85 protein-coding genes and 6 tRNA genes are annotated in these 96,005 nt (G+C 37.6%); 35 read left to right on the forward strand and 56 right to left on the reverse strand.

The genetic code is table 11. The features are described 5' to 3' along the window. Nucleotides 1-147: 147 nt before the first annotated feature. The 4 genes from LB465_RS14100 to LB465_RS14115 form a co-directional block, all read right to left on the reverse strand. Nucleotides 148-984: an alpha/beta fold hydrolase gene (locus tag LB465_RS14100; RefSeq protein WP_224470522.1), complete on the reverse strand. Its 837-nt coding sequence runs from the start codon at nucleotides 982-984 to the stop codon at nucleotides 148-150. A 99-nt stretch (nucleotides 985-1,083) separates the two neighbouring features. Further along, nucleotides 1,084-1,704, reverse strand: coding sequence for an L-threonylcarbamoyladenylate synthase (locus LB465_RS14105; protein WP_224470523.1), 621 nt, complete (start codon nucleotides 1,702-1,704; stop codon nucleotides 1,084-1,086). A 64-nt stretch (nucleotides 1,705-1,768) separates the two neighbouring features. Continuing rightward, the gene (locus LB465_RS14110) at nucleotides 1,769-1,981 is read right to left on the reverse strand and encodes a hypervirulence associated TUDOR domain-containing protein (RefSeq protein ID WP_224470525.1); all 213 of its coding nucleotides are present in this window, start codon (nucleotides 1,979-1,981) and stop codon (nucleotides 1,769-1,771) included. 69 nt (nucleotides 1,982-2,050) lie between these two features. Then, nucleotides 2,051-4,372 carry an ATP-dependent helicase gene (locus tag LB465_RS14115; RefSeq protein WP_224470527.1) on the reverse strand — a complete coding sequence of 774 codons (2,322 nt, stop codon included), beginning with the start codon at nucleotides 4,370-4,372 and terminating at the stop codon, nucleotides 2,051-2,053. 165 nt (nucleotides 4,373-4,537) lie between these two features. Here LB465_RS14115 and LB465_RS14120 point away from each other — a divergent pair, with 165 nt between their 5' ends. Genes LB465_RS14120 through LB465_RS14130 form a run of 3 tightly spaced genes read left to right on the forward strand, consistent with a single transcriptional unit; the run spans nucleotide 4,538 to nucleotide 7,962 of the window. Next, nucleotides 4,538-5,818: an amidohydrolase gene (locus LB465_RS14120; protein WP_224470529.1), complete on the forward strand. Its 1,281-nt coding sequence runs from the start codon at nucleotides 4,538-4,540 to the stop codon at nucleotides 5,816-5,818. A 3-nt stretch (nucleotides 5,819-5,821) separates the two neighbouring features. After that, nucleotides 5,822-7,444, forward strand: coding sequence for an FMN-binding glutamate synthase family protein (locus tag LB465_RS14125; RefSeq protein WP_224470531.1), 1,623 nt, complete (start codon nucleotides 5,822-5,824; stop codon nucleotides 7,442-7,444). Continuing rightward, entirely contained in the window at nucleotides 7,441-7,962 is a 522-nt protein-coding gene (locus tag LB465_RS14130; RefSeq protein ID WP_224470534.1) for a DUF7935 family protein, read from the forward strand. The genes LB465_RS14125 and LB465_RS14130 overlap by 4 nt, the downstream gene beginning before the upstream one ends. Here the strand turns inward: LB465_RS14130 and LB465_RS14135 are convergent. The 3 genes from LB465_RS14135 to LB465_RS14145 are packed head-to-tail and all read right to left on the reverse strand — an operon-like array spanning nucleotide 7,959 to nucleotide 11,901. Further along, nucleotides 7,959-8,882, reverse strand: a complete 924-nt coding sequence (locus tag LB465_RS14135; protein WP_224470536.1) for a patatin-like phospholipase family protein — start codon at nucleotides 8,880-8,882, stop codon at nucleotides 7,959-7,961. The genes LB465_RS14130 and LB465_RS14135 overlap by 4 nt on opposite strands. Beyond that, complete coding sequence (locus tag LB465_RS14140; protein ID WP_224470537.1) at nucleotides 8,882-9,784, reverse strand: patatin-like phospholipase family protein; 903 nt, start codon at nucleotides 9,782-9,784, stop codon at nucleotides 8,882-8,884. Before LB465_RS14140 ends, LB465_RS14135 begins: the two co-directional genes overlap by 1 nt. Continuing rightward, nucleotides 9,784-11,901, reverse strand: coding sequence for a M1 family metallopeptidase (locus LB465_RS14145; RefSeq protein WP_224470539.1), 2,118 nt, complete (start codon nucleotides 11,899-11,901; stop codon nucleotides 9,784-9,786). The genes LB465_RS14140 and LB465_RS14145 overlap by 1 nt, the downstream gene beginning before the upstream one ends. A gap of 119 nt (nucleotides 11,902-12,020) precedes the next feature. Here LB465_RS14145 and recG point away from each other — a divergent pair, with 119 nt between their 5' ends. The 3 genes from recG to pheT all read left to right on the forward strand — a co-directional run bounded on the left by recG (nucleotide 12,021) and on the right by pheT (nucleotide 17,841). Further along, the gene (gene recG, locus LB465_RS14150; RefSeq protein ID WP_224470541.1) at nucleotides 12,021-14,120 is read left to right on the forward strand and encodes an ATP-dependent DNA helicase RecG; all 2,100 of its coding nucleotides are present in this window, start codon (nucleotides 12,021-12,023) and stop codon (nucleotides 14,118-14,120) included. A 225-nt stretch (nucleotides 14,121-14,345) separates the two neighbouring features. Next, a complete protein-coding gene (locus LB465_RS14155; protein ID WP_224470543.1) occupies nucleotides 14,346-15,260 on the forward strand; it encodes a hypothetical protein in 915 nt (304 codons plus the stop codon). Nucleotides 15,261-15,414: 154 nt separating this feature from the next. Further along, nucleotides 15,415-17,841 (forward strand): phenylalanine--tRNA ligase subunit beta, encoded by a 2,427-nt coding sequence (gene pheT, locus LB465_RS14160; protein ID WP_224470545.1) that lies wholly within the window; start codon nucleotides 15,415-15,417, stop codon nucleotides 17,839-17,841. 165 nt (nucleotides 17,842-18,006) lie between these two features. Here the strand turns inward: pheT and LB465_RS14165 are convergent, their stop codons facing one another. Together LB465_RS14165 and LB465_RS14170 are read right to left on the reverse strand one after the other, a co-directional pair. Next, complete coding sequence (locus tag LB465_RS14165; protein ID WP_224470546.1) at nucleotides 18,007-18,591, reverse strand: DUF4136 domain-containing protein; 585 nt, start codon at nucleotides 18,589-18,591, stop codon at nucleotides 18,007-18,009. A 130-nt stretch (nucleotides 18,592-18,721) separates the two neighbouring features. Beyond that, nucleotides 18,722-19,276 carry a fasciclin domain-containing protein gene (locus LB465_RS14170; RefSeq protein WP_224470547.1) on the reverse strand — a complete coding sequence of 185 codons (555 nt, stop codon included), beginning with the start codon at nucleotides 19,274-19,276 and terminating at the stop codon, nucleotides 18,722-18,724. 222 nt (nucleotides 19,277-19,498) lie between these two features. On the opposite strand from LB465_RS14170, the gene LB465_RS14175 reads away from it, so the two are divergent. The 3 genes from LB465_RS14175 to LB465_RS14185 all read left to right on the forward strand — a co-directional run bounded on the left by LB465_RS14175 (nucleotide 19,499) and on the right by LB465_RS14185 (nucleotide 20,758). Continuing rightward, nucleotides 19,499-20,251 carry a hypothetical protein gene (locus LB465_RS14175; protein ID WP_224470548.1) on the forward strand — a complete coding sequence of 251 codons (753 nt, stop codon included), beginning with the start codon at nucleotides 19,499-19,501 and terminating at the stop codon, nucleotides 20,249-20,251. Nucleotides 20,252-20,328: 77 nt separating this feature from the next. Further along, entirely contained in the window at nucleotides 20,329-20,574 is a 246-nt protein-coding gene (locus tag LB465_RS14180) for a putative signal transducing protein (protein ID WP_224470549.1), read from the forward strand. Next, nucleotides 20,567-20,758 carry a hypothetical protein gene (locus tag LB465_RS14185; protein WP_224470550.1) on the forward strand — a complete coding sequence of 64 codons (192 nt, stop codon included), beginning with the start codon at nucleotides 20,567-20,569 and terminating at the stop codon, nucleotides 20,756-20,758. The genes LB465_RS14180 and LB465_RS14185 overlap by 8 nt, the downstream gene beginning before the upstream one ends. Nucleotides 20,759-20,831: 73 nt before the next feature. Here LB465_RS14185 and LB465_RS14190 read toward each other — a convergent pair whose 3' ends face one another. Next, nucleotides 20,832-21,842 (reverse strand): 3-oxoacyl-ACP synthase III family protein, encoded by a 1,011-nt coding sequence (locus LB465_RS14190; RefSeq protein ID WP_224470551.1) that lies wholly within the window; start codon nucleotides 21,840-21,842, stop codon nucleotides 20,832-20,834. Between the two features lie 137 nt (nucleotides 21,843-21,979). On the opposite strand from LB465_RS14190, the gene LB465_RS14195 reads away from it, so the two are divergent. After that, a complete protein-coding gene (locus LB465_RS14195; protein WP_224470552.1) occupies nucleotides 21,980-24,439 on the forward strand; it encodes a S9 family peptidase in 2,460 nt (819 codons plus the stop codon). A 304-nt stretch (nucleotides 24,440-24,743) separates the two neighbouring features. On the opposite strand, the gene LB465_RS14200 is transcribed toward LB465_RS14195, so the two are convergent. After that, the gene (locus LB465_RS14200) at nucleotides 24,744-26,054 is read right to left on the reverse strand and encodes an ABC1 kinase family protein (RefSeq protein WP_224470553.1); all 1,311 of its coding nucleotides are present in this window, start codon (nucleotides 26,052-26,054) and stop codon (nucleotides 24,744-24,746) included. 20 nt (nucleotides 26,055-26,074) lie between these two features. Then, entirely contained in the window at nucleotides 26,075-26,749 is a 675-nt protein-coding gene (locus tag LB465_RS14205) for a TetR family transcriptional regulator C-terminal domain-containing protein (protein WP_224470555.1), read from the reverse strand. Between the two features lie 226 nt (nucleotides 26,750-26,975). Here LB465_RS14205 and htpG point away from each other — a divergent pair, with 226 nt between their 5' ends. Beyond that, the gene (htpG, locus tag LB465_RS14210; RefSeq protein WP_224470556.1) at nucleotides 26,976-28,862 is read left to right on the forward strand and encodes a molecular chaperone HtpG; all 1,887 of its coding nucleotides are present in this window, start codon (nucleotides 26,976-26,978) and stop codon (nucleotides 28,860-28,862) included. A 197-nt stretch (nucleotides 28,863-29,059) separates the two neighbouring features. On the opposite strand, the gene LB465_RS14215 is transcribed toward htpG, so the two are convergent. Continuing rightward, entirely contained in the window at nucleotides 29,060-31,225 is a 2,166-nt protein-coding gene (locus LB465_RS14215) for a tetratricopeptide repeat-containing hybrid sensor histidine kinase/response regulator (RefSeq protein ID WP_224470558.1), read from the reverse strand. Between the two features lie 184 nt (nucleotides 31,226-31,409). On the opposite strand from LB465_RS14215, the gene LB465_RS14220 reads away from it, so the two are divergent. Both LB465_RS14220 and LB465_RS14225 read left to right on the forward strand, forming a co-directional pair. Continuing rightward, complete coding sequence (locus tag LB465_RS14220; protein WP_224470559.1) at nucleotides 31,410-31,769, forward strand: DoxX family protein; 360 nt, start codon at nucleotides 31,410-31,412, stop codon at nucleotides 31,767-31,769. A 3-nt stretch (nucleotides 31,770-31,772) separates the two neighbouring features. Further along, nucleotides 31,773-32,357, forward strand: coding sequence for an alpha-ketoglutarate-dependent dioxygenase AlkB family protein (locus LB465_RS14225; RefSeq protein ID WP_224470560.1), 585 nt, complete (start codon nucleotides 31,773-31,775; stop codon nucleotides 32,355-32,357). 57 nt (nucleotides 32,358-32,414) lie between these two features. Here LB465_RS14225 and LB465_RS14230 read toward each other — a convergent pair whose 3' ends face one another. Beyond that, nucleotides 32,415-33,197: a S1/P1 nuclease gene (locus LB465_RS14230; RefSeq protein WP_224470562.1), complete on the reverse strand. Its 783-nt coding sequence runs from the start codon at nucleotides 33,195-33,197 to the stop codon at nucleotides 32,415-32,417. Nucleotides 33,198-33,358: 161 nt separating this feature from the next. On the opposite strand from LB465_RS14230, the gene LB465_RS14235 reads away from it, so the two are divergent. The 8 genes from LB465_RS14235 (at nucleotide 33,359) to LB465_RS14270 (ending at nucleotide 40,293) form a co-directional block, all read left to right on the forward strand. Further along, nucleotides 33,359-34,219 carry an SPFH domain-containing protein gene (locus LB465_RS14235; RefSeq protein ID WP_224470563.1) on the forward strand — a complete coding sequence of 287 codons (861 nt, stop codon included), beginning with the start codon at nucleotides 33,359-33,361 and terminating at the stop codon, nucleotides 34,217-34,219. 3 nt (nucleotides 34,220-34,222) lie between these two features. Next, the gene (locus LB465_RS14240; protein WP_224470564.1) at nucleotides 34,223-34,693 is read left to right on the forward strand and encodes a hypothetical protein; all 471 of its coding nucleotides are present in this window, start codon (nucleotides 34,223-34,225) and stop codon (nucleotides 34,691-34,693) included. Further along, entirely contained in the window at nucleotides 34,690-35,628 is a 939-nt protein-coding gene (locus tag LB465_RS14245; protein ID WP_224470565.1) for an alpha/beta hydrolase family protein, read from the forward strand. Before LB465_RS14240 ends, LB465_RS14245 begins: the two co-directional genes overlap by 4 nt. A gap of 1 nt (nucleotide 35,629) precedes the next feature. Further along, nucleotides 35,630-35,797, forward strand: a complete 168-nt coding sequence (locus LB465_RS14250) for an Arc family DNA binding domain-containing protein (RefSeq protein WP_070053311.1) — start codon at nucleotides 35,630-35,632, stop codon at nucleotides 35,795-35,797. Then, complete coding sequence (locus tag LB465_RS14255; RefSeq protein ID WP_224470566.1) at nucleotides 35,797-36,603, forward strand: HAD family hydrolase; 807 nt, start codon at nucleotides 35,797-35,799, stop codon at nucleotides 36,601-36,603. Before LB465_RS14250 ends, LB465_RS14255 begins: the two co-directional genes overlap by 1 nt. 74 nt (nucleotides 36,604-36,677) lie before the next feature. Further along, on the forward strand, nucleotides 36,678-37,943 hold the full coding sequence (locus tag LB465_RS14260; RefSeq protein ID WP_224470567.1) for a DUF819 family protein: 1,266 nt from the start codon (nucleotides 36,678-36,680) through the stop codon (nucleotides 37,941-37,943). A 141-nt stretch (nucleotides 37,944-38,084) separates the two neighbouring features. Next, nucleotides 38,085-38,846 (forward strand): DUF4369 domain-containing protein, encoded by a 762-nt coding sequence (locus LB465_RS14265; protein WP_224470568.1) that lies wholly within the window; start codon nucleotides 38,085-38,087, stop codon nucleotides 38,844-38,846. A 169-nt stretch (nucleotides 38,847-39,015) separates the two neighbouring features. Continuing rightward, complete coding sequence (locus LB465_RS14270) at nucleotides 39,016-40,293, forward strand: L-lactate MFS transporter (RefSeq protein ID WP_224470569.1); 1,278 nt, start codon at nucleotides 39,016-39,018, stop codon at nucleotides 40,291-40,293. A 155-nt stretch (nucleotides 40,294-40,448) separates the two neighbouring features. Here LB465_RS14270 and LB465_RS14275 read toward each other — a convergent pair. The 6 genes from LB465_RS14275 to LB465_RS18425 form a co-directional block, all read right to left on the reverse strand. Continuing rightward, a tRNA-Thr gene (locus tag LB465_RS14275) sits at nucleotides 40,449-40,522 on the reverse strand. 9 nt (nucleotides 40,523-40,531) lie between these two features. Beyond that, nucleotides 40,532-40,795 (reverse strand): hypothetical protein, encoded by a 264-nt coding sequence (locus LB465_RS14280; protein WP_224470570.1) that lies wholly within the window; start codon nucleotides 40,793-40,795, stop codon nucleotides 40,532-40,534. 63 nt (nucleotides 40,796-40,858) lie between these two features. Then, nucleotides 40,859-41,317, reverse strand: a complete 459-nt coding sequence (locus tag LB465_RS14285; RefSeq protein ID WP_224470571.1) for a peroxiredoxin — start codon at nucleotides 41,315-41,317, stop codon at nucleotides 40,859-40,861. After that, on the reverse strand, nucleotides 41,318-41,728 hold the full coding sequence (locus LB465_RS14290; RefSeq protein WP_224470572.1) for a 6-pyruvoyl trahydropterin synthase family protein: 411 nt from the start codon (nucleotides 41,726-41,728) through the stop codon (nucleotides 41,318-41,320). Next, on the reverse strand, nucleotides 41,725-42,243 hold the full coding sequence (idi, locus tag LB465_RS14295; RefSeq protein WP_224470575.1) for an isopentenyl-diphosphate Delta-isomerase: 519 nt from the start codon (nucleotides 42,241-42,243) through the stop codon (nucleotides 41,725-41,727). The genes LB465_RS14290 and idi overlap by 4 nt, the downstream gene beginning before the upstream one ends. A gap of 95 nt (nucleotides 42,244-42,338) precedes the next feature. Next, entirely contained in the window at nucleotides 42,339-43,967 is a 1,629-nt protein-coding gene (locus LB465_RS18425; RefSeq protein WP_224470576.1) for an OmpA family protein, read from the reverse strand. A gap of 204 nt (nucleotides 43,968-44,171) precedes the next feature. On the opposite strand from LB465_RS18425, the gene LB465_RS14305 reads away from it, so the two are divergent. Beyond that, a complete protein-coding gene (locus LB465_RS14305) occupies nucleotides 44,172-45,761 on the forward strand; it encodes a peptide chain release factor 3 (protein ID WP_224470577.1) in 1,590 nt (529 codons plus the stop codon). Nucleotides 45,762-45,864: 103 nt separating this feature from the next. Then, nucleotides 45,865-47,235 carry an alanine/glycine:cation symporter family protein gene (locus LB465_RS14310; protein ID WP_224470578.1) on the forward strand — a complete coding sequence of 457 codons (1,371 nt, stop codon included), beginning with the start codon at nucleotides 45,865-45,867 and terminating at the stop codon, nucleotides 47,233-47,235. 16 nt (nucleotides 47,236-47,251) lie between these two features. On the opposite strand, the gene LB465_RS14315 is transcribed toward LB465_RS14310, so the two are convergent. From LB465_RS14315 to LB465_RS14435, 25 genes are all read right to left on the reverse strand, one after another. Next, nucleotides 47,252-48,838 carry a Ppx/GppA phosphatase family protein gene (locus tag LB465_RS14315; RefSeq protein WP_224470580.1) on the reverse strand — a complete coding sequence of 529 codons (1,587 nt, stop codon included), beginning with the start codon at nucleotides 48,836-48,838 and terminating at the stop codon, nucleotides 47,252-47,254. Between the two features lie 150 nt (nucleotides 48,839-48,988). After that, nucleotides 48,989-49,306, reverse strand: coding sequence for a DUF3467 domain-containing protein (locus LB465_RS14320; protein ID WP_057482047.1), 318 nt, complete (start codon nucleotides 49,304-49,306; stop codon nucleotides 48,989-48,991). Nucleotides 49,307-49,460: 154 nt separating this feature from the next. Next, nucleotides 49,461-53,762: a DNA-directed RNA polymerase subunit beta' gene (gene rpoC / locus LB465_RS14325; RefSeq protein WP_224470581.1), complete on the reverse strand. Its 4,302-nt coding sequence runs from the start codon at nucleotides 53,760-53,762 to the stop codon at nucleotides 49,461-49,463. A 74-nt stretch (nucleotides 53,763-53,836) separates the two neighbouring features. After that, nucleotides 53,837-57,649: a DNA-directed RNA polymerase subunit beta gene (rpoB, locus tag LB465_RS14330; RefSeq protein ID WP_224470582.1), complete on the reverse strand. Its 3,813-nt coding sequence runs from the start codon at nucleotides 57,647-57,649 to the stop codon at nucleotides 53,837-53,839. Nucleotides 57,650-57,777: 128 nt separating this feature from the next. Further along, nucleotides 57,778-58,152 carry a 50S ribosomal protein L7/L12 gene (gene rplL, locus LB465_RS14335; RefSeq protein ID WP_224470583.1) on the reverse strand — a complete coding sequence of 125 codons (375 nt, stop codon included), beginning with the start codon at nucleotides 58,150-58,152 and terminating at the stop codon, nucleotides 57,778-57,780. A 52-nt stretch (nucleotides 58,153-58,204) separates the two neighbouring features. After that, nucleotides 58,205-58,729 carry a 50S ribosomal protein L10 gene (rplJ, locus tag LB465_RS14340; protein WP_224470584.1) on the reverse strand — a complete coding sequence of 175 codons (525 nt, stop codon included), beginning with the start codon at nucleotides 58,727-58,729 and terminating at the stop codon, nucleotides 58,205-58,207. A gap of 11 nt (nucleotides 58,730-58,740) precedes the next feature. Continuing rightward, on the reverse strand, nucleotides 58,741-59,439 hold the full coding sequence (gene rplA, locus LB465_RS14345; protein ID WP_224470585.1) for a 50S ribosomal protein L1: 699 nt from the start codon (nucleotides 59,437-59,439) through the stop codon (nucleotides 58,741-58,743). An 18-nt stretch (nucleotides 59,440-59,457) separates the two neighbouring features. Beyond that, nucleotides 59,458-59,895, reverse strand: a complete 438-nt coding sequence (rplK, locus tag LB465_RS14350) for a 50S ribosomal protein L11 (protein WP_224470586.1) — start codon at nucleotides 59,893-59,895, stop codon at nucleotides 59,458-59,460. A 75-nt stretch (nucleotides 59,896-59,970) separates the two neighbouring features. Next, nucleotides 59,971-60,522, reverse strand: a complete 552-nt coding sequence (gene nusG, locus LB465_RS14355) for a transcription termination/antitermination protein NusG (RefSeq protein WP_224470587.1) — start codon at nucleotides 60,520-60,522, stop codon at nucleotides 59,971-59,973. A gap of 10 nt (nucleotides 60,523-60,532) precedes the next feature. Beyond that, nucleotides 60,533-60,730 carry a preprotein translocase subunit SecE gene (secE, locus tag LB465_RS14360; protein ID WP_224470588.1) on the reverse strand — a complete coding sequence of 66 codons (198 nt, stop codon included), beginning with the start codon at nucleotides 60,728-60,730 and terminating at the stop codon, nucleotides 60,533-60,535. Nucleotides 60,731-60,749: 19 nt separating this feature from the next. Further along, nucleotides 60,750-60,822: transfer RNA gene (locus tag LB465_RS14365), tRNA-Trp, on the reverse strand. A 62-nt stretch (nucleotides 60,823-60,884) separates the two neighbouring features. Next, nucleotides 60,885-62,072 (reverse strand): elongation factor Tu, encoded by a 1,188-nt coding sequence (tuf, locus tag LB465_RS14370; protein WP_224470590.1) that lies wholly within the window; start codon nucleotides 62,070-62,072, stop codon nucleotides 60,885-60,887. Nucleotides 62,073-62,128: 56 nt separating this feature from the next. Then, nucleotides 62,129-62,200 (reverse strand) — tRNA-Thr (locus LB465_RS14375). 147 nt (nucleotides 62,201-62,347) lie between these two features. Then, a tRNA-Gly gene (locus LB465_RS14380) sits at nucleotides 62,348-62,420 on the reverse strand. A gap of 71 nt (nucleotides 62,421-62,491) precedes the next feature. Beyond that, nucleotides 62,492-62,573: transfer RNA gene (locus LB465_RS14385), tRNA-Tyr, on the reverse strand. Nucleotides 62,574-62,882: 309 nt separating this feature from the next. Then, nucleotides 62,883-62,956, reverse strand: a tRNA-Thr gene (locus tag LB465_RS14390). A 101-nt stretch (nucleotides 62,957-63,057) separates the two neighbouring features. Further along, nucleotides 63,058-63,360 (reverse strand): ribosome hibernation-promoting factor, HPF/YfiA family, encoded by a 303-nt coding sequence (gene hpf, locus LB465_RS14395; RefSeq protein ID WP_224470591.1) that lies wholly within the window; start codon nucleotides 63,358-63,360, stop codon nucleotides 63,058-63,060. A gap of 28 nt (nucleotides 63,361-63,388) precedes the next feature. Continuing rightward, a complete protein-coding gene (locus LB465_RS14400; RefSeq protein ID WP_224470593.1) occupies nucleotides 63,389-64,282 on the reverse strand; it encodes a tyrosine-type recombinase/integrase in 894 nt (297 codons plus the stop codon). A gap of 99 nt (nucleotides 64,283-64,381) precedes the next feature. Continuing rightward, nucleotides 64,382-64,576 carry a 30S ribosomal protein S21 gene (rpsU, locus tag LB465_RS14405; RefSeq protein WP_070055026.1) on the reverse strand — a complete coding sequence of 65 codons (195 nt, stop codon included), beginning with the start codon at nucleotides 64,574-64,576 and terminating at the stop codon, nucleotides 64,382-64,384. 169 nt (nucleotides 64,577-64,745) lie between these two features. Then, nucleotides 64,746-65,915 carry an acyl-CoA dehydrogenase family protein gene (locus LB465_RS14410; protein ID WP_224470594.1) on the reverse strand — a complete coding sequence of 390 codons (1,170 nt, stop codon included), beginning with the start codon at nucleotides 65,913-65,915 and terminating at the stop codon, nucleotides 64,746-64,748. A gap of 123 nt (nucleotides 65,916-66,038) precedes the next feature. Beyond that, on the reverse strand, nucleotides 66,039-66,905 hold the full coding sequence (locus LB465_RS14415; protein WP_224470595.1) for a ComEA family DNA-binding protein: 867 nt from the start codon (nucleotides 66,903-66,905) through the stop codon (nucleotides 66,039-66,041). A 13-nt stretch (nucleotides 66,906-66,918) separates the two neighbouring features. Beyond that, complete coding sequence (locus tag LB465_RS14420) at nucleotides 66,919-68,997, reverse strand: amino acid carrier protein (RefSeq protein ID WP_224470596.1); 2,079 nt, start codon at nucleotides 68,995-68,997, stop codon at nucleotides 66,919-66,921. 170 nt (nucleotides 68,998-69,167) lie between these two features. After that, entirely contained in the window at nucleotides 69,168-69,398 is a 231-nt protein-coding gene (locus LB465_RS14425) for a PspC family transcriptional regulator (protein ID WP_075325989.1), read from the reverse strand. An 18-nt stretch (nucleotides 69,399-69,416) separates the two neighbouring features. Then, nucleotides 69,417-70,697: a DUF2851 family protein gene (locus LB465_RS14430; protein WP_224470597.1), complete on the reverse strand. Its 1,281-nt coding sequence runs from the start codon at nucleotides 70,695-70,697 to the stop codon at nucleotides 69,417-69,419. Between the two features lie 43 nt (nucleotides 70,698-70,740). Then, nucleotides 70,741-71,445 (reverse strand): SGNH/GDSL hydrolase family protein, encoded by a 705-nt coding sequence (locus tag LB465_RS14435; RefSeq protein WP_224470598.1) that lies wholly within the window; start codon nucleotides 71,443-71,445, stop codon nucleotides 70,741-70,743. Between the two features lie 68 nt (nucleotides 71,446-71,513). Here LB465_RS14435 and LB465_RS14440 point away from each other — a divergent pair, with 68 nt between their 5' ends. From LB465_RS14440 to LB465_RS14450, 3 genes are all read left to right on the forward strand, one after another. After that, nucleotides 71,514-72,068, forward strand: coding sequence for a hypothetical protein (locus LB465_RS14440; RefSeq protein WP_224470599.1), 555 nt, complete (start codon nucleotides 71,514-71,516; stop codon nucleotides 72,066-72,068). Nucleotides 72,069-72,180: 112 nt separating this feature from the next. Continuing rightward, nucleotides 72,181-72,366, forward strand: a complete 186-nt coding sequence (locus tag LB465_RS14445; protein WP_224470600.1) for a hypothetical protein — start codon at nucleotides 72,181-72,183, stop codon at nucleotides 72,364-72,366. After that, on the forward strand, nucleotides 72,363-72,710 hold the full coding sequence (locus LB465_RS14450) for a hypothetical protein (RefSeq protein ID WP_224470601.1): 348 nt from the start codon (nucleotides 72,363-72,365) through the stop codon (nucleotides 72,708-72,710). Before LB465_RS14445 ends, LB465_RS14450 begins: the two co-directional genes overlap by 4 nt. A gap of 97 nt (nucleotides 72,711-72,807) precedes the next feature. Here the strand turns inward: LB465_RS14450 and LB465_RS14455 are convergent, their stop codons facing one another. From LB465_RS14455 to LB465_RS14465, 3 genes are all read right to left on the reverse strand, one after another. Beyond that, entirely contained in the window at nucleotides 72,808-74,868 is a 2,061-nt protein-coding gene (locus LB465_RS14455) for an amino acid carrier protein (protein WP_224470602.1), read from the reverse strand. A gap of 156 nt (nucleotides 74,869-75,024) precedes the next feature. Next, complete coding sequence (locus LB465_RS14460; protein ID WP_224470604.1) at nucleotides 75,025-76,005, reverse strand: PLP-dependent cysteine synthase family protein; 981 nt, start codon at nucleotides 76,003-76,005, stop codon at nucleotides 75,025-75,027. A gap of 80 nt (nucleotides 76,006-76,085) precedes the next feature. After that, entirely contained in the window at nucleotides 76,086-77,318 is a 1,233-nt protein-coding gene (locus tag LB465_RS14465; protein ID WP_224470605.1) for an ABC transporter permease, read from the reverse strand. A 9-nt stretch (nucleotides 77,319-77,327) separates the two neighbouring features. Between LB465_RS14465 and LB465_RS14470 the strand changes: the two genes are divergently transcribed. After that, a complete protein-coding gene (locus tag LB465_RS14470; protein WP_224470606.1) occupies nucleotides 77,328-78,560 on the forward strand; it encodes an exo-beta-N-acetylmuramidase NamZ family protein in 1,233 nt (410 codons plus the stop codon). A 58-nt stretch (nucleotides 78,561-78,618) separates the two neighbouring features. Then, nucleotides 78,619-78,822, forward strand: coding sequence for a PLD nuclease N-terminal domain-containing protein (locus LB465_RS18525; RefSeq protein WP_224470623.1), 204 nt, complete (start codon nucleotides 78,619-78,621; stop codon nucleotides 78,820-78,822). Here LB465_RS18525 and LB465_RS14480 read toward each other — a convergent pair. Further along, a complete protein-coding gene (locus tag LB465_RS14480) occupies nucleotides 78,819-79,313 on the reverse strand; it encodes a YkgJ family cysteine cluster protein (RefSeq protein WP_224470607.1) in 495 nt (164 codons plus the stop codon). The genes LB465_RS18525 and LB465_RS14480 overlap by 4 nt on opposite strands. A 35-nt stretch (nucleotides 79,314-79,348) precedes the next feature. On the opposite strand from LB465_RS14480, the gene LB465_RS14485 reads away from it, so the two are divergent. Both LB465_RS14485 and LB465_RS14490 read left to right on the forward strand, forming a co-directional pair. Further along, nucleotides 79,349-80,083, forward strand: coding sequence for a class I SAM-dependent methyltransferase (locus tag LB465_RS14485; RefSeq protein WP_224470624.1), 735 nt, complete (start codon nucleotides 79,349-79,351; stop codon nucleotides 80,081-80,083). Between the two features lie 29 nt (nucleotides 80,084-80,112). After that, entirely contained in the window at nucleotides 80,113-80,895 is a 783-nt protein-coding gene (locus LB465_RS14490) for a hypothetical protein (protein WP_224470608.1), read from the forward strand. Between the two features lie 151 nt (nucleotides 80,896-81,046). On the opposite strand, the gene recQ is transcribed toward LB465_RS14490, so the two are convergent. Further along, complete coding sequence (gene recQ / locus LB465_RS14495) at nucleotides 81,047-83,245, reverse strand: DNA helicase RecQ (protein WP_224470609.1); 2,199 nt, start codon at nucleotides 83,243-83,245, stop codon at nucleotides 81,047-81,049. A gap of 84 nt (nucleotides 83,246-83,329) precedes the next feature. On the opposite strand from recQ, the gene LB465_RS14500 reads away from it, so the two are divergent. From LB465_RS14500 to lptB, 4 genes are read left to right on the forward strand one after another with little or no spacing between them, the layout of a single operon-like run. After that, a complete protein-coding gene (locus tag LB465_RS14500; protein WP_224470610.1) occupies nucleotides 83,330-84,295 on the forward strand; it encodes a KpsF/GutQ family sugar-phosphate isomerase in 966 nt (321 codons plus the stop codon). Next, nucleotides 84,295-85,122 carry a twin-arginine translocase subunit TatC gene (tatC, locus tag LB465_RS14505; protein ID WP_224470612.1) on the forward strand — a complete coding sequence of 276 codons (828 nt, stop codon included), beginning with the start codon at nucleotides 84,295-84,297 and terminating at the stop codon, nucleotides 85,120-85,122. The genes LB465_RS14500 and tatC overlap by 1 nt, the downstream gene beginning before the upstream one ends. Nucleotides 85,123-85,124: 2 nt before the next feature. Continuing rightward, on the forward strand, nucleotides 85,125-85,475 hold the full coding sequence (locus LB465_RS14510; RefSeq protein ID WP_224470613.1) for a carboxymuconolactone decarboxylase family protein: 351 nt from the start codon (nucleotides 85,125-85,127) through the stop codon (nucleotides 85,473-85,475). Nucleotides 85,476-85,520: 45 nt separating this feature from the next. Next, entirely contained in the window at nucleotides 85,521-86,261 is a 741-nt protein-coding gene (gene lptB / locus LB465_RS14515) for an LPS export ABC transporter ATP-binding protein (protein ID WP_224470614.1), read from the forward strand. A 540-nt stretch (nucleotides 86,262-86,801) separates the two neighbouring features. Here lptB and LB465_RS14520 read toward each other — a convergent pair. Then, nucleotides 86,802-87,560, reverse strand: a complete 759-nt coding sequence (locus LB465_RS14520; RefSeq protein ID WP_224470616.1) for a CDP-alcohol phosphatidyltransferase family protein — start codon at nucleotides 87,558-87,560, stop codon at nucleotides 86,802-86,804. A 160-nt stretch (nucleotides 87,561-87,720) separates the two neighbouring features. Here LB465_RS14520 and lnt point away from each other — a divergent pair, with 160 nt between their 5' ends. Then, nucleotides 87,721-89,313 carry an apolipoprotein N-acyltransferase gene (gene lnt, locus LB465_RS14525; protein ID WP_224470617.1) on the forward strand — a complete coding sequence of 531 codons (1,593 nt, stop codon included), beginning with the start codon at nucleotides 87,721-87,723 and terminating at the stop codon, nucleotides 89,311-89,313. A gap of 330 nt (nucleotides 89,314-89,643) precedes the next feature. Here the strand turns inward: lnt and LB465_RS14530 are convergent, their stop codons facing one another. The 5 genes from LB465_RS14530 to LB465_RS14550 all read right to left on the reverse strand — a co-directional run bounded on the left by LB465_RS14530 (nucleotide 89,644) and on the right by LB465_RS14550 (nucleotide 95,849). Then, on the reverse strand, nucleotides 89,644-91,038 hold the full coding sequence (locus LB465_RS14530; protein ID WP_224470618.1) for a sugar transferase: 1,395 nt from the start codon (nucleotides 91,036-91,038) through the stop codon (nucleotides 89,644-89,646). A gap of 308 nt (nucleotides 91,039-91,346) precedes the next feature. Further along, nucleotides 91,347-92,363 (reverse strand): glycosyltransferase family 4 protein, encoded by a 1,017-nt coding sequence (locus tag LB465_RS14535; RefSeq protein ID WP_224470619.1) that lies wholly within the window; start codon nucleotides 92,361-92,363, stop codon nucleotides 91,347-91,349. Between the two features lie 86 nt (nucleotides 92,364-92,449). Further along, complete coding sequence (locus tag LB465_RS14540; protein WP_224470620.1) at nucleotides 92,450-93,466, reverse strand: glycosyltransferase family 4 protein; 1,017 nt, start codon at nucleotides 93,464-93,466, stop codon at nucleotides 92,450-92,452. After that, nucleotides 93,423-94,784, reverse strand: a complete 1,362-nt coding sequence (locus LB465_RS14545; protein ID WP_224470621.1) for an O-antigen ligase family protein — start codon at nucleotides 94,782-94,784, stop codon at nucleotides 93,423-93,425. The genes LB465_RS14540 and LB465_RS14545 overlap by 44 nt, the downstream gene beginning before the upstream one ends. Before the next feature lie 6 nt (nucleotides 94,785-94,790). Beyond that, nucleotides 94,791-95,849 carry a glycosyltransferase gene (locus LB465_RS14550; protein WP_224470622.1) on the reverse strand — a complete coding sequence of 353 codons (1,059 nt, stop codon included), beginning with the start codon at nucleotides 95,847-95,849 and terminating at the stop codon, nucleotides 94,791-94,793. Nucleotides 95,850-96,005 lie beyond the last annotated feature (156 nt).

The following is a 96,005-nucleotide window of genomic DNA, read 5'->3' on the forward strand; positions in this document are numbered from 1 at the left end:
GAGGTAAAAGACTTAACTGCGACTGGTCATAGGTCTTAAATACTGCTTTGGCTTTCATTACATGAAAATACTAAAAACCAGAAAATAATACAACAAAAAAGGCTGCCTTTTCAGACAGCCTCTTTTTCATTCTTAATATTTCTGGAGTTAGGATTTTAGAAAACGTAATAAAATCTCATTAAACTCTTTTTTATGTGTCATCACCAATCCGTGTGGCGCACCTTCAATTATTTCAAAAGTATTATTCTTAACCAGATCTTTGCTCTTCTTTCCGGCAAGCTCTAAAGGAACGATCTCATCAGCATCTCCGTGAACAATTAGCGTAGGCACATCAAACTCTTTTAGATCTTCCCTAAAATCGGTTAAGCCGAAAGAGTCTACACAATCTAATGTCGCTTTGGCTGAAGCCTTACAGGCAATACTCCAATCGAAGTGTTTCTGCTCATCACTTATACGATCTTTGTTCTTTTCATAATTGTAAAATTTATCGCCAAAACCAGCTAAAAATCCCGCGCGGTCTTTTCTAATTTCTTTTTTAAATCCTTCAAAAACCTCTTTATCGAGTCCGTCGGAATTATCATCGGCTTTTAGCATGAAAGGGGGCACAGCTGAAATAAGTGCTGCCTTCTGAATATTCGCAGTTCCGTATTTACCGATAAATCGGGCTACTTCGCCTCCACCCATAGAAAATCCTACAATTATTGTATTAGAAAGTCCCAATTCGGTTATAACATCGTTTAGATCGGAAGCTAAAGTATCATAGTCATAACCTCCCCAGGGTTTATCGCTATCACCAAATCCGCGGCGGTCGTAGCTAATACATCTAAATCCTGCATCTACAATTTTCTCTACCTGGTATTCCCACATTTTATGACTTAAAGGCCAGCCGTGAATAAGAATTACCGGTTGCCCTTCGCCATAATCTTGGTAGGCTAATTTTATTTTATTTCCGTTCTCTTCGTTTTTAGTTTCTATATAATTCATTGCTTATTTTTTTATAAGATAACAACTACAGTTCTCTATAAAAAAGTAAAGCCTGCATTTAGCAGGCTTTTAACTTGTTATCAAAAATTTTATTTAAAACTACATTATCTCTATACTTCCTTTTCCTTCCCTTATTACTTCAGGCTCAGAAGTGGTTAGATCTATAACGGTAGATGGAATATTGTCTCCATATCCACCATCAATTACCAGGTCTACAAGATGATCCCATTTTTCTTTAATTAATTCAGGATCTGTGGTGTACTCTATAACTTCATCTTCATCGTAAATAGAAGTTGAAACAATTGGGTTTCCTAAGGTGGCTACAATACTTTTACATATAGCATTATCGGGGACCCTAATTCCAACGGTTTTTTTCTTCTTAAATACATTTGGAAGGTTATTATTTCCGGGTAAAATAAAAGTATACGGCCCCGGAAGATTTCTTTTAAGGATTTTGAAAGTTGCGGAATCTATTTGTTTTACGTAGTCTGAAAGATTGCTTAAATCTTCGCAAATAAAGGAAAAATTAGCTTTTTCAAGCTTTACGCCCTTAATTTGAGCAATTTTCTCTAATGCCGAAGTATTGGTGATATCGCAGCCTAAACCATAAACGGTATCGGTAGGATAAATAATTAGCCCACCGTTTCTCAGGACTTCTACTACTTTATTAATATGTTTCTGACTTGGGTTTTCGTCGTAAATTTTAAGTAATTCAGCCATAGTTATAAATTTTAGTAATTGAGAATTTACAAATTTTCGAGCAGATATTTTTTAAATGATCTATTTAATCTGATTTAGAAACTTCACTTTCCAGCTTCAGCACTTTACTACCATCTTCCTGTTCTATAAAAAGTGCTTTATTACCTGCCTCGCCTTTTCGGGTAATCTCACTTCCATCTATAGTTTTGGCGACTTCTTCGGCATAGGTTTTTACCACTTTACCTTCAGCTTTTCCATTCCCCCATTTCCAACTGACGTTACTTCCCTCTTTAATCATAATTTTTTATTTTGAAGATAAAAAGAAAGCCGCTCGAAGCGGCTTTAAATAACAGAAGTTTAACGAGTTTTAAGAGATCAATTTCAGCTTTGCGAACCTTAGCAAAAGCTTTTTAATTCCTCCGTTTTCAAAATCTATTTCAGCTTTTTTATCCTGCCCAACACCATCTATGGCAAGAACTTTCCCTTTACCGAAACGCATATGCTCTACCACGTTTCCTGCTTCGAGTTTTATGGCATTTGTAGCTTTTTCAGGCTCAGGACTGGCGGGTTTTAATTTCCGAAGTTTTCTTAACTGAGACTCACTCGGCTTATGCGCCGGTGGTGGCGTGCCTTTTTTAGGTTTGCTTTGGCGTAATTTACTTTTATCAACATCATCGCCAAAAATATCGGTATCTATCAGCGGTTTATATTTATAATCATCCTGCGGAATCATATAGTCCATATACTGCTCGTCTACCTCTTCAATAAATCTACTCGGTTCGGCATCAACAAGTTTTCCCCAACGATAACGCGATTGTGTATAAGTTAGATAAGCCTGTTTTTCTGCCCGGGTTAGTGCCACATAGAATAAACGTCGTTCTTCTTCCAGCTCGCTTCGGGTATTCATACTCATTCCTGAAGGGAAAAGATCTTCTTCCAACCCTACAATATATACATATGGGAACTCCAAACCTTTTGCCAGGTGAATGGTCATTAAGGCTACACGGTCGTCGTCGCCAGTGTCTTTGTCCATATCTGTAGCAAGTGCGACGTCTTCCAGGAATTCAGCTAAAGAACCTTCAGCATCAGCCAGCTCTTTTTGGCCTTCCACAAAATCTTTGATTCCGTTAAGTAATTCCTCAATATTTTCAATTCGGGCAATTCCTTCTGGGGTACCGTCTTTCTTTAATTCCTGAACCAAACCTGTTTTCTTGGTTACGGTATCGGCAACGGTAAAAGCATCGGCATTTTCAGCAAGAATCGTAAAACTCTTAATCATGTTCACGAAATTATCCAGCTTGGTACGCGTGCTTTTATTAATCTTTAAATCAAGATGATCTATATTTTCAATAATTTCAAATATGGTTTTTCCATATTGATTCCCGGCAATACTCAGTTTATCCATGGTAGTTTGCCCAATTCCACGGGCAGGATAATTGATTACTCGCTTAAGCGCTTCTTCGTCTTTCGGGTTTATTAGCAGACGCAAATAAGACAACACATCTTTAATCTCCTTACGCTGATAGAATGAAAGTCCGCCATAAATTCTATATGGAATTTCCTTTTTTCTAAGCGCATCTTCCATCGCCCTGCTTTGAGCATTGGTTCTGTAAAGAATAGCAAAATCGCCATTACTCATCTGATTTTGCATTCGGTTCTCAAAGATAGAACCGGCAACAAACCTTCCTTCTTCCCCATCGGTTAGCAAGCGGTTCACCACGATTTTCGGCCCTTCATCATTAGCTGTCCAAACTATTTTTTCCAGTTTGGTTTTATTCTTTTCAATTATGGAGTTCGCTGCATTTACAATATTTTTGGTAGACCGGTAATTTTGCTCGAGGCGGTACATTTGTACATTATCGTAATCTTTCTGGAAATTCAGGATATTATTGATATTCGCTCCGCGGAAGGCATAAATACTCTGCGCATCGTCACCTACCACACATATATTCTGAAATTTATCTGAAAGTGCTTTTACAATTAAATATTGTGAATGATTGGTATCCTGGTACTCATCTACCAAAATGTATCTGAAACGATTCTGGTATTTATGAAGCACTTCAGGAAAACGATTTAAAAGCTCGTTAGTTTTTAGCAGAAGATCATCAAAATCCATCGCGCCAGCTTTAAAACAGCGTTCCACATATTCCTGGTAGATTTCCCCCAAACGTGGTTTTTTAGACATTGCATCGGCTTCCTTCAACTCCGGGTTTTGGAAATAAGCTTTTACCGTAATCAAACTGTTTTTATAAGAAGAAATACGGCTGTAAACCTGTTTGTATTTATAAACGTCCTTATCGAGACGCATATCTTTAATAATCGCCCTGATCACGCTTTGGGAATCTTGTGTATCGTAAATGGTAAAATTTGAAGGATAGCCCAATTTATCGGCTTCAAACCGCAAAATTTTAGCAAAAATAGAGTGAAAAGTTCCCATCCAAAGATTCTTCGCCTCACTGCTACCAACAATCTTAGAGATACGGGTTTTCATTTCCCGGGCCGCTTTATTGGTAAAAGTGAGCGATAAAATATTAAAGGGATCTACTCCCTGACTCATAAGGTAAGCGATACGGTAGGTAAGCACCCTGGTTTTCCCAGATCCTGCTCCTGCAATTACAATCATTGCGCCATCCTTTTGCAGTACAGGCGCACGCTGTGCGTCATTTAATTCGGCTAAATAAGCTTCCAATCTCTTCAGTTTTTTAAATGCGTGAAATTAACCAAAATGAGACAAATTATAAACCTGAAACCCACTTTGTTTTAAACAAACTCAGATTGGCCTTAAGCAATTGCTTAAGTTTTTAATATCTTTAAAATTCTGCAATCTTAAATTGAAAACGAAACAAAACTTACTATGAAAAAAATAATATTCAGTTTGCTTGGGCTTTTCAGCTTTACTTTAGCTGCCCAGGAAATTGATCCAGAAATCAATTCGGCTGCCGAAGAAATAGAGGAACAGGTGATTTCCTGGCGCAGGGATTTTCATCAGCATCCTGAACTTTCCAACCGGGAAACGGAAACCGCCAGAAAGATCGCCGCTCATTTAGAAAGTCTCGGTATAGAAACTACCACCGGCGTGGCTAAAACCGGGGTAGTAGGGATTTTAAAAGGTGAAAATGAAGGCAAAACTGTAGCCTTAAGGGCAGATATTGACGCGCTGCCGGTAACCGAAAGAAATGACCTTCCCTTTAAATCTGAAGTAAGGACAGAGTTTCTGGGCTCAGAAACCGGGGTGATGCACGCTTGTGGCCACGACACCCACATTGCAATAATGATGGGTGTTGCTGAAATCCTTTCAAAAAACAAAGATAAGATAAACGGGACGGTGAAATTTATATTTCAACCCGCAGAAGAAGGTCCGCCACCGGGTGAAGAAGGCGGTGCTTCCTTAATGATCAAAGAAGGTGTTCTTAAAAACCCAGATGTGGACGCAATTTTCGGGCTTCATATAAATTCGGAAACTCCTGTAGGAACTATTCGTTACAAACCGGAAGGCACTATGGCCGCGGTAGAGCGTTTTGTAATAAATGTAAAAGGAAAACAAACCCACGGTTCGGCGCCCTGGAGTGGTACAGATCCTATCTTAATTTCAGCAAAAATTATAGATGGTTTGCAAACCATAATTAGCAGGGAATCTAAACTGGTAGATGCTGCGGCGGTAATTACGGTAGGAAAAATCACCAGCGGGGTTCGTTTTAATATTATTCCTGAAACTGCAGAAATGATTGGAACCATAAGAACCCTGGATCCAGATATGAAAACATTAATCCTGAAAAGAATGAACGAGATGGTTCCTGCAATTGCCAAAGCTTACGGTGGAGAAGCTACGGTTGAAATTCAGAATAATACCGCGATTACTTACAACGATCCAGAACTTACCAGCCAAATGTTACCGACTTTACAAAAAGTTGCAGGTAAAGAAAATGTGGTTTTAGCCAAAGCCACCACAGGTGGGGAAGATTTTTCTTTCTTTCAGGAGGAAATACCCGGTTTTTATTATTTCCTTGGTGGAAAACCTATAGATTCTACCGAACCGGCACCACATCATACTCCCGACTTTTTTATAGATGAAAGCGGAATGTTACTGGGCGTAAAAACGATGTCTCAGTTAGCTATAGATTACCTAAACCAATAATTTATGAATAGCTTTTTCGATTTTTTAGGTTCAATTGAATGGTGGGGATGGATTCTTATAGTTATTGTTTTAATTGCTATAAAAGATATTTTCTTTAATCGCGAACACACTATAAAACATAACTTTCCAGTGGTGGGACATTTACGCTATTTTTTAGAAGGAATTGGTCCGGAATTGCGACAGTATATCGTGGCTAGCAACAGGGAGGAATTACCTTTTAACAGGGTTGAACGCGGCTGGATTTATGCTTCGGCCAAAAATGAAAATAATTACGAGGGTTTTGGAACCGACCAGGATATTTTTTCAACGCATTATATCTTCATCAATAATGCGATGATTCCTTATAAATTAGATGAAAAGCATCCTAATGCAATAGACCCAAATTTTATTGCCTGCGGGAAAGTGATGGGAGAATATAACAAAAGAGAACGCCCTTTTAGACCGGCCTCGATAATCAATGTTTCTGCTATGAGTTTTGGTTCTCTTTCAGCCAGGGCTATTGAATCTTTAAATGAGGGTTGCAAAGAAGCCGGTGCTTATCACAATACTGGAGAAGGCGGACTTTCACAATACCATCAAAAAGGAGCCGATGTGGTTTTTCATTTTGGAACTGGATATTTTGGAGTTCGGGACGAAAATGGAAACTTTTCTATGGATAGAATGGTGGCACTCGTAAAAGATAATCCTCAGATTCGAGCTATCGAAGTCAAGCTTTCACAGGGTGCCAAACCAGGAAAAGGCGGAGTATTGCCAGCTTCAAAAATCACCAAAGAAATTTCTGAAATTCGGCACGTCCCTATGGGTCAGGACGTACTTTCTCCACCAAATCATTCAGCTTTTAGCAATATTCCCGAATTGTTAGATTTTATTGAAGAAATCGCTGAAGCGACCGGACTTCCGGTCGGCATAAAATCGGCCGTGGGAAGATTAAATCAATGGGAAGAACTCGCTGCGCTTATGTCAAAAACCAAACGAGGCCCGGATTTTATAACAATTGACGGTGGTGAAGGTGGTACCGGCGCCGCGCCGCCAAGTTTTGCAGATCACGTTTCATTACCCTGGATTTACGCATTTACCGATGTTTACAAAATATTCCTGAATGAAGGAATTACCGATAGAATTGTATTTATTGGCAGTGGGAAACTCGGTTTTCCCGCAAAAGCAGCTATGGCTTTTGCGCTGGGAGCAGATTGTATAAATGTTGCCCGGGAAGCAATGATGAGTATTGGCTGTATACAGGCGCAAGCCTGCCATAACAACACCTGCCCTACCGGAGTTGCTACACAAAACAAATGGTTGCAGGCAGGAATAAATGTGAAAGATAAAGCTCGCCGAGTGAACTATTACTTCACTAAGTTCAGAAAAGAATTGTTAGAGATTACCCACGCCTGCGGTTACGAGCATCCGTCACAATTTACTATGGATGATGTAGAGATAAATTTAAGCGACAAGAATCTGGCAAAAACCCTGGCGACCACTTTTGCATATCATAAAGAAAAAGTACCTTTCGGCGATATTCAATCGCATATGGATTGCCCACATCTGGGCGGAATTCATAAGCAAAAAGAAGTGACGACCAAAGAAGCTGAAACCGAGGAAACCTCTCCACATAATAAGAACGAATGAATCAGATAGAACTTTCCCAAATACTTTTAGCTATTCTGCCGGCTTTAATTGTTGGTGTAGTAGCCTTTTATTTTTTTAGTTCGTATAACAAAAATGAAGAAAATAGAAGACGCTTTCTATTACATAGAGAAAATCAAAAAACAGCGCTTCCTTTAAAATTACAGGCTTACGAACGGATGACGTTGTTTTTGGAACGCATTTCTCCCGGGAAAATCTTATTTAGAGTAAAGCCTAACTCCAATGATAAAGAAGCCTACGAGCGAGCATTGATTAATACCATTGAACAGGAATTTGAACATAACCTCGCACAGCAAATCTATCTGTCTGTGGAATGCTGGGATTATATTAAGACAGCTAAAAATGCTACCATCGGAATCATTAGAAAAGCTAACCAACAGGAAAGTGTTACTGATGCCGATAAATTAAGAGAGATAATTCTGAAAAATTTAATAGAAAAACAATCTCCTACTGAAGCTGCAATCGCTTACTTAAAAAATGAGGTAAAACGCTTTATTTAAAACAATCCGAAAAAGCTTTTACGTTTTGTAGCCAGGAATTGCAAATGCTTTTCTTTTGCATGGTCGTAACCTTGCTGCCACCATTCCCCCATTAATTTTTTGTTGAAAACCAGGGAGTTTTCAGTCAGTTTTGTAGGCGTGTAGTAGGTATTGAGTTTTACTTTTTTATTTAAAGCGGCCAGTTTTCCTTCTACGATGTCGTGATATTCTACCTGGTCCAGTAAAAACCCAAAAAGGTTAATCATTAACGAAAATGGATTTTTCCCCAGTACTTTGTTATATTCCATATTTTCGGCTTCGAGGATAATCGCATCTACTTCAGTAGCTCCGCGTTTTATCGCTTCTCGAATTGGCACCACACAACCCAGGCCGCCATCGGCATATTCAAATCCGTCCTTTTTGGCGAGACTCATAAAAGGAATATAATTACAGCTTATCCAGATCCAGTCGCAGAAATCTTCATAAGAAAAATCGTTAATCGACTTATATTCTACGCGATTTCTAGACAAATTAGAAACGGTAACCACTACATCTTCCACCTGGTTTTTAAGCTGATCGAAATTTTCTTCAGAAAAATTACGCTTTATATGTTTTCGCAGATTTTGGCTTTCTCCAAATGTTCTTTTCTTCCGAACAAATTGCCAGAACATGTTAAAATAATTAATCGTCACATACTCCCTACCTTCCTTTCGCTTTACTACAAAAGGATTAACATTAAAAATCTTACGCTGGTTTACATTGGTATAAATGTCATAGACCTTGTCTATATTTCCCATAGCAAGATGCGGAATTAATAGGCTTCCGGTAGAAGTGCCCAAAAATAAATCATATTTCTTGCCTTCTTCCTGAATTAAATATTGAGCAACGCCGCCGGCAAAAGCGCCTTTACTGCCCCCACCCGATATTACCAGTGCCCGCATTAAGGTTCAATTTGGTTAATTTCCTCGCTTTTCTCTTTGGCATACATATAGCCAGTTTTCCACCAGGATTTCATTTGCTTTTCATCAAAAATAAGGGAATTGGTAGTCAATACTGTAGGCGTGTAGTAAAAATTTATTGTTACGTTTTTATTGGCAGCTGCAAATTTCCCTATTCTGATATTTTGTGATTCAATCCTGTCCAGCATAAACCGAAACAAATTAGTGATGAGTCCAAAAACGTTTTTGGATGGCATCCTATTATAAAAAGTAGCTTCGGTTTGTAAAATTACCGCATCAATATGGGTGGCGCCTCGTTTTATTGCTTCTTCAATAGGCACCATCGTCCCCAGTCCACCATCGGCATATTCACACCCATTTTTTTGCACTAAACTCATAAAAGGCGCGTAATTGCACGAAATCCAAATCCACTCACAAAATTCGTCGTATTCAAAATCTTTAATCGATTTGTATTCTACTGTATTCAAAGAAATATTAGAAACCGTAACTACAACATCTTTATTTGCCGCTTGTAAGCTTAAAAATTCCTCTTTAGTTAGGGTCGCTTCTATAAGCTTTTTAAGATTTTTACTTTCACCAAAAGTCTTTTTTCCTTTCAAAAAATTAAGAATTACATTAAAGTGATTTATGCTTATTTGATCGTAGCCGTGGCGTCTCTTTATGAGAAAAGGGCGGTTATTAAAAATACTCGATTGATTAACCGAGGTGTAGGTATCCTTTATCTTTTCACACTTATTAAGCGCAAGATGGGAAATAAGCAAACTCCCGGTAGAAGTTCCCAAATAAAGGTCGTAATCGCGTTTTAATTCTTCAATCAAGTATTGGGCTACCCCACCGGCAAAAGCGCCTTTGCTGCCTCCTCCCGATATTACCAATGCCCTCATTAATTTAGTTTTGTTTGTAAATAATCCTGCTCTTTTTGAGGAAGACTATTCTTTAAAGCTATGAATTTTTGCCGATATTCTTCATTTTTTAGGAGCTCGTTTAGTAGTTGCCTGGAATAATTTCTAAATCGATAAGTTGGGTGTTGTGTTCCCTGCATAAGATCAAGCAGGTTTTGAGTAGTAAAACTATTAATTTGAAATAAATAACTAAAAGCATTTTCCCTAACTTCAATTGGAAAATGCACAGCCGTATAGCCTGAAAGTTCATTATATATTTCTTGCTGTTTCTCAGGTTCATAACTTGGCGTCACCAGGTTTAAGGTAAGCCAAAGCATTCGCACATTTTTATTGGTAAAACCTTCAATTCCTTTAGTTTTATCCAGATAAATGGAAACCTCCTGGGGAAAATTCATCCATAATTTAAGGAGCGCGACTTCCTTTGTAATATAGGATTCATCGCTAAGCAGGGATTCAAAATCTGATTTTAGTTCCTGCGGAATTCTTTCCATACTGGTTGCAATAGCCTGGCGCACGTAAATATTGTTTGTCTCAAATGCTTTTCTATAAAGCTCTAGAGCTGTGGCTGAAGTTTCGCCTTCTAATTGATAAACCACTTCCTGCCCGGTATAATCGCTAACCGGGAAATCAAGTTCTGCACTTAAGATTTCTTTCTTTTTCTCCAAAGGCGTCTCCCGAAGCGCCAGGATATTTAAATGATTTTGAATAAACTCTGAATTCTTTAAAGAATTTAAAGCTGCAAAACCTTGAAAAGCGGTTTGATTCAACCATTTCGCCATAAAATCGGAAAGGCTAACATTCGCGGCTGCTTCAACCTCAGCAATAAAATTCTCGGTTGTAGCAGTTTTGAATTTGTAGCGTTCCAAATAATTTTTCACAGCTTTTTTAAAAGCCTCATCTCCCACTCGCTCCCGCAAAATATGCAAAACCCAGGCTCCTTTTTGATAATAGGTTAACGAAGTTGCCCCGGCTTTGGTTACCGGTTCACCTTTTCCGCCATCGCTTAATTCCTTCAGTTTTTCTGCAGATTCATAAAGTTGCCAGTAATAGTAATCATCACCAAAAACCTCACGCTCGGCAAGCAATGCGTAATAAGTAGCAAAACCTTCGTGCAGCCAGTGATCGTTATTAGTTTCTGCGGTTACTGAATTTCCAAACCATTGGTGCGCTAATTCGTGTGCATTTACACTCACATAATTCCGGTCTTTAAAAGCAATCGAATCGGTAATAAAAGCGTGGTCAAAAATAGTGGCTGTGGCATTTTCCATTCCAGAATATAGAAAATCTCGCACCGGTGCCTGCTTGTAATTTTGCCACGGATATGCTACTCCTATTTCATTTTCCAGAAAATCAAAAATGGTTTTGGTATGCCGGTAAGTGGGTTCCAAATTTGCTTTTTCTGAAAGCGGCATAAAATATTGCAAAGAAACTCCTGAAGCTGATTTACTTTCTTCTACCGCATAATTTGCTGCTGCAAAGGCCAGTAAATAACTACTCATAGGCCGCTTCATATCAAAATCCCAGCTTTTTAAAGAATCGTTTACTGAACTCCCGGTAAGTTTTCCGTTCGCCATCACTTCCAGATCTTTGGGAAAATGATAAGTGATATCAAATTCTACTTTTTCGCGTTGATCGTCAAACGAAGGCAACCAGTTAGAAGTATATTTTCCCTGCCCTTGTGTCCAGATTTGTTTCGGCGCATTTATAGAATCAGCGATATCCCAATTTATAAAGTATACCGCTTGTTTTGGTTTTACTAAATATTTCAGTTGTAACGAATTATTTTCTGATGGGCTTAATTCATTTTTTATCCAAATTCGTGCGCCGGTATTTCTGAAGTTGTTTGGTTTCCCATTCAGTAAAACTTCATCAAAATTTATATTTCGAGAATCCACATAAAACGAATCTATACTTTTTAGAATGTTAAAATTATAGTTAATCTCTCCTGAAATCTCTTCACTTACCGGATTTACAAAAATTTCAGCATCAGCTTTTACAAAATCTATACTTTCAATTTGATTAAGGGAATCTGCGATGGGAGTCTGGCTATAAAAGGTCCAGCTCCAGCAACAAAGGAGGGCGATAAAGGAATATCTCATAATAAAAAACTACAGCAGCCAAATTACAAAAACTGAATAAATTTAAACCCCGAAAATTTCAGGTTTAATTTTTAGTTGAAATTCAGCCTAAAAAACCTGATTTTAATATCTTCGTTTTCATGAACGCCAATATTTTGCAAACACCCATAGATTATCTAAAAGGGGTCGGCCCGAACCGCGCCGATTTACTGCGGAAGGAACTTGGCATTCACACTTACCAGGATCTTATAAATTTTTTCCCAAATCGCTACCTCGATAAAACCCGCTTTTATAAAATAAACGAATTGCAGCGCAATTCAGCAGAAGTACAGGTGGTGGGCAAAATCACGAATATAAGATCGGTAGAGCAAAAACGCGGAAAGCGTTTGGTAGCCGATTTTATTGATGATACCGGAAAAATGGAATTGGTTTGGTTTCGAGGCCAAAAGTGGATTCGGGAGAATTTAAAAATCAATATGCCTTATGTTATTTTCGGAAAAACCAATTGGTTTAACGGACTCTTTAGTATGCCACATCCCGAAATGGAACCGGTTGAAGAATATAAAAAGCAACTGCGTACCGCGATGCAGCCGGTATATCCTTCTACCGAAAAACTGGCAAAATCGGGGATAACCAACCGGGTGATCAATAAATTGATGCAACAGCTTTTTATTGAAACCAAAGGGAACTTTTATGAAACGCTTTCAGAAGAAATCACTACTGAATTAAAATTAATTCCAAAGCCGGAAGCTGTATTCAATATTCATTTTCCGCAGAGCCAGGATTTACTAACCAAAGCGCAATTTCGGTTAAAATTTGAAGAGCTATTTTATATCCAGCTGCAATTGCTCATCAAAAATATGCTTCAGAAGCAAAAAATAAAAGGTTTTGTTTTTGAAGAAATCGGACAGAATTTTAGCGAATTCTATAGTAATCACCTTCCTTTTGAACTTACCGGTGCACAAAAAAGGGTCATTAAAGAAATTAGAGCCGATTTGGGAAGCGGCGCCCAAATGAACCGTTTGCTGCAGGGCGATGTAGGCTCAGGAAAAACCATTGTAGCGCTAATGTCTATGTTTATTGCGCTTGATAATGGTTTCCAGGCCTGTCTTATGGCGCCAACTGAAATCCTGGCAATTCAGCATTATAACGGACTGGTAGAACTTTGTAAAGACCTGGATACTAATATTTTTTTACTAACCGGTTCATCAAAAACCAAAGCACGACGTGAAATTCACGAAAAACTCGAAAATGGCGAAATAAACATTCTCATTGGCACGCACGCTTTGCTTGAAGACAAAGTGAAATTTAAAAATTTAGGCCTTGCAGTTATAGACGAGCAACACCGTTTTGGCGTGGCGCAACGAGCAAAATTATGGCGTAAAAACAATGTGCCTCCGCATATTTTGGTGATGACCGCAACACCAATTCCAAGAACTTTGGCGATGAGTCTTTACGGAGATTTGGATATTTCGGTAATAGATGAATTACCGCCGGGAAGAAAACCTATAAAAACCGTTCATCGTTATGACAGCAACCGACTTAAAGTTTTCGCTTTTATAAAAGATGAAATTAAAAAAGGGCGCCAGGTTTATGTTGTATATCCATTAATTCAGGAGTCGGAAAAAATGGATTACAAAGATTTAATGGATGGTTATGAAAGCATTGCCCGGGAATTTCCAGAGATGCAAATTTCTATTGTTCACGGGCAAATGAAATCTGATGCCAAAGATTATGAAATGGACCGCTTTGTACGCGGTGAAACCCAAATTATGGTGGCAACTACCGTTATTGAAGTAGGTGTAAATGTACCCAATGCCAGTGTGATGATCATTGAAAGTGCCGAACGTTTTGGTCTTTCTCAACTCCACCAGCTTCGAGGCCGTGTTGGCCGTGGCGCCGAACAAAGCTTTTGTATTTTAATGACCAGTCATAAATTATCTAACGACAGTAAAACCAGGCTGGAAACCATGACCGCCACCAACGACGGTTTTGAAATCGCTGAAGTTGATTTAAAATTACGAGGTCCCGGCGATATTATGGGCACACAACAAAGTGGTGTGTTAAACCTCAAAATCGCAGATATTGTAAAGGACAACCAAATATTAAAATCGGCTCGTTACCACGCAATGAAGATTTTAAAAGAGGATCCCAGTCTCGCTATGGAAAAGAATAAAGTGCTCCGGTTTACCTATGCTCAAGTGGCCAAGCATAAAAATATCTGGAATTACATTAGCTAGTCTCCTATCTTGAGCAAAAAAAAGCTACTGATTTTCCCTTATTTTTTATTAAGCTAAAAAAGCGATTTCCCCAGCTACTTTCATTCCTTTTCATAGTAAAATTAAGGCTTTCCAAATGCTATTCTCATTTCTTAATACACTGATTTACAATTAACTTACTTCTTATAAATTTAAACCTTAAAGTTTATTCCGTAAATTTAATAGATAACCAAAACATTGAGAATCATGGAGGCAAAAGTTGTTTTAAAAAGAGCAGTAAGCATAATGTTTATTTTATGCAGTGGATTCCTGTTTGCTCAGGAAGATACCCAAACGGCTTTAGAAGAGAAATTATATGAAGAATATAAAAGTAACGGATTAGATAAAGCCATGGAGATGTATAAGAAGCATAAATCTTCAGAATATAAAAGTTTAGAGGAACCTTTAAATTTACTGGGTTACAAATTGATGATGGAAGATAAAAATCTGGATGCTGCAGAAAAGGTTTTCCAGGCCCAAATTGAAGAATATCCGCAGGAAGCCAATCCTTATGATTCTTATGGAGATCTACTTCTGGAAAAAGGAGAAAAAGAAAAAGCTAAGGAACAATTTAAAAAAGCAGCAAAATTGGCGGAAAATATAGAAGATGAAGCCGAGAAAAACCAAATGAAAGAGGCTTCGCTTTCTAAATTAGCCAAATTAGAAAACAAACATCGTCAATTAGATTTTCTAGCCGGATATTGGGAAGTAACACAAACCGGTTATAGAGACGGACAGCCAGTAGATTTACCAACAAGCACACAAAACATTAGTTATTTACCGGGAGAATCGGTTCTAAGAATTAACCATACCAGAGAAGGCGATGCTGCCTGTTGTGAAAGAATTGTGGCTTATAATGCAATGGAAGACAATTATGAAATGGCTTACATTAATGCGGTAAATCCTAATGGTATTGAAGTATCTGACTTAAAAATCAAAGATAAAGGGAACGGAAAATTTGAATTCGTAGAAGACTACATTGAAAACAATGAGCAAAAACAAGTAAAGCACGAGATTTCCCAGGCCGATGATGAAAATATTGATTGGAATATTTATGTCCCAAAAGAAGACAGTCAGGAATGGGAACTTGTAAATAATATGAAGTTTAAAAAGAAAAATTGATTTTCAATTTAAAATTAATTGGCGTTTGAAAGGAGCAACTTAGGTAGCTCCTTTCTTTTTTATCAAATTAGCCAAAATAAGCCTTAAAATTAAAATTTGAAATTATGCCAAAACTATTCGTAATACTATCTTTGCCAACTGAAAATATTGAGACATGAAAATTTCATATAACTGGCTTAAACAATTTATTAAACTTCCGGAAGCTCCAGAAGAAACAGGAGAATTACTCACCGATCTTGGGCTCGAAGTAGAAGGTTTACAAAGTTTCCAAAGCATTAAAGGTGGTCTGGAAGGGATAGTTGTTGGCCACGTGCTGGAATGTAAAAGTCATCCAAACGCCGATAAATTACAGCTTACCAACGTAGATCTTGGTAATGGCGAACAAGTACAAATTGTTTGCGGTGCGCCAAATATTGCTGCGGGACAAAAGGTTCCTGTAGCGACAATTGGCACGACACTTTATGATGAAAAAGGCGAAGCCTGGCCAATTAAGAAGGGAAAGATTAGAGGAGAAGCCAGTTACGGAATGATTTGTTCTGAAAAAGAACTTGGCCTTGGGCAAAGCCACGAAGGAATTATGGTGATGCAAGACGATCTGGTTCCCGGAACTCCTGTTGCCAAAATTTTTGATGTTGAAAACGATCAGGTTTTTGAAATTGGTCTAACTCCAAATCGCGCCGATGCTATGAGCCACTGGGGGGTTGCCAGAGATCTAAAAGCCGGTTATACTCAGAAGGGTAAGAATTTAGAACTAATTACTCCTTCTGTTAGTAGTTTTCATGTAGATAACAGAAGTTTAAAAATCCAGATCCAGGTCGAGGATTCGGCGCTTGCTCCAAGATATTGCGGCGTTACCATTTCGGGACTTAAAGTTGAAGAATCACCAAAATGGCTTCAGAATAGATTAAAAGCAATAGGTCTTGGACCAAAAAATAATGTTGTAGATGCTACCAATTACGTGATGCACGAGCTTGGCCAGCCTTTACACGCATTTGATGCCGGTAAAATTGCCGGCAACGAGATCAATGTAAAAACACTTGAAAGAGGAACAAAATTCACCACTTTAGATGAAGTGGAACGTGAACTTCACGAAGAAGATTTAATGATTTGTGATGCTAAAAAACCACTTTGTATAGCCGGAGTTTTTGGTGGAGCAACTAGCGGAGTGAGCGAAGGCACCACACAAATCTTCCTGGAAAGTGCTTATTTTAATCCCGTAAGCGTTAGAAAAACCGCAAAGAGACACGGGTTAAATACCGATGCTTCTTTTAGATTTGAGCGTGGAATTGATCCTAACATCACCGAATATGCTTTAAAACGCGCCGCACTTTTAATTACCGAAATTGCCGGTGGTGAAGTAACCAGTGATATTGATGATCTTTACCCTAAGAAAATTGAAGATTTCCAGGTTTTCCTAACCTTTGATAAAGTGAATAAACTCATTGGAGAAAACCTTGAAGAGGAAACTATAAAATCTATTCTTGCTTCGCTTGAAATTAGGGTAAACAATGTTACCGAAACCGGAATGGGGCTTACCATTCCTTCTTACCGCGTAGACGTTCAGCGTGAAGCTGATGTTATCGAAGAGATTTTAAGAGTGTATGGTTATAACAATATTAAATTTGGGGAAAAACTGAACGCATCAGTTGCCAATTCTTCTAAATTTGAAGATTACAAACTTCAGAATTTAATTGCCAACCAGTTAGTAGGACAGGGTTTTTATGAAACCATGGCCAATTCGTTGACCACTCCAGTTTATACCAATTTAAGTGAGCAAATTAAAGAATCTCAAAACGTGAAAATGCTAAATCCGTTAAGCCAGGATTTATCTGTTTTGAGGCAATCTATGTTGTATTCGGGGCTGGAATCTGTGAGTTATAACATTAACAGAAAACGCAACGATCTTAAACTATTTGAATTCGGAAAAACCTACCACGATTTTAATGGTAGCCGCGTGGAAAACAAGCACCTTTCAATTTTTATTAGTGGAAACCGAAATGCTGTACGTTGGAATTCGGCTTCAGATAGAACAGATTTCTTTTTACTAAAAGGAATAATTCAATCCATTTTTAAAAGATTTGGTATTGAAAATTTAAAAACTTCCGCAGTTAAGTCTGATGTATTTTCTGAAGGACTTATCTTTTCTTCAGCAAAAAACAATTTGGTTTCTTTTGGAGTGATTCGCAAAAAGGTTTTAAAGCATTTTGACATTGAACAGGAGGTACTTTACGCCGATATTAACTGGGATGCCTTACTGGAAGTTGTTAAAACCCGAAAAACCAGTTTCAGCGCAATTCCTAAATATCCAGCGGTTAGACGTGATTTTGCCTTATTGCTGAACAATAATATTTCTTATGAAGAAATTGAGGAAATAGCCCTTAAAACAGAGAAAAAGCTCTTAAAAGAAGTGGATCTTTTTGATGTTTACCAGGGAAATAATCTTCCCGAAGGCAAGAAAAGTTATGCTGTGAGTTTTAAATTTCAGGACGAAAACAAAACCCTTACCGATAAGCAGGTAGATAAAATGATGAAAAAACTGCAGCAAAGGTTTGAAGATGAACTTCAGGCTGAGTTGAGGTAATTGTATATAAAATTGGCTGTTTGAATCCATTTATTTTACGTCAACCTGAATTTTTCAGGTTCTATTTTAATATAGGTTAGACTTAATTTTAGACTCTGAAACAAGTTCAGAGTGACGTTTACAGGATGACTCAAACAGCCAATTTCTAGTTTTAGCTAAGAAAAATTATGGGAATTCTTTAAAAATTTCATCTACATAATTTCTTAGATCTTTTTCTAATCTTCTTGAACCAATTTCCTCATCGGCGGTTCCACGCCATAAGATTTGATTAGTTCTTCGGTCTATAAAATCTATAACGATAGATTTTTCTTTATAAGGCATCTGTTTAATAGCAACATCGGCGCCAATACGCTGAATCGTGAAATAATTTTCGTAGGTGTAATCTTCATAATATGGCCCTATATAAAGTCCCGGGCGATAATATGAAAAGTTGGTATAAACAGGATTTGCATTAACATCTACCTTTTCGTCAAACATGGTGTGCACATAGATAAGCACATCGGGCTGGCGGTTATCTATAGCAAAACCTTCGCTGGACATATTATTGTTTATTGTAGAGATAATAACCTCGTTTATACGGTTATTGTCATAATCCCGACTCAAAATAGTGTCTTGATTTGGTAAATAAGAATAGGTATTGTAGCTTTTTAATTTTTTGGCAGAATCTTTAGAAATATCGCTTCCAGAGCCGCAAGACATCAAGAAAGCAGCTGCCATAATTGTGGTAATAAAAAGTTTTAATTTCTTCATAGTTTTCAATTTTGATTCAAAATAGGCCTTCCTTCGTGATTAAAAAAAGGATATCTCCTAATTGATATTTAATTAACAAACAAAAGCGGCCATTTAGACCGCTCTTAAGTTTTTCTTTTTCAATCGCAATCTATTTCCCTGGCAATACTACAGTATCAATTACGTGAATAACTCCATTTGACTGGTTTACATTAGCAATAGTCACGGTGGCTACATTTCCTGCCGCATCTTTTAGCTTCACATTGCCATCTTCCATCATAGCATAAAGTTTTCCGCCATTTACGGTTTCAAAAGTAGCCTTTCCATCACCTTCTTTAATTGCGGCTACCACATCGTTAGCACTAAAGTTACCAGCTATCACGTGATAAGTAAGTACAGCTTGCAATTTTGATTTGTTTTCAGGTTTTAATAGAGATTCTACAGTTCCAGCTGGTAATTTTTCAAAAGCAGCATTAGTTGGTGCAAATACCGTAAAAGGTCCATCACCCTGTAAAGTCTCAACCAAATCTGCAGCTTTTACTGCAGCTACTAACGTGGTATGGTCGTTAGATTGTGAAGCGTTTTCCACAATGTTTTTGCTGGGGTACATTTCTGCTCCACCAACCATAGTTGATCCGTTTTGGGCCAATAAAGTCCCACCGATAAATAGGAAACAAATAATTCCTAATTCTTTCAATTTTTTCATAACAATAATTTTTAAATGGTTTATTAAATAAACGAGATTAAAAGTGCTTTGGTTTTAATATTTAAGCAAGTGATAAAATTCGTTTCTTTTAATTTTTGTCTAATTTAATCTTATTATCATTAAACACTTTTTAAAAACATCCAATTAATATAGTTTTAACATCGCGTAAAACTGGAAAAATAGGATTGCATGAATCATCTTAATTACTTAATTTAGTGACAGATGCTAAAGAAAAAGAAAATGAAGTTGAAGTTGAAGTTAGGTTTGCGCCGTACGAATCTGGAGGAGCAATTATACAAATCCCGAAAACAAAGAATCTCTTCTGAAAATATTCTGCAACAAGTTCAGGAAATCTTTGAACAGGAAAATAAGAAAGAAGAAACTATCCTTAAAAAAATTAACGAGGGCAGTGACGGAATTAATACTTTTAATCTCAATTTATTAGAAAGCAACAAAATTTTTCATCTTTCAGATATTGAAAAACTTTGTATTGAATATCGCCTACGTTTTTTAGACAGTAATTATTTTAAAGGGGAAATTCCGTATGAAGCTCTGCTAAAGATTAAAGCATTAGAAAAGGAACAACAAATCGCGCTGAAAGGCTTTAAAATTGTTGCTCCATCTAAACTTTTTAAACTCGAAAATGCCGATGATCCTTTGCTTTTCGCGCCTATGGGCAACAACTACTTTTACCTCATACACAAATGGGGCAATGACCTGCATCCCTTGAGAAAATTATTAATGTGGCCCTTTAGACATCTTGAAAACTTTGTTGGTTTTTTACTTGTACTAAGTTTTTTAATTGCACTACTAATTCCCGACGGACTTTTCTCGCCGCAGCAAACCACAACCCAGTTTTTTATGATCTTTTTCTTTGTATTTAAATGGGTTGCAGGGCTTTCTATTTTTTACGGATTTAAAAAAGGAAAAAATTTTAGTTCGGCTATTTGGCAAAGTAAATATTATAATGCCTAGAACGTTAAACTCTGTATAAAATAGCCTGTGAGCTATATTGTTCTTTGTATTTTAGATAGTACTAAAAACTATTAATTATGAGTTCAGACGAATCTTACGAAAGAGTATATACGGGTTCGGAGCCCAACGTTCAATACTTACAGGAATTATTTGATAAAGCCAATATCTCCTCCCGGGTTAGAAACGATTTCGATTCAGGTTTACGCGCAGGGTTTGGTGGAGGCTTGCGAGGGCAAGTTCAGCTTTTCGTGGTGAAAAATCATTATGATGAAGCACTGAAAATTGCAAAAACAACCTTCCCTAAAGACTATACAGATGAGTAACCTCAAAGGAGGAAAACGCAATAAATGGTATTTAATACTGGGAATTATTTTCTTAGTTTATGGAGTATACCGGCTCTACACCCACTTAACCGCCGAAATAACCGATAATTTTGGATTGGTCCTCGCAGTAGGTTTTATCATTTTTGGAATCTACGATCTATTCAGGTATTTCAAAAAAGTTTAAATCAGATAAATCATTAAAGAAAAAAGGTCATTTCGCTTTTGCAAAATGACCTTTTTTAGCTTTATCTTTTTACTTACCAGCTTATCACTGCACTTGCCCAGGTAAATCCGCTACCAAAAGCTGCAAGTACTACTATATCTTCATTTTTAATTTTTCCCTGCTCCCAGGCTTCGCATAGAGCAATAGGAATAGATGCCGCAGTAGTGTTCCCATATTTCTGAATATTATTATGAACCTGCTCGTCACTGAGTTTAAATTTTTGCTGAACATATTGTGAAATACGCAAATTCGCCTGGTGTGGAATCAACATATCAATATCTTTAACTTCAAGTCCGTTGGCTTTTAAGCCTTCCATGATCACTTCAGAAAAACGCTGAATCGCATTTTTAAAAACAAATTGCCCATTCATATAAGGATAATAAGGAATATCGTCTCCCTGAGGATTTTCAGCAATAATTTCAGGAACCCAGTGCTCTGTACTTGGGCCTTTTAAAGAAAGTTCTAAAGCGTGTTTTCCTTCAGAATGTAAATGGGTAGAAAGAATTCCTTCACCATTATGGTCGCTTCGGGTTAAAACCACTGCTCCTGCTCCATCGCCAAAAATCACAGAAACGGATCGGCCACGAGTGGTAAAATCGAGTCCACCGCTGTGGTTCTCACTTCCAATAACCAGCACGTTTTTATACATTCCGGTTTTAATAAATTGGTCGGCCGTAGAAAGCGCATAGATAAATCCGCTGCATTGGTTTCTAACATCTAAAGCCGGACAGGTATTTATATCTAACATTTCCTGCACCTGCACGCCACAACCAGGAAAATAATAATCCGGGCTTAGTGTGGCAAAAACAATCAGGTCTATATCATCCTTATCAATTTTAGCACGTTCAATAGCAATTCTAGCCGCTTTTACTCCCATTTTAGCGGTGGAATTACCATCACCTTTCTTAATATGTCGGCGTTCTTTAATACCGGTTCGCTCCTGAATCCATTCATCGTTGGTATCCATTATTTTTGCCAAATCATCATTAGTCACAACATTTTCTGGCACATAACTACCAACTCCGGCTATTTTAGATTGATACATATTCTATTGTTTAGTATATTTAGACCTTATTCGATTTCAATTTACGCATTTAATAAAAAATGGGTCCGCAATATACTAAAGATTAATATTACTGCGATTATGACCCATTTTATTTTCATTTCCTAAAACCACAATTTATGAGAAAAATTATTTTAAGTTTTATCAGTCTATTGATGAGTTTTCCAGCGCTTATTGCCCAGGAAAATTTAACCTACCAAAAACCAGCTCAGGAGATCCTGGACCTGGTAGATGTGCCCCTAGCTCCTTCCACTATTTTAGATAGCGATGGCGAAATGATGATCTTTTTATATCGCGATCAATATAAATCTATAGCCGAATTAAGCGAAGAAGAATTAAGACTTGGGGGATTAAGAATTAATCCTGTCACCAATATTAGTAGCCGTGCCAGGTACTATAACAACCTGGAAGTAAAGCCTATTGAGGCTGACGCGCCAAAACAGGTGCAAGGACTTCCCGAAAATCCACGTTTGGGGAATTTTAGCTGGTCTCCAGACGAATCTAAGATTGCTTTTACACACACCACGAATACAGGTGTGGAACTTTGGGTTCTCGATATTGAAAATGCACAAGCCAGAAAATTAACCGGTGCAAACCTAAATGCGAATATGCGTGATGTGATTAACTGGTTTAAAGATAATTCTTCTTTATTAGTAAAAATGCTCCCGGAAGATCGAAAAGATTTGATCGATCCCGAAACAGCTGTTCCAACCGGGCCTACTATTTCAGTTAGTGACGGGAAAGAAGCACAAAACCGAACCTACCAGGATTTGCTTAAAAATCCTAACGATGAATATAATTTTGAACAATTAGCCCGTTCAGAATTAGTAAAAGTGAATTTAGACGGGACTTCAGAAAAATGGATGAACGCTAAAATGTATAGCAGCATATCTTTCTCTCCTAACGGGGAATATGTAATGATTAATCATATTAAAAAGCCGTTTTCTTATTTGGTTCCTTATTATAGATTTCCATCTGAAACAAATATTTACTCCGCAACAGGAGAATTTGTAAACCAGGTAAATGACGAGCCATTATTAGAAGATCTTCCTCAAGGTTTTATGTCTACCCAAACCGGAAGAAGAAGTGTGCAATGGAGAAATGATAAACCATCAAGCCTGGTTTACGTAAAAGCTTTGGATGAAGGTGATCCTGAAATAGAAGTAGATTACAGAGACGAAGTATTTGTATTAGAAGCGCCTTTTGAAGGTGAAGGAAACTCTATTTTAAAAACAAAAGATCGTTTTTCCGGAATTACCTGGGGAAATGATGAAATTGCTATTGCCGATGATTACTGGTGGAATACTCGAAATACTAGAACTTATGTTTTTAATCCATCTGACGCTTCTGAAGAACCGGAAGTTATTTTCGATAGAAATTATCAAGATCGGTACAGCGATCCGGGCCGATTTGTAACAACTAAAAATGATTTTGGCCAGAGTGTTTTAAAATTAGATGGTGAAGATGCTTTTCTACTTGGAGCCGGCTATAGTGATGAAGGACAGTTTCCATTTGCCGATAAAATTGATTTAGAAGATGGCGAAACTGAACGTTTATACCAATCTAAATACAACGATAAGAAAGAAACCCTTGTTGAAGCTTTGGATATTGAGGACGGAGAAATTTTGGTAAGAATCGAATCGGCAACCGAGTATCCTAATTATTATATTCGCGATATAGATGATAAAGAAGATCTTACACAAATCACTTCTTTTGAAAATCCTTTTAAAAGTCTTGAAAACGTAAGCAAAGAAGTAATTACTTACGAGCGTGAAGATGGATTAGAACTGAATGGTACACTTTACCTTCCTGAAGGTTTTGATAAAGAAAATCCAGAAGAACACCCTATGATCGTTTGGGCTTATCCAAGAGAATACAAGGATAAAAATTCTGCTTCGCAGAATACTTCTAACGCTAACGATTTTACGTATCCTTATTATGGTTCGCCCATTTATTGGGTAAATCGCGGTTACGTGGTTTTAGACGATGCTTCTTTCCCAATTATTGGGGAGGGCGAAGAACAACCAAATGATAGCTTTAGAAAGCAATTAGTTGCTAATGGAAAAGCTGCCATTGATGCTGTTGCTGAAATGGGTTATGTAGACCGTGATCGTGTTGCTGTTGGCGGCCATAGTTACGGTGCCTTTATGACTGCAAACCTGTTATCACATTCTAATCTTTTTGCAGCGGGAATTGCCAGAAGCGGTGCTTATAACAGAACGCTAACTCCGTTTGGTTTCCAAAGTGAGGAAAGAAACTACTGGGAAGCGCCTGAGGTTTACTACAATATGTCACCGTTTATGCACGCCGATAAGATGAAAACCCCGTTGTTGTTAATTCACGGGGAAGCCGATAATAATTCGGGGACCTACCCAATGCAAAGTGAACGTTATTTTAATGCACTTAAAGGACTTGGAGCAACTGCGCGTTTAGTAATGCTGCCAAAGGAAAGCCACGGTTACAGTGCCAAAGAATCTGTTTTACACGTGCTTTGGGAACAGGACCAGTGGTTAGAAAAATATGTGAAAAACAAAGAAGAATCTGGAAATATTGAAACTTCAGAGGAAATGAAAGATTAAATTTTAGGCTTTATACCTTAATTAGGCTGTTTGAGAAGCTCTTCTTCCGTCAAGCTGAACTTGTTTCAGCTTCTAACATCTTAGATCCTGAAACAAATTCAGGATGACGATTTTAAGATTTCTCAAACAGCCTTTTTTATTTTAGAGTTTGCTGAGGAAATTTATTTTGATATCTCTTTTTTAAATTCTTATATAAACCGCAAAAGTTAGAGGTCACTTAGCGAGTAAAAATAGGAAAAGCGCTATTACCATAGGGACGGTAACAACGCTCTTCCACAACCTAACCAATAAATAAAACCAACAATTATGACATATAATCGCGGAACTTGTTAACCTCGATCTTCGCTTCAAGATCGTGCAATAGATTATATAGTCCGAAAAATGTTCGATTAATGTACAGGAAGTGTTTGCTTCCGCGGTTTCCGTTCATTTTTCGCAATTCAGTATCTTTACTGTATTTTTCACTCAATGCTGTTATTGAATTCCAAAATGTCTCATCGGCAAAATCAAAAGTTTTTTCGTGAAACGGACTCGTAAATAAATTCAGCATTTGGTAAAATAATTCTGAAAAATACTTTATCTCCCTTTCAGAATCGTCTTCCCTTAATATTTCTAATTCGAATAATTTCTCGTTGAAAAATTCAGGGTTATTAATATTTTCTTTTTTTGCCAGTTCAAAATAAGGAACATAAAAATCATCTGGAACCTGCTTGATGCAACCAAAATCTATGGCTATAAGATTAGCATCCTTATCAATAAGGAAATTTCCAGGGTGAGGATCGGCGTGTACTTCTTTAAGTCCGTGCATTTGGTACATGTAGAAGTCCCAAAGAGCCTGCCCTACTTTATTAGCTTTTTCCTGATCTTTATTCTCCTTAGCAAATTCGCTTAGGTGTTTCCCATCCATCCAATCCATAGTGATAATTCGCTCACTGGATAAATCTTCGTAATACTTCGGAAACTTCAGGTTGGGAATGTGAGCACAGGCTTCAGAAATTTCTTTACTCTGCTTAACTTCCAAGATATAATCTGTTTCCTCTAAAAGTTTTCCTTCAACCTCTTTAAAATACTTTGCGGAATCTTTACCCTGAAGATTGAACATTCTGGTAGCAATAGGTTTAACCATCGCCAAATCTGAACTTATACTATCTGCAACGCCTGGATATTGGATTTTCACAGCAAGTTTTTTCCCATCTTTTTCGGCTTTGTGAACCTGGCCAATACTGGCCGCATTCACAGAATCAGCAGCAAATTTATCGTATAATTCTTCAGGGTAAGCTCCGTTGTATTTTTTAAACGTTTTTCTCACCAACGGTGCAGAGAGCGGCGGCACACTAAATTGCGCCAGGCTAAACTTCTCTACATAGGCATTTGGCAAAAGGCTTTTCTCCATAGAAAGCATTTGTGCTACTTTAAGCGCGCTTCCTTTCAAGCTTTTAAGGCTATCGTAAATATCATCGGCATTGCTTTGGTCTAATTCGTCGCGGGTAAGCTCAGAATCAAAAGCTCTTTTGCTGTAGTATTTAATATAATTACCTCCTAGCTTCACCCCGGTTTGCACCAGTTTAGAAGTTCTGCCAATTTTGCCCGTTGGTATGTTATCTATTGTTTTCATGATAATTGGGGTAGACTTTATTAAGCCATTTTTTCTTTCCAGAGGAATTTTCCTAAATCTATAACCCTTTCTAGCGGGGTATTGTCGAACACATCAAAAACAGTGTTTACAGATTTTTCTATCGCAACATCGGTACTTTCAAATTGTGGGGAGTTATCATCCATCCAAAATTTTATCAAAAACATCAGTTGTACCCAGGCTGCTTCAGAAAATATTTTTTCTGATTGTTGCAAAGCTGATATTGCTTTGTCTGAATTTCCATCCTGGATAAGATCTGTCGCGAACGATTTCACATTTTTTCTCAAACCCTTTAATTGCTGAAGGTTTTTCATCTGACTTTCGTGTTCTTTAAGAGAAAAAAGCACATAACTTCTATTCGCAGTAAGCATTTCAAAGAATGTGTAATAGAAAGTGAGCATTTTTTCTCTGTTGGAGAAACTATCAAATTCAGGGCTTTTATTAATCGCATTCATGGTATGCTCATAAAAGCGCTCCCAGATTCCTTTCTGCAATCCTTCAAAACTTCCGAAGAAATTATAGAATTCCTCTTCCTTAATTTTATTCTCTTTACAAAATTTATAAACGGTTTTAGGTCTATGCTCCTGCTCCAATACATAATCCATATACATTGCAATAAGCTTATCCTTATCTAAAACCTTTTTAGTGGTGGTTTTTTTATTACTTGTTGTCGCCATAACTTTTATTTCTTTTCCAAAGATAATGTTTTGTTTAAGTTTTAATTCATAATATTAAACAAAATGTTTGTTAAAAATACCTCTGCCGGTTAAAATTGAGATTTAGAAGTTTAGACGAGATTCTACTTTATTAATTACAAGCTATGTCAGTTTGTCAGCGGAGTTTTAATGGTATTTTTTTTGACTGTAGGTAAGCAACAATAAATAGTATTAAAAACGAAAATATATGGCAACCGGAAAAATTAATGTCTCTGTAGAGAACATTTTCCCACTGATAAAGAAGTTTCTTTACAGTGATCACGAAATCTTCTTAAGGGAATTGATTTCTAACGCAACAGATGCGACTTTAAAATTAAAACACCTCACCGATATTGGGGAAACCGATGTAAAATACGGTAATCCTGTAATTGAGGTAAAAGTAGACAAGGAAGGAAAGAAACTCCATGTTATAGACCAGGGAGTTGGGATGACCAAAGAGGAAGTTGAGAAATACATCAACGAAGTAGCTTTCTCTGGCGCTGAAGAATTCCTTGAAAAATATAAAGATTCTGCTAAAGACAGCGGAATAATTGGTCATTTTGGACTTGGGTTTTACTCAGCCTTTATGGTAGCCAATAAGGTAGAGATCATTACCAAGTCTTATAAAGATGAACCGGCAGCGCATTGGGTTTGTGAAGGAACAACCGAGTTCACTCTTGGAGATGCTGACAAAAAAGAGCGCGGAACTGAAATTATTCTTCATATAAATGAAGAAGACGAGGAGTTTTTAGAAGAAAACAGGATCCAGGAATTATTGGTGAAGTATAATAAGTTTATGCCAATCCCAATTAAATTTGGAACCAAGGAAGAAACTTTACCACTTCCGGAAGACGCTCCAGAAGATGCTGAAGCTGAAACCAAAACCGTAGACAATATTATCAATAATCCTGAACCGGCCTGGACAAAGCAACCAACCGATTTAGAGGATAAAGATTATAAAAGTTTTTACCGCGAATTGTACCCGATGCAATTCGAGGAGCCATTATTCCACATTCACCTTAATGTAGATTATCCGTTTAATCTTACCGGGATTCTTTATTTCCCAAAGATGACACAGGATATGAATATTCAGAAAGATAAAATTCAGCTTTACCAGAACCAGGTTTATGTAACCGATAATGTTGAAGGAATTGTACCTGAATTTTTAACGATGCTTCGCGGAGTAATTGATTCTCCGGATATTCCGTTGAACGTTTCCCGTTCTTATCTTCAGGCAGACGGTGCTGTGAAAAAGATCTCCAGCTATATTACACGTAAGGTAGCCGATAAACTGAAATCACTTTTCAATAATAATCGTGAGGACTTTGAGCAAAAATGGAACGATATTAAGATCGTTATTGAATATGGAATGCTTTCTGAAGATAAATTCTTTGAAAAAGCCCAAAAATTTGCACTTTACCCAACGGTAGAGAACGAGTATTATACTTTTGATGAACTTCAGGAGAAAATAAAAGATAACCAAACCGATAAAGACGGAAACCTGGTTGTGCTTTACGCTTCTAATCAGGACGAACAACACAGTTATATTGAAGCGGCAAAAGCCAAAGGATACAAGGTGTTGTTGTTAGATTCTCCAATTATCTCTCACTTGCTTCAAAAAATGGAAAGTGAAAAAGAGAAAATCACTTTTGTTCGTGTAGATTCAGACCAGGTAGATAACCTCATCAAAAAAGACGAAGAGAAGATTTCTAAACTTTCTGAAGAAGAAAAAGAGAAATTAAAAGGAGATTTTGAAAAAGTAATTCCGAAGGAAAAATATACTGTACAGTTAGAAGCTATGGACAGCGATGCTGCGCCATTGTTAATCACGCAACCGGAATTTATGCGCCGTATGAAAGAAATGCAGCAAACCGGTGGCGGCGGAATGTTTGGAATGGGCAATATGCCAGAAATGTATAACCTGGTTGTAAATACCAACCACCCGTTAATTTCTGATATCCTAAATACCAAAACCGAAAAGAAACAGGAACGCTTAATAAAGCATTCTTTAGACCTTGCGAGATTATCTCAGAACCTGCTTAAAGGTGAAGAGCTAACCAATTTCGTAAAACGTAGTTTTGATATGGTAAAATAATTTCCGCATAGCGGAAATCTTAAAGAAGGTCTGGAAAGCTGTTGAAGTCGTTATCCTGAACTTGTTTCAGGATCTGAGATGTTAGAAGCTGAATCAAAAGTTCAGCTTGACGATAACAAGACTTTTCAGGCCTTTTTATTTTATTGAGAAAAAAGGATTAAACAGAGAATAATCCAAAGAGCTAAAAGATTAGCTTGCTAATTCTTTTCCGTGGCTTCTAAATTTAGACTTAGATTACGTTTTATTGTTTGATAAAAACGTTCTACATCGTATGGCTTTACGATTATATCGTTCATTCCAGCAGCGTAGATTTCATTTCTAACCTCCTCTATTTCCACCGCGGTTAAAGCTACAACCGGTACGTTTTTATTCAGTTTCCTAATTCGCCTTGTAGTTTCCATACCATTAATGCCCGGCATATTTAGATCCATTAAAATAAGATCGAAATTTTCAGCAATTACTCTTTCAATTGCTTCCACACCATTGGCGGCGACCACACATTCAAAATTCTGCTTTTCAAGAATTCTTCTGGTAACCACCTGGTTAATTCGGTTATCATCTACCACCAGAATTTTTTGCGGCTCTTTTAGATTATCTAAATAAACTTCGTGTGCAAACCCGGCTTTCTTAGCGGGAGATTGATCTTCCCTAAGACTCAAACTAAAACAAAATACTGAACCTTCGCCTTCCTTACTTTTTAAATGTATTTGAGAATCGAACAATTCCAGCAAACGTTTTACAATAGGCAAGCCCAACCCGGTTCCCTGATAATTATAATTTGAAGATTTGAGTTGAGAAAATTCTTCAAAAATCAATTTTTGTTTGCTCTTTGGGATACCAATTCCATCGTCTTTCACCTCAAAATAGATCACCGCTCTATCTTCTACCCTGGCTTGTAATTTTACATTAATATAAATATTACCGTTTTCGGTAAATTTCACCGCATTTCCTACAAGGTTCATTAAAACCTGGGAGAGTCTTACAGGATCACCAATAAGGTCTACTGGTATTTTTTCGTCTATATGATAATGAACTTTATTTTTATTCTGGAGACGGGTAAATTCAAAAGTATTAACAATACTCAGCACCAATTCCTGGATATTAAAAGAAATATTCTCCAGTTTTACCTGGTTAGATTCCATCTTATTCATTTGCAACACATCATTAATAAGTGCCAAAAGGTAATCGGCTGAGAATTTCAAGGATTTTAAATCACTTTCGTGTTTTTTCAGACTTTTATCATCCAACAATAAAGACGTGAGCCCCACAACACCATAAAGTGGCGTTCTTAACTCGTGACTTACCGTGGATAGAAATTCGGTTTTCAATTTAGACAGCCGCTCAGCATTATCGCGGGAATCTATTAACTTATTATTGTTTTGCTTAAGCTCGTAAATAAGCTTTTTTCTATCCTGGTTTATTTTATTTAAAATGAGAAGAATTACAATAAGAATAAGGGTAGCCACTACCATAATCAAAATTTTCTCGGTAGATTTATCGATCAATTCATCCTGGTAGGCTTGCTCTTTTTTTGAAATTTCAAGATTACGGCGGTACTCATTTACATCAAAACGAGCGTTCGCTGCTTCAATTTGAGCCAGCTTATCTTTTTCAAAGAGTTGTGAATTGTAGTCATCATATTTCTTAAGACTTGCATAGGCTTCTTCAAAATCTCCATTTTCAAAAAGCATGCTAGCATAATCTTTGCTTATAAGCGAAGCCGGCAGTATTAGACTGTCTTTTTCAGCAATTCGAAAACCCTCTTTAAAATAATATTCAGCCGAATCTAAATCATTAGTTTTATGGTGATATTTCCCCAATAACATATAGAGCTGGGAACGGGCATTGTTGTCGTCTTCATCTGCTATTAGCGCTATAGATTTATTTAAATAGGGATATGCCCTGGAGTATTCTTCACCATCCATATAGGTCCAGGCGATATTAACAGTGGGGGCTAATTTTTCTTTTTCTACTCCTAAGGTATCGGCAAGGTCGATTACCTTATTGTAATATAATATTCCTTTTTCTGCATTACCTTTTTCTTCAGAATAAATATTCCCCAGGTTATTATAAATAAAAATGAGAAGGGTATCGTTTTTTAAACGCTTTGCATAATCTAAAGCTTGCAAATAATTTCTCTTGGCTCTAAGTGTATCTTTTAATTCGTTGTAAGCAATCCCAAGAAAATTATGTGCGTGGAATTTATAGTAGTTCTCTTTATTATTTTCAGCCAGATCTAACAAAATATATGCATTCTCCACCCCGTCCTTGTAATTATACTTCCCTAAATATTCAGAAGTAATATCGGTTAGACGCTCCAGGCTATCTTTAGAAACAAGCTCTTTTTCTTGCGCAAACAGCAAATTGAGACTTATCAAATAAAAAAGGAGTAGTAGGTAATTTTGTTTCAATATCCAATAAGTTAGGTTGCAGAATGGGCTTGCGAAAATTACTCTAAATTAGTGAAATACACAAAATTTTCAGCCTTAGAGAGATAATAAACTAAAAAAACAGGCCTTCATTACAATATATTTTTATCTTTAAGGGATGCAATATCCCTGGCACCTCTATTTAATGGGCGCGATGTATATCGTAGCCGGAATAATTCACTTTATAAAACCAAAAATGTATATGCGCATTATGCCGCGTTATTTACCGGCGCATAAACCCTTGGTCTTTTTAAGTGGCCTGGCCGAAATCTTTCTTGGTTTCTTATTGTTTTTTCCGGAAACCAAAAACCTGGCGATCTACGGAATAATCTTAATGTTAGCGGTTTTTCTATTGGTACATTTCTATATGCTTACTTCAGAAAAAGCCGGTGCAGGAATTCCCAGATGGGCTTTATTACTAAGGATCCCACTGCAATTTTTTCTTATGTATTGGGCCTGGTTCTATTTACAATTTTAAAAGATGAAATCAGAGATTTTTGGCTTACCTGATGCAGAACTGCAGTATTTTCCCGATTTCCTCAATACTGAAAAGGCTAATTTTTTGTTCGAAAAATTACTGAAGGAAATTCCCTGGCAACAGCAAAATATTAAGCTCTTCGGGAAAGAGATTCCGCAGCCACGCTTAACCGCCTTTTATGCTGAAAAAGGAATTACTTATACCTATTCCGGATTACAATTAAAACCGGAACCATTTTCAACTGAAATATTAGCGCTAAAAACCCAAACCCAGGAACTTTCAGGGTTTGATTTCAACACCTGCCTCGCCAATCTTTATCGAGACGGAAGTGATAGTATGGGGTGGCACGCAGATGATGAAAAGGTTTTAGGAAAAAATCCCATAATTGCTTCTATAAGTTTAGGTAGCGTTCGTAGTTTTCAGTTTAAACATAAAAACAACAAAAATCTTAGGGAAAAAATTGAACTTCAGCACGGTAGTTTGTTAATTATGAAAGGCACTATGCAGCATTTTTGGAAGCATCAACTCCCAAAAACAAAAAAGAAAGTGTCATCAAGAATTAATTTAACTTTTAGAAAAATTCAATAAAAAAAGCCACTGTGAAAAATTATTCACAATGGCTTTGAAATCTTAGATTTAACTGGATTATCCGTAAATCTCATTCAATATTTTCGCCAAACGAATTCCGCCTTTTTGCAATTGTTTTAGCACGGTTGGCAAATGATGGTACATATATTCGTAACCCAACTTCTCTCCTATCTCAACCGAATCATAAAGTTCATCAGCCATTTCACCCGACTCATAAACCCAGTCTATAACTTCGCCTTCCTCAATTGCTTTAATTTGAGCTCTGGTTAAATTTCTGGTATTCTCAGCAAGCTCAGTATAGCTCATTTGGTAAGAATCTATCATCTGGCTATCCCAAACCCGGTGAATGTTAGATCCTTCATTATACCAACGCACCTGTACATCATTTCCGCCCTTATCTGAAGCTCTTCCGACGTGGAATGGCTGATGAAGGTCACCTACAAAATGTACTAACATTTTAAGGTAAAACTGCTTGTCTTCTTTAGATGCATTTTCATCCTTCAATACCTCTTTACACTTCAAAATTGCCTGGTAAAGATCTCCTTTTGGGTTCGCCGTTTCTTCGTCATATTCGGTTTCACCTTCAGCCAGATTCACATAATGCCAGGGACCGTATTGTCTAAAATCGGGGTCACTCTTAATATCATCGGCATAATTGGCTACAAAAGCCAAACCTTGCCCGTTTAAAATTTTATCTATCGCTTTTTTAGCTTTCTTGTTCAAATAGTTTTCGGCGATTTCTCCGGTAGCACGGTGACCAGTTTTACCCCAGTCATTATCGCTCGAAAAAGCGGTGTTACCAATTAAAATAACCAAAGCAAACATCATTAATTTTTTCATCTATAGAAATTTTAAAGATTAAGGAGAAAAAAGTGAATCTCCTTTAGAATTTCGGCAAATATAACGAAGCCCATATTTATTAAATGTTAAATTTTTTTCGTGGTTTAAATTAATACAATATATTTATGATATCAATTTAATATCAACCAATCTTAAATATTATGACTCAGGAAAAAGACCTCAAGGCTTCAAACGGCTATATTATGTTGTTTGTTTTTCTATTACTCTTCTTCGGAAGCATTATCGGTTTTATTATCTTAAGTAATGCGTGGTTTATTTTAGGAATTATTATCGCATTGTTTATTCTTCCGGGATTAATTTTGGTAAACCCAAATGGCTCAAGAGTGCTTTTACTGTTTGGAGATTATAAGGGCACCGTAAAAAAGAACGGACTCTTTTGGGTGAACCCTTTTTACACCAAGAAGAAAATTTCATTACGGGCACGAAATTTTGACAGCGAACGCCTAAAAGTGAACGACAAGCTGGGAAATCCGGTAATGATAAGTACCATTCTGGTTTGGCGGGTACGAGACACCTACAAAGCTTCTTTTGATGTAGATAATTTTGAAAATTTTGTGGTGGTACAAACTGACGCCGCGGTGAGAAAACTTGCCAGTCTCTATCCTTATGATAATTTTGCAGACGAAGGTTTAGATGAAGATATTACATTGAGATCCAGTGTAAACGAAGTAAGCGATGCTTTAGAAAAAGAGCTCGAAGAACGCTTACATATCGCCGGAATCGAGGTACTGGAAGCCCGAATTGGTTACCTGGCTTATGCTAACGAAATTGCCAGCGCGATGCTAAAACGCCAGCAAGCTACCGCAATTGTCGCTGCCCGCCATAAGATTGTTGAAGGCGCAGTGAGTATGGTAGAAATGGCCTTAGACCAACTAAGCGCAAAAGAACTAGTAGATCTCGATGCCGAAAGACGTGCCGCAATGGTAAGTAATTTAATGGTCGTGCTCTGTAGCGACAAAGATGCAACACCGGTTGTAAACGCAGGAACGTTAAATCATTAGTAAATGCGCGTTTTTGACGAAACACAAAGCTTTAGACAATGGTGGCTAATACTTATAGCAATATTTTGCATAAGCCTTCCTTTTGCCTTTGTGATTGATGATATACTCGAAGGACAAATAAAAGATTATACCATAGAGTTAATCACAACGCTAATAATATTAAGTGTTTTTATTATGCTTTATAATCTTCGCCTGTATACCAGGATAGATCAAAAAGGCATAAAAACCTGGTGGGAACCTTTTCATCTTATGGAAAAAGAATTTCTTTGGAAAGATTTAGAAAAGGTTTTTATAAGGAAATACAGGCCACTCCAAGAATATGGCGGTTGGGGGATTAGAGGTTTAGGTAAAAAAAGAGCCTACAATGTTTCAGGTTACACAGGAATTCAGTTAGTCAATTCTAACGGTGGTTTTTTAATTGGTACACAAAAACCTATTGAAGCAAAATCGGTCATTAAAAGATATAGTTTATGAAAACTTTTTTCTTATTAATCTGCTTATACACTGCAAACATTACAGTGAACGCACAGCAAAACAGTTATTCCGAAGACACCCTTAAAATTGATCCGTTTACAGAAGGTAATCTGGTTACTCCTACCGGTTCTAAAGAAATGCCATTGGTCATCTTTATCCAGGGATCTGGGTTAACTGATCGTGATGGAAACCAGACCACTATAAAAAGTGATTTCGCCAAAAAAATCGCTTATGAATTAGCTGAAAACCAAATAGCAAGTTTTAGGTTTGATAAACGCAGCATTAAAGCAAAGGAATTAAATTTAAAAGCAATTTCGTTTGATGATTTCGTCATTGATGTTGAAAATATTTTAAGTCATTTTAAGGAGGAAGGGAACTTTAGCAAGTTAATTATCGCCGGGCACAGCCAGGGTTCTTTAATAGGAATGCTCGCTGCAAAAGACAAAGCCGATGCATTTATTTCTATTGCCGGTCCCGGGAAAAGTATAGATCACATTCTGGTTGAACAACTTTCTACTCAATTCCCACAATTTAAAGATGATTTACGCAAAAGTTTTGATGAATTGAAGCAAAAAGGATCTACAGAAAATTATCCGAAGATCTTTCAATCTTATTTTCAACCTCAAAGTCAAGACTTTTTGGCTTCCTGGATAAAATATGAACCTTCCAAAGAGATTGCGAAACTGGACATTCCTGTTTTAATAATTCAGGGAACAAGAGATCTGCAGGTTAAAGAAGAACAGGCTGAAATTTTAAATAAAGCAGCTTTTAACTCCGAATTAGTTTTTTTAAAGGATATGAACCACGTATTTAGGGAAATTAAGGAAGAAGAAAAAGATCAAAACCTGGCCAGCTACAACAATCCTGAAAAGCCTTTGCATCCTGAAATAATTCCGGTTTTAACCGATTTTATTAAGAATCTGGAAAATAAATAAAATGAGTAATAAAAAAGCATTCGCCCTTAGAGTCGATGAGAAGATGCTGAAAGCCATTGAAAAATGGGCTGCTGATGAATTCAGGAGCACCAATGGGCAGATCGAGTGGATGCTAAATAAAGCCCTAAAAGAAGCAAATCGCCACCCAAAAAATAAAAAAGAAGAATAATGTATAAGATCGTTTTTTCAGACATAGATGGAACTTTATTAAACCACGACAGGGAGCTATCTCCCTCTACCATTTCAACAATAAAAGAGCTAAAAGATAAATTACCTTTTGTATTAATTTCAGCCAGAATGCCGGCCGCAATGCGCCACCTGCAAGCTAATCTTGATATAAACGAGCAACCCATAATTTGCTACAACGGCGGATTAATTTTGGTAGACGGCCAGGCGGTAAGCTCTACCGAAATTCCTTTAAATACTCTTGAAAGCCTTTGTGATTTCAATCAAAATATGAATTGCCATTTGAGCCTTTATCACAGTGATGAATGGTATGTTCCAGAATACGATCAATGGGCGGCCAGGGAAGAAAATAACACCAAAGTAAAGCCCGAAATTAAGTCGAATAACGATGTACTTTCGGTCTGGAAGCAAGATAATAAAGGGGCTCACAAAATTATGGCGATGGGAGACGAAGCCCATATAGATAAAATTAAAGATTATTTGTCAGAAAATTTTCCTGAACAACTTCATTTATACTGTTCAAAACCCACTTATCTGGAAATTTCAAATAAAGAGATTTCTAAACTTACAGCAATTAAATTTTTATTGAAAAATCACTTCAAAATCACAACCGAAGAAACTATCGCTTTTGGAGACAACTATAATGATGTAGAAATGATAAAAGGTGTAGGAATGGGTGTTGCCGTGGGAAATGCCCGAAAAGAAGTTTTGGAAGTTGCCAATATCGTGACCCAAAGCGGAAAGGAAGATGGGGTTGCAAATAGCTTAAAAGAATTGTTCAAAATCTAATAAGAGGATTCCCTTAATTCCATAAGAAGAGTTTAATAAAAATTGTATTTTGGCGCCGCTTATAAAATCTCTTTATGGAAGATACACCGGTTTTCACTAATGATGCTGTAGTTTTTGGCCTTTTAATGCTCGCTTTGGGCTTTGTGTTTTATACTTCTTCTAAAGAAGAAGGCTTCTGGAAAAAATTCTACGGTATTGTACCGGCACTTTTAATGTGTTATTTAATTCCGGCAATCTTCAATTCCCTTGGATTAATAGACGATAGTACATCTCAACTCTATTTTGTAGCGAGCAGGTTTTTATTACCCGCTGCACTGGTATTAATGACTTTAAGTATAGATCTAAAAGCAATTTTTAATCTTGGTCCTAAAGCACTTATTATGTTCTTCGCGGGTACTGTAGGAATTATTGTCGGAGGTCCTTTAGCTTTAATTATAGTTTCAGCCATTTCTCCCGAAACCGTTGGCGGCGTTGGCCCAGATGCTATTTGGCGTGGTCTCTCTACCATTGCCGGTAGTTGGATTGGTGGTGGAGCCAACCAGGCTGCTATGTTGGAAATCTATGAATACAACCCAGAATTATACGGTGGAATGGTGCTGGTAGATATTGTGGTAGCCAACCTGCTTATGGCCGGATTATTAATGGGAATTGGCAAAACCGAAAAAATTGATAAATGGCTAAAAGCAGATAATTCAGCAATTACCGAACTTAAAAATAAAGTTTCTAATTACGCGGCGAGCGTAACCAGAAACCCCAGTCTTCCCGATTATATGATTATGCTTGCCCTGGCTTTCGTAACCGTAGGTATTGCGCACTGGGGAGCCGATGAAATTTCGGTATATCTCTCTTCTAATTTTGAGATTTTTAATGACAGTAAAAGTGCGCTTTCATCTTTTTCCTCATCCTTCTTTTGGATGATTACCATAGCAACCGCCATTGGTATCGGTCTTTCGTTTACCAGATTCAAAACTTACGAAGGTGCGGGGGCCAGTAAATTGGGCAGTATCTTCATTTATATTCTTGTAGCGACCATAGGTATGAAAATGGATCTCGGGATGGTTTTCGATAACCCGGGATTAATTGGTATCGGACTTATATGGATGTCTATTCACGTTATTTTTCTCTTTGTCACTGCAAAACTTATTAAAGCACCTTACTTCTTTCTCGCTGTGGGAAGTCAGGCCAATGTTGGGGGTGCGGCTTCAGCGCCTGTGGTAGCAGCAGCTTTTCATCCTTCCCTGGCAACCGTGGGAGTATTGCTTGCCGTTTTTGGATATGTAGTTGGAACCTACGGCGCAATTCTTACTACTATTTTAATGCAAATCGCGGCCGGGAGTTAGTTTAAAATAGAAAAATATAAGATATTTGCCGCCTAAATCGAAACCTGAAACCAGCATGATGCTGGATACTAAAAAAGGGACTACACAGGAAGAATTATTGGCTTGTGATAAATTCCCACCACTAGAGAAAATTATAAACAAATGAAAAAATTTAGCATTCTTTTAATGGCTATTATCGCCCTTAGTTCTTGTAACAATAAAGAAAGCAACTTAATAGTAAACGCCAATATTGACGGTCTTAAAAAAGGAACCGTTTATCTTCAAAAGATTGAAGACACCCTTATGGTAGATCTGGATTCAGTAGTAGTTAATGGCAATGCGAATATTAGTCTGGAGGCTTTTATTGAAAGTCCGCAGGTAATGTACCTCTATCTTAAAAAAGTTGATAACTCTCAATACGATGATCGTATAGACTTTTTTGCTGAAGAAGGAGAAGTAAATATCACGACAACTTTAGAGAATTTTGTTACCGATGCAGAAATAACCGGTGCCAGAAACCAGGAAAAGCTGCAAGAATATCGCAACATGATGCAACGCTTCAATGATAAAAACCTGGAACTTATTCAGCAAAATTTTGAAGCACAACGTGACGAAAATGAGGAAAAGCTGATAGAAGTGAATAAGCAATATGAAAGCTTGCTTAAAAGAAAATACCTGTACACCGTTAATTTCGCGATTAACAATAAAGACCTGGAAGTAGCACCTTACCTGGCTCTTTCTGAAGTTTTTGATGCCAACATCAAGTATTTAGACACCATCTATAATTCTTTGGAGCCTAAGGTAAAAAAATCGATGTACGGAAAAGAGCTGAAGGATTTCCTTAAAGAAAGAAGGAACGAAAAAGAAGCAAGCGAAAATGTTGAGCCCGTAGAAACTGATGAAAATGAAGAAGAAATAAGTTAATTAAGCATCATAATCGAACAATCTGAGAGCCCGAAAGTAAAATTTCGGGCTTTTTTTATTATCTCATTTATAATAGTGGAAGCATTTCATTTATATTTCCGCAATAAAAACTTATACTTGTTGTCCTATTCAATTTAATAGTATTACAACCTTGCAAAATTCTTTATAAATGAGCGCTCCAAACAAAAACCGATGGCTTATAGCAGCATCGGCAGTTTTTATTCATATTTCTATAGGTGCTGCGTATGCCTATAGTGTTTACATTCAACCTCTTGTTGAAACGAAAGGCTGGTCTATGGCTTCAGTTACCACAGCATTTACCATAATGATGGTTTTAGGTGGTGGTTCTGCAGCATTATTCGGAAAATTTGTAGAGAGGAGTGGGCCAAAAAAATCGGCTATGCTGGCGGCAGTTTTATTTGGTTTAGGCCAGGCAGGTTCTGGATTCGCTATTTCAATGGATTCCTTAACAGGGTTCTTACTTTCTTACGGCCTACTAAGTGGGCTCGGACTGGGAATTGGCTATATAGCCCCGGTTTCAACCTTGGTAAAATGGTTTCCAGACAAAAGAGGTTTAGCAACAGGAATGGCTGTTTTGGGATTTGGTACAGGTGCTTTAGTCACGGCTCCTGTTGCGGCAAGTTTAATAGAATCAATAGGTATTAGTACAACTTTCTATATTTTAGGCGCCTCCTATTTTATTTTAATGATGCTTGGCGCTTCCTATATCGCACCACCACCAAGAAATTGGATGCCAGCAGGAATGGAAGCAGCAGTAAAAGCCGGTACAAAGAAAATAAAAAGAGATTTATCCCAGGCTACATCTGGTGAAGCCGTTAAAACTAAGCATTTCTGGATGCTCTGGACAATGATGCTCATAAATACAAGCGCAGGAATTATGATGATCTCTGTAGCTTCCCCAATGGCTCAAAATATCGTTGGTTTATCAGCCGGTGCGGCCGCTACCATGGTAGGCTTAATGGGAATATTCAACGGAGGCGGAAGATTAGGTTGGGCTGCGGCTTCAGATTATATTTCGCGCCCAAAAGTATTTATTATCTTCTTCATAATTCAACTCGTAGCTTTTATCACTTTGCCAATTATTACCAGTGCTATTATTTTTCAAATCTTTATATTCCTTGTTGTAAGCTGTTACGGCGGCGGGTTTTCTAACCTTCCTGCCTTTATTGGCGATCTTTTTGGAACAAAAGAACTTGGAGCAATTCACGGGTATCTATTAACTACCTGGTCTCTGGGCGGACTTATTGGCCCAACACTGGTTTCGCAAATCTATACACGAACCGGAAGTTATATTCCCGTTTTCTATGTATTTACTGTCTTAATTGTCGTTGCATTAATTATTAGTTTGCTGTTAAACAGAAGTGTTCAAAAAGTTAGAACCGAGCATAAAAAAGTTGAGTACAAAACTTCTACTTCAGATTCATAAGAAGTATCGAAAAGTAAATTTCATCTAGGCAAGCCCACAATGCATTTTAGTAGAACACGTTTTCAAACTTTACAACATATACTGACGAGGCGAGCCTCGGGGTTATTTACCCTCCTAGAATAAAAAAGTCCCTTCATTTCTGAAGGGACTTTTTGAGCCGATGGAGGGACTCGAACCCACGACCTGCTGATTACAAATCAGCTGCTCTAGCCAGCTGAGCTACATCGGCCAGTAATCTCTATAAAGCGTTTATCTTCACGATTAGGGCTTCAGCTTTTGCCTCCAGCTCTTTTTCTATCGCTTTAAAATGTTGCTTTTTATTTTCTACATCTTTTTGATTGATCTTAGTGATCAATTCATCAAATTCTGAAATGGCTTCGTCTACGATCGCTTCAGTTTTAGATGCGTCTTCAGGGTTAGCCATTTGGTGTATGTATGCTGCATCAATAATGTCTCCCATTACGTAATTCACATCTCTTTTTAATAATCTCTTACTTGCCATATCACTTAAATTTCGGCTGCGAATTTAGAGTATTTTTTAATACAAATTACAGCAATGCTGAAATTATTTTTCCTGAATTTCCTTAAGCGAATTAAGTGCTTCAGGAATATGCTGCGAAGCTCCCATACTATTAAATCTGTGGATCAATTTTTTATCCTTATCAAAAACAAAAGTTTCTCTTCCGGGTAATAAGCCGAGCAAACCAGGTTTTACCCCAAAAGCTTTACGCGCTCGTTTCTCTTTATCTGAAAGTAGCACAAAAGGAAGTTTGTGTTTGGTAGCAAACTTTTTATGAGAGTTTTCATTATCGGTACTTATCCCAATTACCTCAGCACCCAAATCCTGGAATTCTTCATAATGATCACGGAAACTACAAGCTTCTTTAGTACAGCCCGGAGTAAAATCTTTTGGATAGAAAAATATAACCAGGGCCTTATCTTCCAGTCTCGAAAAATGAAAGTTCTCTCCTTCCTGATCCTTTAAAGTTAATCTTGGTAATTTATCGCCAATTTTAAGTGCCATCTATTCTCCTTTATAGGTTACATAATTTCTTGGAGTTTCATATAAAGTGATCTCCAAATCGAGCTCAGGTTTTAATTTCTCCCTGATTTTATTCCAAATCACAACCGCGATATTTTCAGCCGTAGGATTAAGTTCGTCAAAAGGAGCTACCTCTTCATTTAAGTTCTTATGGTCAAAAGGTACTTCTACTTCATCGTAAATAAGATCTTTAAGTCGTTTTAAATCCATAACAAAACCTGTTTCAGGATCTATCTCTCCGGTAACCTTTACTATTAGGTCATAATTATGACCGTGATAATGTGGGTTGCTGCATTTTCCAAAAACCTGCAGATTCTTCTCATCGCTCCAGTCTTTGCGATACAGACGATGCGCCGCATTAAAATGAGCTTTTCTATGTACGCTTAACCTCATTTTTGAATACTTGAATAATATTTATCAAAAATAATCTTGAACCATTCGGTATAAACTCCCGGATTCACTTCCATATCAGATTTTATGGCATCCAGGCTCATCCATTTCCAATTAGCCACTTCATCTGGATTAGGTTTGGGGTCATTTTCATAATTCCCAATCATAATATAATCGAATTCGTGTTCAGTGAGTCCGTTATCAAAAGGTGCTTTATAAATAAAAGACATAATTTCTTTTAAGTCTGTACTAAAGCCCATTTCTTCCTGAAGTCTTCTTTTTCCCGCGGCAACATTACTCTCCCCTTCCCGTTGATGGCTGCAACAAGTGTTGGTCCACAATCCCGGGGAATGGTATTTAGAGTGTGCGCGCTGCTGGATCATTAATTCCTCCTTCTCATTAAAAACAAAGACTGAAAAAGCACGGTGTAACAAGGCTTTTTCGTGAGCCTCTATCTTCTCCATCACGCCAATTTGCTCGTCGTTTTCGTTTACTAATATTACCTTATCTGTTCCCATTTTTTTCTTTGAGTGCCAAATGTACGAAATGAAGCGGGGGTTTTACAAGTCTACATTTCCTAAAATTATGTTGGATTATTTGAGAAAGAAAACCTTTACAATTCATTTTTTGCATAAATATCACAATCTATAGCCAGAATAAATTCCGATCGCCTGTTTTTTTCATGATCTGGTTCAGAGCATTTACTATTATTATTCCCACAATTATTTATAAGTTCCGTTTCACCATAACCTCTTCCGGTAATGCGTGAGCCTGAAATTCCTTCTTCTGTTAAATATTGAATCGTTGCCTTAACCCTTCGTTCTGAAAGTTCCAGGTTATAATCATCATTTGCCCGGCTATCGGTGTGCGATCTTATGTCGAGTAATAATGCCGGATGAGTTTTCATAAAAGTGGCAATACTATCCAGTGCCGGTCTATCTCCCACTCTAATTTCAGCTCTATCGAGATCAAAATGAATTGGTTTTAAACTTAGCACACCCGTAAGTTCATCGCCAACTTTTGCATCAAGCGCAGGGCGACCCTCCAGGTTTCCAAATTCTAACACATTCTTTCTTCGTTTAATTTCGGTTGCATAAAAACTCCAGTTAAAAAAAGCTCGCAAGGCTGCTATATTTGAAGCATCCTTCCCATAAATATTATGTCCCGCCTGGTACATCACCAATCCGTTTTCCGGGTTTCCATAAGCGTGGCCGTAAGCGGTAACAACAGCAGTATCTTGAGAAATTTCAGGAATATCTGGTGCATCCTGATCTATTACAATTTTTTTTGTTTCTTTTCTCCATCGGTTTATCTTCTTCGGAAGAAAAATTCTTTCAGAACCATTTAAATGTGCATTATCGGAACTGCCAAGATATTGCGCAACAGGATCTGCCGGTAGTAGATTTTGATAAGGCGGTGTGCCGTGCCGATGATCATTATAGTGAATTAATCCCGCACTCTGCGCTCCCGGAAATCCAGAACTTAAAAAATTTAGCTGAACAAACTCTGTACTATTCTCATCCTGAACTTTAATATTTCCCGTAAGGTTTTCCAGTTTACTCACTGCATGACAACCAGCCCAAATAGCGCCCTTGTATTTTTTATTCCATCGATAAAGGTTTTTATGGGTTTTAAAACTGGGATCGGCGTGGGGCATTACAAAAATATCATCACAAACTCCAAGGTCTTCGGGAGATTTCCAGTTTTTACTACTATCGCCTCCATAAGCTTCTGCAGGAATTGCTGCAGCTTTAAAAAATGGCAATGCGATATAACCATTTTCCCGATCTAAAGTCCAACGTGGCGGTACCGATAAGTTGGTAAAAACCGGGACACTAATAGATTCCTCTAAATATATCCCCACCACTCCCTTTTCCACCCACAAGGCAATTAATTTCTTTATTTCTTCAGTTAAATAGGAAACCGGAATAATAAAAGCACTTCCTCTAAAAGCTGTCTCTTTATAAGTGAAATCTATCCCGTCCTTAACTTTCTTTGGATTGATTATCCATCTAACTTCAATTTTTTCATTTTTCAACAAATCATAGATCAACCCATAAGCCCGCAAAGTATTTTCTACAGTTTGTGGATTCGAACCCATATTAATTACATAAGCGCCGGGAGCTATTATCTGTTCATTTGACTGTCCAAAACAGTTAAAACCGGTAAATAGCAAACTAAAAAAAACTATTAATCTTATAAAAAACTGCCCCATAATTGTAAAATTACTGAATGTTTTCACAGCTTGAAGTTTTTAACAGATTTTTGCTAAAAGCCAGAAGCCTCTTCAGGAAACGAGCTTTGGAATTATCCTTAATTTTCCTCAAAATAATAGTACTTTTGCAGCGCTGAATTATCTGGTATAAAAACCAGTAATTGACATTTACCAAAGAGGGTTTTGCAATAGAATAAGTATAAATTAATGCCCTCGTTAATATTTTTATAGATGAAGAGTTTTCAGAAAGAGCTAAAGCGAAGAAGAACTTTTGGGATTATTTCTCACCCCGATGCTGGTAAAACCACACTTACCGAGAAATTGCTGCTTTTTGGTGGCGCTATTCAGGAAGCCGGGGCGGTAAAATCCAACAAGATCAAAAAGGGTGCAACCAGTGACTTTATGGAGATTGAACGCCAAAGAGGGATTTCGGTAGCAACTTCGGTGTTAGCTTTTGAGTATAAAGATATAAAGATCAACATCCTGGATACTCCGGGTCACAAGGATTTTGCTGAAGATACTTTTCGAACTTTGACTGCCGTAGATAGTGTAATTGTGGTAATAGATGTTGCTAAAGGTGTAGAGGAACAAACCGAAAAACTGGTAGAGGTTTGTAGGATGCGAAACATCCCGATGATCGTTTTTATCAATAAAATGGACCGGGAAGGGAAAGATGCATTTGAATTACTTGATGAAATTGAACAAAAACTAAATCTTACAGTGACACCTTTAAGTTACCCCATTGGGATGGGCTACGATTTTAAAGGAATTTACAATATTTGGGAAAAGAATGTAAACCTGTTTACCGGCGATCCTAAGAAAGATATTGAAGATACCATAAAAATTTCTGATTTAACTTCTGATGAGTTAGATGAACTTATTGGAAGCAAATCTGCCGATAATTTAAGAGAAGAACTGGAACTCGCCCAGGGCGTTTATCCTGAATTTGACAAGCAAGCTTATCTCGAAGGACGCTTACAGCCTGTATTTTTTGGTTCGGCCTTAAACAACTTTGGGGTTCGGGAATTGTTGGACTGCTTTATAAATATTGCACCTACTCCCAGGCCCAAGCAAAGTGAAGAGCGATTAGTAAAACCAGATGAAGATAAATTTACCGGCTTCGTTTTTAAGATCCACGCCAATATGGATCCTAAACACCGAGACAGGCTGGCATTTATAAAAATCGTTTCAGGAAAATTCGAGCGAAACAAAGCCTATCTTCACGTAAGGCACAATAAAAATCTGAAGTTTTCGAGTCCTAATGCCTTTTTTGCCGAAAAGAAAGAAATTGTAGATGTTTCTTATCCCGGTGATATCGTAGGACTGCACGATACCGGGAATTTTAAAATTGGTGATACACTTACCGAAGGTGAAAATTTAAATTACCGTGGAATTCCAAGTTTTTCACCGGAACATTTTAGATATATCAATAACGCCGACCCAATGAAATCGAAACAACTCGCCAAAGGAGTTGACCAGCTGATGGATGAAGGTGTGGCGCAGCTTTTTACCCTGGAATTAAACGGAAGGAAAATTATTGGAACCGTAGGTGCGCTTCAATTTGAAGTTATTCAATACAGGTTGGAGCACGAATATGGTGCTAAATGTACTTACGAAAACTTAAATGTTTACAAAGCTACCTGGGTAGAAGCCGAAGATGAAAAAAGCGAGGAATTTAAAGATTTTAAACGATTAAAATCGAAGTACCTGGCGAAGGATAAAAAGGGACAATTGGTATTTTTGGCAGATTCGCAATTCTCATTGCAAATGACCCAGGATAAATATCGTTCCATTAAATTCCATTTTACTTCAGAATTTTAAGTTGCTGATTCTAAACCAGTAATGCCTGGATTAAAAGAAACCTATAAGCACGCTGTGTTTAATAGGACTTATTTTCATATATTTTCAGCATAATTGAGGTTTTATGAATGAATTAGATGAATTTGTTGCCCAGTTCGCCTCGGCGGTTTGGGGACTTCCTTTGGTTATTTTATTAATTGGCGGCGGATTTTACCTGCTTATTTTATCTAATTTCCTTCCATTTCGATATTTAGGTCATTCCCTGGATCTTTTACGTGGAAAATATAATAACCCCAACGATCCCGGGGAAATAAACCATTTTCAATCGCTTTCTACTGCCCTATCCTCCACCGTGGGAATGGGAAATATCGCAGGCGTAGCCGTAGCTATTGCTTTGGGCGGTCCCGGAGCGATTTTCTGGCTTTGGGTTAGCGCTGTGGTTGGTATGGCCACTAAATTTTTCACCAATACCCTTGCCGTAATGTACCGGGGCAAAGATACCCAGGGAAATATACAGGGTGGTGTCATGTATTTTATTGAAGAAGGTCTGGGCAAAAAATGGAAATTTATGGCCATCTTTTTTAGTGTCGCGGGGCTTATTGGAGCATTACCGGTTTTTAATGTGAATCAACTTACACAGGCTATTAATTTCATTCTTTTAGAACCGAATAATATTCCTACCGGTTTCGGTACAAACCTAATTATCGGGATTATTTTAGTCATTCTTACTTCGGTAGTAATTCTTGGAGGATTACAACGAATAAGTAAAACTGTTTCCAAATTAGTTCCGGCTATGGTAGCTCTTTATTTTGTTTCGGTACTTATTATTTTGATCGTTAATTACGATGTTGTGCCTTATTACTTTTCAACGATTTTCACCGATGCTTTTGCTGCCGAAAACTATAAAGGCGAACCAATGCTTGGTGGCGTGCTTGGCGGCTTGATTATTCTTGGAGTAAGACGAGGTGCTTTTTCTAACGAAGCGGGCATAGGAACCGCTACAATGGCTCACGGGGCCAGTAAAACATCAGAACCTGTTAGGGAAGGACTCGTAGCGATGTTAGGGCCAGCCATAGACACTTTGGTTGTTTGTACCCTTACTGCGCTTTGTATCCTGGTAACGGGAATTTGGCAAACTTCAGATGTAAATGGAGTAAGTCTAACCGCTGCAGCTTTTGAAGATTCTATTCCCTATGTTGGAGATTATCTTTTGTTACTCTGTATTGCGGCGTTTAGTATTTCCTCTTTGTTCTCATTCTCTTACTACGGAACAAAATGTCTTTCCTACCTGGCCGGCGCAGAAAATAAACATTATTACAACTACTTTTATATAATCAGCATCTTGTTAGGGGCTACAACTTCTTTGAGTATGATGATTAATCTTATTGATGGTTTCTTTGCTTTAATGGCCATTCCAACAATGATCTCTACGCTAATTCTTGCTCCCCGAGTAATGAAAGCTGCACGAATTTATTTCAAGAAATACAAAGATTAGCTTTTACTATACTGAATTACTTTTCTTCATTTTCAACAACATGAAAAACTTCAAGTTTCTTATCGGTTAATTTTTCCAATAATTCACCTTTTCTTAATGTTCCCCATATTTCAAGTTCAGGATCACTATGCGTGGTAATTATTAGTTGAATTTTGTTCTTCTTATTGTTGATTTCCAGTTTTTCTACATTTTGATAATGGCTTCTATCCAGGCCATCGGCAACCCTTAATAACGCGGAAAGTTTTTTTACCCTCTTTCGTGTTTTTTTATTCAGCTGCTTGTAATGCTCGTGACGTTTATGAGGTGTGGATTTTCTATGATACCTGGCTACATTCGCCATAATATTTATTTCATCTTCTTTAAACCCAAGTAAATCTGAGTACCGAATAAGGTACAAAGCGTGTTTATGATGCTTTCTATAAGAGATATAATAACCTATATCATGCATTAAACTGGCATATTCCAGCAACTCCCTGTCTGATTCCTTTAATTTTAATTCTTCTTTAAATTCATCAAAAAGCTGCAAAGCAAAGTTTGAGACGTGTTTAGAATGCTTCTCTAGCCAATTGCATTTTCTTAGCAATTCATAAATACTTCTGCGACGCGGATCTGTGAAATTAGCTACAAGATCCAGATTGAGTTGCTCTTTTTGATTATTGATATAATTCAGGATCATTCCTTCTCTTAGCGCACCTTCTGAAATTTTAATGTTTTCAATCTTAAATTTATCTACAAGGAATTTCACTAAAACCATTCCTGGGTTTATAATATCAACCCTTTTCTCTTCCAGCCCTTTTTCCTTAAGACGCCCCTTCTTATTCAGCTTAATAAAATCTTTATATAAATCTTTAAAATCTTCTGCACTAAATTCTAGTTCGTTAAGGCTTCTTTTGGCAGTAATAGAATTTCTATTGGCTACCATTTCGCCAATATTCTCCATAGTTCCCGAAGAACCAACAATAGTCTTTACCTTATGCTTTTTGGCCAGCTTCAACACTTCTGCTAGTTCTTTTGTAAAATGCTTCTGCAGCTCTTTTACGTCTTTTTCTTCTATAGGATCTGAATCTACAAATGCAGCAGCCATCCTCGCAACACCCAATTTTAAACTATTATAGTAGATGAATTCTTTTTCGTTACCAATGATAAATTCAACGCTACCGCCACCAATATCGGCCATAAGCACCATTTCTTTTTCTAAAACAATACTATGCCTTATGGCCAGTCCAATCATTTCAGCTTCCATTTTTCCTGAAATGGCCCGCACCCTTATCCCAACATTTTCTCCCACTTCTTTAATAAAATCACCTCCATTTTTGGCCTCCCGGATAGCACTGGTGGCAAAAGCGAGAATATTTTCAACATTATGACTATCGCATAAAAATTTTATCCGCTTAAGTGCTTCCAATCCGCGATCCATAGCCTCCCGGCTTAATTTATCTTCCAGTCCCTTTTCGGCGAGAATAACCATCTCTTTTAATTTATTCACCGTGCGGAAACTGCCATCGGGATATATATCTACCAATACGGCGTGAAAGGAATTGGTACCAAGATCTATTGCCGCTATGCGTTTTTTTGGTTCGGAATTCGAAGCATTTTTTGCCATTGTCTGGTTATTTTAGCTGAAAATCTCTAAGTTACTACACTTCTAAGTTAGGTAATATTTACTAAAATTATTTCCGTTGTTTTAACACCCATAAAAAAACCCACAGAATTTATAACTCTGTGGGCTTTTAAAATATATTTTTAGGCGGAATTAAGCCTGGCCGGTTGGACCAAAGTTTAAAGGCATTGGTGCTTTTTCGTAATCCCTAATTTCGCCGTGGGCTTTTTCAAAACGTTGAATATTATCGTTTAAAGCTTTTAATAATCTTTTGGCGTGTTGTGGAGTTAATATAATTCTCGATTTCACTTTACTTTTAGGTCTCCCAGGCATAATGTTTACAAAATCTACCACAAATTCTGAAACCGAATGATTAATAATAGCCAGGTTGGAATACGTTCCTTCAGCTACAGCTTCATCAAGTTCTATGTTTATTTGACCTTTTTTAGGTTTCTTTTTTTCTTCACTCATAATATAATCGAATTTTATTTAAAAGATTCCGAAGCAATCTTCGGAACGCTCTATTTATCGCGCAATATAAAAGTACAAAAAATCCCGACTTTAGATCGGGATTCCTCATTTTATAAAAAGAAAAGAGCCGCGTTTGCGGCTCTTTCTATAGGCATTAGTTATAATTAACTTCTTGCTTGTGCTCCATTCTTTCGTCGAATTCCTCTTTAGAACCAACGATAATGCTATCGTACTCACGCATACCTGTACCTGCAGGAATTCTATGCCCTACAATTACATTTTCCTTCAATCCTTCGAGCTTATCGATCTTACCGCTTACGGCAGCCTCGTTCAATACTTTGGTAGTTTCCTGGAAGGAAGCCGCAGAAATAAACGATTTTGTTTGTAGCGATGCTCGAGTAATACCCTGAAGAACCGGTGTAGCGGTTGCGGCGGTTACGTCTCTTGCAGTTGCAAGGTTTTTATCTTCACGTCTTAACAATGAGTTCTCATCTCTAAGTTCTCTTGGTGAAACGATTTGACCTGGTTTTAAGTTTTCAGATTCACCTGCATCCTCAACCACTTTCATTCCGAAGACTTTATCGTTCTCCTCGATGAAATCTGATTTATGAACAAGCTGGTTTTCAAGGAAAATAGTATCTCCCGGATCCTGAATTCTAACTTTACGCATCATTTGTCTTACAACAACTTCAAAGTGCTTATCATTAATCTTCACACCCTGTAGTCGGTAAACTTCCTGTACTTCGTTCACAAGATACTGTTGTACCGCGTTTGGTCCTTTGATATTAAGAATATCTTCCGGAGTAACAGATCCATCAGAAAGTGGCATCCCGGCACGAACATAATCGTTTTCCTGAACAAGGATCTGGTTAGATAACTTCACTAAGTATTTCTTAACCTCTCCTAATTTAGACTCTACGATAATCTCGCGGTTACCTCTTTTGATCTTTCCGAAGGAAACAACACCATCAATCTCACTTACAACAGCTGGGTTAGATGGGTTACGAGCTTCAAACAACTCGGTTACCCTTGGAAGACCACCAGTAATATCTCCTGCTTTAGAAGATTTACGTGGAATCTTAACCAAAATCTTACCAACCTTGATCTTTTCTTCATTGTCTACCATAAGGTGGGCACCAACCGGAAGGTTATAAGAACGAATTACTTCATCCTTTTTACCTAAAATATGTAAGGTTGGGATAAGCTTTTTATTACGAGATTCTGAAATTACTTTTTCCTGGAATCCTGTTTGCTCATCTATTTCTACCTGGTAAGTTACACCCTGTTCAATATTTTCGTACTTGATCTTACCGGCAAATTCTGAAATAATCACCCCGTTATAAGGGTCCCACTGGCAAATTACATCACCTTTAGTAACTTTAGCACCGTTATCGATGAAGATCTGAGAACCATAAGGAATATTATTGTTACTCAATAACACTCCGGTTTTCTTATCCTTAATTTTAAGCTCGGCAGTTCGTGAAATCACGATATCTGACTGGCTACCATCAGGAGCTTCTCCTTTTACAACTTTAAGGTCTTCAATTTCGGCAATACCGTCAAATTTAGCCTCAAGTTTATTATCTTCTGAAATGTTACCTGCAATACCTCCAACGTGGAATGTACGTAGTGTTAACTGTGTACCCGGCTCTCCAATAGATTGCGCGGCAACAACACCTACAGCTTCTCCTCTTTGTACCAGTTTATTAGTAGAAAGGTTTCTTCCGTAACATTTTACACAAATTCCTTTTTTAGCTTCACAAGTTAGTGGAGATCTTACCTCTACACTTTCAATTGGAGCATTTTCAATCTTAGTAACTATTTCTGAAGTGATTTCTTCATCTGCACCTACTAAAACTTCATTATTTGAAGGATTAATAACATCGTGAAGAGAAATACGTCCTAAAATACGTTCTCCAAGAGATTCTACAATTTCTTCGTTCTTTTTAAGTGGTTTAACTTCTACCCCTCTTAAAGTTCCGCAGTCTTCTTGATTTACAATAACATCTTGCGAAACATCTACCAATCTACGGGTTAAGTAACCTGCATCGGCAGTTTTAAGTGCAGTATCGGCAAGTCCTTTACGTGCACCGTGAGTAGAAATAAAGTATTCAAGAATTGAAAGCCCTTCCTTAAAGTTGGAAAGAATTGGGTTTTCAATAATTTCACCTCCACCTGAGTTAGATTTTTTAGGCTTGGCCATAAGACCACGCATACCGGTTAACTGACGAATCTGCTCTTTAGATCCACGAGCACCAGAATCCAGCATCATAAACACAGAGTTGAAACCTTGCTTATCTTCACGAATACGTTTCATAGCCAATTCGGTTAGACCGGCATTGGTAGATGTCCAGATATCAATTACCTGGTTGTAACGCTCGTTGTTAGTAATAAGTCCCATATTATAGTTTCCTACAATACCTTCAACCTGTTCGTTAGCTTCATCAATCATAGATTGCTTCTCTTCAGGGATAATAATATCACCTAAACTGAAGGAAAGTCCACCACGGAAAGCGTATCCATAACCCATTTCCTTAATAGCATCAAGGAATTCACCTGTAGCAGGAACACTGGTTTTAGCCAATACATCACCAATAATATCCCTAAGGTTTTTCTTGGTTAAAACTGTATTCACATATCCAACTTCTTCTGGTACAGCCTGGTTAAATAATACTCTACCAACTGTAGTTTCTATAATTTGGTAAGTTAATTCACCTACTTCATTAAAATCTTTAGCGCGAATCTTGATTTCGGCATTAAGGTCTACTCTCTTCTGGTTATAAGCGATTACCACTTCTTCATCAGAATAGAAAGTAAGTCCTTCTCCCTTAACCTTAACCTCGTCTGTAGATTTTCTAGACTTGGTCATATAATAAAGACCAAGAATCATATCCTGAGACGGTACTGTAATTGGCGAACCATTTGCAGGGTTAAGGATATTATGAGAAGCAAGCATTAATAGCTGAGCTTCTAAAATAGCCTCTGGCCCTAACGGTAAGTGAACCGCCATCTGGTCACCATCAAAGTCAGCGTTAAATGCCGTACACGCTAATGGGTGTAATTGTATCGCTTTACCTTCAATAAGTTTTGGCTGGAATGCCTGGATACCTAAACGGTGAAGCGTAGGAGCACGGTTAAGCAATACAGGGTGTCCTTTAAGAACATTCTCAAGGATATCCCAAACTACCGGCTCTTTTTTATCTATTATTTTTTTGGCAGATTTTACTGTTTTTACAATTCCTCTTTCAATTAGTTTTCTAATTACGAAAGGCTTGTAAAGCTCAGCTGCCATATTCTTTGGAAGACCACATTCGTGCATTTTCAATTCTGGTCCCACAACAATTACCGAACGTGCTGAATAATCTACACGTTTACCAAGTAAGTTTTGACGGAAACGTCCCTGCTTACCTTTAAGAGAATCTGAAAGCGATTTTAACGGACGGTTAGAGTCAGTTTTTACCGCTGAAGATTTTCTTGTGTTATCGAACAATGAATCTACTGATTCCTGAAGCATACGTTTTTCATTACGTAGAATCACTTCAGGTGCTTTGATCTCCATTAATCTTTTTAGACGGTTGTTACGAATAATAACCCTTCTGTAAAGATCATTTAAATCTGAAGTCGCAAAACGCCCACCATCAAGAGGTACAAGCGGTCGTAATTCTGGTGGAATTACAGGAACCACTTTCATAATCATCCATTCTGGAAGATTTTCGCGATTGTTATTAGCATCACGGAAAGCTTCTACAACCTGAAGTCGTTTAAGGGCTTCAGTTTTACGCTGTTTTGAAGTTTCGTTATTTGCTTTGTGTCTTAACTCGTAAGAAAGTTCGTTAAGATCTATTCTTCTTAATATTTCAATAAGACATTCGGCACCCATTTTAGCGATAAACTTATTTGGGTCGCTGTCTTCTAAATACATATTTTCCTGCGGAAGACTATCTAAAACGTTTAGATATTCTTCTTCAGTAAGGAAATCCATTTTCTTAATTGGTTCTCCTTCTTCGTTTTTGGCAATACCCGCCTGAATTACTACATAACGCTCGTAGTAAATGATCATATCTAATTTCTTAGATGGAAGACCAAGCAAGTATCCAATTTTGTTAGGTAAGGAACGGAAATACCAGATATGTGCTACAGGAACTACCAAATTAATGTGCCCAACACGGTCTCTACGTACTTGTTTTTCGGTTACTTCTACCCCACAACGGTCACAAACAATTCCTTTGTAACGTATTCTTTTATATTTACCGCAGGCACATTCGTAATCCTTTACAGGACCAAAAATACGCTCACAAAACAAACCGTCACGTTCGGGTTTGTGCGTACGATAATTGATAGTTTCCGGTTTTAGAACTTCACCACGAGATTCTGCGAGGATAGATTCCGGGGAAGCCAAACCGATAGAGATTTTATCAAATCTCTTTACTGTATTCTTATCATTATTTCTAGCCATAATAACTCTGCTGCTATAATTATTGTGAAAAACCTGTTATTGGGGTGCCGTAACACCCCGTTATAAACAGTATTTTATTCTTCTAATTTAATATCCAAACCAAGACCTTTCAATTCGTGCATAAGTACGTTGAAAGATTCCGGCAGGCCGGGTTCTGGCATAGGCTCTCCTTTTACGATAGACTCGTAAGTTTTAGCCCTTCCTATCACATCATCTGACTTCACTGTTAAGATTTCACGCAATGTTGCTGAAGCTCCATAGGCCTCAAGTGCCCAAACCTCCATTTCACCAAAACGCTGTCCACCAAATTGTGCTTTACCACCAAGTGGTTGCTGTGTAATAAGCGAGTATGGCCCAATAGATCTGGCGTGCATCTTATCTTCAATCATATGTCCTAATTTCAACATATAGATCACCCCTACAGTTGCAGGTTGGTCAAAACGATCTCCTGTTCCACCATCATATAGATAAGTATGTCCGTATCTTGGAATTCCGGCTTCATCAGTAAGCTCGTTAATCTGGTCTATGGTAGCTCCATCGAAAATTGGAGTTGCATATTTGTTACCAAGCTTTTGTCCTGCCCATCCAAGTACAGTTTCATAGATCTGACCAATGTTCATACGTGAAGGTACCCCAAGTGGGTTCAACACGATATCAACCGGTGTACCATCATCAAGGAATGGCATATCTTCCTGGCGAACGATTCTTGCAACAATACCTTTGTTACCGTGACGTCCTGCCATTTTATCACCTACTTTTAGTTTACGTTTCTTAGCGATGTAAACCTTAGCAAGTTTAAGGATTCCGGAAGGAAGCTCATCTCCAACAGAGACCGTAAACTTCTCTCTCCTTAGGTTACCCTGAAGATCGTTTTCCTTAATTTTATAATTGTGAATAAGGTCTGCAACCAAAGTGTTCAAGTGATCATCTGTAGTCCAGGTACCATGAGTTAAGTGAGTATAGTCGTCTACTGCGTTAAGCATTTTCAATGTATACTTCTTTCCTTTTGGCATTACCTCTTCTCCAAGGTCGTTTTGAACTCCCTGAGCAGTTTTTCCACCTATAATGGTGAATAACTTATCTACAAGTTCAGCTTTTAGATTGGCGAATTTTGCATCGTACTTTTTCTCAAGTGCTGCAATATCTTCCTTATCCTGAGCTCTCTTACGCTTATCTTTAATAGCACGGGCAAAGAGTTTCTTCTCTATAACCACACCATTTAAAGATGGAGATGCTTTAAGCGATGCATCTTTAACATCACCGGCTTTATCTCCAAAGATGGCACGAAGTAATTTTTCTTCCGGTGTTGGATCGCTTTCTCCTTTTGGAGTAATCTTACCAATAAGAATATCGCCAGGTTTAACCTCGGCACCAATTCTAATCATCCCGTGTTCATCAAGGTCTTTAGTAGCCTCTTCTGAAACATTAGGAATATCATTGGTTAATTCTTCGTTTCCTAATTTAGTGTCACGAACTTCAAGCGAATATTCATCAATATGGATAGAAGTAAAGATATCCTCTCTAACCACTTTTTCTGAAATTACAATCGCATCCTCAAAGTTGTAACCTTTCCAAGGCATAAAGGCAACCTTCATGTTTCTACCTAAAGCAAGTTCCCCAGCTTCAGTAGCATATCCCTGACATAAAACCTGACCTTTGGTTACTCTATCTCCAACCCTAACAATTGGTTTAAGGTTAATAGAAGAACCCTGGTTAGTTTTACGGAACTTAATAAGATTGTATGACTTTGAATCACTATCAAAGCTCACCATACGTTCCTCTTCAGTTCTGTCGTATTTTATTATAATTTGCTTGGCATCTACATACTCTACTTCACCTTCTCCTTCAGCATTAATCAATACTCGAGAATCTGTAGCTACCTGTCGTTCCAATCCGGTTCCAACAATTGGAGAATCGGCTTGCAACAATGGTAATGCCTGGCGCATCATGTTAGATCCCATCAAAGCACGGTTTGCATCATCATGTTCCAGGAACGGAATTAACGAAGCCGATATAGACGAAATCTGGTTTGGTGCAACATCAGTATAATGAACCTCTTTAGGATCAACAACCGGGAAGTCACCTTCCATTCGGGCAATTACCCTTTCAGAATCTATAGTACCATCTTCTTTAAGCGGAATGTTAGCCTGGGCAATTTTCTTGTCCTCTTCCTCTTCAGCACTTAAATAAATAGGTTCCTGTGAAAAATCTAATTTTCCATTATCAACTTTACGATATGGCGTTTCAATGAAGCCCATTCCATTCACTTTAGCATACACTGAAAGTGAAGAAATAAGTCCAATGTTTGGTCCTTCAGGAGTTTCAATAGGGCAAAGTCTTCCGTAGTGCGTATAGTGAACATCACGTACCTCAAAACCTGCTCTTTCCCTTGATAAACCACCTGGCCCTAATGCCGAAAGTCTACGCTTGTGCGTGATTTCTGCCAGCGGGTTGGTTTGATCCATAAACTGAGACAACTGGTTGGTACCGAAGAAAGAGTTGATCACTGAAGAAAGTGTCTTCGCGTTAATCAAATCTATCGGGGTAAATACCTCGTTGTCACGAACATTCATTCGCTCACGAATGGTTCTGGCCATACGCGCTAAACCAACTCCAAACTGTTGAGACAATTGCTCACCTACAGTTCTAACACGACGATTAGATAAGTGGTCAATATCATCAATCTCAGCTTTAGAATTAATAAGCTCGATTAAATATTTAATTATGGTAATAATGTCTTCTTTGGTAAGCACTTGCTTATCCATAGCAACATCAAGACCTAATTTTTTGTTCATTCTGTATCGACCAACTTCTCCAAGGCTGTAACGCTGATCTGAGAAGAATAATTTATCGATAATACCACGTGCAGTTTCCTCATCTGGCGGTTCAGCATTACGAAGTTGACGATAAATATGTTCTACCGCTTCTTTTTCAGAGTTGGTAGGATCTTTTTGTAATGTATTATGAATAATAGCATAATCTCCGGTTTGATTATCTTCTTTATGAAGAAGAATAGTCTTACTTCCGGTTTCAAGAATTTCTTCTATATGCTCTTTTTCAAGTTCTGTATCACGATCTAAAACGATCTCATTACGTTCTATTGAAACTACCTCTCCTGTATCTTCATCTACAAAATCTTCATACCAGGTATTCAATACACGGGCCGCAAGTTTACGACCTAATACTTTTTTAAGTCCTGTTTTTGAAACTTTCACCTCTTCAGCAAGGTCAAAGATTTCTAAAATATCTTTATCGCGTTCAAAACCGATGGCGCGGAAAAGTGTAGTAACAGGTAATTTTTTCTTTCTATCGATATAAGCATACATAACGCTATTAATATCGGTAGCAAATTCTATCCAGGAACCTTTAAAAGGAATTACACGGGCAGAATAAAGTTTTGTTCCGTTTGCGTGGAACGATTGTCCAAAGAAAACTCCTGGTGAACGGTGAAGCTGAGAAACTACCACACGTTCTGCCCCGTTGATACAAAAAGTACCACTTGGAGTCATATAAGGTATAGTTCCTAAGTAAACGTCCTGTACGATGGTTTCAAAATCTTCGTGTTCAGGGTCGGTACAATATAGTTTTAATCTTGCTTTAAGAGGCACACTATACGTTAAACCACGCTCTATACACTCCTGAATGGAATATCTTGGCGGGTCCACAAAATAATCTAAAAATTCTAGTACAAATTGGTTACGGGTGTCCGTAATTGGGAAGTTTTCCAGGAAGGTATTATAGAGACCTTCATTTCCCCGCTCTTCTGATTTGGTTTCTAGTTGAAAGAAATCCTGAAAAGACTTGATCTGGATATCCAGGAAGTCCGGGTAATCAGGTCTGTTCTTTACAGAAGAGAAACTCACTCTTTCAGTTTGCTTTGCTAACATCAATGGACGGATTATAATTTATAAAAAAACGGGCGCGCAAGAGGTTAATCCCCTATATACGCAAAAGGGTTTAGACCTTCAGGAGCGAATCCTGAGGTCTAAACCTAAATAATATTGCTGTGGCAAGCTTATTTAAGCTCAACCTCAGCTCCTGCTTCTTCTAGCTGTGCTTTAAGTGCTTCTGCTTCGTCTTTAGCTACTCCTTCTTTAACTGGAGCTGGTGCGCCATCTACTAATGCTTTAGCATCTTTAAGACCAAGACCTGTAAGTTCTTTTACAAGTTTTACAACTGCTAGTTTAGATCCACCTGGAGCTGTAAGAATTACATCAAATTCAGTTTGCTCTTCAACCTCTTCACCAGCAGCAGCACCGCCACCAGCAACAGCTACTGCAGCCGCAGCAGGCTCTATACCATATTCTTCTTTTAAGATATCAGCTAACTCATTTACTTCTTTTACGGTTAAGTTAACCAATTGTTCTGCGAATTCTTTTAAATCTGCCATTTTCTATCGTTTTTAAAAAGTTCTTTAATTTATAATTGTTAAAAGTGCGTACTTATTTTTCTTCCTTTTCAGAAAGCGTTTTAAGGATTCCTGCGATTTTACCACCACCAGACTTAAGTGCTGAAATAACATTCTTAGCAGGTGATTGTAATAATCCAACGATATCTCCAATAACCTCTTCTTTAGACTTGATGTTTACAAGTGCGTCAAGGTAATCGTCTCCTACATAAACAGCTTCTTCAACAAAAGCTCCTTTAAGTAGTGGTTTATCGTTTTTCTTTCTAAATTCCTTAATTACTTTGGCCGGTGCATTACCGGTTTCAGAAAACATTATGGAAGTATTGCCTTTCAAAACTGAAGGAAGGTCTCCAAATTCTTTATCTGAAGCTTCCATTGCTTTAGCAAGCAACGTATTCTTAACTACAGCCAGCTTTACGTTAGCTTTAAAACAAGCTCTACGTAGGTTTGAAGTCGTTCCGGCATCAAGGCCAGATATATCTGCTAAATAAACCACAGAATTATCTGTTAACTGGGCAGTTAAATCTTCAATTACTATTGATTTTTCTTCTCTTGTCATAATCTATACTATTATTGCTCAGTGAACCTTTTAGTATCAACCTGAACGCTCGGGCTCATCGTAGAAGACATGTGTATACTCTTAATATACACACCCTTAGATGCCTGAGGTTTCAACTTCACTAAAGTAGTTAATAATTCTCTCGCGTTTCCAGCAATTTTTTCAGCTTCAAAAGATGCTTTTCCAATTCCAGCGTGAACAATACCGGTTTTATCAACTTTAAAGTCAATTTTACCAGCTTTAACATCAGATACTGCTTTTGCAACATCCATAGTTACTGTTCCTGTTTTTGGGTTAGGCATAAGCCCTCTTGGTCCAAGTACTCGTCCCAAAGGTCCTAATTTACCCATTACGCTAGGCATAGTGATAATTACATCTACATCTGTCCATCCACCTTTTATCTTGTCTAGATATTCATCAAGACCAACATAATCAGCTCCGGCTTCTTTAGCCTCTTCTTCCTTATCTGGAGTAACTAACGCAAGTACTTTTACATCTTTACCAGTTCCGTGTGGAAGGGTTACAACACCTCTTACCATTTGGTTGGCTTTCCTTGGATCTACATTCAAACGAATCGCTAAATCCACAGATGCATCGAAGTTCTCGTTAGCAACTTCTTTAATTAAAGCTGAAGCTTCCGCCACCGAGTAAGCTTTATTGCTCTCGATCTTAGATTGGGCTTCTTTTTGCTTTTTAGTTAATTTTGCCATTTTTAATTTCTTTTTGGATTAAAACGGTGCATCACCTTTTACAGTTATTCCCATTGAACGAGCCGTTCCAGCAACCATTTTCATTGCAGATTCTATGGTGAAGGCGTTTAAATCCTGCATCTTATCTTCTGCAATAGTTTTAACCTGATCCCAAGAAACACTTGCTATTTTTTTTCTGTTTGGTTCTCCTGAACCCTTTTTGTTCTTAGATGCTTCCAACAATTGTACTGCAGCTGGAGGGGTTTTAATCACAAAGTCAAAAGACTTATCTGAATAAACCGTAATCGCAACCGGCAATACTTTACCTTGTTTATCCTGGGTTCTACCATTGAATTGCTTACAGAATTCCATGATATTTACCCCGGCAGCACCCAAAGCAGGTCCAACTGGTGGTGATGGGTTAGCAGCACCTCCACGAACTTGTAGTTTTACAACTTTACTTACTTCTTTTGCCATTTTCTAAATTTTTAAGGTGATAGTTTGTTAGAGTGGAAGCTTTAAAAAACCATCAAAAAATATGTAACTAAATTTTTATACTTTTTCTACTTGCATATAGCTTAATTCTAATGGTGTTTTTCTACCGAAAATTTTCACCATTACCTCAAGCTTACGCTTTTCTTCATTTATCTTTTCTACTGTACCATTAAAGCCGTTAAACGGACCATCTATAACTTTTATGGTTTCCCCAATAGTAAAAGGTATCGCAACATTATCGGTTTTTACTGAAAGTTCATCTACTTTACCAAGCATTCTGTTAACTTCAGATCTTCTAAGCGGAACAGGATCTCCTCCTTTTGTTTCTCCTAGAAATCCAATAACACCGTTAATATTTTTTATCACGTGTGGCATTTCACCATCAAGGCTAGCCTGAATCATTACATATCCCGGAAAATAAACACGTTCTTTATTTACTTTCTTACCATTTCTAATCTGGATAACTTTTTCGGTAGGAACTAGAATTTGATCTAGGTAGTCTTCCATCCCAAGATGAGCAACTTCCTTTTCAATATAGTCTTTAACCTTATTTTCCTGACCGCTAACGGCACGAACTACATACCACTTTTTTTCCTTTCCTTCTGCCATCCTAATATTTTTAAGATTTAATCCATTTGAAATATTCTTCGATAGCCGAGCTAAATACGGTATCTACTCCCCAAATAGCCAGTGAGAAAATTATAGAAAAAACTGCTACAAGGATGGTTAGCCTCTGTGCTTCGGGCCAGCTTGTCCAGGTAACATGGTTTCTTAATTCGTTGTAAGATTCTGATATGTAATTAACAATTCCTGCCATGTGATTCTAAAGGTATTTGCACGGGTTGAGAGGCTCGAACTCCCGACACCTGGTTTTGGAGACCAGTGCTCTACCAACTGAGCTAAACCCGTAAATATAATATAAATGAAGGTTTCCCGCCCGAGCGGGAAACCTTTTTATATCTAAACTGTAATTAGTCTAAAATTTCAGTAACCTGTCCAGCACCTACAGTTCTACCACCTTCACGGATAGCGAAACGTAGACCAACATTCATTGCGATAGTCTGGATAAGTTCAACAGTAATTGTAAGGTTATCACCAGGCATTACCATTTCAACTCCATCAGGAAGACTAATTGTTCCTGTTACGTCAGTTGTACGTACGTAGAACTGAGGACGGTAGTTATTATGGAATGGAGTGTGACGTCCACCTTCTTCTTTTTTAAGGATATAAACCTCTGCTTTAAACTTAGCGTGAGGAGTTACAGATCCAGGCTTAGTAATTACCATACCTCTAGAAATCTGAGACTTCTCAATACCTCTTAATAGGATACCAACGTTATCTCCAGCTTCACCTCTATCAAGGATTTTACGGAACATCTCAACACCAGTAATAGTAGAAGTAAGTTTTTCAGCTCCCATACCAATGATCTCTACAGGATCTCCAGTGTTTGCAACACCAGTCTCAATACGACCAGTTGCAACAGTACCACGACCTGTAATAGAGAATACATCTTCAATAGGCATCAAGAAAGGCTTATCTACATCACGCTCTGGTAATTCAATCCAGCTATCTACAGCTTCCATCAAATCAAGAACGGTTTTAGACCACTTTTCATCTCCTTCTAGGGCTCCAAGTGCAGAACCTGAAATTACAGGACCATTATCACCATCATACTCATAAAAAGAAAGAAGATCTCTAACTTCCATTTCAACTAGCTCCAAAAGCTCCTCATCATCAACAAGGTCTACTTTATTTAAGAATACAACGATTCTTGGGATACCAACCTGGCGTCCAAGAAGGATGTGCTCACGAGTTTGTGGCATAGGCCCATCAGTTGCAGCAACTACAAGAATTGCACCGTCCATTTGAGCAGCACCAGTAACCATGTTCTTTACATAATCGGCGTGACCAGGACAGTCAACGTGAGCGTAGTGACGGTTAGCAGTTTGATACTCTACGTGAGAAGAGTTAATTGTAATACCTCTTTCTTTTTCTTCAGGAGCATTATCAATTTGATCAAAAGCACTAGCTTCTGAATATCCAGCATCAGCCATTACTTTAGTAATCGCTGCTGTTAAAGTCGTTTTTCCGTGATCCACGTGTCCAATTGTACCTATGTTAAGGTGCGGTTTGGAACGATCGTATGTTTCCTTTGCCATAATTAATACTTATTTAATCTTAGTTATATATTAGTGTTCAATTTAATACAATCTAGAGCCAACGACGAGAATTGAACTCGTGACCTCTTCCTTACCAAGGAAACGCTCTACCCCTGAGCTACGTCGGCAAGCCGAAAGTTTCCACTTTCAAGGTTCACCGGTTCAAACAAGAAAAACCATAAACCAACATTGGTTTACGGGATGTTTAATAGTTACTTAAACCGGAAAAATAAATCTAGAAAACAAGAAGCAAAACTTCCTGTTCTCCAATTAAGAGCGGGAGACCGGGTTCGAACCGGCGACATTCAGCTTGGAAGGCTGACGCTCTACCAACTGAGCTACTCCCGCATTATCGATTCAAGGCTTCAATTTAAAGTCCCTGGATTTTCACATCCTTGAATCTTGAACTTTAAATGTTGTGGGGAGAGCAGGATTCGAACCTGCGAAGTTGAAAACAGCAGATTTACAGTCTGCCCTCGTTGGCCGCTTGAGTATCTCCCCAAATTTATTTTTCCACTATTTCATAGAACCATAGCTGGCGTGCCAGCTAAGCTTTATGACGGTTTGTTTTTTTTAACGGCTGCAAATAAACGTAATTTTACAGCACCGTCCAAAGCATTTTTGAAAATTTTTCTTTAAAAATTTTAGTGGTTTAATCTTCAGTATATTAAACCTAACAAAAAACTTTACTTCAAAATTTCAAGAGCCAATAGAAGGACTTTCTTCGACTATCACTCAGGATACACTTCTCGTCCCAATTCAATGAAAATCATAAGCGATCTCCAATCCAAAGCAATTCACATTTTCAAGAGCCGATGGAGGGACTCGAACCCACGACCTGCTGATTACAAATCAGCTGCTCTAGCCAGCTGAGCTACATCGGCCTTTACGCTAAATTTTTAGCACAAAAAAGTCCGCTATTTCTAACGGACTGCAAATGTATATAAATTATTCCTTTCACAAAACAATTCTGCGAAAAAAATATTTAAACGTGCGCACTTAATTTTTCTTTGCGTTTAATTAACTGTCTTTGTAGCGATGAAGCACATTCATCTACGCATTCTTCAAATTTCTTACATGTTTTTTTTACCATAATATCCCCACCAGGTATGCTCAATAAAATTTCGGTGATCTTATTATCCTTTCCGCTGGTATTTTGAACTTTTAGAAAGACATCTGCATAGATAATCTTATCATAATAATTTTCAAGCCTATCCATTTTGCGCTGGATGAAATCAATTAATTTTTGATCGGCGTTAAAGTTAACAGACTGCACATTTACTTTCATCTTCTGTAGAATTTAATTAAACATTATTTTAATTGGTCTTTTTGTTCCTGGGATGCGCCATTTGATGAACTTTACTAAGTTCTGAAATACTATTATGGGTATATACCTGCGTGGCCGCAAGACTGGAATGCCCAAGTAATTCTTTTACCGCGTTTAGGTTGGCGCCCTGGTTCAATAAATGTGTAGCAAATGAATGCCGCAATATATGCGGACTCCTTTTTATTTTGCCAGACACCTTACTAAAATAATTATTAATAATTCTATAAACAAGACTTTCGTATAATTTAATACCTTTTTGAGTAACAAATAAATAAGGTGTCTCCTGCCCTTTCACCAAATCTGCTCGTTTACTTATATAATTTTCCAGATTAGAAATCACGCCGGGTAAAAGCGGTATAATTCTTTCCTTTTGCCTTTTCCCCAGTACTTTAATGTATTTTCCCGAAAGATCTACATTTTCAAGTTTGATCTCAATAAGTTCTATACGTCTTATTCCGGTAGCATAAAAAAGCTCTACGATTAAACGGTCCCGCAAACCTTCAAAATCTGAAGTGTCGATTTGCTGTAACACCTGGGTTATTTCGGCTTCAGAAAAAGGAACCTGGATCTTAGAAGCAGTTTTTAATGCTTTATGTTTTGCAAGCGGAGAGAATTCTATATCACCGGTTTTTTGGAGAAAGCGATAATAAGCCTTCAAGGAAGAGATTTTTCGGTTTATACTTCTATTGGAAACACCTTGATCTACTAAAGCGACAATCCAATTACGTACCTGCGCATAATGCACCAGACTAAGATCTTTTTCTTCAAATTCAAACAGAATAAATTCTGAAAAGGATTTTAAATCGGCTTTATAAGCGGTTAGGGTATTGGGAGAATATTTTTTCTCCAACTGCAGATAATCTAAAAACTGGGAAAAGGGCATAAAAAAACTGTTGATAGACAAAGTTAGCAAACTTTAATCTATCAACAGTTATATTTGTTTTTCCGAATAGCTTCGGAAAAATTCGATTATATCCTTTTACTAGATATCTTCCTGATCTCTCAAATGCTGGATGTACTCGGCTTTTTGATGCTGAGCTCTCTTCGCAACAGAAGGTTTCGTGAAATGCTGGCGGCTTCTCAGCTGGCGCATTGTTCCGGTTTTATCGAATTTTCGCTTAAAACGCTTTAGCGCTCTATCTATATTTTCTCCGTCTTTTACTGGTATTATTAACATAGTGTCATCACCTCCTTTCTTTAGGCTGCAAAGATAATTTAAATCTTAGAACCTACAATTAATATTTAAATTATTTCAATCTATTTTGCAGCAGACTTATACTCCTTCTTATCGATCACCGTTTTAGCGATAAATATGAAATCTTCGCAAAAATGTCAATCTAAAAAGATTACTTCGCCGCTGGCTTGTACTCTTTTTTATCGATCACCATTTTAGCGATAATCTCTCTTAAGATTTCAGAAGTTCCGCCACCAATTGGTCCTAAACGGCTATCTCGGAACATTCGTGCTAAAGGATAATCCTCCATATAACCATAACCACCCAACATTTGCAGGCACTCATAAATAACTTTGTCAGCCATTTTGGTTGAAAGCAGTTTAGACATACTGGCTTCTTTCACCACATATTGTCCATCATCCAGGCGTTTTGCGATAGAATAATTAAACTCCTTGTTCATTTCTACTTCACTCGCCATATCGGCTACCGAATGTCTTAAAGCCTGAAATTTATCTATAGTTCGTCCAAAAGCTTCTCTTTCGCCCATATAGTCCAGAGCATAATCTAAGGCATATTCAGCACGGGCGTGAGCATTTACACCCATAATTAAACGTTCTAAAGCAAAATGCTGCATGATATAAGAAAAACCTTTTCCTTCTTCACCCATAAGGTTTTCAGCAGGAATTTCTACATCGTCAAAAGCAAGCTCTGCAGTATCTGAAGCTCTCCAGCCCAGTTTATCTAATTTTGAAGCCGAAATCCCCGGAGTATCCCGATCTACAATAAAGATACTCATACCTTTATTTCCTTTATCAGGATCGGTCTTGGCAGCTATTACCAGGTAATCTGAATAAACTCCGTTTGTGATAAAAGTCTTGGAGCCGTTAAGAATATATTTATCTCCTTTTTTAATGGCGGTACTACGCATTCCGGCAACATCAGAGCCTCCAAAAGGTTCGGTAATACAAAGGCAACCTATTTTATCACCTTCTATACTCGGCGTTAAATATTTTTTCTTAATCGCATCGTCTCCTTCTTTATTAACGTGCGTCATCGCTAAATAAGCATGCGCCCACATAGCAGCAGCAAAACCACCACTATTTATTTTCTGCAGTTCTTCCAGGAAGATTACGGTATAAAAAATATCGAGATCCATTCCGCCGTATTCTTCCGGCTGGTTTAAGCCAAAGTAGCCCATCTCACCAAATTTCTTCCAGATAAAGCGTTCTATTGTTCCAGATTTTTCCCATTTATCGATATGTGGCACCACTTCTTTCTGTAAAAAGTCCTGAAAACTTTTTCTAAAAAGTTCGTGCTCCTCTGTAAAATACAATGTATTCATGCTAATTTCTTTTTTCTTTTATTCCGAAGGGAAGCTAACTTCCGGTTTACTAAAATAAAATCAATTTTTAATTCTATACTAATTCGGACAGCTAATATTTTAATCCATTAATTTTCCGAATATTCAATCTAAGCTCAAATATAATTGAATTCTATCGATTTTATCTGAAGGAAAACTTTCTATTTTTGATAATTCTTCAAAAGAATTGATTTCCTCGTGCAATTGGCGATAATCTATAATCTCGCGAGCAAGTTCATATTTAATATAAGGCACCTCTACCAGATCCAAAACTTTCGCTCGATTAATATTTATTAAATTGAATTCTTCATTATTAAATACCTTAAATTGCTGCTGGACTTTCTCCCGGGTTTCATAGTTTAAACCATAAATATCTTTTAACTGAATTTCATTTCGGAAACCTCCAATTTTAGTTCGATAATTTATAATCCTATCGGCCAACACCTCCCCAACTCCATTTACCGTTTGCAAATCTTCTGCTTCAGCTTTATTTAAATCTAAAACCGCGAAAGATGAAGTAGTTTTTGTTTGCGTCTTTTCTCTTTCAGCTTCAATCACCCAATCCGGGAATTTAAAAAATGGTGAGATAGCAGAGAGTAGAGAATCTGAAACTCCGGTGACTCTTTGAAAATCTTCCGCAGAATTAATCCATTTATTTTCATCTCTAAATTGATGAAGTTTATCTATTTCTTCTACACTCATTCCTAAAGTATAACCTTTAAAATCTGTAATGTAATTTGGATTAAAAGGAAAGATTTTAACCGTATCTGCTTCAGCCCTGGCCAGTTTAATAGAATCTATTTCTGATTGAAAACCTTCTATTTCCTGCTGAGTTAAACCTTCAGAAGAACTTCCCGTAGAAAAATCACTAAAATAGTAGATGGCCTGAAGAATAATTATAACAAGTACCAAAAGAAAAATCCCATTTTGTTGGCTCTTTGTGAACACAAAATGGGATTTTATCGGTTTCATATTTTATAAAAAATTAGCTGGCTTTTGCCTCGCGTTGTTTCTTGAATAATTCTCCGGCTTTTAGCTTTCTGGAATATTCATTAAGGTCTTTTCTAACTTCACCAGACATTATATAAAGTCCTATAATGTTAGGAAAAGACATTGCCAAAATCATCATATCAGAGAAGTCGAGTACGGCTCCTAAACTAATAGAGGCTCCTACTACAACAAACACAAGGAATAATATTTTATATGCCAACTCGGTCTTTTTACTTTTTCCGAATAAATAAGTCCAGGAGCGCATTCCGTAATAAGACCAGGAAATCATTGTTGAAAAAGCAAATAAGAAAACGGCCATTGCCAATACGTAAGGGAACCAGGAAACTACACTTGCAAAAGCATCTGAAGTTAATTGTACTCCACCTATTCCCTGCACTTCGTGCATTCCAGTAAAGATTAATACCAGTGCGGTTAAAGTACAAACAACCACAGTATCTATAAAAGGTTCTAATAAAGCTACGAAACCTTCAGACGGCGGATGATTTGTTTTTGCTGCAGAGTGGGCAATCGCTGCAGAACCAACACCGGCCTCGTTAGAAAATGCGGCACGTTGGAATCCAACAATTAGCACCCCTATAATTCCACCTTTAAGCGCTGTTGCATTAAAAGCACCGTCATAAATAGCTCCAAATGCCGGACCTATGTTTTCAATATTTATAAATATTACGGTTAAAGCCCCAATTACATAAACTACTGCCATAAATGGCACTACCTTACCTGTTACCTTAGCGATACTTTGAATCCCACCAATAATCACTATTCCCACAAGAACAGCTATACCCAGACCAAACCAAAATCCGTTTCCGATTAAGAAAGGAAATTGTCCTGAAAGAATTTCAAAAGACTGGTTTGCCTGGAACATATTTCCACCACCAAAAGAGGCACCAATACCTAGAACCGCAAAAAATGCAGCAAGGAATTTACCTAAACCACGCATATTTCTTTTTTCTAGACCATATCGCAAATAGTTCATAGGTCCTCCAAAGATTCTTCCTTCAGAATTGATAAAACGATATTTTACACCAAGTGTACACTCCACAAATTTTGACGCCATCCCCAGCAAACCGGCAATGATCATCCAAAAAGTTGCTCCTGCACCTCCAAGGGAGATTGCAACGGCAACACCGGCAATATTACCTAAACCAACCGTTGCTGAAACCGCAGTAGCCAGGGCCTGAAAGTGCGTAATACTACCAGGCGCATTAGGTTCGTCATATTTTCCTCTTGCAAGGTCTATAGAATGTTTAAATCCTTTAAAGTTTATGAAGCCCATTTTTACCGTAAAGAAGGCTGCACCAAAAATTAGCCAAACAACAATAAAAGGAATATTATGTTTTTGTGGAGACCCGTTAGGATTTGTCAACATTTGCGGCTCATCATATACTATATGAGCCAACATATGAGCATTTGTTTCAATAAGGTCTGAACTGTTCTGGTAATCCCAGATCATTTTACCTTCCTCAACCAGGTAATTAACAGTTCCGGTAGCATTGGCAAAAACTTCCAGTTCGCCATTACTCTCTGACTCTACAATAGCTATAAGATCACCTTCATCTACATGCGCTCCCTCTTCTACCATCCATTCTTTTAAGGAGAATTTATCTTCTGCATCGGCAGCCCACTCTGGGGTAGGAACAAATTTTTTCTCTGCATACACTTTTGGATCGTAAACTCCCAAAGCGGTAAATGGATCCCAGAAAAGCACAGCTGTCATTCCCTCTACAATAGGAACAAAGGTTCCGTTAAAATGCTCGGTAATAGCTTCGGCATCTATTTGAAAACTTTTTGTGACAGAGTTGCCCTCACTGTCGGTTACTGTAACTTCGTACGGCACACCTTCAGTTAGGCCTTCAGCCCTGGAAGATTCCAGAGAAGTTTCAGGATCTGACCATTGGTAAGTATATGGAGGTTCACCTCCCGTTACTTCCAGGTCTATAAAACCGTTATTAATGATATTCGAAGGATTGCCAACTTTGGCTTGAACATCCAGTTCTTGTGCATTAATCGCTAAAATTGAAAACAAAAAGAACATTGAAAGCAGATACTTTCTCATATAGTATAAAGGTTGTTTAATTCAAAATGATAATTTCCGCGAAGCAAGATGCTAAAAAATTAGGCCTTTTCAAATTTTCAGGAGTTAAAATGTAAAGGGATTGTTAAATTTAATTTGATTAAATTTTGAAGATGTATCTATTTATTGAAAAAAATGCAGATAAATACTGGTTAGAGATCAAAAACTGAAGTTCTTTTAGTGTACACTAGATCCTTAAGTTTTAGCCAAAAAGCCAAAACTAAATACACTACAAACCAGGAGCCCAAAGTTACAAACGAAGCATAAATAAAAAATAAGCGTACACTTTTAGCGCGCATTCCCATTTTATCAGCTACACGAGAGGACACATAAAAACCGTGCCTCTCAAAAAAATAACGAATATTGTGAACCATCTTTGTCATCATTACAAATATAAGATTTTAAGTCTTTCGTTGTAGCAATTTTACACCAATCGCACAATCAAGGCATTTATGAGCCTCACAGTAATTCTTTTTTAATTGCACCATAGCCTGGGAATGCAAGGCATTTTCTACACTACTTTTTTCTAGTTTATTAAAATTCACTACAATCTTATTATTTTCAGCAGGTATACTTTCTATTAAATCAAGTAAATTATCTATTTCGTCATCGCCTCTGTTCCGGGAATAACAAAATCGCAGCGGAATGATAGTATTGATAAGCACCAAATCTTTAAAAGCTGCACTTAACTTCTTCTCCCTATCTTTATGTTTCTTCGGAAAAGAATAATGCTGTCTCCAAAACTTAGAAGTTTCTACATTTAAAATTTCATAGATTGCGGCTACAGATTTTGAAGCGACTAATACTGAAAATAAATTCTTTTGATTAAAATAAAGAGAAGCTAACTGGGAAAGCCTGATGTTAGGAAAATTGTCTGGTCTCAACCTGAAATATTTAGGCGGAATCACTCCCGAATTCGATAGTTTGTATTTATGCTTTAGATATCCATATTCCTGTTGCAATGTTTTATAATAAGGGATATTAAATTGCTTACTTAGCAAGCCAGCCTGGCCAAAAAACAAAGCTTCAAGCTGTAAATTATTCTGGGAAGCTTTCTGTACAACCGAAAAATCCAGGCTGTGCGCCATACTTAAAAACGCATCGCCATTAAGATTCAATCCAAAGTTTTTGGCTAACATCTGGAATAAAACCGCTTCCCAATTATTACCAGACTTTTCTAATAAATCCAGGATAAGTATAGATTTCTCTTCTAAACGCTCTAAATACAGCCGCTCTTGCCAATGTCGCAAGGTAAAATCGTCTATATCTCTAAAGTTTTTCTCACAGTTAATCCAGTTTTCAGCCGAAGCAAAGAGTTGCTGGTAACCGTTAATCAAGTTTTTATCAACCAGATTTTTTAAACTTAAAGCAGGAATTGATGTTTTATTATGCCGTTGAACTTCAATATCGTCTTCCCAAACTACGTGTAGAATTACATTATCGTAATTCCTGTCCTTCTCGTGTTGATGAAAATACCAATCTGAAGCTTTGGTATGTAATTCAACATTTCCTGCCCACAGCTGTTCGCCAATTTTTAGCCGGGCATTAAAAAAATCGGGCCCAGAATTAAAATTATGAGTGCCGCTGTCAATAAGAAGTACTTTTTCTCCCTGCGTAGTTTCAGCATTGGTAAAATCGAATTTCTTGTATTTCCAAAGATATTGTAAAAAGTCTTCGCGCATCTTTTAAAATTAAAAAAACGCGCTTCAATACTAAGCTTTTCCGCTATTGAGGTAACATTTGGGGGATTTCATCTATAATTTCATCCACCCAATAACGATACATCAATCCACTTGGGTGCAAACCATCTTCAGCAATAAGATCGGCGTCTCTTTCTGCTTCACGTGAAATTGGAGTAATGTTATAAAAATCGACTTCAAATTCTGAAGCAACACGTCTAAAAACAGCATTAAATTCATCGATCTCTTCTCCAATAGTTTCAGCATTTTCCTGCCCAAACGGAGTTACTCCATAATCTGGAATGCTCAACGCAAAAACTCCTTTTTCCCTACGTTTGGAATGATTAAGCGCCAACTTAAAAATCTCACGCAATTCCTCTTCATAATCGTCAATACTTTGTCCCTGGTATTGATTATTAACACCGATTAAAATAGAAACCAAATCAAATTCTCGTGTATAATTTAATTCAGACCTCATTGCAGCTAATAGATTTCCAGAGGTCCATCCGGTTTTGGCAATAATTTTAGGCGGGGCAACTTTATAACCTCTTTCATTTAGTTGAGCTACCAACTGTACCGGCCAACGCTCTTTTTCGGGAACACTTTCCCCAATGGTATAAGAATCACCCAGCGCGAGGTAACTGTAATCCATTTCTGACGGGTTATCGGTTTCAGTATTTTGAGTGACCGAATTAGAAGTGTTACAACCAATTACCAAAAATGCTAAAAATATGAAGTAGAAAATTTTCATTCAGAATCTGTTTAAGGCTTTAAATAGTGTATTTTGCAGCAATTTAAAACATTTACAGCATTTCCGATATGAAATTATACTTCATTTTATTCTTTTTAAGCAGTGCATTATTCGCACAGGAAACTCCGGCTGAAAGCTTTTGGAAACAACTTCAGCATCATTGCGGAAAATCTTATGAAGGCACCATAACCCAGGGAATGGGCAATGATGATTTCGATAACAAGAAATTACTGATGCACGTAAGATCCTGTGAAGAAAATGAAATTAAAATCCCATTTTTTGTAGGTGAAAATAAATCCCGAACCTGGATTTTAAGATTAAAAGATGATAAAATTCAACTGAAACATGATCACCGCAAACCCGATGGAACCGAAGATAAAATCACTCAATATGGCGGAACATCGTCTAATACAGGATTAGCAAATATCCAGGTATTTCCTGCTGATAAGGAAACCGCCGACCTTATTCCTGCTGCAGCAACCAACGTTTGGTGGATTAGCTTAGATGAGGAAATATTTAGTTACAATTTAAAAAGAATAGGTTCGAACACTAATTTTACGGTTGAGTTCGATCTTTCAAATCCGGTAGAAACTCCCGATGCTCCCTGGGGATGGGAAGAATAATATTTTAAGATTTTTTTATAGCCAAGCCCTAAATTACGGTTAAAGCCTGCGGAAGCAGTTCCATTTTGAAAATAATGTTTATCTTTTTTAGCAAAGTGACAGCAACTTAACTATGGAACACAATCAAAAAAACAATACAGGCACCTCTAAAAATATAGCTTCAAAGCCAGTGCAGGAAAAAGAAGAACCTAAAACCGGTTTTGGGCGTTTCTTTTCTAAAGTTGGATATTCAATTTGGATTGCGGTAATGGTAGTAGGCGGTGTAATTGCTTTTCTGGTCTCCTTATTGGTATTATGAAAAGTCTAAAAACAGTATTCTTTCTATTTTGTCTTCTTTTCGTTGCACTTCAAACCCTTTACTTTTTAGAACAACCACTACCCGATTTTATTAGATTTTACCTGGCGAATTTTCTTTGTATGCCTATTGTATTAAGCATTTGCCTCTTTACGGTAAAGTTCCTTAAGAAGGACAAAACTTTACGTTTAAACCTTTTTACAGTACTTTCAGTATTTGTGATGTATGCCATTTATTTTGAAGTAATTCTTCCACCACTACACTGGAGATACACGGCCGATATTATTGATGTGCTTCTATATTTAATTGGAAGTTTTCTCTTTTATTTTCTTCAGAAATTACCATAAGTAAACTACCTCGAAGCGAACTCACGAAGTATTCAAAAAGAATATTCGAGAAAAGCATCGTAGCATTAAATCTCGATTATAGAACAATTTATCTTCCTTAAGCTGCTTTCCTGAACTTTTCACTAATATAAATTTCACCTGCCTTGAGTCTATCGAGGTAAATTTTCATATCCTCCCGCACTTCAGAAGACAAGATATACAAACCTATAATATTAGGAAAAGACATAGCTAAGATCATCATATCTGAAAAGCTCAGCACTGCACCAAGACTTGTTGTTGCACCAAGTACTACGAACAATAAGAACATAACTTTATAAACCATTTCTGATTTTAGACTTTTCCCGAATAAATAGGTCCAGGATCTCATTCCGTAATAAGACCAGGAAACCATAGTAGAAAAAGCGAATAAAAATACAGCGAAAGCAAGAACAGCCGGAAACCATGAAATTACACTGCCAAATGCATCTGAGGTAAGCTCTACCCCTCCAAGTCCGTTCACTTCGTGCATACCTGTAAAAATAAGTACCAAAGCGGTCATGGTACATACTACCATTGTATCAATAAATGGTTCTACCAAAGAGGTAAAACCATCGGCTATAGGATTATTGGTTTTAGAAGCACTGTGAGCAATAGCGGCAGAACCTACCCCTGCTTCACTGGAGAAAGCAGCACGCTGTAATCCAATGATTAATACCCCAATAAATCCTCCTTTAAGGGCATCGGCAGAAAGTGCTCCATTAAAAATTGCTGAAAATGCACCACCTATATTCTCTATATGAGTACCAATTACAATAGCACACCCAGCAATGTAAACTATAGCCATAAAAGGGACTACTTTGCCGGTAACTTTAGCAATACTATTAATACCACCAATAATTACTATTCCAACCAGGATAGCAAAACCAACCCCAAACCAGAAGCCGTGACCCTGTAGAAAAGGTAATTGTTCAGAAACAATCTTAAAGGCCTGATTCGACTGAAGCATATTACCACCACCAAAAGAAGCTCCTACTCCCAATACTGCAAAAAAAGTAGCCAGGAATTTCCCAAGCCCTCTCATATTTCTTTTTTCCAGACCATATCGCAAGTAATTCATTGGGCCACCAAAAATTCGGCCTCCATCATTTATAAAGCGGTATTTTACACCAAGCGTACATTCTACAAACTTCAGGGACATTGCAAAGAAACCTGCTAAAAACATCCAAAAAGTTGCACCAGCACCACCAAGGGAAATAGCTACTGCCACACCAGCGATATTTCCTAAACCAACAGTTGCAGAAACCGCCGTGGCCATAGCCTGGAAATGCGTAATGGTACCCGGCGCATTTGGATCATCGTATTTCCCCCTGGCAAGGTCTATGGAATGTTTGAATCCGCGGATATTTATAAAACCAAGTCGGAAGGTAAAAAAGATACTTCCAATTATTAACCACATTACAATAAAAGGAATCGCATTCTTTTTCACATCTCCATTAGGATGCAATAGTGGTTGCGGCTCAGCATAAACTACTTCGGCAAAAACATGGGCATCCTGCTCTACCACATCACTGGTACTATTAGGGTCAAATATTACGTGGCCTTCTTTTATAAGGTAATTTAATTTTCCTTTTACCGGAGAATAAACATCAACTTCGTCTCCTGTATTGGTTTCCAGGATAGCAATTTTGTCTCCTTCATCAACATCTGCTTTTTTCGCAACTAACCATTCTTTTAGAGTATAGGAATCATTACTGGTAGCATCCCATTCAGGTATAGGAATTTGCTTACTGGGTGTATATACCACAGGATCGAATAAGCCCATAGAAGCAAACGGATCCCAGAATAAAATTCCTCCCAAAAAATCTACGGCAGGCTGTACGTTACTGTTAAAAATTTCGGTAATAGATTCCGCTGGAATTGTAAAGGATTTAGAAATGGAATTGTTATTAGCATCGGTAACCTTAACGGAATGCTCCATTCCCTCAATCAACCCGGTAGACTTCCTGGCATCTAAAGCAGTAGATTGATTGCTCCATTTATATTTGTAAGGCTTTTTACCTCCCTGCACTTTAACTTCGGCAATACCATCGTTAATCTCTCGAGAAGGGTTTGTTAGATTTACTTCTATTTGAAATTCTGAGTTATCTTCTACCTGTGCATTCGTAATGGCTGTTAGCATTAAAAATATACTTGTGAAAAGCCACAAATTCCTCATAAACAAAATCTATTTTATTATTTCCTAATTTATAAAAATACTCTTTCAGATAGCGATTATTATTTTATTAAATCTCCACACAAAGAACATGTTAGCACCCAAAATAAAGCGGAGCTGCAATTAATCTAAAAACCCCTGTTTTTTCATCCATTCATCGTTAAATATTTTCCCAACATAACGACTTCCGTGATCATGAAATAAAACCACAACTACATCATCTTTGGTGAAATGCTCTTTAAGTTGAAGTAAACCTTTTGCTGCAGCTCCGGCTGAATTTCCTAAAAAGAAACCTTCTTCTTCCGCCAGTTTGCGGGTATAAATCGCAGCGTCTTTATCAGTTACCTTCGTGAATCCGTCAATTACGCTAAAATCTACATTTTTAGGGAGAATATCTTCTCCAATACCTTCGGTGATATATGGGTAGATCTCCTTTTCATCGAACTCACCGGTTTCGTGGTACTTTTTAAAGACCGATCCGTAGGTATCAATTCCCCAAACTTTAATATTCGGATTTTTCTCTTTTAAGTATTTTCCAACTCCAGAAATCGTTCCGCCGGTACCTACACCTACTACAAAATGAGTTACTTTCCCATCGGTTTGTTCCCAAATTTCAGGCCCGGTACTTTCGTAATGTGCCTTAGTATTTGCCAAATTATCATATTGATTCACATACCAGGAATTTGGCGTTTCCTCGGCCATTCTTTTAGAAGTTGAATAGTATGATCTGGGATCATCGGGAGCAACATCGGTAGGGCAAACTACCACTTCGCAGCCTACCGCTTTTAAAATATCTATTTTTTCCTTGCTTTGCTTATCAGAAAGTACACAAACCATTTTGTAACCTTTCACTATCGCTGCAAGCGCCAGGCCCATCCCGGTATTCCCGGAAGTTCCTTCAATAATAGTTCCGCCTGGTTTTAATTTCCCGCTAGCTTCAGCTTCCTCTACCATTTTTACCGCCATACGATCTTTTACCGAATTTCCCGGATTAAAAGTTTCGTATTTAGCTAAAACTAAAGCATCAATTCCTTTAGTGATCTTATTCATTTTCACCATTGGTGTGTTCCCAATAGTGCCCAATATATTTTCTACGTAATCCATAGTTTTATTTTTCAGGTTGCAAAGGTAGAAAATTGAATCTATTTCAATAGAAATACCAAAAACTCCCTGTGTTTTATCATTTATTCAAATTTAATTGCTCTGGATGGAGAAATCTTTGAAATTATCACCGAAGGAATTATCAACATTAGCATACATAAAATTAGCGTTCCTAAATTCACGGCCAGAATATAATCGCAACTTAAATATACCGGCACCTCCGTCACATAATAAGTTTCAGGATTTAACGGAATGAGTTTAAAATACTTTTGGAGCAGTAACATTCCCAGCCCGATTAAATTCCCCCAAAAAAGTCCTTTAATAATAAGGTAACCGGCATTATAAAGAAAGATTTTTCTAATACTCCAATCGTTTCCGCCCAGGGCTTTCAAAATCCCAATCATTTGAGTGCGTTCCAGGATTAAAACCAGCAAAGCGGTAATCATATTTATCCCCGCGACTAAAATCATAATTCCAATGATAAGTGCGATATTAAAATCGAAAAGTGCCAGCCATTCAAAAATAGAATAGTATTTCTGTGTTATAGTTTGCGTGTCTAAAAACGAACCGGTATTCTCATAAACTTCCTGACCTTTCTCATTTATTTTATCGAAATCATTTAGAAAAACCTCAAAATTACCCACTTCATTATCTTCCCAGCGATTAAGACGTTGAATGTGCCGAATATCTGCCAAAACATAAAGCTTATCAAACTCCATAAATCCAGAATCATAAATGCCAGTGATCACAAAACCACGGGTTAAGGGGCGTTCGCTGCCTTCCCTTAAAAAATAGGTAGGCACTTTATCGCCAACATTTAATTGAAGCCTATTGGCAAGGTAGGATGAAATTAAAACCTCATCATTTAATTTATTATCAACGTTTGGAAGCTCACCTTTAACCAGAAAATCTTCAAAATAGTCCCAGTTATAATCTGTTCCCACACCTTTTACAACAACGCCTTCAAAATCGGTTTCGGTACGAATTATTCCAAATTTTGTCGCTACCGCCTGTACGTGGGAAATGCCTTCAACCGAATTAAATTCCGGATAAAAATCCTGGTCTTTACTAACCGGGGTTAGCGTAACCTGGGAGCTGTTGTTATCGTAGTTGGAAATATTGATATGCCCGTTAAAGGCAGCAATTTTATCCCTAATCTTTTCTTGCAAACCAAGTCCGGTGGCAAAAGAAACCAGCATCATCACCACACCAATTGCAATTGCTGCGATAGCTATTTTTATTATAGGCGCAGAAATGCTACTTTTATGGCTCTTACCGCCTATGAGGCGTTTAACAACAAAAAATTCAAAATTCAAATTATCACGATGCTTAAAAGGTTAGTCAAAAGTACATTTTTATTCGCTTTTATAGGTATTCTTTCCTGCGGAAACCAAAATAAGAAAGAGCAATCTACAGAAGAAATTGCAATAAATAATCAGGAAGAGAACGCTGTTCGAGAAATTATTCTGGCAGCTAATCGCACGGAAGCTTACCTCCCAATGTTGAAAGGGAAAAAAGTAGGCATTGTTGGAAACCAGACTTCTATCATAAAAAATAAAGATGGTGGCTATACGCACGTTGTAGATTCTTTACTGGCATTAGATGTAAACCTGGTAAAAGGCTTTGCTCCCGAACACGGATTTCGCGGTACTGCCGATGCCGGAGAAGCGGTAGAAGACGGTAAAGATGCGCAAACCGGTTTACCGGTGATCTCGCTTTATGGCGATAATAAAAAACCAAAAGCAGAGCAACTCAAAGGTCTGGATGTTTTAATTTTTGATCTACAGGATGTAGGAACAAGGTTTTACACTTACATTTCTTCATTACATTATGTGATGGAAGCCTGTGCCGAAAACGATGTGCAACTTATTGTTTTTGACCGCCCAAATCCAAACGGGCATTATATAGACGGTCCCATCCTGGAAACCGAATTTAAAAGTTTTGTTGGGATGCATCCTATTCCCACGGTTCACGGATTAACGATGGGAGAATACGCAAAAATGATTAATGGTGAAAAATGGTTAAAAGACGGGGTTCAATGTGATTTGGAAGTGATAGAAATGGAAAATTACAACCATTCCAAAGCTTACGATCTTCCGGTAAAACCTTCCCCAAATTTACCAAATGCGCAGGCTATAAATCTATACCCAAGTTTGTGCTTTTTTGAAGGAACTAACGTAAATGCAGGTCGTGGAACCGATAAGCAGTTCCAGGTTTTTGGCTCACCATATTTAGATAAAACCTACTTCGATTTCACTTACACTCCGGAATCTAAACCAGGTGCAAAAAGCCCAAAACATTTAGAAAAAGAATGCTATGGTCGAGATCTTAGCAAAATAGATCGGGTAGATCAAATAAATTTAGAATGGCTGATTGAAGCCTATCAAAACACTGAAAATAAAGATGAATTCTTCAATGCTTTTTTCACAAAACTGGCAGGCACAAAAGAATTACAATCCAAAATAGAAAAAGGTTTATCTGCGGAAGAAATAAGGGAAAGCTGGCAGTCAGGATTAGCAGAATTTACAGAAAAGCGAGCGAAATATTTATTATATTAAGGGAAACTTTTTCCCTATGATTGAGCTAGGAACTTCAAGCTTTTGGCTTTCAGCTTTTATGGTAGCACTACTGGTACTGCCAGTGTTGGCCTTTGCCAGTTTGCTAAAGCAAAATTTTAAGGGAAGGCATCGATTAATCTGGGTTTTAATAATTGTTTTCTTGCCCTTCTTTGGGTCTATATTGTACTTTATAATCATAAAAAGATACAAGGAAGTAAATCTTCTAAGAAGAAAGGTGAGACAGTTCAGGCATCGGTCTTAGGTTTTGATCCTGCGCTTCATCTCCTCTACGATATTATATGCAGCAGGACAAATCGCGGTGTTCTTAATAGTTAGGTTTGAGATTTTATGAAAATCCTTTCGATCGGTATGCGGGAATTCGCGACAGGCTTTCGGGCGCACATCGTAAATTAAACAGTAATTATCTGCAGCCAGAAAAGTGCAGGGCACTTGTTGCAACACATAATCCTTGTCCTCATCTATTCTTAAGTATTCTTCAATAAACTGCTGTGGTTTTTGTTTTAAATGCTTGCTGATACGCTCTATATCCTTATTGGTAAAAAGCGGTCCAGTAGTTTTACAGCAATTTGCACAATCCAGGCAATTGGTACGGGAGAATTCTTCTTCGTGCATTTCCTGCATCTGCATATCCAGATCTTTCGGCGGCTTTTTTCTAAGCTTCGCAAAAAACTTTTTATTTTCCTTATGCTTATCTTTGGCCTTTTCAGGGAGATTTTTCAAGATTTCTTCCATTGGGCAAAGATATAAAACCAACCTACACCGCATCAATGAATCAGCAAACTTCAGCTAAAGACATTTTTGGAACAGCGATTTCAGCTTACTACCACGAAAAAGATACTACCGATATCCAGGTGCATTCCCCCGATTTTGATGACGATGTAATTCCTGTCACCTATTTATTCCGAAATTATTCCGAAATGCCTCCTTTAGAGCAAAAAGCCTTGCAACTTGCAACAGGTCGGATTCTAGATGTAGGCTGTGGTGCGGGTAGTCATTCGCTTTATCTTCAGGAAGAGAAAAAACTTGAAGTTACCGCTATTGACACTTCTAATGGAGCTATAGAAATTTCCCGTCTACGCGGAATTAAGAATGCTCAAAACATTGATTTTTTTAACCTAAAAGATGAAAAATTCGATACTATTCTAATGCTTATGAATGGTAGCGGAATTATTGGGAAACTCAAAAACCTAGACAAATTCTTTAAGAAAACCAGAGAATTACTAAATCCCGGCGGCAGGCTGCTTTTAGATTCTTCAGATTTAAGTTATTTATTTGATCGGGGTGAAGATGGCGGGATTTGGGTAGATTCTGAAGCCGCATATTATGGTGAACTGGAATTTAAGGTGAGTTACAAAGGCGAAAGTTCGGCTTATTTTGACTGGCTTTATATAGATTTCCAAACGCTGAAATTTGCTGCTGAAACGAATAATTTCAGCTGTAAACGTATCAAAGAAGGAGAACACTACGATTATTTGGCTGAATTACAAGCTTTAAAACAATAAATTTATATTTTTACCAAAATTGCTTCTCAATGTCTAAATTTAAATACCGCTTTATACTACTTTTTATTTCTGTGCTTAGTTTTTCGTGTTCTTCAGATTCAGATAAAAATGATGATGGAATTGGGGGGATAGATAAAACAGCTAATTTGCAAGGTTTGGGTGATTCAGCTTCACATCTTTTGAGCGATGCTGAATTTACTTCTATGAATATCGAAATAGTACACGTTAACGGTTTTGCTCCCAGTGAAACCGCCCTGGCTAATTTCAAGAATTTTCTCGAAGAACGCACTTTTAAGCCCGATGGTATTAATATTAGTTTAAGGGCGGTACCGTCTTCAGGAAAAGCACCTTTTTCTATAGATGAAATTGTAGAAATAGAAAAAGAAACGCGAACAATTTATAACGCAGGAGATGAAATTGCTGTGTATATTTATTTTGCCGACGGAAAAAGCGAAAAAGACGAGGAGAATAAATTTACACTTGGTTCGGCTTTTAGAAATACATCTATGGTTATTTTCGGCGGAACTATTAAAGATTTTGCTTCACGTCCAAATGCGCCTAATGAAAGTGATATTGAAGCCGCAGTTTTAAATCATGAATTCGGGCATTTATTTGGCCTGGTAGATATTGGCACCGAACCGCAATCTGACCATAAGGATGATGATAACGAGGGGCACTGCAATGTAGAAGATTGCTTAATGCGTGCTTCTATTGAATTTGGTAGCGGAATTATTGATCAAATTGAAGGTGGCCGTGTACCTGCCTTAGGCTCACATTGTATTAGAGACCTGCAAGCCGCAGGAGGACGATAATCCTGAATTATATTTAAAGAAAGTCTTGTCTCGTCAAGCTGAACTTGTTTCAGCTTCTAACATGTTTAGGAGTAAAAATTGCTTAGATCCTGAAATAAATTCAGGATGACGATTCTAATAACAGATAGACTCCACCTGTACCTTCAACCCTCTAATTCGCTACTTCACTAATAAATTTAATTCTGTAAAGCCTAAGTTCTTCATCGTCATAATCGCCGTCAAATTCTTTAATAGCCTCGTCAATTTTATCGGTTTCAGCTTCCAGGAAATATTCGTGAATTTCTTCCTGCTGGTCCTCGTCTAAAATATCGTCTATCCAGTAATTTATATTCAACTTGGTGCCGCTATATACAATCGCTTCCATTTCCTTGATAAATTCCTTCATCTCCATTCCCTTAGCTGAAGCAATATCGTCTAAAGGTAATTTCCGATCTACATTCTGGATTATATATAATTTTAACGCCGAATTTGCACCGGTAGATTTCACTACCAGGTCGTCTGGCCGTACAATCTCATTTTCATCTACATAACGCTGAATAAGCTCTACAAACTCCTTTCCGAACTTTTTGGCTTTGTTTTCCCCAACTCCAAAAATATTAGTTAGTTCCTCTATACTCACCGGGTATTTAATAGCCATATCTTCCAGCGAAGGATCCTGAAATACCACAAAAGGTGGCACTTCAGTTTTTACAGCCACTTTTTTACGAAGATCTTTCAGCATTTTCACCAGCGTTTTATCTATCCCCGCCCCGCCCGACTGACTTGCAGTTGGAACAGCTTCAGTAGTACTGTCAAAAATATGATCGTCGGTCATCATAAAAGATGTCGGATTCTTTAAAAAATCCTCACCTTTAGAAGTAAGTTTTATTACTCCGTAGGTTTCGATGTCCTTTTTCAATAAGCCGGCAACTAAAGCCTGCCTTATTAAAGCCATCCAGTATTTCCCGTCCCGGTCTTTTCCTTTTCCAAAGAGTGGATGCGCATCTGTTTTATGCGATAAAATAACCGCGTTAGATTTACCTATAAGGGTTTTTACAACCTCTTTCGATTTATATAATTGCTTTGTTTCTTTAATGGTTTTTAAAAGTAATTCTACCTCTTCGCCGGCTTCGTGCTGCTTTTTAGGATATCTAACATTATCATCCATAGAGGCGCCTTCCCCGGTTTCCCCGTCAAACTCTTCTCCAAAATAGTGAAGGATGAATTTCCTACGGGAAATCGATGTTTCGGCATAAGCCACAACTTCTTGCAACAAAGCGTGACCAATTTCCTGCTCGGCCACAGGTTTTCCGCTCATAAACTTTTCGAGCTTCTCAATATCTTTATAAGAATAAAAAGCAAGGCAATGACCTTCGCCACCATCCCTACCGGCCCTACCGGTTTCTTGATAATAACTCTCTATACTTTTTGGAATATCATGGTGAATTACAAACCGAACATCGGGTTTGTCTATTCCCATTCCAAAAGCGATGGTCGCCACAACCACGTCAATTTCTTCCATAAGAAACTGGTCCTGGTGTTTGCTCCGGGTTTTGGCGTCCAGCCCCGCGTGATAGGGCACGGCGTTAATTCCGTTTACCTGTAGCGTTTGTGCTAGTTCTTCAACCTTTTTTCTACTTAAACAATAAATAATCCCAGATTTATCACGGTTTTGCTTTATAAAACGGATAATATCTGCATTAACATTTTTGGTTTTTGGCCGTACCTCGTAATATAAATTGGGACGGTTAAAACTCGCTTTAAATGTATTGGCGTCAGGAATTCCAAGATTCTTTAAAATATCTTCCTGTACTTTGGGAGTTGCAGTAGCAGTAAGCGCTATTATAGGAATATTATCTCCTATTCGCTGAATAATGCTACGTAAATTACGGTATTCCGGTCTAAAATCATGACCCCACTCACTTATGCAGTGAGCCTCATCTATAGCCAGAAAAGAGATTTTTTGCTGTTTCAGAAACTCTACATGATCTTCTTTGGTAAGCGATTCCGGAGCTACATAAAGCAACTTCGTCACACCATTGGCAATATCTTCTTTTACCTGCTTAACTTCAGTTTTATTCAATGAGGAATTTAGCACGTGCGCAACGCCGTGATCTGCAGAAATACTACGTATAGCATCTACCTGGTTTTTCATTAAAGCAATAAGGGGCGAAACTACAATTGCCGTTCCTTCCTCAATTAACGCAGGGAGTTGGTAACATAAGGATTTTCCTCCTCCGGTAGGCATTACCACAAAAGAATTATTCTTATTCACAATGCTTTTAATCACCTCTTCCTGAAGGCCTTTGAACTGGCTAAAACCAAAGTACTTCTTAAGTTGTTGGTGTAAATCAATTTCCGTCAAACTCATTCAATTGTGTTACAATTTTACATACATTTGCATAACTAAAGATACATATTTCTTTAAACTCACAATCCTTAATTTTATCTAAATTTGAAACTGAAGGAAAAAATCCTTATTGCTGCAAAAGAAACCATTTCCATTGAGGCCAAAGCGATTGCAAACCTGGAAAATTTTATTGATAGTGAGTTCGCTGAAGCTGTAGAAAAAATTTACGAAGCAAAAGGAAGGGTAATTGTTACCGGTATAGGAAAAAGTGCCGTAATTGCCACAAAAATAGTAGCTACGCTTAATTCTACCGGCACACCCGCAATTTTTATGCACGCTGCAGACGCTATTCACGGCGATCTGGGAACCATACAAAAAGACGATGTTGTAATTTGTATTTCCAAAAGTGGAAATAGTCCTGAAATAAAGGTTTTAGTACCTTACATTAAGGATTTTAAAAATCTTCTGATAGGAATTACAGCCGATAAAGAATCTTTCCTCGGAAGGGAGTCTGATTATGTAGTGAATTCTTTTGTAGAAAAAGAAGCCTGCCCCAACAATCTGGCGCCTACAACCAGTACAACTGCGCAGATGGTAATGGGTGATGCTTTGGCAATTTGTCTTTTAAAATTAAAAGGATTTTCCCGAAAAGATTTTGCTAAATACCATCCCGGTGGCTCCCTGGGTAAAAAACTATACCTACGGGTTAGCGATATTACCGCGCAAAATATGAAACCACAGGTTTCGCCCGAAACTTCAGTTACCGATGCAATTATAGAGATTTCAGAAAAAATGCTTGGAGTAACCGCAGTATTAGAAAACGACAAGATTATAGGTATTATCACCGATGGTGATATTAGACGAATGCTTAAAAATAATACCGAATTTAAAAGTCTTAAAGCAAGGGATATTATGAGTCCCACCCCAAAAACAATAGACCAGGATTCCCTGGCAGTAGATGCTTTAGAAATGCTGGAAGAAAATAAAATCTCCCAGTTACTGGCATTGGAAAACCAAACCTACGCTGGTGTCGTACATATCCATAACCTAATTCGAGAAGGAATTTTATAATGAAGCAAATTGGCACCCCTGAACCAGAGATGTCCTTTTTGGACCATTTAGAAGATTTAAGATGGCACTTAATAAGGTCCGTTGTTGCAATTGTAGTTGCTGGATCTATAGCTTTTTTCTTAAAGAGTTTTATTTTTGATGTGCTATTATTTGGCCCCAGTAGAGGTGATTTCTTTTCATACGATATTCTATGCAGGATCTCTACTTCCCTTGGTCTAGACGCCGGATTTTGTTTTGATGAAATGCCTTTTAGAATTCAAAGTAGAACCATGGGAGGGCAATTTTCTGCACACGTATGGACCTCTATAACAGCTGGTTTTATTATTGCTTTTCCATACGTAATTTACCAGTTTTGGCTCTTTGTGGCTCCTGCAATGCATGATAACGAACGTAAACACGCCAAAGGATTTATTTTTATAACCTCCTTACTATTTTTTATAGGAGTAATTTTTGGATACTACGTGGTAACACCATTATCTATAAATTTCCTGGGAAAATATCAGGTAAGTGAAGCGGTCTTTAACGATTTTGACCTCGGTAGTTATATTGGACTGGTTAGGGCTTCAGTGCTGGCAAGCGGACTTATTTTTGAATTACCAATTGTAATTTATTTCCTTACGAGGGTTGGTGTGGTAACCCCACAGTTCCTCAAAAAATACCGAAAATACGCCTTGGTTATAGTCCTGATTCTTTCAGCCATAATCACACCACCCGATATTGTGAGCCAAATAATTGTGGCTATTCCGGTATTGATTCTTTATGAAGTAAGTATTATTATTTCAAAAGTAATCTACAAACAAGAACAAAGAAAAATTAATAAAAGATAGCTATGATTGATAAAGTTGACGAATTCAATGCTTACCGTCAGCAGATGAACGATAAGATTCTGGGTGAGAACAATAAAGTGCTTAAAAGAATATTTAATTTAGACACCAATGCTTTTACTGAAGGTGCCGTAGATAAAAAAACCAAAGAATTACTTGGTCTTGTAGCCTCGTTGGTTTTACGTTGCGACGATTGCGTAAAATACCATTTAGAATCCAGTTATAAAGAAGGTTTATCCAGGGAACAAATTATGGAAACCTTAAGTATTGGTACTTTAATTGGTGGCACTATCGTTATCCCTCATCTTCGCCGCGCCCACGAATACTGGGAAGCTTTGGAGAATGCCAATGATTAACAAGCTGGCATAAAAAATGTAACTTAGCTCTAAAATGCTTTTTGGATGAAATTACGCGCCGAGAATTTAGTTAAAGCCTACAAAGGAAAAGAAGTTGTAAAAGGGATCTCTCTGGAAGTAAATCAGGGAGAGATCGTTGGATTACTGGGTCCAAATGGTGCCGGTAAAACCACATCTTTTTATATGATTGTAGGGCTTATTAAGCCTAATTCAGGAAAGATTATTTTAGACAAGACGAACATTACCAAATACCCGATGTACAAAAGGGCACAATATGGAATTGGATATTTAGCCCAGGAAGCTTCGGTTTTCAGGAAACTAAGTATTGAAGACAATATTATGAGTGTTCTGGAGCTTACTGATCTTTCTAAGGAAGAGCGCCATCAAAAAATGGAAACTCTTATTGAAGAATTTGGTTTAAGCCACATTCGGAAAAACCGGGGCGACCTTTTAAGTGGTGGAGAGCGCCGCCGTACAGAAATTGCACGTGCCCTGGCCACCGATCCTAATTTTATTCTTCTCGATGAACCTTTTGCCGGCGTAGACCCTGTGGCAGTTGAAGATATTCAGCGAATTGTAGCACAATTAAAGGACAAAAACATCGGAATCCTTATTACCGATCACAACGTGCAGGAAACCCTGGCAATTACAGACAGAACCTACCTCATGTTTGAAGGAAGTATTTTAAAACACGGTCAACCCGAAGAACTCGCCGAAGACCAAATGGTAAGAAAAGTTTACCTGGGTCAAAACTTCGAGTTGAGAAAGAAGAAGTTGTTTAAATAGTCATTTAAATTATATTGAAGAATGGCTGTTATTTAACCCACATACCTTCCGGACACTAATATTAAAGGACTTCATGCTTGTTTCAGAATCTAAGATGAACAACTTAGACCCCCGAAAAAAAATCGGGGCAGGCTCTGAAACAAGTTACCATTGACGTATTTTAAATACCCTGTTATTTAGGTTTGTTTTTTATTTTTTTATAATTCAAAATGAAACTTACTTGGTTTGGAAGTTTCATTTTTCATTTTTTGCTCGCCCAAAAAACGAAACAAAAAATGGCGTCCTATGTGGAGGTGTTTTTTTGGCAACAAGGCCAAAAAATCGAAAATCAGCAGCTAAATTTTTTCCAGGGCTTCAAAAATTATTAACGCTGCTGATTTTCTACACTCACATACGGAGTTTAAAACTCGCTATGCTCAAAACGTCATTTTCCTACGCTAGATAAAATTTTTTATCTCGGGTCTCAGGGTGATGATTCAACTTAGATAACCTGAAAATTCTTAAACCTCAGGTTTCTCAAACCTGTGAGGTTTGTTTTTATCACGCCCCCTCCTTCTTCGGGAATACAACCGATAATAGCACGTAACTCAAAATAATTAACGGTACGGCTACAAACTGGAATACCAGTATTAGCACCAAACATAGCAATAGAAAGAAATACCGTAATTTATTATCGGCAAAACCCCAGTTAGAAAATTTCAGGGCGAAAAGTTTTATTTCGGCATTTAATAAATAGCAACTTAAAAGTGTAATTGCAATTAAAAACCATTTATTTAAAATTAATCCGGTAATAAAACTATCAGGTTGAAACGTCAATATAAGCGGAAAACTCAAAATTAAAAGCGCATTTGCTGGCGTAGGCACACCTATAAAAGAATCGGTTTGACGATCGTCTACATTAAACTTTGCCAATCTGTAAGCAGAGGCCAAACTAATTAACAAACCAATTAAAGCAAGCGTATTGAAATTCCAGTCCCACCAACCGGAATTAACTTCCCAGCCGGTATTTTCTACACCTGAAGTTCCGGGTAAGGCGTTATCCAGCAACTGATACATTACAATTCCGGGCACTACACCACTGGTAACCACGTCGGCCAGGGAATCCAGTTGTAGGCCAAGTTCTCCAGCTACTTTTAAACTTCGGGCCGCAAGGCCATCAAAAAAATCGAAGAAAATTCCGGCGGCTACAAAAATTGCAGCCATAATAAGGCTTCCCTGTACCGCGAAAATCACCGCGATAGTTCCGCAGAGTAAATTTAAAAGTGTAATAAGATTCGGAATATGTCTTTTTATGCTCATAGATTGGTTTTCTGAAGTACTAAACTAATCAATTGCCGCCTGTTTCTTCAAGTTTTTTCACTTTCCGATAAAATAATTACAAAAGCTTTAACTTCAAAGAAATTGCTAAAAAGCCTGTAAAAAATAATAGTTTGCTATTTTTGAATAGAATTTCTTGAGTATGAAAAACTTTCTTTACGCGATTTCCAGCGGACTCTTACTGGCGTTGGCCTGGCCTACTTATGGCTTCCCATTACTTTTATTCTTTGCTTTTGTCCCTCTACTCTATGCAGAATTCAAAGTAAGAAATTCTAAAAAGAAATACATAAAATGGAAGGTTTTCGGGTTGGCTTATTTAAGCTTTTTCCTCTGGAACCTTATTACGACATACTGGCTCTATTTTTCTACCGCATTTGGAGGCGCCTTTGCTGTCCTGGTAAACTCCCTGTTAATGGCGTTGGTATTTTTATTATATCATATTGTAGCAAAACGCACCGGATTTAGCGCGGCTTCAGCTTTTTTGATCAGTATCTGGATGGTATTTGAAAAACTCCACCTTGCCTGGGAATTTTCCTGGCCATGGCTAAATTTAGGAAACGCATTTTCTGAATTCCAAAACTGGGTGCAATGGTATGAATACACAGGAACTTTTGGTGGTACCCTTTGGATTTGGCTGGCTAATATCGCTTGCTTTAAAGCGGTATTACTTTACAGGGAATTTAAGGATAAAGATTTTATTTACCGCGGAATCTTCAAAATGGGAATGCTTATTTTAATCCCGATAGGGGTGTCTTACTTATTACTAAGTCAGATTGAAGAAAAAGGAGAAACTATGGAAGTGGTAATCCTTCAACCCAATATTAATCCTTATACCGAAAAATATAATACTAACGACACCCGAATTGGGGAACTATTACTGAAACTAAGCGAAGAGAAAGTCAGCAAAAACACTAAACTTATTGTAGCTCCCGAAACGGTTTTTGCCGATGGTACGGTTTTGCCAAATTTTGAACAATCTGAAGCCGCTTTTTTCGCAAGACAATTAATCAATCGCTATCCGCAAACCAATTTCCTTAGCGGAATTTCCTTTTACGAAAGATTCCAGGATCCAGGAAAAGTAAGAGAACAAAGCAATCAATTAGGCCCCAACGACTGGTATGACGATTACAATTCGGCTTTTTTAATGAATTCGGAAGATAATCCACAGCTTTATCATAAATCTAAACTCGTGGTGGGCGTAGAGAATTTTCCTTACCAGGAAATCCTAAAACCAATTTTAGGAGATGTTATGATAGATCTGGGTGGCACGGTAGCAATGAAAACCACCCAGGAAGACCGGGAAGCTTTTGCCTTAAATAATAATTCGGCTACAGGACCAATAATTTGCTACGAATCCGTCTACGGAGAATATGTAACCGGATATGTAGAAAATGGTGCCGATTTTCTTAGTATTATCACCAATGATGCCTGGTGGGGAAATACGCAAGGCCATAAGCAGCATCTTAGTTATGCTAAATTACGTGCCGTGGAAACCCGTCGTGATATAGTGCGCAGCGCCAACACAGGGATCTCCGCATTTATCAATCAAAAAGGAGAAATCACCAAAAGTTTCGGTTATGAAAAACAAGGCAGCATTAAAGGTGATATCCACCTGAATTCAGAAAAAACTTTTTATGTGAAATACGGTGATTATTTAGCGAGAATTGCGCAATTTTTAGCTTTGTTTATTTTTCTTTTTGCTGTGGTAAAATATAAGCGTACAAGACCTTCGTAAAGCTTTCTATTCTTTTTGTTAATTTTTTCCATCGAGGAAAAACGTCTGCATTCCTGTAGCTTTAATGTTGGGTAGAATAAAAAATCTAATTATATCAAACCTTTTTCTTTTTTGCATGTATTCCTCTCACTACGTTCGTCGGATACAAAAAAAGAAACAAAAAAGTCTAGGCTTACGAAACTTTATCTAAATTTATCATTCGACACCTAAATTTTAGGAACTCGCCCGATTACCATCGGACTCAAACAGCCTAAAATTTTACGCTTGTCTCATTTCAAATTTGATGATAAATTTTCGATAGGCCGAAAGAAAAATAACTAATTACTTTAACTATTGGCCGCGGAAAAATATGACAGTACTTAAGGTTTTCAGTATAATATTCAAGTCGAGAAAGATACCACGGTGTTTAATATAATAGAGATCATACTGAAGTTTCACCAGGCTATCGGTGTGTCCATTTCCATAATCGGCTTTTACTTGCGCCCATCCGGTTAGTCCGGGTTTTACCACGTGGCGGGTTTCATAAAAGGGGATCATTTCAGATAATTCATCAACAAAAACCGGTCTTTCCGGTCTTGGTCCTATCAGGCTCATTTCACCCTTTAAAACATTATAAAATTGTGGGATTTCATCTAAACGCGACCTTCTTAAAAACTTTCCGAAGCTAGTAGTTCGCAAATCATTCTTTTCGGCATATTGCGGACCGTTTGGCTCAGCATCTTTCGCCATAGTCCTCAACTTTATAATCTTAAAAACTTCCCCATATTTCCCAACTCTTTCCTGCCCATACAAAAGCGAACCCCGGTTTCCAAGAGCGTTAGCTATTAAAACGAAGGGGACTATCAGGACCAAAAATGCCAGGCCTAACAAGGCGATGATAACATCAAATATTCTAAAGAAAATTTGGTAAAATTTATTCTGGTTGCTTCGGCTAAAAGGAAAATACCGGTAAAAATCCTTATCTACGTGCTGCACTGGGATTCGCTGGGTAATCTCCTCATAAACCTGGGTATAATCCTTAATAGGAAATCCCGCTTTCAGCAACACACTTAGTTGATTGTATAATGGCAACATCAAACCTTTCTTGTATCCACTCGCCACCACAATTTCGTTGATATGATGCTCCTTAATGGCTTCTGTTAGATCTTTAACCTCAAACCTAATCAACATATCTTCATCAATTTCTGAGGAGATACGGTCTTCAGTTTTAATATAACCCACCACCATATAATTGGGGTCAGATTTCTGAAGATCGGAACTAATAAGGTTGATATCGAAGGAATTACCAACTACAAGGACGCGCTTATAAAATCGCGGGGAAGAAATTAAAGTGATATAAACAAGACGCCATAATAACAGCGGAATTAAAATAGCCAGGAAGAAAAAGAGAATTTGCAAACGATTTTCCGGAAGGCTGGGTGTTAATATCGGGGTAAGCATATAGAATAAAACCGTAGCCCCTGAACTTAATATTGAATTCTGTAAAACGCTATCAAAATTGGAAGCCTTTTGAAGATCGTAAAGCTCAAAAATACTGGCGAAAAGATTAAAATAGAGGAGTAAAACCAGGGTCCAATTCCAGTTTTGGGAGTCTATTCTAAAATAATCGAATTCAAAGATAATCCCTATCAGACTAAGGCAGATTAGAATACAAACCGAGTCTAACAAACGTAGTAATACCTTACGCTCAGAGATTTCAAAATGTACAAGTGGCCTTTGGGACATAGCTTACCTACTTAGGGGTTAAAGATAGAATTTTTTTGATTTATTCAATTTCTAATAGAGGAAAATAAGGGTGGATTTTAAATTAGAAGCAAGAGACAAGAGGCAAGAGACAAGAGGCAAGATTCAAGACCAAATATAAAAGCTCCTCACCTTTTTTAAAGGGGAGGTGGATTTTCGTTTGCAAAACGAAAAGACGGAGGGGTTCTAACATGGTATTACTTTATAACAGCCTAGATCCTGAAACAAGTTCAGGATGACGCATTATCATCTTTTCAGACAGGCTAAAGGAACGACATATTTCAAAAACCTCAATCAGAAAGCAAAACATCCTTCCAATCCTGTTTAACTATTTCCCAATCGAATTTTTCTGCCTGAACCCGGGCATTTTGACTTCGATTTTCAGCTAAAACAGGGTTCTGCAGCATTTTTTTTATGGCACCTAGCATTTCGACTTCATCATCCGGCGGCACCAAGAATCCGGTGTTTTTATGCTGAAGCAAATAAGGAATTCCTCCAACATTGGTGGAAACTATTGGTAATCCAAGCGCCATTGCTTCTATTAAACTAACTGGGGTATTATCTATGTTAGTGGTATTGAGAAACATGTCATATTCTTTTGAAAGTAAGATCCATTCCGGTTTAGTAAGTTTTCCGGTAAATTTAACCGGTAGATTATTTTTTTCAGCATAATCTACACATTGTTGAAATGAATCATCTTTTACAGGACCTACCATACAAAGTTCAGCTTCGGGATATTCTTTTAAAAACTCTTCCAAAACCTTTAAGGTAAGCATCGGATTATAAATTTCAGCAAATGCGCGTACCCAAAGCAGTTTTGGTTTTAAAACTTTTCTGGATTTAAAAGGATAATCTTTCAGAAAAATAGAATTCGGAATATATTTAAGATTAGTATATCCTGCTTGCTGAAATACTTCAAAAAGGTAGCGTGAAGGCGCAATATTCAGTTTTGCATTTTTAAATAAAGAAGCAGATAATTGAGGATTCTTTTTTAATCTCAACGGAAGATCACCCCCGTGGAGAAGCAGAATATAATCAAGCTGTAAATTTCTACACAGTTGGGCTGTGAGCACAGCATACCAGAAATTTCGGGTACTATAAGTATCAATTAAAACATAATCTGCCCAGGATTTATTCTTAATTATAGAAGTTAACATTTCAGATAACCTCAGCACCTGGTTTTTATGAGAAGAAGAGGTTTTCACCTCAAAACCTTCATTTCTAAATAATGGAGATAATTTATCTACAGAGGTTGGCGCCCCGCCCCGGTCTTCCAGTTCATTGCCAATATAAAGCAGGTTCTTCATATATAGATACTTTTAAACCTATGTCGAAAACCGACAAAATTATAATCTTTTTGTTAGTAATTTTGGGGTCTACCTTTCGGCTGGCTTTATGAATTGAGCACCCTGTTCCAATCGGTTTTTACTTTCTCCCAGGCAAAAGCTTCAACTTTCTCACGGGCATTTTTAGTAAGTGAACGTGCTTTTTCAGATTGCTTTATCAGTTTATCGATTTCAGCAGCCATAGTTTTAGCATCATTAGACGGTACAAGAACTCCGTCGGAATCATTTTTAATCAGCACCGGCATCCCGCCTACGTTGGTGGAAACAACTGCCAGTCCCAGGCTCATTGCTTCTATCACGCTAATCGGTGTATTATCAATATTCGTGGTATTGATAAAAAAATCATAGTTTTTTGAAAGTTTTGCCCAGGCTTTTTTCTTAAGTTTCCCTGTAAATTTAAGATTGAGCTGATGTTTTTCAGCAAACTTTTTGCAGGTTTTCATGGTTCCGTCTTTATCGGGACCTACCATACAAAGTTCAGCATTGGGGTAATCTTTTTTCAAAAGTAATAAGACCTCCAAAGCCATTACCGGATTGTAACGTTTTTGAAATCTTCTTACCCATAATAATTTCGGCTGAAAATCCTCACGTATTTTAAATGGATAATTTTCCATTTGAATCGCATTGGGAATAATCTGGGTGTTATAAAAACCTTCATCTTTAAAAATATCGTATAAAAACTTAGAAGGCGCTATATTGACTTTTGCTTTTCCGAAGAGACTCTGACTGTATTTTTTTGTGGCGCTTAAACGTTCCGGCAGGTTGCCACCGTGGAGAATGGGAATATATTCTAAATTGTAAGCCTGGCAGGTTTTAGCCACCAGGTAAGCATAGTAAAAATTCATTGCCCCATAAGTATCTATAAGAACAATATCAGTGGTTTTATGATAGCGAACAATAAGCCCGAGCATTTCGATTAAGCGTAGGGCCTTATTGCTTCGGGTAGAAGCCGTTTTCACCTTATAACCTTCCTTGCGTAACATTTTACTAAAAAAAGAGATATAGGTAGCCGTAAAGCTGTTAATCTGTAAGTCGTTTCCTATGTATAGGAGGCTTTTTGTCATCTACTATATATAATAGGGCCAATCCATAAACGAAAGCCGGCAGGGCAATTCGCATAGCCGAATGATTAATGGTTAAAAACCAAAATGCTAAGAACGCCAAAAAATAATAATTGTTCTTAAACTTTGTCCAGAAAATTATGGGTACTAAGATAAGAATTAGAATTGCAACCAGACCTAAAAGCCCATGTTCTGAGAGCATCCGACTTATTTCATTATGGCTGGCAATTTCCACACCCATATTTTCCTCTCTGTATTCTTTCCCCTTACCAACCCCGATTCCTATTACCGGATGATGTATAAAAGCCTCTAACTCGGTAGTGACAAGCTCAACCCTTCCGGTAGTAATATCTCCCTTCAATTTTCCCGCCGCATCCTGATTACTATACCTGTTGCTTAACAAGCCACCTGTTTGAATAAGAGAAAAGAACCATATTCCAAGGGTTGCAAGTCCTAGAATAACAATTTTTAAATTTAGATTTGCCTGTGCTTTTGATCCTTGTTTATAATAATAAATGATTATAAAAGCTATTACACACACCACTGCCGTAAAAACTCCCCCTCGGGAAAAAGTTATTAAAGCCCTATAACCTATCATCCCCAACAAAACCAAATCTATAATATTAATTAGTTTATGTTTTATTGTAAACAGTCTGGTAGCCACCAGAAAAGCTCCCATCCCCATAACTGTTGAAATTTGGTTCGGACCATACCCACCTGTTGCAGCGTAATTTGCCTGTAAATTAATCTTAACATCATTCATACTTGGTGTATAGAGATACAAGAAAAACATCTGAGCCAGTAAGGGTAGGAGTAGCATCATGATGACTCTTTGAAAATCTTCCTTTGTAATCTTTTTATAATAACAGTATAATGCTGAAACACCCAGGGCCACAGGGCCACTAAGATTAAAGGCTATCTGGTTTCTAAATTCAGCCTGATAACTCATTGTTATACTTGCCACAACAATACCTGGGATAAGAATTAAAAGATAAGTCCAAAATGGTATGGTTCGGGAAGATGTTCCTTTAAAAAACATACCAATAACCAGGAAAACGATCACCATGTATTTCCCGGTCTCATAAAAGACCATCCCATCGGTTTGCCTAAAAAAAACCTCAGCTCCCGCTATATATGCCGCGGCCATTAAGGCTTCATTATTGCGATTTTCTTTAATTATGATGAGGAAAGTAAAATATATCAGTACTCCAAGCAAAATAAACTGTGAGGCAGGCCTATAAAGATAAATAGCCATTGCTATCCCAAAATGAATGAGAAGCAACTCAATATAATTGTATTTGTATCTACTTTTAAGAGTCATTAAGTCCTACAAATTATTATAAAAATTGGAGAGCACCGGTAATAAAGCCTCTTTAGAGTAAGTCTTTTTAAGCCTTTTATGTAATCGATAAGCATCTTTTTTTCTTTTATCTACATTATGAAAATAAAACCTTATTGCCTTTCCCAGAGCTTTCGGATTGCTCGGAGGTACAAGTAATGCTGCATCATCAACCACCTCCCGACACTGCCCCACCTCAGTGCAAACAACCGGAAGTCCTGCCAAAGCATATTCCAACAAAGCCAAAGGAAGCCCTTCTGATCGGGAACTTAGAACTCCAAGATCCGCCTGTTCTAATAGACCAAATACATTGGGGGTACTACCATAATGAAATATTTTTTTACCGGATTTAGTTATCTCCTTCTTTAGCGCTTGAGAGTAGTTGGAACCCGGATCGACGCCGATCAAATGTAGGCTTATTTCCTCTATGCTCAGAATTTCAAAGGCCAATAGCAAGTTTAGATGATCCTTCTGGGGTCTCAGATTAGCAACACAAACTATTTTAAAATCAGTAGGATCGCCTTTTAGTTTTAATCCGGAATCCACTTCTTTAGAAGGCACAATAAAGTTATTGAGTTGTATTACTTTATCGGAACTCAATTCCCTTTTTGCCCAGGCCTTCAGATCATCATTTACACTAATTATACCATCAAAATACCGGGATAGGGGTTTTAAAAATTTAACATCTCGCTTCTCCAATTCTTCCGATTCCCCGTAATGATCATGCCAAACCAGTTTTATATTCAAACCCGAAAGCTTCAACAATACTCCCCAAAACCAGGAAGTGCCGTGCGCATGCACCAGATCTATCTGTTCCTTTTTTATGAAAGTCGTCAACTTCCAAAAAGCTCTCAAATCAAAACTATGTTTTTTGTTTAAGAAACAAAACCCTACCTCGTCATCCAATTCCTCCTTTAGCATTCCTTCATCTCTGGTGCAGCATAAATATGAGGCCTCTACCTCTCCCTCCAGCGAATTTGCGAGGTTTAGCGCCACCCGCTCAGCTCCGCCGGGGGTTAGGGTATCTATTAATTGCAGTACTCTCAATTTTTGATATTATATTCTTTTATCGTCAACCTGAGACCTGTGATAAAAAAAATTACCTAGCGTAGGATTTTGACGTAATTTTATTGGTAAATATAATGAACCACGAGTTAACCGATATAAGTATAGTGTTTTCATACCTGTTCCTGAGTATGGTTT

The sequence above is a fragment of the Salegentibacter lacus genome, assembly GCF_020164555.1.
Classification (GTDB): Bacteria; Bacteroidota; Bacteroidia; order Flavobacteriales; family Flavobacteriaceae; genus Salegentibacter; species Salegentibacter lacus.

Excerpts from the sequence above, each read along its gene's own strand:
- LB465_RS14170 (WP_224470547.1), bottom strand. The coding sequence starts at position 19,276 with ATGAAAAAATTGAAAGAATTAGGAATTATTTGTTTCCTATTTATCGGT.
- LB465_RS14400 (WP_224470593.1), bottom strand. The coding sequence starts at position 64,282 with ATGCCCTTTTCCCAGTTTTTAGATTATCTGCAGTTGGAGAAAAAATAT.
- LB465_RS14415 (WP_224470595.1), bottom strand. The coding sequence starts at position 66,905 with ATGAAACCGATAAAATCCCATTTTGTGTTCACAAAGAGCCAACAAAAT.
- LB465_RS18525 (WP_224470623.1), top strand. The coding sequence starts at position 78,619 with ATGGTAGCACTACTGGTACTGCCAGTGTTGGCCTTTGCCAGTTTGCTA.
- rplA (WP_224470585.1), bottom strand. The coding sequence starts at position 59,439 with ATGGCAAAATTAACTAAAAAGCAAAAAGAAGCCCAATCTAAGATCGAG.
- LB465_RS14140 (WP_224470537.1), bottom strand. The coding sequence starts at position 9,784 with ATGAGGGCATTGGTAATATCGGGAGGAGGCAGCAAAGGCGCTTTTGCC.
- LB465_RS14320 (WP_057482047.1), bottom strand. The coding sequence starts at position 49,306 with ATGAGTGAAGAAAAAAAGAAACCTAAAAAAGGTCAAATAAACATAGAA.
- pheT (WP_224470545.1), top strand. The coding sequence starts at position 15,415 with ATGAAAATTTCATATAACTGGCTTAAACAATTTATTAAACTTCCGGAA.
- LB465_RS14190 (WP_224470551.1), bottom strand. The coding sequence starts at position 21,842 with ATGTATCAATCTAAAATAGCCGGAGTTGGTAGTTATGTGCCAGAAAAT.
- secE (WP_224470588.1), bottom strand. The coding sequence starts at position 60,730 with ATGGCAGGAATTGTTAATTACATATCAGAATCTTACAACGAATTAAGA.
- LB465_RS14175 (WP_224470548.1), top strand. The coding sequence starts at position 19,499 with ATGCTAAAGAAAAAGAAAATGAAGTTGAAGTTGAAGTTAGGTTTGCGC.
- LB465_RS14240 (WP_224470564.1), top strand. The coding sequence starts at position 34,223 with ATGCGCGTTTTTGACGAAACACAAAGCTTTAGACAATGGTGGCTAATA.
- LB465_RS14445 (WP_224470600.1), top strand. The coding sequence starts at position 72,181 with ATGGAACACAATCAAAAAAACAATACAGGCACCTCTAAAAATATAGCT.
- LB465_RS14235 (WP_224470563.1), top strand. The coding sequence starts at position 33,359 with ATGACTCAGGAAAAAGACCTCAAGGCTTCAAACGGCTATATTATGTTG.
- LB465_RS14145 (WP_224470539.1), bottom strand. The coding sequence starts at position 11,901 with ATGAGATATTCCTTTATCGCCCTCCTTTGTTGCTGGAGCTGGACCTTT.
- LB465_RS14105 (WP_224470523.1), bottom strand. The coding sequence starts at position 1,704 with ATGGCTGAATTACTTAAAATTTACGACGAAAACCCAAGTCAGAAACAT.
- LB465_RS14195 (WP_224470552.1), top strand. The coding sequence starts at position 21,980 with ATGAGAAAAATTATTTTAAGTTTTATCAGTCTATTGATGAGTTTTCCA.
- LB465_RS14440 (WP_224470599.1), top strand. The coding sequence starts at position 71,514 with ATGAAATTATACTTCATTTTATTCTTTTTAAGCAGTGCATTATTCGCA.
- LB465_RS14165 (WP_224470546.1), bottom strand. The coding sequence starts at position 18,591 with ATGAAGAAATTAAAACTTTTTATTACCACAATTATGGCAGCTGCTTTC.
- rpsU (WP_070055026.1), bottom strand. The coding sequence starts at position 64,576 with ATGTTAATAATACCAGTAAAAGACGGAGAAAATATAGATAGAGCGCTA.
- htpG (WP_224470556.1), top strand. The coding sequence starts at position 26,976 with ATGGCAACCGGAAAAATTAATGTCTCTGTAGAGAACATTTTCCCACTG.
- LB465_RS14200 (WP_224470553.1), bottom strand. The coding sequence starts at position 26,054 with ATGAAAACAATAGATAACATACCAACGGGCAAAATTGGCAGAACTTCT.
- rplL (WP_224470583.1), bottom strand. The coding sequence starts at position 58,152 with ATGGCAGATTTAAAAGAATTCGCAGAACAATTGGTTAACTTAACCGTA.
- LB465_RS14305 (WP_224470577.1), top strand. The coding sequence starts at position 44,172 with ATGAAGAGTTTTCAGAAAGAGCTAAAGCGAAGAAGAACTTTTGGGATT.
- lnt (WP_224470617.1), top strand. The coding sequence starts at position 87,721 with ATGAAAAACTTTCTTTACGCGATTTCCAGCGGACTCTTACTGGCGTTG.
- LB465_RS14470 (WP_224470606.1), top strand. The coding sequence starts at position 77,328 with ATGCTTAAAAGGTTAGTCAAAAGTACATTTTTATTCGCTTTTATAGGT.
- LB465_RS14265 (WP_224470568.1), top strand. The coding sequence starts at position 38,085 with ATGAAAAAATTTAGCATTCTTTTAATGGCTATTATCGCCCTTAGTTCT.
- LB465_RS14125 (WP_224470531.1), top strand. The coding sequence starts at position 5,822 with ATGAATAGCTTTTTCGATTTTTTAGGTTCAATTGAATGGTGGGGATGG.
- LB465_RS14250 (WP_070053311.1), top strand. The coding sequence starts at position 35,630 with ATGAGTAATAAAAAAGCATTCGCCCTTAGAGTCGATGAGAAGATGCTG.
- tuf (WP_224470590.1), bottom strand. The coding sequence starts at position 62,072 with ATGGCAAAGGAAACATACGATCGTTCCAAACCGCACCTTAACATAGGT.
- LB465_RS14425 (WP_075325989.1), bottom strand. The coding sequence starts at position 69,398 with ATGACAAAGATGGTTCACAATATTCGTTATTTTTTTGAGAGGCACGGT.
- LB465_RS14225 (WP_224470560.1), top strand. The coding sequence starts at position 31,773 with ATGAAATCAGAGATTTTTGGCTTACCTGATGCAGAACTGCAGTATTTT.
- LB465_RS14185 (WP_224470550.1), top strand. The coding sequence starts at position 20,567 with ATGAGTAACCTCAAAGGAGGAAAACGCAATAAATGGTATTTAATACTG.
- LB465_RS14485 (WP_224470624.1), top strand. The coding sequence starts at position 79,349 with ATGAATCAGCAAACTTCAGCTAAAGACATTTTTGGAACAGCGATTTCA.
- recG (WP_224470541.1), top strand. The coding sequence starts at position 12,021 with ATGAACGCCAATATTTTGCAAACACCCATAGATTATCTAAAAGGGGTC.
- LB465_RS14420 (WP_224470596.1), bottom strand. The coding sequence starts at position 68,997 with ATGAGAAAGTATCTGCTTTCAATGTTCTTTTTGTTTTCAATTTTAGCG.
- LB465_RS14315 (WP_224470580.1), bottom strand. The coding sequence starts at position 48,838 with ATGGCAAAAAATGCTTCGAATTCCGAACCAAAAAAACGCATAGCGGCA.
- idi (WP_224470575.1), bottom strand. The coding sequence starts at position 42,243 with ATGGGAACAGATAAGGTAATATTAGTAAACGAAAACGACGAGCAAATT.
- LB465_RS14490 (WP_224470608.1), top strand. The coding sequence starts at position 80,113 with ATGTCTAAATTTAAATACCGCTTTATACTACTTTTTATTTCTGTGCTT.
- LB465_RS14540 (WP_224470620.1), bottom strand. The coding sequence starts at position 93,466 with ATGACAAAAAGCCTCCTATACATAGGAAACGACTTACAGATTAACAGC.
- LB465_RS14545 (WP_224470621.1), bottom strand. The coding sequence starts at position 94,784 with ATGACTCTTAAAAGTAGATACAAATACAATTATATTGAGTTGCTTCTC.
- LB465_RS14110 (WP_224470525.1), bottom strand. The coding sequence starts at position 1,981 with ATGATTAAAGAGGGAAGTAACGTCAGTTGGAAATGGGGGAATGGAAAA.
- LB465_RS14510 (WP_224470613.1), top strand. The coding sequence starts at position 85,125 with ATGATTGATAAAGTTGACGAATTCAATGCTTACCGTCAGCAGATGAAC.
- LB465_RS14460 (WP_224470604.1), bottom strand. The coding sequence starts at position 76,005 with ATGGATTACGTAGAAAATATATTGGGCACTATTGGGAACACACCAATG.
- LB465_RS14450 (WP_224470601.1), top strand. The coding sequence starts at position 72,363 with ATGAAAAGTCTAAAAACAGTATTCTTTCTATTTTGTCTTCTTTTCGTT.
- LB465_RS14130 (WP_224470534.1), top strand. The coding sequence starts at position 7,441 with ATGAATCAGATAGAACTTTCCCAAATACTTTTAGCTATTCTGCCGGCT.
- LB465_RS14520 (WP_224470616.1), bottom strand. The coding sequence starts at position 87,560 with ATGAGCATAAAAAGACATATTCCGAATCTTATTACACTTTTAAATTTA.
- LB465_RS14205 (WP_224470555.1), bottom strand. The coding sequence starts at position 26,749 with ATGGCGACAACAAGTAATAAAAAAACCACCACTAAAAAGGTTTTAGAT.
- hpf (WP_224470591.1), bottom strand. The coding sequence starts at position 63,360 with ATGAAAGTAAATGTGCAGTCTGTTAACTTTAACGCCGATCAAAAATTA.
- LB465_RS14480 (WP_224470607.1), bottom strand. The coding sequence starts at position 79,313 with ATGGAAGAAATCTTGAAAAATCTCCCTGAAAAGGCCAAAGATAAGCAT.
- LB465_RS14310 (WP_224470578.1), top strand. The coding sequence starts at position 45,865 with ATGAATGAATTAGATGAATTTGTTGCCCAGTTCGCCTCGGCGGTTTGG.
- LB465_RS14180 (WP_224470549.1), top strand. The coding sequence starts at position 20,329 with ATGAGTTCAGACGAATCTTACGAAAGAGTATATACGGGTTCGGAGCCC.
- tatC (WP_224470612.1), top strand. The coding sequence starts at position 84,295 with ATGAAGCAAATTGGCACCCCTGAACCAGAGATGTCCTTTTTGGACCAT.
- LB465_RS14135 (WP_224470536.1), bottom strand. The coding sequence starts at position 8,882 with ATGCGGGCACTGGTAATATCGGGTGGGGGCAGTAAAGGCGCTTTTGCC.
- rplK (WP_224470586.1), bottom strand. The coding sequence starts at position 59,895 with ATGGCAAAAGAAGTAAGTAAAGTTGTAAAACTACAAGTTCGTGGAGGT.
- rpoB (WP_224470582.1), bottom strand. The coding sequence starts at position 57,649 with ATGTTAGCAAAGCAAACTGAAAGAGTGAGTTTCTCTTCTGTAAAGAAC.
- LB465_RS14435 (WP_224470598.1), bottom strand. The coding sequence starts at position 71,445 with ATGAAAATTTTCTACTTCATATTTTTAGCATTTTTGGTAATTGGTTGT.
- LB465_RS14120 (WP_224470529.1), top strand. The coding sequence starts at position 4,538 with ATGAAAAAAATAATATTCAGTTTGCTTGGGCTTTTCAGCTTTACTTTA.
- nusG (WP_224470587.1), bottom strand. The coding sequence starts at position 60,522 with ATGGCAGAAGGAAAGGAAAAAAAGTGGTATGTAGTTCGTGCCGTTAGC.
- recQ (WP_224470609.1), bottom strand. The coding sequence starts at position 83,245 with ATGAGTTTGACGGAAATTGATTTACACCAACAACTTAAGAAGTACTTT.
- LB465_RS14155 (WP_224470543.1), top strand. The coding sequence starts at position 14,346 with ATGGAGGCAAAAGTTGTTTTAAAAAGAGCAGTAAGCATAATGTTTATT.
- rplJ (WP_224470584.1), bottom strand. The coding sequence starts at position 58,729 with ATGACAAGAGAAGAAAAATCAATAGTAATTGAAGATTTAACTGCCCAG.
- rpoC (WP_224470581.1), bottom strand. The coding sequence starts at position 53,762 with ATGGCTAGAAATAATGATAAGAATACAGTAAAGAGATTTGATAAAATC.
- LB465_RS14260 (WP_224470567.1), top strand. The coding sequence starts at position 36,678 with ATGGAAGATACACCGGTTTTCACTAATGATGCTGTAGTTTTTGGCCTT.
- LB465_RS14455 (WP_224470602.1), bottom strand. The coding sequence starts at position 74,868 with ATGCTAACAGCCATTACGAATGCACAGGTAGAAGATAACTCAGAATTT.
- LB465_RS14410 (WP_224470594.1), bottom strand. The coding sequence starts at position 65,915 with ATGAATACATTGTATTTTACAGAGGAGCACGAACTTTTTAGAAAAAGT.
- lptB (WP_224470614.1), top strand. The coding sequence starts at position 85,521 with ATGAAATTACGCGCCGAGAATTTAGTTAAAGCCTACAAAGGAAAAGAA.
- LB465_RS14100 (WP_224470522.1), bottom strand. The coding sequence starts at position 984 with ATGAATTATATAGAAACTAAAAACGAAGAGAACGGAAATAAAATAAAA.
- LB465_RS14270 (WP_224470569.1), top strand. The coding sequence starts at position 39,016 with ATGAGCGCTCCAAACAAAAACCGATGGCTTATAGCAGCATCGGCAGTT.
- LB465_RS14280 (WP_224470570.1), bottom strand. The coding sequence starts at position 40,795 with ATGGCAAGTAAGAGATTATTAAAAAGAGATGTGAATTACGTAATGGGA.
- LB465_RS14285 (WP_224470571.1), bottom strand. The coding sequence starts at position 41,317 with ATGGCACTTAAAATTGGCGATAAATTACCAAGATTAACTTTAAAGGAT.
- LB465_RS14255 (WP_224470566.1), top strand. The coding sequence starts at position 35,797 with ATGTATAAGATCGTTTTTTCAGACATAGATGGAACTTTATTAAACCAC.
- LB465_RS14220 (WP_224470559.1), top strand. The coding sequence starts at position 31,410 with ATGCAATATCCCTGGCACCTCTATTTAATGGGCGCGATGTATATCGTA.
- LB465_RS14290 (WP_224470572.1), bottom strand. The coding sequence starts at position 41,728 with ATGAGGTTAAGCGTACATAGAAAAGCTCATTTTAATGCGGCGCATCGT.
- LB465_RS14535 (WP_224470619.1), bottom strand. The coding sequence starts at position 92,363 with ATGAAGAACCTGCTTTATATTGGCAATGAACTGGAAGACCGGGGCGGG.
- LB465_RS14430 (WP_224470597.1), bottom strand. The coding sequence starts at position 70,697 with ATGCGCGAAGACTTTTTACAATATCTTTGGAAATACAAGAAATTCGAT.
- LB465_RS14230 (WP_224470562.1), bottom strand. The coding sequence starts at position 33,197 with ATGAAAAAATTAATGATGTTTGCTTTGGTTATTTTAATTGGTAACACC.
- LB465_RS14245 (WP_224470565.1), top strand. The coding sequence starts at position 34,690 with ATGAAAACTTTTTTCTTATTAATCTGCTTATACACTGCAAACATTACA.
- LB465_RS14530 (WP_224470618.1), bottom strand. The coding sequence starts at position 91,038 with ATGTCCCAAAGGCCACTTGTACATTTTGAAATCTCTGAGCGTAAGGTA.